The following is a 113,055-nucleotide window of genomic DNA, read 5'->3' on the forward strand; positions in this document are numbered from 1 at the left end:
CCTCTCGGCCGCCGGGCCCCGGGCGTTCGTTCAGCCCTTCACCGCGCCGGAGAGCATGCCGGAGATGAAGTGCCGTTGCAGGAAGACATACGAGGCGACGACCGGCAGGGCGACGATGATGGACGCGGCCGCCAGCACGGAGTACTGGGTGGTGTGCTCGCTCTGGAAGAAGGCCAGGCCGAGCGGTGCGGTGCGCTTGCTCTCGTCGGTGATCATGACCAGCGGGAGCAGGAACTCGTTCCAGGTCCACATGAACACCAGCATCGCCATCGTCACCAGCGCCGGACGGCTGGTGGGCACCAGGATCCGCCACAGCAGCCGCCAGTCGGACGCCCCGTCCAGGCGCGCCGCCTCGATGACACTGACCGGCACCGAGCGGAAGAAGTTGCGCATCCAGAAGACGCCGAAGGCGAGGGACTGGGCGGTCTGCGGGAGGATCAGCGACCAGTAGGAGTCGGTGAGTCCGGTGTCGCGCAGGTTGAAGTAGAGCGGGATGACGAAGGCCTCGGGCGGCACCATCAGCCCGATGAGGGTGATGTAGAAGAGGGCTGACCGGCCGGGGTAGTCGAAGTGCGCGAAGGAGAAGCCCGCCAGGATCGCCAGGACGGCCGTCAGGACCACCACCGAGACCGCGACCAGCAGGCTGGAGGTCAGATAGGTGGCGAAGTGGCCCTGGCGCCAAGCGGTGGAGAAGTTGCCCAGGTCCAGGTGGCGAGGCCAGGTGAAGGAGGGCCCGGACTCCGCGGCGGGGGTCAGCGCGGACGACACCACGCCGATCAGCGGCAGCAGGGCCAGCGCGGCGAAGAGGGTGAGGATGGCGTAGTTGAGCACGCGTTCGCGGCTGGAGATCACGTCTCGTCCTCCTGTGGCTGGACCTTGGTGATCAGGAAGGTGAGAAGGAGGATCACCGCGGTCAGGGTGACGGCGATGGCGCAGGCCGAGCCGACCTGGCCGGTGCCGAAGGCCCGGTTGTAGACCTCGTAGGCGGGCAGGCTGGTGGCGTTGCCCGGGCCGCCGTGGGTGGCGACGTACACCAGGTCGAAGGTGCGCAGGGCGGCGATCACGGTGAGGGTGAGCGCGACGGTGATCTGTCCGCGCAGTCCGGGCAGGGTGACGGCGAAGAACTCCCGCACCGGGCCTGCCCCGTCCAGCTTCGCCGCCTCGTAGAGCTCCGCCGGGATCTGCCCGATGCCGGCGATGAACAGCACCAGGCACAGGCCGATCTCCAGCCAGGTGCCGATGAGTCCGACGGCGGGCAGGGCGGTGGAGAAGTCGCCGAGCCAGGGGCGGGCGACCGACTCCAGTCCGATGGCGCGCAGCGCGGTGTTGAGCACGCCGTCGGGAGCGTAGATCGCCGTCCAGGCGGTGGCGGTCACGACCATCGCGACCACCTGCGGCAGGAAGATCATCGCGCGGAAGACGGAGACGCCGCGGAGCCGGCCGGCCCGCGTGGTGACCGCGGCGAGCATCAGGGCGAGCGCGATCGGGATGACGGAGAAGAACAGGATCAGGATGAAGGAGTGGAGGAAGCCCGCGCGCAGCCGCGGGTCGCGGGCGATCTCGGTGTAGTTGTCGAACCCCGCCCAGGTGGAGACGGAGATTCCGTCCCAGTGGAAGAGGGAGATCTGCACCAGCTGGCCGAGTGGGACCAGCAGGAAGACCGTGAGGACGATCAGGGCGGGAAGGGCGTAGAGGTAGCCCTTCCACTGGACGACGCGGCCGCGGCGCCGGACCGGCTCCCGGGTGGGGGCGCCGGCCGGGCGCTTGCGTGCCGTCGGGCGGTGTGCGGTGGCGGCCATGGCGTTGGGGTCTACCTGCTGTTCTGGAAGGACGCGTAGTCGGACTGGAGTCGGCTGGTGAACGCCTTGGGGGTGAGGTGTCCCGCGGTCAGCTCCTGGACGGCGGCGGTGAGGGTGTCGTAGAAGGTCGGGGTGGTGTAGTCGAGGTAGGGAAGCAGTCCGTCCTTCTCGCTCACGGCCTTCCACCGGGTGAGGATGTCCGCGTCGACGGTGCCGGGTGCCGGCTTGTAGTCGGCCGGGGGAAGGGCCGGCAGGTTGCCGTGGGTGGCGGCGGCCTTCATGCCGTTCTTGTTGACGAGGAAGTCGATGTACGCGCCGGCGACGTCCGGGTGCTTGGACTTGGAGGTCACGGACCATGCGAGGCCCTCGCCGCCCTGGGTGAGCGGGGGCTGCCCGGCGGTGGGGCTGAGCGCGGTGAAGCCGACGTTCTTCTTCATCTTCGGGGCGAGGGCGGCCGACTGCCAGGTGCCCTCCAGGAGGAACAGGGACTTGCCCTGCCCGAAGGAGGCGACGGCCTGGTCCTTGCTCTTGCCGTTGAAGCCGGAGCCCAGGTACCCCTTGTCGGCCCAGCGGCGCAGCGTGGTCGCGGCCTTGAGGGTGCCGGAGTCCGTCCACTTGGCGTCGCCCTCGTCGAAGACGAGCTTGCGGACCTCGGACTTCCCGGCGGCGAGGGCCTGGATGACGCCGAAGATGTGGATGCCCGGGCTCTTGTCGGAGTCGCCGTAGGAAAGGGGCTGCAGGCCCGACGACTTGGCCTTGGCCAGTGCGGTCTCGAAGCCGGTGGGCGTGGTGGGCACGGGCAGGCCGAGCGACTTCAGCTTGGCCTTGTTGTAGTAGATGCCGATGATCTCACCGGTCTGCGAGACGCCGTACAGATTGCCGGTCTCCCAGGTCTTGCCGTCGGGGGTGAAGCGGTTGAGGTCGAGCAGCTGGGACGGGAAGGCGGTGTCCCAGCCGTAGGCCTTGGCGTAGCGGTCCACCGGCTGCAGCAGCTTGGCCTTCACGAAGGCGCCCATGTCGGGGTAGCCCTGGTTCGCCTGGACGACGTCGGGCGGGTTGGCGGAGGACAGGGCGAGTTTCAGCGTGGTCTTGAGGTCGGTGAAGGACCGGGAGACGCGCTTGATGGTGACGTTCGGATACTTCGCCATGAACGCCTTGTTGAGCGCCTCAGTGGAGGCGTTGGCGCCCGGGTCGGTGTTCTGGTCCCACACGGTGAGGGTGACCTTCCCGGCCTTGGCGGGGTCGGTGGCGACCGGGCCCGAGGTCTTGGCGCTGGTGGCCGACCCGTCGCTCGGGCCGGGGGAGCAGGCCGCGACACCGGTCAGGACACCGGTGGCGAGCGCCGCCGCGGCTATGAGGCGCCGACGGGGGCGTCGTGGGGTTCTCTCGACCATGGGGTGGTCCTCCTGGTGCTGGTGCTGGTGCTGGTGCTGGTGCTGGGGGTGCGGTTGGTGCTGAGGGTGCGGCCGCCCGGGGGTGGGGGTGCGGTTGGTGCTGAGGGTGCGGCCGCCCGGGGGTGGGGGTGCGGTTGGTGCTGAGGGTGCGGCCGCCCGGGGGTGGGGGTGCGGTTGATGCTGTGGGGTGCGGCCGCCCGGGGCCGGGGCGGCGTCTGTCGGATGCGGCGGGGCGCGGTCGTCCGCCCCGGACCGAATCCCGGGAGCTACGGCTTGATCGCACGTATGCGGATGAGGTCCGCGTCCGGAATCCGGGGGGTGCGTTCGAGGAAGGCGTCGATCGCCTCCCAGTGCGGTGCGCTGTTCGCGCCGCCCAGGCTCTGCACCGACAGGGCGGCGCACAGTCCGGCGAAGCGGAGCCGGGTGGCGAGGGGCCAGTCGTGGTTCAGGCCGGTGATCAGTCCCGCGGTGAACACATCACCGGCGCCGGTGGGATCGACGGCCGGCACCCGGGGAACGGCGACCCGGACCAGCTCGCCGGTGTCGCCGTCCACCGCGACCGCGCCGTGCCCGCCATCGGTCACGACGACGTCGGGCACATGGTCGGCGAGGACCTTCACGGCCTCCTCGACCGTCTCCGTGCGGGTGTAGCTCGTCGCCTCGACGGCATTGCAGACGAACACGTCGACCTCGGCGAGGCGGGTGAGCAGATCCCGTGACCACTGGCCGGTGGGGTCCCAGCCGACGCCGCCCACCACACGGGTGCCGCGGGCGCGGAACTCGGCCGCCCAGGCGGGCAGCGGCCGTCCGATCCCGAGTTGCAGGAAGCGGACGTCGGGCCGTTCGCCCTCCCACACCTCAGGGCGCAGGGCCCCCTTCTCCTCGTAGGTGAGGAAGGCGCGGTCGTGTTCCTGGGTCACCGCGACCGTGACCGGGGTGTGCACGGCGGGGTCGCGGCGCAGCCAGGTCGGGTCCAGGTTCTTCTCGGCCGCGAGCCGGGCGGCGAGGTGCTCGCCGAAGAGGTCGGTGCCGATCACCCCCAGGATTCCGGTCCGCAGTCCGAGGCGGGCGGTGGCGACGGCGCGGTTCGCGGTTCCCCCGGGGGAGACCGCGAACCGGTCGGCGTACACCTCGGTTCCTGGGGTGGGCAGGTGGGGGATGCCGCCGAAGACGAGGTCGCAGAAGACCTCGCCCGCGAAGAGCACGTCGAGCACGGAGACCGCCTCTTTCCGGTGCGACCACGGTGAAGTGCTCAACTATGAGCACCGCCCCTACGGAATGACAAGAGTCGATCAGCAACGAGAATGTCTCTTGTCGTTATGACTGACTTCAGTCATGCGGTGCTATCGTCATTGCGTGACCTCACGCAAACGACATGCGAAGATCGTCGAGTCACTCCGGTCCACCGGAGTGGCCTCGGTACGCGAGCTCGCCGAAAACCTCCAGGTCAGCGAGTCCACGATTCGCCGGGACCTGACCCTCCTCGACCGCAACGGCGAGCTGCTCCGCACCTACGGCGGGGCGGCCCTGCCGCGCGGGTCCGCGGAAGCCGCCGAAACGGAGGCGGAGCGCGAGATCCCGCTCGACGTAGTCATGTCACGCCACCAGGTGCTGAAGGACGCGATCGCCGAGGAGGCCGTGAAGCTGGTCGAGGACGACAGCGTGATCGTCCTCGACATCGGAACCACCCCTCTGGCCATCGCTCGCCGGCTGCGGGGCCGTCCCGTCACCGTCATCACCAGCAGCCTGCCGGTGCTCGACGTACTCCGCGACGACGACGCCGTACGGCTGGTGATGCTCGGTGGCGTGCTGCGCCGCAACTACCAGTCCCTGGTCGGCTCCCTCACCGAGCAGGCACTCCGCCAGGTCAGCGCCGACCTGCTCTTCCTGAGCTGCACCGGGGTGCGGCCCAACGGCCATGTGGTGGACAACATGGCCGTCGAGGCCCCCCTGAAACAGGCCATGATCGAGACGGCCGGGAAGGTCGTCCTGGTCGCCGCCGAGACCAAGTTCCCCGGCACCGGATCGCTGCGCGTGTGCTCGCTCTCCGATCTCGACGTCCTGATCACCACCAGCGGTGCCGACCCCAACACGCTCCAGCTCTGCCGCGAGGCGGACGGAAAGGTGATACTCGCATGAAGTTGACCGTCCTCGGCGGTGGCGGATTCCGCGTGCCATACGTCTACCAGGCCCTGCTGCACGATCAGGGTTCCCCCCGTATCGACGATGTGTGGCTGTACGACACCGACCCGGCCCGGCTCAAGGCCATGGCCGAAGTGCTCGCCCAGTTCGCCGACGGCCATGCCGAAGCGCCCAGGGTGACGGTCACCACGTCGCTCGACGACGCCCTGGAGGGCAGCGACTTCGTGTTCGCCGCCATCCGTGTGGGCGGGCTTACGGGGCGGATGTGTGACGAGCGGGTCGCCCTCGACCTCGACGTCCTCGGCCAGGAGACCACCGGCCCGGGTGGTCTGGCCTATGGGCTGCGCACCATCCCCGTCATGCTCGACATCGCGCACCGGGTGCGGCGGCTGGCCCCGCACGCCTACGTCATCAACTTCACCAACCCGGCCGGCATGATCACCGAGGCGATGCAGAGCGTCCTCGGCGATCGGGTCCTCGGCATCTGCGACACGCCGTCAGGCCTGGGCCGCCGCATCGCCACGACCCTCGGCCTCGACCCGTCCCGGGCCCAGTTCGACTACGTCGGCCTCAACCACCTCGGCTGGATGCGCCGCGTGCTGCACGACGGCGAGGACATCCTGCCCCGGCTGCTCGCCGACGAGCGCCTCGGCGACCTGGAGGAGGGCGTTGTCTTCGGGCGCGAGTGGCTGCGCGACCTCGGCCTGATCCCCAACGAGTACCTGTACTACTACTACTTCAACCGCGAGGCCGTACGGTCCATCCTCGACGCTCCGCAGACCCGCGGCGAGTTCCTCGCACGCCAGCAGCAGGAGTTCTACCAGCGGGTGACGGAGGCAGCCGGGGGCGCGGCCGTGTCGCTGTGGCGGAAGACCATCGCCGACCGCAGCGCCAACTACATGGCGGAGGCCAAGGGCGCCGTCCAGGGCGAGGCCCAACCGGACGAGGACTTCCGGCCGGACCCCGCGCACCAGGGGTATGCCGGGGTCGCCCTCGCGGTGATGGCCGCGATCAGCCGCAATGAACGCGCCACGATGATCCTCAATGTGCGCAACGGAACCACCGTCTCCGCCCTTCCCCACGACGCCGTCGTCGAGGTGCCCGTGACCGTTGACGCGGGCGGTGTCCACCCGCACACCATCACCCAGCCCGACCTGCACCAAGCAGGGCTGATGCAGCAGGTCAAGGCGGTCGAGCGGCTCACCATCAGCGCCGCTGTCACCGGCTCCCGGACCGATGCCGCGAAGGCGTTCTCCCTCCACCCGCTGGTCGACTCGGTGACCGTCGGCCGCAAGCTGCTCGACGGCTACATCGACCGCATCCCCGAAGTGGCCGAGGTCTTCGGCGGCAAGACGTCCTAGGTGTGTTGTCCGGCGACAAGGCCCGGCGGCCGCCTCGGCCGCCGGGCCCCGCGGGCTCAGTCGGCTCAGCCGTGGGAGACGGTCAGCCCGTAGAAGCCGACGCGTGCTCCGTTCGTCGTGCTGTCGGAGGACGACTGGTTGTACGAGCCCGCCTTGAAGTACTGCTTGTACGGGAAGAAGGACGACGGGATGTCGTAGTGCGTCGTGCTGCCGTTGACCGTCAGGTCGATGGTGTCGCCGCCGGAGACGCCGATCGTGTAGTTCCATGTCTTGCCGACCGACACATGGCCCACGTTGTGCAGCGTCTGGCCGCCGTCGGGGGAGTTCTCGGTGCCGAGGACGATGTCGCCGTTGGCGCGGTAGTACAGCTCCACCAGCGGCTTCGTGGAGGAGCCGCCCGAGCCGAGGTGGATCTGGCCGACGCAGACGTTCTTCGTCACCGACACCACGCGCAGCGTCGCCTGCAGCTTGTGCGAGCCGCCGAGCGACCAGTCCGCGGCGCCGCCGTCGCGGTTCATCTCGCGCAGCTCGGAGCGGGCGTAGTTGGAGTTCGGGGTGGTGACGCCCTTTTCGGGCGCCCAGAACGTCATCGCCCCGTCGCGCTTGTCGGTGTAGAAGTAGTCGTCCTGGAATCCGCTCGCCCCCTGGAGCCGGGACGAGGGGATGGTCGTCGGCTTGCCGGGGGAGCCGACCGGCTCCTGGAGTTGCCACACCGAGAGGTCGAAGTTGCCGCCCGGCGCCTTCGACGGGTCGGCGGAGACGGCCGTGGGGAGGCGGCCGTGGGAGAGGCGCCGGCGGCCGTGGGGGAGGCGCCGGCGGGGACCGCGAGGGCCAGGCCACCGAGGACGGTGGTCACGGTCGCCAGCGCGGTGAGCAGCGTACGGATGCGCATGGGAATTGCCTTCCCGTGGGGGGTTGGTATGGACCGAGGTCCATGTATGTGAAGCTTGTGTTTTGTTGTGAACGCCACGATGTGACGAGACCGTAGAGTCGTGGTGTGTCCGCGTCAATCCTTCGGTGGGCGGAGTTACGCGTCGGCTCGCAAAACCATGTGTCACCCGGCCACGCCCTGCGCTATGTTCCGCGTGGCGATTCCCCCACCTGTCATCAAAGGACTGAAGCCCATGGACTCGGCGTCCCCCAGCGGCCGCCGTCGGCACTGAACGATCGGTGCCAACAGCCCGTCTCCACATGTCTCCTCACGGCGGCCCCACGCATCCGTACACCGCTTCCTTCCGCGGCGCCTTCCGCCGCGTTGATCCGTGAGGTCACTTCACCATGGGCACTGACGTGCAGAGTTTTGCCGTAGCCAACCTTCGCCGCCGCCCCGTGTTTGTCGAAGCCGGGGGCTTCGTGGCGGGGATCGAACCGGGCACCACCAGCCCGTACATCAACTACGCCACCCCTCTTCCCGGCGCCCGGCCCACCGCCCGGGACGTCAAGGAGCTGATCGAGGCGTTCCGGGTGCGCGGACTCAAACCGCGGCTCGAGTTCGCGCCGGACGCCGCGCCCGCCGTGGAGCCCGCGCTGCGGGAGGCGGGGTTCGGCGTGGAGGCCACGCACGCGTATCTGGTGTGCACCCCGGAACGGCTCGCCGTTCCCCGGGGCACGGCGGCCGCTCCGGTGGCGATTCCGGTGGCGATTCCGGTGGCGGTTCCGGCCACGGACGAGGACTACCGGGCGATCGACGCCGCGCTGTCCGAGGCGTTCACCAGTGAGTTCGCCGCCTCCGAGGAGGGGGCGGCCCGGCTGCGCCGCGTCCAGGAGGACGGCGGCGCGGTGCGGTTCGTCCGGGCGCCCGACGGGGGCTGCGCCGGTGGGGCCACCTGCTCGGCTCCCGCCGTGGGCACCGCCGAACTGGCGGGCGTGGGCACCCGGCCCGCCTTCCGCGGCCGGGGCATCGCCGCCGCGGTCACCGCCGCCCTGGCCGAGACGATGTTCGCCCGGGGAGCCCGGTCGGTCTGGCTGGAGTACTCGGGTGAGGGCTCCCGCCGGGTCTACGAACGCGTGGGTTTTCGGCCGCGGGGGACTCGTCTGTACATGAGTCTGGAGAGCTGAGGTAGCGGGGGCGGGGGAGGGACGGCTTGCTCAGGCGCGGGCCGTCTCTGCCCCGCCCGGGGCCGGGGCCCACGGGTGTCCGGCGGTTCTTTCCCCTACCCGCCCCTTCCCGTAACCATGGGCTTCGCCCCTGGACCCCGGGGGCTGAGGCAGAGTCCCAGTCACGCGGCGGAGCCGCACACCGATGCTCAGCACGCCGCAGGCGCCAAGACCCGCCGGGCACTGCCTGGCCCCGCGGCAGGTGCGGGGGGCCTCCCCTCTCTCCGCACCGCTACCAGGGGCTTCGCCCCTGGACCCCCGGGGTCTGGGGCGGAGCCCCACCGCGCGGCGGAGCCGCGTATCGGTGCTGCGGGAAGGGGCGAAGCCCGGTCCGGGGTCTGGGGCGGAGCCCCAGTTGTGGGGTGGGGTGGGGTGGGGTGGGGTGGGGAGCAGCCCGCCGCAGGCGTCACGGTCCGCAGGTGTCACGAGCCGCCGGACGCCTCCTACCGCGGGGCCGCCGCCTCCAGCTCGTCCACGCTGCCGGACATGATCGTGCGGATATGGGCGGTGAGGTGCTCAAGCGGCCAGTCCCACCAGGCCAGGGCCAGCAGCCGGGCGATGTCCTCCTCGTCGTAGCGGCGGCGGATGAGCTTGGCCGGGTTGCCGCCGACGATGCCGTAGTCGGGAACGTCGTCCACCACCACGGAACCGGAGGCGATGACCGCGCCGTGGCCGATGCGGACGCCGGGCATCACCATCGCCCGGTATCCGAACCAGACGTCATGGCCCACCACGGTGTCGCCCCGGCCCGGCAGACCGGTGATCAGGTCGAAGTGGTCGGCCCACGAGCCGCCCATGATGGGGAAGGGGAACGTGGACGGGCCGTCCATGCGGTGGTTGGCGCCGTTCATGATGAACCGCACCCCTTCGCCCAGCGCGCAGAACTTCCCGATGACCAGCCGCTCCGGCCCGTAGTGGTACAGCACATTGCGGGTCTCGAACGCGGTGGGCTCATCCGGGTCGTCGTAGTACGAGAACTCCCCGACCTCGATCAGCGGCGAGGTGATCAGCGGCTTGAGCAGCACCACCCGTGGCTGCTCGGGCATCGGGTGCAGCACGGTCGGGTCGGCGGGTATGGCCGGCATCGCGCATCGCCCTTTCTCGTCCGGGGTCCAGGGGCCGGGGGCCAGGGGCCAGGGGCCAGGCGTCATGATCGCAAGGTCGGCGCCCGGTGTCGCGCGTATTTGGCGGGGGCGGCCGCGAGGCAACCCGAGCGCGCTCCCTGGAGTCCTTGAGCGGTGAAGCCCTCGTCCGCGTCCGTACCCCCATCCGTACCCGCACCTGTGCCCGCCGCCCGTTGTCTCTGCCGTCCGTGTCCGCCCGATCCGCCTTGCGAGGTGTCGCCGTGCGTTCGTCCGTTCCCGTCGCCGCCGTGGCGGTGTCCGTGTCCGTGCTGCTGCTCGCCGGGTGCAGCGAGGGCGGCGGCCACGAGGGGCGGAGGCCGGCGGAGGGAGCCACCAAGGGGGCGGCCGGTGCCTCGCTCGGGGACTTCAACGGCGACGGTTACGACGACTTCGCCACCGCCATCCGCCCCACCAGCGCCTCCCGGGGACCGCTGCCGGCCCGGCTCGCGGTGGTCTACGGCGGGGCGCACGGCCTCGACCCACGGCACCGCCTCGTCGCGAACGGCGCCGAGGACGACTATGTGGGCCCCCTGCTGCGCACCGATCTCGACCGGGACGGATTCACCGACCTGGTGACGGCGCGCTTCCGGCACGGCGGTTCGCCGCGGGCCGAGCGGACGGGGGAGACGGTGGTGCTGCGCGGCGGCCCGCGGGGGCTGGCCGCGCCGCGCCCGCTCGGCGGCGGCGCGGCCGGATTCCTGGCGCTGGCCGTGGGGGACTTCGACGGGGACGGCGCGGCCGACGTACTGGCCTCGGCGGCGGACGGCCGGGGTGCCGTACGTGTGCTGTACGGGCCGTTCGGCGCCAAGGCTCACCCCGCCCGTACCGCCCCGCTCCCCACCGGCCCCACCGACCGGCCCCGCCGCGGCGCACCCGCCACCGCCACGGCCGGGGACTTCAACGGCGACCACCGCACCGATGTGGTGCTGACCTACCGCTACGGCCTCGGCCAGGCGGATGAGCCGCAACGCGCGGATGGCCCGGAACCCGGCGACACCGCCCCCCTCGACACCCCCCTCGACACCCCCGTCGCCCACTACCGCGGCGGTCCCAAGGGCCTGGTGCGGGACAGGCGGCCCGAGGCGCGGCTGGCCCACGCCCTCGGCACGGAGGACGGCCCGCGCGAGCCCGCGGCCGGGGACGCCGACCACGACGGGACCGACGATCTGCTCGCGCCCGGCCAGGGGACCCTCGGCCCCGGCCGGCACCGCGGTTCCGGACGGCTGACCGTCGTCCACGGCGCCAAGTCCGGCCTGGGCCGGGGGCGTGCGGATCTCACCGTCGACCAGTCCGCACCGGGCATGCCCGGTGACGCACGGCGCGGCGACGGCTTCGGCGGCTCCCCGGCCGTCGGGGACATCACCGGCGACGGCCGCCCCGACCTCGTCGTGGCCGCCCCGGAGAAGAACAACGGCAACGGCCGGCTCACCCTGCTGCCCGGCGCACGGCACGGGCGCGGCGGCGAGTACGCCCCCGACCAGGCCCCCGACCAGGCCCCCGACCAGGCCAAGGACCCAAACAGGGAGCACGACGGGGAGCACGGCCGGGTCCAGTCCCTGGACCTGGACACCCCGGGTGTGCCCGGTCGGCACACCCCGTACGGCTTCGACGCCTTCGCCCCGCAGCCCCCGCTGCTCGACGTCGACGGGGACGGACACGAGGATGTGATCGCCGCCGCGCCCGGCTACGGCCGCGGCAGGACGGGCGGCTTCTGGATCTTCCGGGGGACCGACCACGGGCTCTCCACCGGGGACGTACGCCACTTCACCCCCGCCGACCTGGGCATACGCTTCCGGACAGGCTAGCTGTCCCAGCGGCCGCCGACCCCGCCACCGCGCCGGAATAACGGCGGGCAGTGGCGGGGTTACCGTGCATGTGGCATCTGCCGACGTACGGAAGCGGGTAACGCAGGCATGAGCACTAGCACCGTCGAGCTCACCAAGGACAACTTCGACGAGATCGTGTCCGGGAGCGAATTCGTTCTGATTGATTTCTGGGCCTCCTGGTGCGGGCCGTGCCGGATGTTCGCGCCCATTTACGAGAAGGCCGCCGGGCGCCACCAGGATCTGCTGTTCGCCAAGGTCGACACCGAGGCCCAGCCCGAGCTGGCCGCTGCCTTCGACATCCAGTCCATCCCCACGCTGATGATCGTGCGGGAGAACATCGCGGTCTTCGCCCAGCCCGGCGCCCTCCCCGAGCCGGCCCTGGAGGACCTCATCGGCCAGGCCCGCGACCTGGACATGGATACGGTGCGCGCCTCCATCGCCGCCGCGGCGAACGAGAAGCACGCCATCGACGAGGAGAAGGAGCAGGGCGTCGCGGGCGAGGAGAAGGCATCCGGCGACCGTGGCTGAGCTGCTGCTGGTCCGGCACGGGGAAACCGAGTGGAGCCGGTCGCACAAGCACACCAGCTGGACCGATCTGCCCCTGACCCCGCGCGGTGAGGAGCAGGCACGTGCCCTGCGCGGGCCGCTCGCCGCACGGAAGATCGGGCTGATCCTGGTCAGCCCGATGGACCGGGCCGTGCGGACCGCGCGGCTCGCCGGGCTCGAGGATCTGACCGTCGAGCCCGATCTGCGCGAATGGGACTACGGCGGCTACGAGGGCGTCACCACCGACGAGATCCACCGCACCCGCCCCGACTGGAACCTGTGGACCGACGGCGTGCCACCGGCCGGACCCGACCACCCCGACCACGCCGACCACCCCGGCGAGTCTCCCGAGCGAATCGGGGACCGGGTGGACCGGGTGCTCGCCCGGATCGCCCCCGACCTGGCGGCGGCGGACGGCGCCGATGTGGTGCTGGTGGCGCACGGCCATGTCCTGCGGGTGCTCACCGCCCGGCGGCTGGGTCTGCCCCCGTCCGCCGGTGCGCTCTTCCGGCTCGACACCGCGACCGTCAGTCGACTGGGAAGTGAGCATGGTCGCCCGGCCATGGTCGCCTGGAACGTAGGCTCGGAGTCGATCTCCGGACAGGGGGCCACCGGAAGCGGTGGCACCCCCGCCGGGTGATCGTCTCCGACCGTATACGCATACCGCACGTCCGACAGGAAGCAGGGAACAGCGAGCATGGCTACGACGCGTACCGCGCACACCGTCTGGCAGGGCAATCTGGCCGAGGGCAAGGGGACCGTCACCTTCGACTCCTCCGGCATCGGCGAGCAGCCGGTCTCCTGGCCGTCCCGCGCCGAGCAGGCCAACGGCAAGACCAGCCCCGAGGAGCTGATCGCGGCGGCCCACTCCAGCTGCTTCTCGATGGCGCTCTCGCACGGCCTCACCCAGGCGGGCAACCCGCCCACCCAGCTGACCACCCAGGCCGAGGTCACCTTCCAGCCCGGCACCGGGATCACCGGGATCCACCTCACCGTGGAGGGCACGGTGGAGGGTCTTGACGAGGCCGCGTTCGTCGAGGCGGCCGAGGGCGCCAAGAAGAACTGCCCGGTGAGCCAGGCGCTCGCCGGTACGGAGATCACGCTGTCGGCGAAGCTGGCCTGACGTCCTCCATACGCTGCAGCAGTCCCCAGGTGAACTCCGCCACATAGTGGCGGAGTTCACCGTTGTCCGCCTCCGGCGCGTCGAAGGCGAGCCGCCAGCGGGTGGGCGCCGAGCCCTCCATGGGCCGTGCGGGCGCGAAGGCGCGCGCCACCTCGTCCACCGTGCAGGACCAGGGCAGCAGATCGGCGGCCGTACGCAGCCGGGGTCCGGGCGCGCCCGGGGCGCGCACCAGCCACTCGTTCCAGACCGCCCCGTTCGGCGCGGTGAGCACCTCGAACCGCAGATCCGGCCACAGCGGCACGGACCAGCTCAGCGCCTCGCAGGTCAGATCGCCGATCCGGCGGGTGGCGGTGGACTCGGGCGGGCCCAGTACGGAGCGGTAGCGGGCGACCGCCGAGCGCCGCCGCGGCGAGCGCTGCATGGCCTGCCAGCGGCGGTTGGCCTCGCGCATCACCGCACGCCCGAAGCCCAGCTCGCGTAGTGCGTCCTCGACCAGCCCCGGCTGATGGTCGGCCATCCGGCGCAGCAGCACGAGGACGAAGGGGAAGGGGGCGGGGAACGAATCGGGCTGAGCGAATGAGCCGGGCGCGGAATCCATGGCTCCTATCGTGGCGTACGGGCTCGTCGTGCGGTGGCGTACGGGCTCGTCGTGCGGTGGCGTACGGGGGTGTCCTCGTCCGGTGGCGCAAGCGCTTCCCCTCGCATCGTGCCTTTGCCGGACCATTGCCGGGGGAAGTCCCCTCCGCATAACCTGTGTTCGCGATACCGGCCACCGGCCGGAATCTCGAACGCTTGCCATCTGAACCAGAAGGGGAGGGCGAGCACTATGGGACGCCTGGTGCCCGCGGTGACACGGGCTCTGGACATACTCGAGCTCTTCCTGGACGGGGACGGCACGCTCTCCGCGCCCGAGATCACCCGTCGGCTCGGGCTGCCCCGTACGACGGTCCATGAACTGGTGACCACTCTGGCCGCCCGCTCCTATCTGGTCCAGCTACCCGACCAGCCCGGCCGCTATCGGCTCGGGGTGCGGCCGTACCAGCTGGGCAGCCGCTACGCCGAGCAGCTCGACCTGGCCGCCGAGGGCCAGCAGGTGGCCCGGAGCGTCGCGGAGACCTGCGACGAGACCGTGCATGTCGCGATCCTCGAGGGCATGGACGTCATCTACATCGCCAAGGTCGACTCCACCCACGCCGTCCGCATGGTCTCCGCCGCGGGCCGCCGGCTGCCCGCCCACTGCACCTCGGTCGGCAAGATGCTGCTCGCGTCCCTCCCGGAGGACGCCCTGGCCGCGCGGCTGTCCGGCGATCAGCCACTGGCCGCGATGACGGACAACAGCATCACCTCCCCCGCCGAACTGCGCCGCCACCTCGACACCGTGCGCGAGCGCGGCATCGCGGTCGAGCAGCGGGAGTCCAACCCGGATGTGAACTGCGTGGCGGCTCCCGTACGGGACTCCGCGGGGAAGGTGGTCGCGGCGCTGTCGATCTCGGTGCCGACGATCCGCTGGAGCGATGAGCGCCAGGCCGAGCTGGAGGAGCTGGCGGCCAAGGGCGCGGGTGAACTGTCGGTGCGGCTGGGACATCGGAGGCGGGACATATGAGCACACGGCCATCGCTCGAGATCGCGGTGCGCGCGAGCGCCGTGCTCGGTGAGGGACCCACCTGGGACGCCGCCGCCCAGCGGCTGATCTGGGTGGACATCCTCTCCTCCCGTGTCCACACCTACGACCCCGCCACCGGCCGCCGCACCACCCTGGGCACCGAGCAGCACGTCGGCGCGGCCAAGCCCCGCGCGGGCGGCGGCCTGGTGGTCAACCTCCGCGACGGCATCGGGGTGTACGGGGCGGACGGCGGCTTCGACTGGCTGCTGCGCGAGGCGGTCCCCGGCCGCCGGGGCAACGACGCCGCCGTCGCGCCCGACGGCTCGCTGTGGGCGGGCACCATGCGCTACGACGAGGGGGCCGGCGGCGGCACGCTCTCCCGGATCGGGTCCGACGGCTCCCGTACGGAGTTCTTGCCGGCGGTGACGGTCAGCAACGGCATCGGCTGGAGCCCGGACGGCCGCCTCATGTACTACATCGACACCCCCACCCGCCGTATCGACGTCTTCGACGTCCCCGATGCCCCCGATGTCGCGGACCCGGACGGTCCGGTGGTCTCGGGCCGGAGGCCGTTCGCCGAGGTCGAGGAGGGCGCGGGCTTCCCGGACGGGCTGTGCGTGGACGCCGATGGTGCGGTGTGGGTCGCCCTGTGGGACGGCGCCGCGATCCGTCGCTACGCCCCTGACGGGACACTCGATCGGGTGGTGGAGCTGCCGTTCAGGCGCCCGACCGCGTGTGCCTTCGGCGGTGCGGACCTCACCGATCTGTATCTGACCTCGGCACGCGTCGGACTCGGCGCCTCCGCACCGCCGCTCGCCGGGTCACTGCTGGTCATCCCGGGCGTGGGGCAGGGGTTGGCGCAGCCCGCCTTCGGCGGCTGAGCGGGGCCGGGCGGACCCCGGCCGTCCCCGGGACAGGGCCCTGACGAGGGCTTTCGTACGGTTCTTTGCACAGGATCCTCACACCCCGCGTCCTGCTGACCTACCCGTTGGTCACATAACCTGCCCGGCGAAATGGATTACTGCTCTCCCTGTCGCCGCCATCTCAACGGTGCCGTCTCCTGCCCTGGATGCGGGAGGCCCGTCGAGGATCTCGGGCTGCCCTCTGCCGCGTCGGACGCGGCGGACGAGGGCGGCGCCGGGGCCGAGGCGCCCGCCACGCGGGCGGAACGGCGGGCGGACCGTCGGACGGCCCAGGCTTCCCGCGCCTCCGGCACCACCCGGGCCTCCGGCACCACTCGGGCCTCGCGCCGGAAGCCCAAGTCCCGGGGCCTCTTCGGCCGCCGCGCCCGCCGGGCCCGCCGGGCCCGCCGGGGCCGGGGACGCCGGGTGGCGATCCTGGCATCGGTGCTCGGCCCGGTGCTGGTCGCGGTGTTCGTGGCCGAACTGGCCACCGAGGGGCACTGGCGGGAATCCTCCCCGGCGCCCAGGCGGCAGGAGCCGGTGGCCGACCGCGACGGCGGCGTGACCGAATCCGCCGAGACGATCGTCCAGGACACGACCGGCCCGAGCGCGGGCCCCTCGGCGGCGGATGGCGAGGACCGAGACCCATCCCAGGACGAGGACAAGGACAAGGGCGGCAAGAAGTCCAAGGGCGAGAAGGACGACACCTCGCCCGATCCGGACGGGTCCTCGTCCTCCGGCCCGTCGGACGACTCCCCGTCGGCCCCGGGCGGCTCCGGGGCGACCCATCGGCCCACGACCCCGTCGAAACCGAGGCCCACCGCCCCGGCGACCGTCGCGCCGACGCCGAGCCGCCCGACGCCCACGGAGACCTGCCAGCGGTTCCTGTGGTGGTGCACGTAGAGGGTGTCCGGCGGATCGTGCCGCCTGCGGCGGGCTGTTCCCCTCCCCGCCCCTCCCCGAAACCGGGGCTCCGCCCCAGCCCCCGGACCGGGGCTCCGCCCCAGCCCCCGGCAGGGGCTCTCGCCCGAGGCGCCGCGCCGGGGTTCCCGCCGCAGGCCCGGGCAGGGGCTCAACTTGAGGTCCCGGGTCGGGGTTCCCGCCGCAGGCCCGGCAGGGGGTTCGCCCGAGGCCGCGGGTGGGGGTTCCCGCCGCAGGCTCCGGCAGGGGCTCAGCCTGAGGCGCCGGATCGGGGCTCTCGCCGCAGGCCCGGCAGGGGGTTCGCCTGAGGCCTCGGGTGGGGCTCAGCCTGATTCCCGGGTCGGGGTTCGCGCCGCAGGCCCCGGCAGGGGGTTCGCCTGAGGCGCCGCGCCGGGGTTCCCGCCCCAGGCGCCGGACCGGGGTTCCCGCCCGAGGCCCCGGCAGGGGGTTCCCGCCTCAGATCCCCGGGTCGGGGTTCCCGTCGTAGGCCCCGGCGGGGGCTCAGTCTGAGGCGCCGGGTCGGGGCTCTCGCCCAAGACCCCCGGCAGGGGGTTCGCCCGAGGCGTCGGATCGGGGCTCCGCCCCTTCCCGGGGCGTCGATATGCGGTTCCGCCGCGTGGCGGGGCTCTGCCCCGGGTCTCGGGGTCCAGGGGCGGAGCCCCTGGTATCGGGAAGGGGCGGGGAGGGGAACGATCCGCCGGACACCCCGTCGCCGGGCGGTCCCAGCGACACGCATAACGGCCTCCGCGGCGCGGCTTGCGGCGCGGCCCCTACGGCGCGCTGCCCAGCATCCGTTTGAGCAGGTCGCGCAGTATCGTGCGCTCCTCGTCCGAGAGCTCGGCCAGCGGCTCGCGCGCGAAGTCGAGCGAGCCGCGGAGCCGTGCGGAGGTCTCCCGGCCCGCCTCGGTGGCGGCGGCCAGCTTGACCCGGCGGTCGGCCGGGTCAAGGCGGCGCTCGGCGAGGCCGCGCGACTCCAGGCGGTCCACGATCCCGGTGACGTTCGACGGCTCGCACTTCAGCTGCTGGGCGAGCCGTCGCATCGGCGTCGGGCCGCCGGCCAGCAGGGCCAGCACCCGGGCCTGTGCCCCGGTCAGGGAGTGCTTGGCCGCGGCCTCCTCGTATTCCTCGTGATAACGGGCCACGATGGTGCCGATGAGCTCGACGACCTCGAGGGTCAGCGGGTCGGTACGGGACGTCATGCCCACCAGGGTACCCATTTACTTGACAACATGAAATATCAAGCAGCATGATTGTTTCATCTGCTGAAGCATAGGAGAGGCCCCTTCCATGTCCGTCATCCCCACCACCGGCCGTGAATGGCATCTGGTCGCCCGCCCCCAGGGGTGGCCGAAGCCGGAGGACTTCGCACTGCGCGAGATCCCGGTCTCCGAGCCGGGCCCCGGGCAGGCGCTGGTGCGCAATCTCTACATGTCGGTGGACCCGTACATGCGCGGCCGCATGAACGACGTGAAGTCGTACGCGCCGCCGTACCAGCTGGACCAGCCGATGGGAGGCGGCGCGGTCGGCAAGGTCGTCGCCTCCAACGCGGAGGGCATCTCCGTCGGCGACCACGTCCTGCACTTCGGCGGCTGGCGTGAGTACGCGACGGTGGACGCCAAGAGCGCCGTCAAGGTCGACCCCGAGATCGCCCCGCTCCCCGCCTACCTCGGGGTGCTCGGCATGCCGGGCCTCACCGCCTACGCGGGGCTGCTGGAGGTCGCCTCCTTCAAGGAGGGCGACGCGGTCTTCGTCTCGGGCGCGGCGGGCGCGGTGGGCAGTGAGGTCGGCCAGATCGCCAAGCTCAAGGGCGCCTCCCGGGTGATCGGCAGCGCCGGTTCGGACGAGAAGGTCCGGGTGCTGCTCGACGAGTACGGCTTCGACGCGGCCTTCAACTACAAGAGCGGCCCGGTCGGCGACCAGCTGAAGGAGGCCGCGCCGGACGGGATCGACGTCTACTTCGACAATGTCGGCGGTGAGCACCTCGAGGCCGCCATCAGTCGCCTCAAGGTGCACGGCCGGATCACCGTCTGCGGCATGATCTCGCAATACAACGTCACCGAGCCGCCCGCCGCCCCGCGCAACCTCGGGATGGTCATCGGCAAGCGGCTGCGGATGCAGGGCATGCTGGTCGGGGACCACCAGCACCTTCAGGAGCAGTTCTTCCAGGAGGTCGGCGGCTGGATCCGCGAGGGCAAGCTGCACTACCGCGAGACCGTCATCAAGGGCGTGGAGAACGCGGTGGACGCCTTCCTCGGGATGCTCCGTGGGGAGAACACCGGCAAGATGATCGTCTCGTTCGAGGACTGAGCCTTCGAGCACTGAGCCTTCGAGGACTGAGTCATCGAGCGCTGAGCCTTCGAGGACTGACGGTTCGCCCGCCCCTGCCACCCGTGTGGCAGGGGCGGTCCCGGCTATCGCAGCACCACCGTCGTCAGCGAACGCCCCGGCAGCTCGACCGCCAGCCGTCCGTCGCGCACCCGCGCGGTTCCCAGGCGGAAAAAGTTCCGGAACGTTTCCGTAACGTCGGCCGCACGCTAGAGGCGTCGGTGAGATGGGTCAAGGGATCGCTCGACGGCGAATGCCTGGCGGCTCGGCGAGTACATAATCGGTTGCCTGTCGGCGACGGCGGCGGATGCAATGTCCGGCATGGTCACCCAGGCGCGCCCGCCACGGCGGGACGGATCATCCGTCCAGATCGGTGCTCTCGTTCCGCTGTCTCGGCCCGGCTGGGTCGAGGCGGGCCAACATGTGCTCGCCGGACTCGAGTTGGCCGTACGCGACGTCAATGACGACGGCGGGATCGCCGGAAGCCCACTCGAGCTGGTGGTCCGGGACACCGCGGCCGATCCACAGCGGGCCGCGGCGGCTGTGGACGAACTGGCCCAGCTGGGCGTGGCGGCCCTGGCGGGGGAGTACCACAGCGTCGTCGCTCGTGCCGCCGCCGCCCGCGCCGACGCCCTCGGCCTGCCGTTCCTCTGCTCGTCGGCGGTTCTCGACGCGCTCACCGAACAGCCGACGGACTGGGTCGCGCGCCTCGCCCCGGCACAGTCCCACGGCTGGCGGATCTACGCGGACTTCCTCCTCGGCGCGGGCCACCGCCGCATCGCCGTGGCCACCCAGCCGAGTGTCTACTGGGCGTCCGGGACGCGCGTTCTGCGGGACCATCTCGCGCCACGCGGCGGCACCGTCATCGAACTCGACATGCGCGCACTCACCCCCGCGGCCGTGTGCGACGAACTCGTCGCCCATCGCGCGACGGCCCTCCTGCTTCTGGCCGGCCACCCGGAGCCGGCCGTGTCGATCGTGAGGTCCGTCCGCCGCGACCAGCGCCTCGCCGGGGTCATGATGGGTGCTCCGGCCGGGCAGCCGGAGTTCGCCGAGTGGGCGGCGTCGCTGGGCGACGACGGCGCCGCGATCCCGTTCCTGCGCTATCTGCCCGAGCGCCTCGGCCCGCTCGGCGCACGAGTCGAGACGGCCCTTCGCGAGCGGCTGGCCGCGGCGCCCTCCTTCGTCGCCTTCGAGGGCTACGACACGGTCACCGTCCTCGCCGAGGTGCTGCGTGCTCAGGGCACGGACCGGGCGCGCGTCGCCGCGTCCTGGTCGCGCGTCGCGGTCGAAGGCACCCGCGGGCGGATCCGGTTCTCCCGCACGCCGGGCATCGGCGTGTGGCAATGGACTTGGCCGCCGGTCCAGGTCGTCGACCGGGATCCGGCGGAGCCCGATCGCTTTCGGGTCCTTCACACCGGCTGAGCGGGCACGGCTGAGCGGGCACGGAGGTCCGGCTGCCCAGTGCCTCCGTTCACCGGGTGCCGGGGCTCCCGGCGCACAGCGCGTGGTCGATCAGGGCACTGGCCGCGTTCTCCTGGTCCAGGATGTGCTCCGGGGTGTCGCCGCGCGCCTCGGACATGGAGACCACGGCGCTTCGCCCGCCGCCGTCGGTGACGCCGTTGAGGGTGATGTAGCCGCCGTCCCCGCCCTCGTGGCTCCAGTAGGTTCCGCCGCAGCTCAGGGGGCGTTCGACCAGGCCGAGCCCGTATCGGCCGCCGGGCCACAGCCGTTGCACCTCCGCGCTCACGGGGACGGTCCGCTTCATCTCGGCCAGCTGCCGCGGCGGCAGCAGGCGGCCGGCGAGCAGCGCGCGGAGGAAGCGGTTCTCGTCCCGCGTGGTCGTGACCCACGAAAGGTTCTCGTGGTCCACCGGTATCTGGTCGGTGACGTCCACCACGGAACCGGGGCCGAAGAGCTGGTAGGCCTTGGCGTGCGGCCGGGGCAGGGTGGGCGAGGTGCCCATCCACCGGGTCCGGTCGAGGCCGAGCGGGCGCAGAACGCGGTGCTCGATCTCCTGGTGGGCGGGGTGACCGGTGGCCTTCTGGATGACCATGCCGAGCAGGACATAGCCGGTGTTGGAGTACGCCCAGCCCTCGCCGGGCGGGAAGTCCGGCGCGTGGGCCATGGCGCGGGCCACCAGCCCCTCGGGGCCGTGGATGTCGTGGCGCTGCTGGTAGTACTCCCCCGGCGTGGTGTATCCGGGCAGGTCGTCGTGGATGCCGCTGGTGTGCTGGAGCAGTTGGCGGAGGGTGATCCGGCCGCCGTCGTTGCCGTTGCCCCGCACCACTCCCGGCAGCCAGTGGTCGACGGTGTCGTCCAGGGAGAGTTCGCCCTCGGCCTCCAGCTGGAGGACCACGGTGGCGACCAGCGTCTTGGACGTACTGGCCATGCGGAAGTAGCCGTCGGACGGGACCGGGCGGCCGGTGTTCAGGTCGGCGGTGCCGCTGGTGGCGACCGACTGCCGGCCGTCGGGCGCGATCGCGCGGGCCTGCACACCGCTGACCCCGAGGGCGTGGATCGCCTCGGTGTCCTGGCGCAACCGCTCCCCGGGGGCGGGACCGGTGGGACCGGCCGGACCGGCCGGACCGGCGGGACCGGCGGGACCGGCGGGCCGGGCGACGGCGGTGGCCGCCTGGGCGGCGAGCAGCGTAGCGACACCGAGTGCCACGGCGAGGTGCCTTCGCGGAGTCGAAGTCATGGCCGAACGCTAATTTCGCCCCCGGCGGGGTGCGATCCGGCACACCCCAGGATCGGAAGGGGGATATCCCCCCAGTGCGGGCCGCTCAGCCCGGACACCCCGACGGTGTCCTGCCATTGACGCACGCCGTGGCGAGATCTTACGGTCGCGTTCGAAGAAACGAGCGCTGGTCGATATGTCGAATAGTCGCGCCCTCCCGCACCCGCGCGGTCGCGACACCCGAAGAGATGGGCCGTCATGCCGCAGACCGATTCCGCCCGGTTCACCCTCGACCCCGCCTTCGCCGTCGGCGACGTCAACCCCCGCCTCTTCGGCTCGTTCGTCGAACACCTCGGACGCTGCGTCTACACCGGCATCCACGAGCCGGGCCACCCGGCCGCCGACGAGGCCGGGCTGCGTACCGATGTCCTCGCGCTGATCCGGGAGTTGGGCGTCACCGTCATCCGGTATCCGGGAGGCAACTTCGTCTCCGGCTACAAGTGGGAGGACGGTGTCGGGCCGGTCGAGGAGCGGCCGCGGCGGCTCGATCTGGCCTGGCGTTCCACCGAGCCCAACCGGTTCGGGCTCTCCGAGTACATCGACTTCGTCCGTAAGGTCGACGGCGAGCCCATGATGGCGCTCAACCTCGGCACCCGCGGCGTCGCCGAGGCCCTCGAGCTGCAGGAGTACGCCAACCACCCGTCCGGCACCGCCCTCGCCGACCTCCGGATCGGCCACGGCGACAAGGATCCGTACGGCATCGGGCTGTGGTGTCTGGGCAATGAGATGGACGGCCCCTGGCAGACCGGCCACAAGACGGCCGAGGAGTACGGACGGCTCGCCGCCGAGACCGCCCGCGCGATGCGGCAGATCGACCCGGACGTGGAGCTCGTGGCGTGCGGCAGCTCCAACCAGTCGATGCCGACGTTCGCCGCCTGGGAGGCGACGGTCCTCCAGGAGACCTATGACCTGGTGGACCACATCTCCCTGCACGCCTACTACGAGGAGCGCGACGGCGACCGCGACTCCTTCCTCGCCTCGGCCGTGGACATGGAGTCCTTCATCGAGAACGTCGTCGCCACCTGCGATCACATCGGCGCCCGGCTGAAGTCGAAGAAGAAGATCAACCTCTCCTTCGACGAGTGGAACGTCTGGTACCAGACCCACTACCACAACGCCGAGCCGCTCAACTGGGAGGAGGCCCCGCGCCTCCTGGAGGACAACTACTCCGTCACCGACGCCGTCGTGGTCGGCTCGCTGCTGATCGCCCTGCTCCGCCACGCCGATCGCGTCACCGTCGCCTGCCTCGCCCAGCTGGTCAACGTCATCGCCCCGATCATGACCGAACCGGGCGGCCCCGCCTGGCGGCAGACCACCTTCTACCCGTTCGCGCAGGCGTCGGCGCACGGGCGCGGGCGGGTGCTGCGGGTCAACGTCGACAGCCCGACGTACGAGACCCCCGTCTACGGCGAGGTGCCGCTGCTGCACGCCACCGCCGTGCTCGACGAGTCCACCGGCGCGGTGACGGTCTTCGCGGTCAACCGCGACCAGCACCGGCCGCTCCCGCTGGAGATCGCCCTGTCCGCCCTCCCGGTGACCCGTGTGGTCGAGCACGCCGTCCTCGCCGACGCCGACCCCGAGGCCCGTAACACCCTCACCGACCCCGAGCGCGTCACCCCGCGTCCCGGCGAGGGCACGGGGCTCGCGGACGGCGCCCTGCGCACCACGCTCGAGCCGATGTCCTGGAACGTCATACGCCTGGCCTGAGCATCCGCCCGAGTATCCGGGCGGGAAGGGCCCCGCCCGGAGGGCCGGGCGGGGCGTGGGCGGAACGCGGGAACGAGGAACGCGGGAACGAGGAACGAGGAACGGGGGACGGGGGACGGGACGAGGTGCGGCGGCGTGGCCGGTCAGGCGTCCGGGTCGACGCCGACCGTGAGCGTGCCGCGATAGCCGGCGGATGGCGTGCTGCCCAGCGCCGTCACGGCGAGCAGTCCGGCGGCGGTGCCGCCGTTGCCGTAGATGCCGTCGGCGGACAGGGGAGTGCGGGGGACGGTGTTGGTGGAGTACGGGGAGAGCTTGGCCACCGCCTCGGTGATCTTCTCGTCGAAGAAGAGCTGACCGGTGTGGATCTCGTTGCCGCCGGTGAACGAGCCGTCCGGGGTGAGCGTGACGCCCGTGTGCACCTTGAGGTGGACATGGATGCAGCGGCCCCGGTACCAGCCGGGGTAGATCCCGGTGAGCCTGGCCACCCCGTCGGTGCCGGTGAGCACGCCGCCGCGCAGGAACTTGCCGTTGTCCGGCTCCTGGTGGCCGTTGTTGCCGACGAAGCCGGAGTACTCGCCGAGCGCGTCGCAGTACCAGATCTCCACCAGCGCCTTGTTGATGGGCGCGCAGGTGGCGGTGTCCACGGCGGTGAGGACGAGTTCGAGCGGGACTCCCTTCTTGTCCTCGGTGACGTCCGCGCGCACGAGGGCGTGGTCGAGGTAGTACGGGCCCTCGGTGAGCTCCTTGGTGAGCGTGCAGATGGCGGCGGTGTCGCGGGCCCCGGTACCGCTGGTGCCGGTGGCCGTGGTGGTCCCGGTGGCCGCGGATCCGGCCGCGGATCCGGCGGCCGTGCCACTCGCCGCGGCCGACTCCGGGCGGGCGGCGGCCGTGCCCGCGCCGATTCCGATGGCCGCCGCGGCGGCGCTTCCGGCGAGCAGTACTCTTCGGCGCCCCATGGGGGCGGAGGATAAGTCTGTCATGAGCATGGAAAGGTAGGGGTGGTTTCTGTGGGACGCCTGTGGATTCGGCAAAGTCCCCGCCCGTCAACTCTCGATACGGCCAACTCCCTTACCTCATACGAGTGTTGACAGCGTCACAAGCGCTTACTAGCTTCTTCCGGGATGGCCGCTGTCCGCCGGGGCGATCCTGACCACATCGCCCGGCGCCAGGGCCCCACACCCGTCAGAGCCGCAACCTTTGGCGATCTCCACCGGCCTTTGTGATCAGCGTGCTTGCCGCCCACCCTCGCTCATCCCGCAAGCGATTACCCCTCCCGTGTGGAGATCCTCCGAATGAGAGGACTCCCCCATGCGCTCGACGCACGACCACGGCACCACGCACGACGGCGATGTCCTGGACGACGGCGATGTCATGGACGTCACCCGCGTCACCCGCGTCACCGTCCGCGACCGACGCCGGCTGACCGCGGTCGCCGCGGGCGTCACCGCGGCGCTCGCCCTCGGCGGCCTCTCCACGGTCTCCGCCCATGGCGCGGACCCGGCCGACGCCACACGCGCCGACGCCACACGCGCCGACTCCGCACGCTCCGACACCGCACACGCCACCGCCGCACGCTCCGCCACGGGGACGCGTCCCGCCGCCGAGACCACCCCCATCGGCTTCGGCGCCGGTACCACGGGCGGCGGGAACGCCACCGCCACCACCGTGACCTCCCTGGACGCCTTCAAGGCCGCCGTCACCGGCGACAAGGCCAAGGTGGTCAAGGTCTCCGGGCTGATCTCCCTCACCGGCCAGGTGGACATCGGCTCCAACACCACCGTGCTGGGCGTGGGTTCGGGCTCAGGCTTCACCGGCGGTGGACTGCGGCTGAAGGAGTCGACGAACGTCATCGTCCGCAACCTCGCCATCAGCAAGCCCCGGAAGCCGTCCGACGGCATCACCGTGCAGAAGTCCACCAGGGTGTGGATCGACCACAACACCTTCTCGGCCGACCGCGACCACGACAAGGACTACTACGACGGTCTGCTGGACATCAACCACGGCTCGGACAACATCACCGTCTCCTGGAACAAGTTCGCCGACCACTTCAAGGGCAGCCTGGTCGGCCACAGCGACAACAACGCGAGCGAGGACACCGGTCACCTCAAGGTGACGTACCACCACAACTGGTTCACCAACGTGTACTCCCGCATCCCCAGCCTGCGCTTCGGCACCGGCCACTTCTACGACAACTACGTCCAGGGCGCGGAAACCGGTGTGCACTCCCGGATGGGGGCGCAGACGCTGGTCGAGAACAACGTCTTCCGCGACACCGAAGTGGCCGTCACCACCAGCCGGGACAGCGATGTCGACGGCTACGCGGTGCTGCGCGGCAACGACCTGGGCGGGGCGGCCACCGAGATCTCCCGGACGGGCAGCTTCACCACCCCGCCGTACGCGTACACGGCGGAACCGGCGTCCTCCGTCGTGGCCACCGTCACGGCCCAGGCGGGCACGGGAAAGCTCTGAAACGCGTCAGCGCCGGCACCCTGCCGTGGCCGTGGCCGTGGCCGTGGCCGTGGCCGTGGTCGTGGTCGTGGCCGTGGCTGTGGTCGCGATCGTGGTCGTCAGGAGGGCAGCACCCACATGGGGTTGGCGTAGAACCACAGATCGCGCCACGGATCCGCGTCGCCCGGCACATCCATCGCCGGGCCGTGCGGATCCACCGCCGCGCCCCGCGCGCCCACCGCCGCACGGTTGCCGTCGGTGCCGCGCAGCCGTACGTACAGCGGGCGGTCCACCGGGCCGAGGTCGTAGGAGAGCCGGACCGTTCCCGTCGTGCCGCTCACCTCGAACGACTTCACCACCCGGGTGCGCGGCGCCGCGAACGTGTCACGGTCGCTCACCGCCCCCGTGACCTCGCCCTGGATGACGTCCACGCGCGCCAACTCCGGTACGAAACCGGCCCAGTTGGGGCCGTTAGCCAGGGCGATGTCCACCTCGAGCCGCACCCGGGTGCCGCGCTCCACGTGCAGCGTGCCGCCGAGGGTGACCGAACGGCCCCGGCCACCGCCGAGCCGCGCGTCCAGGCCGCTGATCAGCCCGCCGTGGTCCACCCACACCCGGCCCGCCCGGATGCCGTCCATGACGGCGGCGTACGAGAAGTCCTCGGCGCCCACATGGGTACGGCTGTACTGGCCCGGCCAGTAGTCGTTCTCCGCCAGGTCGAGCCCGCCCCGGTACACCGGGTCGTTCTGCCGTCCGTTGGTCTCGTAGTCGCTGCCGGGGCCGCGCATCGCGGTGTCGGCGTAGACGTTGTGGGAGTCGGAGTTGGCGGTGATCCACCACGGCTTGCCCTCGCTGAGCAGGCTGTCCCACAGCCCGCCCACCGTGGCCGTCATCCAGTCGAAGCCACCCCAGGTGCGGTACGACTCGGCCGGGTACGCGGCGAAGGACTGCGGCCCCGGGGCGTTCTCGTACAGCCCGCGCGCACCGCCCGGACCGTGCGCGGAGGCCGGGATCCCGGCGGCCTGGTGGCCCGGCGCGCCCTCCATGCCGACGGCGATATGCGGCTGGGCGTCCCGCCAGCCCCGGATCTCGTGCGGGGAGTCCAGGCCCTTGCGGGCGGGGTGGTTGGCGAGCATCAGCGCGGCCTTGACGCGCCGTCGGCGCACCGCGTCGGAGAGGAAGTCAAGACCGGCGATGGCCAGGGCCTCGTTCCGCGGGGTGGAGTCGCCGGCGTTCTTGACCGACCCGTCGAAGGAGTTCTCGAACTCCTTGAGCACCGCCACCTCGTCCCGGCCGGGGTGGACGAAGACCGTGCCGTGCTCGGCGCCGGGGATGTTCCACTCCAGCCCCTGGAAGACCAGCGCGTCCCGGTGGGCCGCGCGCGCCTCGCGGATGTCGGGGTTGACCTTCTCGACCCCGATCCGGGCGTGGGTGACGTTCCCGTGGTCGGTGATCACCATCCAGTCCAGGCCGTGCCGGGCACCCTGCCGCACCTGGTCGATGACCCGGTACTTGCCGTCGTTGCTGTACTGGGTGTGGATGTGGTGGTCCCCGGCCAGCCACAGATAGCCGCCGCCGTGCCGGGAGCCGGGCGACGCCGCGCCACTCGCCGCGACGGCGCGCGCGGTGCCGCCGTCCAGCACGCCCACGGCGCCGAGCCCCGCGCCCAGCAGCCCCGCCCGGCGCAGCATCGAGCGCCGGGAGAGCTGGTCGGGGGTCAGCTCGTCGTCCCGTACGGACAGGTCGAGGGCCGGGGGCAGGCTGTGCACCGCGAGTTCATCGTGAGGGTGGTGATGTCCGGGGGCCATGAGCGCGAAGGTAAGGACCGCGGTTGAACACCAGCCGAACACCGCACGCCCAACAGCCCATCGTCAGCGGTTCATCAGCCGAGAGGACACCTCCTTGAGACTCATCGGACGCTTAGCCATCGCCGCCGCGGCGGCACTCACCCTCTGCGCGACCGTCACGACATCCGGCGCCACGCCCGCGGTGGCCGACACCGGCACCCACCAGGCCACCACGGGCACGTTCAACGTCCTGACCTACAACGTGGCGGGGCTCCCCGAGGGCCTGTCCTCCAGCCACCCCGCCAAGAACACCCCGCTGATCTCCCCCCGGCTCGGCGCGTACGACATCGTCAACGTCCAGGAGGACTTCAACTACCACGCCGCGCTCTACGCCGGTGACGACCACCCGTACCGCACCCCCACCAGCGGTCCCGCCGTCTTCGGCGACGGTCTGAACACCCTCTCCGACCTGCCGTACGACGGCTTCGAGCGGGTGAAGTGGAAGAGGTGCAACGGCACCGACTGCCTCACCCCGAAGGGCTTCAGCGTGGCCCGGGTGCGGCTGGCCGAGGGCGCCTACCTCGACCTGTACAACCTGCACCCCAACGCGGGGACGACGGACGCCGACCTCGCCGCCCGCCGCGCCAACGTCACCCAGCTCTCCGACTACATCGCCGCCCACTCCGCCGGCAACGCGGTGCTCGTGATGGGCGACACCAACACCCGCTACACCCGCACCGCCGACAACATCCGCGACCTCGCCACCCGTAACGGCCTCACCGACGCCTGGGTGGACCTCGTACGCGGCGGCTCGGCCCCGCCCGCCGGTTCCGACGCCCTCGTCTGCGACCCGGACAACGTCACCGACACCTGCGAGGTCGTGGACAAGGTCCTCTACCGCTCCGGCCCGCGGCTCTCCCTCACCGCCACCCGCTACCACAACGCGCACACGTCCTTCCTCGACGCCGACGGCAAACCGCTGTCCGACCACTATCCGCACACCGTCGACTTCACCTGGCGGACCGGCGAACCCGGCGTTCCTGTCGCGTCACGCTAGGCCAGTAGGCTTCGGCCCATGCGTGATCTTGTGAGTGGCTTCGGTTATCTGATGAAGGGGCAACGCTGGGCGGCCCGGCACGGGAGATGGTGGGGGTTCGGGATGATTCCCGCCCTGATCACCCTCGTCGGATACGCGGCGGCCCTCGTCGCCCTCTTCTTCTGGACCGACGACGTCATCGCATGGGCCACGCCCTTCGCCGACGACTGGTCCTCACCCTGGCTCGGCGTCTTCCGCGGCGCGCTCTCGATCCTCTTCGCCGCCACCTGCCTCTTCCTCGCCATCATCACGTTCACGGCGGTCACGCTGCTGGTCGGCCAGCCCTTCTACGAGTCGCTCTCCGAGGCGGTCGACCGCACCGAGGGCGGCGCGGTGCCCGAGTCCGGGATGTCGACCTGGGCGGAGCTGTGGATAGGGCTGCGCGAGGCCATCGCCCTGCTCATCCGCGTCGCCCTCTGGAGCGTGCTGTTCTTCGCGCTGGGCTTCATCCCGGGGGTCGGCCAGACCGTGATCCCCGTACTGGCCTTCTGCGTGACCGCCTTCTTCCTCACCGAGGAACTGACCTCGATCGCCCTGCTGCGCCGCGGCATCCTGCTGAAGGAGCGCCGCCGCATGCTCCGCTCCCGCCGCCTCCTCTCCCTCGCCTTCGGCGTCCCGCTGTCCGTCCTCTTCCTGATCCCGCTGGTCGCGGTCTTCCTGATGCCGGGCGCGGTCGCGGGCGCGACGCTGCTCGTACGCGACCTGACGGGCGAGGACGAGGACGCGGCGCCGCAGGGCGAGACGGCGGCGGGCCCGGCGGGCGCCTTCAACGGCGTGAATGGCGGGTCGTAAGGGGGCGTAGCCGCGCCGACCTGAAGACCCGCCTCCCCGGCCTCCGAAGCGACCCGTTAGCCCTCTACGGCGTCATCCTCCTCAGCACGCGGCGCGCTGGATGGCGCTCACGTGCGCTTGCCGCCCTGCTCCTCCCACTCCTCGCGAAGAACCCCATAGACGATGGAGTCACGCCATGCGCCGCGCACGTGGACATGGCCGCGAATGCGCCCCTCTTCCATCAGGCCCGCCGCGAGCAGCGTCTTCTCCGAGGCGACATTGAGAGGAGCCCGGGCCGCCCAAACCCGGTGAAGGCCGAGATCGGCGAAGGCGAGGCCGAGGAGGAGGCCGACTGTCTCCCGTCCGTATCCCACTCCCCAGGTGTCCGGTCGCAGGGCGAATCCGATGGTCGCCGCGCTTTGTTGGTGGGGGTCCAGCGCAAGGCGGGCAAAGCCCACCAGCTCACCGCCGCTGCGCGCGGCCACTGCGAGCGCGTACTCGTCGCGTGGGGTCGCCGACGCCGAGGCAATGGAACGCGCAACGATGCCTCCGACTTCGGCACGCGAGCGGGGTGTGAAGCTCAGGTGCTCGGTGGCGTCCGGGCTGCCGTAAATCGCGAGAACGGCATCCACGTCATCGATGGTGAGTTCGCGCAGCGAGAGGCGAACGTCGTCGCGAAGGACCGGATACATGGCGGGACTCTACCTCTGTCCGTTCAGCTGGGCAGGGCCAGCGCGGGACGGCTACTGAAGACCGCGATCTCCGCGCGCAACTCCCGCGCCGCGGCGGCGTCCCGGACCATTCCGCGCATGAGCGATGAGCGCACCCGCTGAACGGAGCCGATGATGCCGGCGTTGCGCTGGTTGGGCGGGAGGTCGAGTACTGGCTGGACTGCTTCGACGGCTCCGTCCAGATCGCCCGTGGAGAGGCGAGCGAGAGCCAGGTCCGACTGCGTTCCGGCCAGGTCGCCGAATGCCCAGTACGGGTCGTTGGGGTCGCTGAAGCCGTGCACGGCTTCCTCGGCACGTGCGACGAGATGTGCGTTGCCGTCACCGAGCAGTACGCACGCTTCGACTTCGTAGTAAGCCTGCTTGACCTGTGGAAAAAAGAAGTTTCCGCCAAGTGCGTCCAAGTCGTCCGGCAGGGTGCGTTCCCGCAGGTCCTCTGCGCGGCGGTTCGCTGCGTGGACGGATTCCGCATCGCCCAGCAAGGCCGCCGCTCGCGCTTCCAAGCCCGCCAGCCACACGTTGACGCTGCCGCGTAGGTTGCCTCCTGTGGAGGTTCCCTTACGGGCATAGTGCAGGGCGTCCTCGGGGCGATCAGCCCAATAGGAGATCAATGACTGGAGCCCTCGGACCCATGCGGCCATTCCTTGGTGCTCGGCCTGGTCGGCGCAGACGGCGGCGGTTCGGGCCTGCATCATGGCTGACTGGGGATCACCGAGGTCGTGTGCCGCCTTGGCCAGCATTCCCGACTGGAGTGAAGCGAGTAGGTACAGGTCACGGATCTGCGAGGGCCTGGCGTGGCCGCTCTCCAGCAGACGGAATGTCTCGTCCTGAATGTGGGTGAGATCATCCAGGATCATTCCAAGGGGGACACGAACGTAGATCTCAGCGATGCGCCGAACCTCGTCCTGGAGATGCGCCAGCGTTTCCTGTCCTACTTCGTTTCGCTCCGCACCGATGGCAAATCGGATTGCGCGCCTTGCGGCCATGGCTGCGTGCCTTTCCATCCAGGGAAGGTCCGCGTCGGGACCGACGCGGCATTCGACGTGCTGCGGGCTGGCGGCGATGCGCCAGCGCTCGGGAAGTACGGGTTCGACCGTGGGCGGTACTTCGGCGAGGAGCTGGGTGATCGGCCGTTTGAAAAGATGACTGAGTACACGTCGTGCGTCGTTTTGCGGCGTCACCTTTCCGAAGTACCAGCGTTCGAAGGTGCTCTCTGAGAGGGTGAGCGTGGCCAGGGATGACGCTCCTGTCTCCTGGGCCAGGCTTCGAGCGGCCAGCTGATACTGATGAGCGAAGGCCGCGTAGTCCTTCCAACCCTGTTCGTCCAACAGGACCCGGAGGAGCGTTGTCATCGGAGTCCCCTTGCGCTGTGGTTCCCAAGCCCGTGTAGCGACGGTACGGCCGTTATTCCCGCGACGTCGCGTGCTCACCGGTAAGTCAGCGACTCTGACCCAACTCTGACCGGAGTCTGCCCAAAGGCGTTCGTTCGGCTACCCCAGACTGACGGCGGTCTGACGGTGGATCTGCACCGGAAGTGGTTGCGACGCTCGGTCCAGTACCTCGTTACGTGCACGAATGGCGACTGACCGTAGTCACCTTGGCGCGTAACAAGACCGCAAGCAAAATGCCCGGAGAGGGCCATGGACCAGCCCGAATGCTTCGTCGTGTCCTGCTCGCGCACACCTCAGCAGGTGGCGCGGTTACGTCGCCTTGGAGCGGCGCATCTCAGATTGTGGGGGCTCCACGACTGTGTTGAGACGGCGAAGCTACTTATCAGCGAGCTTGTCACCAATGCAGTTCGGTATGGAGAGGCGGATGAGATCGGCTTCTCCGTTTCCCGCTGGAGGAACGAACTCCGCATCGAGGTGAGTGACGGCAGTCCTGGCCACCCCATGGTCAAACGACCGAACCCGGGAGAGGAAAGCGGCCGCGGGATGCTTATCATCGACGCCCTTGCCAAGAATTGGGGTACCAGCCTGGATGGCACCCTCACCTGGTGCACTATCGCCGCGCCGGACCCCATCGCGATGTCGCCGGGGTTCTGGTGCGAGTGGCGCTCGGGTGACGGAACACGGCTCGCCTCGAACGCATCGCCGTCGCCGGACTCGGCGATCCACTGGGCCCGCGTTCAAGGGCGCGTCGTCGCGGTCGCTATGGGAGTACCGGCCGTCGGCTACTTCTGGGACCTGCTGTCCGATGCGTGGCGTGGGCCCGCGGAGGCCCTGGAGCGGGGCGAGGCATTCACGCTTCGCATGACGGCTGGGCCGTACACCTTCATCTGGCATGCACGCCCTGCGGTCTTCCTGCCGATCGTCGAGAGCACACCGTCCCCTCATGATCCGCAAGGAGCGGTTGTCCTTCCTCCTCTGCGCCCTTATTGAGTCCGCCCACCGTATGGAGGTTGTCGTGGCCCACACGCCTGCCCCACTCGCCGCGCCCGACGTCAGGTCGTGGCCGCGACCACCGTGAGGATTGAGCGGACCTGGACGGTGATGGCCTCGCGGTTGTGGACGAAGTCCGGGTCGGTGACCTGGCCCGTGGCGGGGTCGGTGTTGCCCGGGCCGAACTGGAGGACCGGGGTGTGGAGATGGCCGCCCGGGGCCTTCAGGCCCACCGCGTCGCGCAGCAGGGTGGCGCGGTAGGCGATCTCGTTGGAGAGGTAGTCGCCGCCGCCGCCCGCGCGGGCCGTCGAGCCGGGGGTCGGGCCGTTCGGCCGGACCACCGGGGTCGTGGCGCCCGCCGGGATCTCGGTGACCTCCGTGTGGTCGTAGACGGGGGTGGCGCCGGTGTTCGCCGTGACGATCTTCTCGTAGGGGAGGGTGGTCGTCGTCCACTGGGGCTGGGGGTTCGGGGTCGGCACACCGGCCGGGATCGGTACGGTCTCGGTCCGGGAGATGTTCGCGTTGTCGGGGTAGCCGCCCCGCCAGGCGCCGTTGGTGCGCTCGACGTCGAAGCGGCCCACTCGGCCCTGGCTGACCGTCATGAACGCGTCCACCCGGCGCGGGCCCGACCGGAAGGCGGGCAGCAGGGTCCGCTCGACCGTGCCGTCCGCGAAGTCCGTCCAGCGGACGGGGAAGACGGCGGTCTCGACGCGGGCCGGGCCGCTGTCCGTACGGATCGTCGTCCCGTCCAGCGCGAGCGCCGCCGCGCCGGAGGGGTTGGAGCGGCGGACATCGGCGTCCAGCTGGAACGGGTCGAAGCCGGTGACCACGATGCGCTTGATGTGCTTACCGGCCTTGTCGGCGGGGAGGTCGAGTGAGTCCTGCCCGCGGGAGGTGCGCTCCAGCGTGGTGAGGAGCGCGGCGCGGCGGGCGTCGGTGAGCGGGAAGCCCGGCTGCCACTGGCCGAGCGCCCGGGTCATGCCGAGCCGCGCCCAGTACAGCGGCCGGTCGTCGTCCCGGCTGAGGTCCCCGCCCGCGGGTCCCCGGCCCTGTACGCGGTCCACGGCGCGCTTCCACAGATGCCCGCCTTCGTGTGAGATCACTCGCTCGGCCTCGGTGGCGGAGTGCGTCCCCGCCAGTGCGCGGGCGAAGTCCGGCGCCGCGTCGTCGAAACCGCTGCGGCGCAGGATCTCCTGGGGCGCGGCCTTGTCGAGCCGCTGCTCCTCGACGGTGGGGGTGGCGGTGGTGTCGGCTGCGGCCGTCGTCGGCGCGGCGAGGCTCAGGGGAGCGGCGGCGAGCAGGGCGGCGCCGAGCAGGGCGAGCCGGGGGCGTATCGGTCTCATGCGGGGTCCTCTCGGGTGAGGAGGTGACGGATGACGGGGGCCGGAGGCTGGGGCTGGGGCCGGGCGCCAGGGGCCCGGGGAAAACGACAACCCCTCCCGTACCGTGCTCTGGAGCACGGTACGGGAGGGGAACCGATGAGCTGCAGGGCCGCGCGCGGCGGAGCCGCTCAGCGGGTCGAGAACGAGTGCACCGTCGTCGACCGGTACGTCTGCCCCGGCCGCAGCACCGTCGAGGGGAACGACGGCTGGTTCGGCGAGTCCGGGAAGTGCTGGGTCTCCAGGGCGAAGGCGTCGCCCTGCCGGTAGACCCGCCCCGATGTGCCCGCGAACGTGCCGGTCAGGAAGTTGCCGGTGTAGAACTGCACACCGGGCTCGGTCGTCGCGATCCGCATCACCCGGCCGGACTCGGGCTCGGTCACCGTCAGGAAGTGCTCCGGACGGCTGGTGATGCCCTTGTCCAGCACGAAGTTGTGGTCGATGCCCTGCCCGTAGAGCACCTGCTGGTGCGCATCCCGGATGTCCCGGCCGATCTCCTTGGCGCGGCGGAAGTCGAACGGGGTCCCGGCCACCCGGGCGAGCTCGCCGGTGGGGATGAGGGTCTTGTCGACCGGGGTGTAGCGGCTGGCGGCGATCTCCAGCCGGTGGTCGTAGACGGAGCCGCTGCCCTCCCCGGCCAGGTTGTAGTACGTGTGGTTGGTGAGGTTCACGACCGTCGCCTTGTCGGTCGTGGCCTCGTAGTCGATGCGGAAGTCGCCCGCCGCCGTGAGCGTGTAGTCCACGCGCACGGTGAGCGTGCCGGGGTAGCCCATCTCGCCGTCGGGGCTCACCCGGCGGAGGGTGAGCCCCACGTCCGCGCCCTTGCGGAACGGCTCCACGGACCAGACGTGCTTGTCGAAGCCCTTGTCGCCGCCGTGCAGGCTGTTCGGCCCGTCGTTGATCGGCAGCTGGTACTTCTTGCCGTCCAGCGTGAAGGTGCCGCGGGCGATGCGGTTGCCGTAGCGGCCGATGAGGGCGCCGAAGTACGGGCTGTCCGCCACATAGGAATCCAGGTCGTCGAAGCCGAGCGACACATTGGCGCGGCGGCCGTGGCGGTCGGGGATCTCCAGGGCCTGCACGATGCCGCCGTAGCTGAGCACGCGCAGCCGGGTGCGGGCGTTCTCGATCGTCCAGCGGTCGACCTCGGTGCCGTCCGCGAGCGTGCCGAAGTGCTCCTTCACCGCGCCTCCCTTGCCCGCGGAGTCCCCTCCGCTGTTCGCGTGGGCGGTGCCGGTCGTGGCGGCCGAGGCCGCCAGTCCGGCCGCCGCCGCCGTGATCACCGTGCGTCTGCTCGTGGTCATATGCGGCTCCATAAGGCTAGATCCTTGGGGGACAGCTGATGGGTTACGACCCGACCTTGCGCTTGTTCCAGACATCGAAGCCGACCGCGGCCAGCAGCACCAGACCCTTGATCACCTGCTGGTAGTCGGTGCCGATGCCGACCAGCGACATACCGTTGTTGAGCACGCCGAGCACCAGACCACCGATGATCGCGCCGAGCACCGTGCCCACGCCGCCGCTGGCCGAGGCGCCGCCGATGAACGCGGCGGCGATGGCCTCGAGCTCGAAGTTGAGGCCCGCGCTGGGGGTGGCGGAGCCCAGCCGGGCGGCGAAGACCAGACCGGCGAGGGCGGCCAGCACACCCATGTTGACGAAGACCAGGAAGGTGACGCGCTTGTCCCGGACACCCGACAGCTTGGCCGCCGGCTGGTTGCCGCCGAGGGCGTACACATGCCGCCCGACCACGGTGTTGCGCATCACGAAACTGAACACGACGAAGAGCACGGCCAGGATCAGCAGCCCGTACGGCGCGCCGTGCCAGCTGGACAGCGTCATGGTGAACGCCATCACCGCGGCCACGATCGCGGCGCACTTGACGAAGAACAGCCCCAGCGGCACCACGTCCAGCTCATAGGCCGCCCGCTGCTGCCGGGCGCGCCACTCCTGCCAGACGGCGGCGGCGCAGACCACGAGGCCGATCACCATCGTGGGGTTGTGGTACTCCGTGTACGGGCCCATCTCCGGGATGAAGCCGGTGCTCATCTTCTCGAAGCCGTCGGGGAACGGCGACAGGGACTGACCGTCCAGCAGGATCTGGGTGCCGCCGCGGAAGGCCAGCATTCCGGCCAGGGTGACGATGAACGACGGAATGCCTATGTAGGCGATCCAGAAGCCCTGCCAGGCCCCGGCCACCGCGCCGAGCAGCAGACAGAGGACGACCGCGAGGCCCCACGGCATATCGTGTTTGATCATCATGACGCCGGCGGCCGCGCCGATGAAGGCGACCAGTGAGCCGACCGACAGATCGATATGCCCCGCGATGATCACGATCATCATGCCGATCGCGAGGATGAGGATATAGCCGTTCTGCTGCACCAGGTTGGTGACGTTCAGCGGCCGCAGCAGGATGTCGTCCGACCAGATCTGGAAGATGACGATGATCAGGGCGAGCGCGACCAGCATTCCGTACTGCCGCATATTGGACCGCAGGCCCTGCAGCAGCAGCGTCCCGACGCTGGGCGAGCCCTCGGCCGGCGGTGGGGCCGGGCTCTCGGTCTTCTGGGTGGCCGTGCTCATCCTTCGTCTCCTCTGTCCCTCGTCATGTGGCGCATCAGAACTTCCTGCGTCGCCTCGGCCCGGGGAACCTCCCCGGTCAGCCGCCCGGCCGCCATCGTGTAGATCCGGTCGCACATCCCCAGCAGCTCGCCCAGCTCGGAGGAGATGAAGATGACGGCCTTGCCCTGGGCCGCCAGATCGTTGATGACCGTGTAGATCTCGTACTTGGCCCCGACGTCGATGCCACGGGTGGGCTCGTCGAGGATGAGCACTTCGGGGCCCGCGAAGATCCACTTGCTGAGGACGACCTTCTGCTGGTTGCCGCCGCTGAGCCGGCCGACCGGCTCGAAGACCGTGGGCGCCTTGATGTTCATGGTGGTGCGGAACCGCTCGGCGACCCGTGACTCCTCGTGCTCGTTGACCACGCCGCGGCGCGCCACCTTGGTCAGCGAGGAGAGCGAGACATTGCGGCTGATGGTGTCATCGAGGTTGAGCCCGTAGTGCTTGCGGTCCTCGGTGACATACGCGATGCCGTGGTCGATCGCCTCCGGCACGGTGCGGGTACGGACCTCCTCGCCGTCCCGGAACACCCGGCCGCCCGCGTACCGCCCGTACGCCCGCCCGAAGACGCTCATGGCGAGTTCGGTGCGGCCGGCGCCCATCAGCCCGGCGATGCCGACGATCTCCCCGCGCCGTACGTTCAGCGACACCCCGTCCACGACCTTGCGCTGCTGGTCGATGGGGTGGTGGACGGTCCAGTCCTCGACGGCCAGGGCCACCTCGGAGGCGTCCTCGCCCTCGTACGGGGTGCGGTCGGGGAAGCGGTGGTCGAGGTCGCGGCCGACCATGCCGCGGATGATGCGGTCCTCGGAGATCTCGGGGTCGGCCTCGGGGGTCTCCCGGACGGTCAGGGTTTCGATGGTCTGGCCGTCGCGCAGGATGGTGACGGAGTCGGCGACCCGGCGGATCTCATTGAGCTTGTGGGAGATCAGGATGCAGGAAATGCCCTGCGCCTTGAATTCCAGCAGCAGATCGAGGAGCTTTCCGCTGTCCTCGTCGTTGAGCGCCGCGGTCGGCTCGTCCAGGATGAGCAGCTTCACTTCCTTGGAGAGCGCCTTGGCGATTTCCACCAGCTGCTGTTTACCCACGCCGATATCGGTGACGCGGGTCTGCGGAGAATCCGTCAGACCGACCCGCTTGAGCAGTGCGGTGGCGTGTCTGAGGGTTTCGTTCCAGCTGATGAGGCCGCGCCGGGAGTGCTCATTGCCGAGGAAGATGTTCTCGGCGATGGACAGATAGGGGATCAGCGCCAGTTCCTGATGGATGATGACGATGCCGCGCTGCTCGCTCGCCCGGATGTCCTTGAAGGCGCTCGCCTCGCCGTCGAAGAGGACCTCGCCGTCGTAGCTGCCGTGCGGATGGACCCCGCTGACCACCTTCATCAGGGTGGACTTTCCCGCGCCGTTCTCCCCGCAGAGGGCGTGGATCTCACCCTGGCGGACGCGGAGATTGACATCGGAGAGCGCCTTGACACCGGGGAACGTCTTGGTGATGGAACGCAATTCGAGAATGGTGCTCATAGCCCGGTACCGCCCTACTTCAGCTGCGACGCGGTGTAGTAACCCTGGTCGACCAGTACCTGTGTGTTGGACTTGTCGACGCTGACCGGGTTGAGCAGGAAGGTCGGCACGACCTTTTCACCGTTGTCGTACGACTTGGTGTCGTTGACCGGGGGCTTTCCGCCGGTCAGCTCCGCCTTCGCCATCGCCACGGTGGCCTTCGCCAGTTTGCGGGTGTCCTTGTAGATGGTCTGCATCTGCTGGCCCCGCAAAATGGACTTCACGGAGGCGAGCTCGGCGTCCTGACCGGTCACCACCGGGTACGGCTTGGACTTGGAGCCGTAGCCGACCCCCTTGAGCGCCGAGAGGATGCCGATGGACATGCCGTCGTACGGCGACAGCACGGCGTCGACATCGCGGCTGCTGTACGCCTTGTTGAGCAGGTCCTCCATGCGGTCCTGGGCGGCGCTGCCGCTCCACTTCTCGGTGTAGAGCTGGTTGAGACTGGTCTGCTTGGAGCGGACGACCAGCTCGCCCTTGTCCATGTACGGCTTGAGCACCTTCATGGCGCCGTTGAAGAAGTACTTGGTGTTGTTGTCGTCCGAGGACCCGGCGAACAGCTCGATGGAGAACGGGCCCTTGCGGCCCTTGGAGAGCCCCAGCTTGTCGGCGATGTACTGGCCCTGGAGCCTGCCGACCTTCTCGTTGTCGAAGGTCGCGTAGTAGTCGACGTTCTTGGTGCCCAGGAGCAGCCGGTCGTAGGAGATCACCGGGATGTTGGCCTCATGGGCCTGCTTCAGGACGTCGGAGAGGGCCCCGCCGTTGATCGGCGCGATCACCAGCAGCCGATGGCCCTTGGTGATCATGTTCTCGATCTGGGACACCTGGGTACGGACGTCGTCCTCGCCGTACTGGAGGTCCGTCTTGTAGCCCGCGGCCTGGAACTGCTTGGCCATGTTCCGGCCGTCGGCGATCCACCGCTCGGAGGACTTCGTCGGCATCGCGATGCCGATCGTGCCTCCCTTTTCCTTGCTCTTGTACCGGCTGCCGCCGACCGCCTCCTGGCCACAGGCCGTGGCGGTCAGCGAGAGCGCGAGGAGGCCGGCGCCTATCGCCGCGGCTCGTGCTCCTCTTACCGTGCGCATGGTGTTGGGGTCCTTCCCTGGGGCGTCGTTGCTTCAGGAACTGGGGAGGTCCGCGTCGGCGGTGAAACGCCGCAGCGGACCCGGCAGCCGGGAGCCGAGCGGGGACATCCCGCCGTCCGCGCCCAGCCGGGTGAGCAGGTCGAGCACGAGCCGCCCGCGGCGCACCCGCTCACGGGCGCTGCCCAGCGCCACGTCGCGCAGCTGGGCGCCGTACGGGTAGATCCCCGGGGATTTGCTGAGCCCGAACTTCAGATAGATGGGGGCGCCGCGCCGGATCAGCTCCGCCGCGTCATAGAGCCGCACATAGCCGCCGAGGTCGTCCGGGGCCTCGACATAGAAGTCCATCGGGGCGCGGGAGACCCGGCGGATCTCGGTGAGGTGCTCCAGCGTCAGGTCCGACGGGATGTTGATGGAGTCGGCCCCGAGCTGCTCGTACACCGCGAACGAGGCCGGGTTGACCGGGCCGACCAGCGCGGACAGCTTGAAGGTGGTGTCCGCGGGCAGCTCGCCGCTCGCCCGCAGCCGGTTCAGCAGCCACAGCACCCCCTCGTCGGCCACCAGCAGGCACTTCACGCCCAGCGAGACCGCGCGCAGCGCGTCCTCCACACAACCGGCCACCGCGTCATGGCCACGGGCGCGCAGCCCCCCGCCGCCGGAGTCGGAGCGGGTGGCGGCGCCGATGTCCCAGGTGCCGCGGGGGCCGGTGAACAGGCACAGCTCGGCGTTCCGCTCGGCGCAGCACTCCACCATCTCGGTGATCTCGGCATCGGTGAGCATCCAGACGCCGCTGCCCTGGCTGATCCGGTGGATCGGCACATCCAGCCGCCCGGCCTCCTTGAACACGGTGGCCAGCGCCTCCGGGCCCTCGACGGAGGGGACCTCGGTGCGCCAGGTGCCGCCGTCGGGGAAGGTGTGCGCGGAGGCGTCGGCGGGGTCGGGGGCGGGCGCGGCGTGGCCGAGCGAGGCGAGGGCCGCGTCGGCGGGGCGGCGGGGGCCGGAAGAGGCGGGTGAGGCGGCGGTCACGGTGCTCCCTGTGGAGTGATGGCCGGTGGTTCGGCGTCCGGCTGGTGCTGCCCTGGACATCGTTGTCCGGGTGGGGCTGGGGTGATGACTAGAGACGGTCGGGAGAACTGGTGTGATGACTGGAGTCGGGTCCGAAAGGCTGGTGGGACGACCGGAGTCGGGGGCGGGAGGCTTGACGCGGCGAGGTTTGACGCGGCGGGGTTTGACGCGGCGGGGTTCGGCACGGCGGGGTTTGGCACGGCGAGGTCTCACACATGCGCTAGTCGAGGCCCTGCGGACGCAGCAGCACCTTGCCGACGGCCGGATCGCCGCTGCCGACCAGCTCGATCGCCGAGGCGAAGTCGGTCAGCGGCAGCTCATGGGTGACCAGCGGCCGCAGGCTCAGCAGCCCCGCGTCGAAGACCCGTACGGCGTGCGCCCAGGCGGCGGGCGGGGCCCCGAAGACGGTCTGCACCTCGATCTGGCGGACCACCAGATCGGTGGGGTCCAGACCCTCCGCGCCCGCCGCCGGGATGCCGGTGAGCACCAGCCGGCCGCCCCGGCGCAGCAGGGAGGCGGAGCTACGGGCGGCGGAGGCCGATCCGGCGGTCTCGATCACCACGTCATAGCCCGAGAGCTGGTCGGACAGCTGGTCCCGGGTGCGGAACTCGGTGCCGCCGAAGGACAGCGACAGCCGCTCCCGGTCCGGGCGGGTGCCCACCACCAGCAGCCGCGCGGGGGAGACGGCGGCGAGGAACTGCACGGCGATCATGCCGAGCGTGCCGGTGCCGACCACCGCGACCCGCTCACCGGGCTGGGCACGGGCCTTGAGCGCGGCGGCGGCGATGCACGCGGCGGGCTCCAGCAGGGCGGCCGCGCCCAGGTCGGCGTCGTCGGACAGCGGGTGCAGCAGCCGGGCGGGCAGGGCCAGGGTGTCGGCCATCGCCCCGGGCTGGGTGAAGCCGGTCTCCTCGTACCCGGCCGTGCACAAGGTGGTGTCCCCGGCGTGGCAGCGGTCGCACACCTGGCAGTTGCGGAACCCCTCGCCGACGACCTTACGGCCGACGAGCGCCTCCGGGACGCCCGCGCCGACCGCCTCGACCGTCCCGGACCACTCATGGCCGGGGGTGACGGGGTAGCGGACGTACCCCTCGGGCCGGTTGCCCTGGTACAGCTCGCGGTCGCTGCCGCAGATCCCGGAGGCGTGCACCCGCACCCGCGCGTCACCGGGGCCGGGCGGGGCCTCTTCGGCGGCCGGGCCGGTCTCGACGAGACGGAACGCGCCGGGGGCGTCGAGGACGAGCGCGGTCACTGCCGTCCGCCCTTCGGGTCCCGCTTCTCCCAGCCCTCGGCCCACAGGTCGAAGTGGGCCTGCTGCTGGGGGAACTCGGCCGCCGCGTCGGTGTCCAGCTCCACGCCGAGACCGGGTTCGTGGGAGAGCTGGAAGTAGCCGTCCACGACCTGCGGGGCGCCCTTGACCACCTTCTTGATCTCCGCGTCGGCGAAGTCGTTGAAGTGCTCCAGGATCTTGAAGTTCGGGGTGCAGCCGGCGACCTGCAGCGACGCGGCGGTCAGCACCGAGCCGCCCACGTTGTGCGGGGCGATCAGCACATAGTGGGTCTCGGCGGTGGCGGCCAGCTTGCGGGTCTCGCCGATGCCGCCGATATGGCCGACGTCGGGCTGGATGATGTCGGCGGCCTGCGACTCGAACAGCTCGCGGAACTCGATCCGGTCGTGGATGCGCTCGCCCGTGGCGATCGGCAGCCGCGTCTTCTCCGCGACCTTCGCGAGCGCCTTGAGGTTCTCCGGCGGCACCGGCTCCTCCAGCCACGACGGGTGGAAGCGCTCCAGCTCTCCCGCGATCCTTACGGCGGTCGCCGGGCTGAACCGCCCGTGCATCTCCACCAGCAGCTCGGTCTCCGGGCCGATCGCGTCCCGTACGGCCTCCACGAGGGAGAGCGAGTGCAGGGTCTCGGCGTGGTCCAGCTCGAAGTGGCCGGTGCCGAAGGGGTCCAGCTTCAGCGCCCGGTAGCCGCGCTCGACCACCGTGGAGGCCGCCTTGTGGAACGCCTCGGGCGTGCGCTCCACGGTGTACCAGCCGTTGGCGTACGCCTTGACCCGGTCCGTCACCTTTCCGCCGAGCAGCTGCCAGACGGGCACCCCGAGCGCCTTGCCCTTGATGTCCCAGCAGGCCATCTCCACACAGGCGATGCCGGACATCACGATCTCGCCCGCCCGGCCGTAGTCGCCGTACTTCATCCGCCGGACCAGGTCCTCCACCGCGAACGGGTCCGACCCGGCGAGGTGATTGGTCTCGGCCTCACGCAGATAGCCCAGCAGCGCATCGGTCCGCCCGAGCATGCGGGTCTCGCCGACGCCGGTGATCCCCTCGTCCGTATGGACCTGCACATAGGTGAGATTGCGCCAGGGGGTGCCGACGACATGCGTACTGATACCGGTGATGCGCACAGCAATCGACCCTTCGCGGTGTTCGATATTTCGTCACTCGTTCGAAATGTTGACGTGACGGTAGTAAGTGCCCGTCAGAGGTGTCAATGGTTGTGCGTCGAATGACGTTCGAACGTGACAACCCATCATGACCGATCAAGAACCATCATGACCGATCATCTCACCGGACAACATACCTATCGGGATGTTCGTTGCGACGCCCGCACTACCCGCCGCCACGCTGCGCCTTCACCAGGACCTCGCCCGCCGTCGTCCGGTCGTACAGAACCGAACGCCCCGCCCGGCGCCTGCGGACCAGCTGGGCCTCGCGCAGGACGCGCAGATGGCGGCCGATCGAGCCCAGGGTCTGGCCGGTGAGGGCCACCAGATGGGTGGTGCTCTTCGGGGTGTCGAGGAGGAGCAGGACGCTCGCGCGGGCCGGGCCGAGGAGCCGGGCGAGGGGGCCGGCGGCCGGTCGCGGCTCGGACCCGGCGAGGACACCGGCGCACGGGTAGACCACGGCGTAGCGGTGCGGCGCGTCCCAGGAGACCCATCCGGTGACGGGCGTGACGGGGACGAAGAGCAACTGGGCGCCGTGGACCGCGCGGGGCGGGTTGTCATGGGCGTTGATCTGCAGCCGGCTGCCGCCCAGCCAGCGCATCCCCGGCCGCATACCGTCCAGGACGGCCGCCCAGCCGCCCTGGCTCACCTGCCCGGTCCGCGCCACCACATCGGCCTCGATGATCCGGCGGCGGCGCGGCCAAGTGGGCCGTACGGCTTCCGTCCACACCCACTCCAGCAGCTCCGCGAGGAGCCCCGGCAGATCGTCGCGGCGCAGCGCGTCCGGGAGTGGGGCGCGGCCCAGGGAGACCGTAAGGTCGGAGCGGGCGGCGGCGGGGGCCGTCGTACGGATCCGGGCCAGCTCCTCCTCGAAGGACGGCTCACCCTCGCCGGGCGGCGCCTGGGTGAGGAAGTCCGCGAGCCAGGTCCGGCCCAGCGCGGCCCGTACGAGCAGCGCGGTCACCGGGTCGTCGGCCAACCGCGCCCGGTAGGCGGGCAGATGGGCGTCGAGCCAGGCCCGCTCGCCCGGGTGCGCGGCGCTCGCCCGCTCCAGGGTGATCAGGGCGGCGGTGGTCTCGGCCAGGGCGGAGCGGACGAACCGGCCGCGCGCGAGCGAGTCCGCGTCCACCAGCCACAGCCCCATCCGGCCACCCCCGCCGCCACTCGTGGTCGCGTGTCGTTCCGTGTCGTCCCGTGTCGTCCCGCGTCGTCCCGCGTCGTCCCGTGTCGTCCCGTTGTCATTCCGCGTCGTTTCGCGTCGTTTCGCGTCCGCGCGAAACATTAACGCCGCCGCGCCGCGACTCCCGAGCCTGAAGGCCATGCGCACTTATCGAGAAGTGCTCCGGGTCCCGGAGTTCACCCCGCTGTTCCTGGTCTCCGCCACCCAGGTGGCCGCCTCGACGGCGAGCGGCCTCGCCCTCGGCACCCTGGTCTACGCGGCGACCGGCTCACCGCTGCTCTCCGCGCTCAGCATGTTCGGCCCCTCGCTCGCCCAGGTGGCGGGCGCGCTGGCGCTGCTGTCGGCGGCCGACCGGCTGCCGCCGCGCGCCGCGCTGTCCGGGCTGTCGGCGCTCTTCGCCCTGGGGACCGCCGCGTTGGCCCTCCCCGGGCTGCCCGTGGCGGCCGTCCTCGCCATCGTGTTCGGGCTGGGCGCGGCGGCCTCCCTCGGCGGGGCCGTCCGCTACGGGCTGCTCACCGAGATCCTGCCCAAGGACGGCTACCTGCTGGGCCGTTCGGTGCTCAACATGTCGGGCGGCACCATGCAGATCGGCGGATACGCGGCCGGTGGCCTCCTGGTGACCGCCCTCTCGGCGCGCGGCACCCTGCTCATCGCCGCCGGGCTGTATGTGCTGGCCGGGGCCACCGCCCGGTTCGGTCTGAGCGGGCGTCCGGCGCGGGCCGGCGGACGGCCCTCGGTCGCCGAGACCTGGCGCGTGAACGCCCGGCTGTGGTCCTCCGCGCCCCGCCGCCGTGTCTATTACGCGCTCTGGGTGCCCAACGGGCTGATCGTCGGCTGTGAGTCCCTCTTCGTGCCCTACGCGCCCCGGCACGCCGGGCTGCTCTTCGCCGTCGGCTCCCTCGGCATGCTGATGGGGGACCTCCTCACCGGACGGCTGCTGCCGCCGCACCGGCGGGAGCGGCTCGCGGCGCCCCTGCGGCTGCTGCTCGCCGCGCCGTATCTGGTCTTCGCGCTGCGTCCGCCGCTGCCGCTCGCGCTGGCCGCCGTCGCCCTCGCCTCGATCGGCTTCTCGGCCACGCTGGCGCTCCAGCAGCGGCTGATGGCCCTGACGCCGGACGAGATGAGCGGCCAGGCCCTGGGGCTGCACTCCTCCGGAATGCTCGCCATGCAGGGCGTGTCCGCCGCCCTCGCGGGCGCGCTGGCCCAGCCCACCTCACCGGCCGTGGCGATGGCCGTGCTGGCGGCGGTCTCCGTGGCCGTCACCCTGGCCCTGGCCCCGGGGCTGCGGGGCGGCCCCGGGTCACGTCGGCCTCGAGTGGCCCCGTCGGAGGGGACGGCCGAGGGGGCGGCCGAGGGGGCGGCCCGGGAGGGGTGAGCACCGTAAGGACGCGGCGAGCACCGTAAGGACGCGGGCGGGACCGTAAGGGCGCGGGCGAGCACCGTAAGGGCGTCACCGGGGGTGTCCGGTCGCGAGGCCGCGAGGCCGTGGGGTCAACCGGGCGCCCGGCGGCCACCCGTTGGGCGGTGCCGGACACGCCGCACGGGGGTGACGTTCCCCCGGACGGGTTCGGCCGCCCGGTAGCTGTACGGGCAACTGAACTCCCGCCCCTGGAGGTATGTACGTCCATGCGCAACCGCCGTCGCGCCCTCGGCGCCCTTACCGTTCTTCTCATGGCGGCGCCGGCCGCCCACGCCGCACCCGCCGCGACCGCCGGGCACGACTGGCCCGACCGGCCGCGTCTGCCCCTGCCCTGGACCGACGATCTGACCATCGACCGCACCGGGGACGTCACCCCGGACGGGTCCGTCACGCTGTACGGCAGCTACCGATGCGTCCGGGAGGGGATGGAGTACACACGGGCGAGCGTGCTCGTCACCCTCACCCAGGGCCGGGAGCGCCACGGCCTCGGCGGCTATGACGCGATCTGTGACGGACAGCGGCACCGCTGGCTGATCGACGCGGTGGACGTGGGGCGGTACGAACGGGGACCGGCGGACGCCGAGGTGACGCTGTTGAAGTTCGACGCCGCTGGCTCCTTCGTACCGGTGCCGAGGAGCGCGGCCGGGGTCGATCGGGAGGTCAGGCTGGTGGGCGGCGACCACTGAGCCACCGTCACGAGACGGCCCGCCCGCACGGCCGTCACCCCTCGGCCGCTTCGTCTCCCTGCCCCAGCAGGGAGACGAAGGCACGGAAGAGGGCGGGCATGCTGAGATCGACACCCGGGGTGACGCCGAGGACCGCCCGGTCCGGCGTCTCGCGGGCTTTGCCTCGCTCACTGCCGCCCCGGGGGAGACGGCGGAGGCGACCATCCCCCTGCCCCGCCGGGCGGCGGAGATCTGGGACGCGGCAAAGGGCGCCTGGCGCCTGATCCCGGGCACCTACGCGGCGGAGGTGGGCCGCAGCGTCGCCGACCGCTGTCTGTCGTTCCCGGTGCCGGTGCGGACGACCGCCTGAGCTACGCCGTCCGGCGCGCGGCGAGGCTGCTCGCGTCCGCCAGTCGGAGGGTGGCCGACGAATCGCGACGCCTGCGGCGGGCTGTTCCCCGCCCCTTCCCGGCACCTGACGATATGCGGCTCCGCCGCGTGCGGGGCTCTGCCCCAGACCCCGGGGTCCAGGGGCGAAGCCCCTGGTAACGGGAAGGGGCGGGGAGGGGAAAGATCCGCCGGACACCCCGTAGGGGCAGAGCCCCTGGCGTGCGGCGGAGCCGCATAAAGGGAGGTGGCCCCGCGTTCCGCGGCCGGCTCCCGGCTCTTGGCCGGGAGCCGGGCGCGGCCCGGGGTCAGGGCGCCGAAGCGGTGATGCGGCGGTAGGCCATGTCGGCCAGTTGTGCCTGGCCCGCCTTGCTGGGGTGGAACCAGTCCCACTTGCTCAGCTCATCCGTGGTGAAGCGGTATTCGTGCACCGCCGGGTCGTACCGGCACAGCACATCCCGCCCGCACACGTCCTTCAGCACCTTGTTGTACTCGGTCACCCGGTCCGACACCCGCTGTCGGCGGTCGTTGGAGGCCGCGTCCAGGTCCTCGGAGTCCTTCAGCATCGACGGGCAGATGCCCAGCTTCCAGATCTGCCGGCCGAAGACGTTCTTCCGCCCCTCCGACCACAGCCGCTTCAGATCCGGCACGCTGGCCACGTACACCTGCGTCTTCGGCAGATCGCGGCGCAGCCGGGTGAGCGCCGAGGCGAAGGTGGTGCGGAACTGCTCGGGGGAGGTCATGTCGTCCACCGAGTCCCGGCACGCGTCATTGGCGCCGATCATCACGGTGATCAGCTTCGGCTTGCGGGCGGCGGCCGCCTCGATCTGGCCGGGGAGGTCGGCCACGACCGCGCCGGTCTTGGCGAAGTTCCAGGCGTGGGTCCCCGCGTCGGCGGTGGCGGAGGGCAGCAGCCGCTGGGCGAGGCTCTGCACATCGGTGCCGGTGGACCACGACACCTCGGGGCAGTCGGAGAGCACCGAACAGGCGTCGAAGCCGCGGGTGATGGAGTCGCCCACGGAGGCGATCGAGGTCGGCCGGGTGTTCCAGACGATGGACCGCTTGGCGCCTGGCGTCTTCCCCGCACGGGTCGGCCCGTGCCGGGAGGGGTCGTCCGAGCTGCCGAAACAGCCCGCCGAGCTCAGCACGGCGGCGGTGGTGAACAGCACCACGCCGGTGCGTCCAGCGGTGCGCAGGGACGGGCGCAGGGACGGGCGCGGGGACGGGCGCACGGTCGTACGCGTGGTCGAGGAAGCGGCCGCCGATCGCTTCCGGCGTGTCGCGCTGACCCGCATGGCTGTTCCCCCTCCGGCTGTTGGGTGATATCTATCCGGACCGACGGTACGTCACTCCTCCGGCTGGCTCGCACGGTACGTTTTTCTTGCGCCAGATGAGCGTCGTCCCGGCGACATAACGCGCTATGCGGTACCAGCACATTACGCCCCGTCACATCCTGTCCACTTTCTAGAGAATTCTGCACGATAAATTTCACTGAAGGTGACGTCGAGACTGGTGTGGGAGTGATCACTAGGGCAGAATGTGATCCGATGTCCCGGGCGGGACCGGTACGGGCGCGAGGCCGCTGGGGAAGGCGCACCTCGAACCGCACAGGAGGCACCGGTGACGACCCGTGGAGTTCTGTATGTGCACTCCGCTCCGCGCGCGCTGTGCCCGCATGTCGAATGGGCCATCGCGGGCGTCCTCGGCGTGCGTGTCACTCTCGACTGGATCAAGCAGCCGGCGGCGAACGGCACCTGGCGTGCCGAGTTCTCCTGGCAGGGCGAGGTCGGCACGGCCTCCAAACTGGCCTCCGCGCTCCGCGGCTGGCATCTGCTGCGCTTCGAGGTGACCGCCGAGCCCTGCGCCACCGCCGAGGGCGAGCGCTACAGCTCCACCCCCGAGCTCGGCATCTTCCACGCCGTCACCGGAATGCACGGCGACATCCTGATCCCCGAGGACCGGCTGCGCGCCGCCCTCGCCCGCTCCGTCCGCGGCGAGAGCGACCTCGAGGCGGAGATCGCCAAACTGCTCGGCAAGCCCTGGGACGACGAGCTGGAGCCGTTCCGCTACGCGGGTGAGGGTGCCCCGGTCCGCTGGCTGCACCAGGTCGTCTGAGGGTCTGACGCGCCGCCATCCCTTTGGCTTGGAGCCCGCTTCAGGTTTTAGCGTGGCGGAATGACCGAACAACACCCGGCAACGTCCGTCGCGGTCCTCGGCACCGGCATCATGGGCTCCGGAATGGCCCGTAACCTCGCCCGCTCCGGGCTCGAGGTCCGTGCGTGGAACCGCACCCGATCCAAGGCCGAGCCGCTCGGCGAGGACGGCGTACGCGTCACCGACACCCCGGCCGAGGCCGTGGACGGCGCCGATGCCGTCCTGACCATCCTCTACGACGGCGCCGCCGCCCTCGAGACGATGCGGCAGGCCGCCCCCGCGCTGCGCCCCGGAACCGCGTGGGCCCAGGCCACTACGGCGGGTCTGGACGCGCTGGAGTCGCTCGCCGCGTTCGCCCGGGAGCAGGACCTCGTCCTCATCGACTCGCCCGTGCTCGGCACCAAGCAGCCCGCGGAGAGCGGACAGCTGCTGGTGCTGGCCGCCGGGCCGCACCCCGTCCGCCCGGTCGTCTGGCCGGTTTTCGACGCCATCGGCAGCCGTACGGTGTGGGTCGGGGACACCGCGGAGAGCGCCGCCGCCACCCGGCTCAAGCTGGTGCTCAACAGCTGGGTCCTCAACATCACCCACGCCACGGCCGAGGCGGCCGCCCTCGCCAAGGGGCTGGGCGTGGACTGGCAGGGCTTCCTCGACGCGGTCGAGGGCGGCCCGCTGGACAACGGCTATATGCGGGTCAAGTCGGCCCAGGTGCTCCGGGGCGACCTCGAGCCCAGCTTCGCCACCAAGACCGCGGAGAAGGACGCCCGGCTGATCGTGCAGGCCGGGGAGCGCGCCGGAGTACGGCTGGATCTGGCGGCCGCGGGCGCGGAGCGGTTCCGCCGCGCGATCGCGGCGGGCCATGGCGACGAGGACATGGTGGCCTCGTACTTCGCCAGCTTCGACGGCGAAGCCCCCTGACGCGGAAGCGGCCCGCCCCCGGCCGGAGCCGGAGGCGGGCCGCACCCGCGTATTCAGAGCGTCAGACCACCGATGGCGTCAGACCACCGATGTGGTCAGATCGTGCGGAAGGCCAGCACCACATTGTGGCCGCCGAAGCCGAACGAGTCGTTCAGCGCCACGATCGGGCCCTCGGCCCGGAGCGCCCGCGGCTCGCCGGTCACGACGTCCGCGTCCGCCTCCGGGTCCAGCGAGCCGATGTTGATCGTCGGCGGGGCCAGCCGGTGGTACAGCGCCAGCACGCTGGCCACCGTCTCCACACCGCCCGCGCCGCCGAGCAGATGGCCCGTCATGGACTTGGTGGCGGAGACCGCCATGTGGTCCACGTCGTCGCCGAACACCTTGCGCAGCGCCTTGATCTCCGCCAGGTCGCCCTGCGGCGTCGAGGTCGCGTGCGCGTTGACGTGCGCGACCTCGGCGCCGCTGATGCCGGTGTTCTCCACCAGGTTCTGCAGCGCGTTCCCGATGCCGTTGCCGGACGGCTCCGGCTGGGTGATGTGGTGGGCGTCGGCCGAGATGCCCTGGCCGATGGCCTGCGCGTACACCCGGGCGCCGCGTGCCGCGGCGTGCTCCGCCGACTCCAGGACGATGGCGCCCGAGCCCTCGCCCATCACGAAGCCGTTGCGGTCGACGTCGAACGGGCGCGAGGCGCCCTGCGGGTCGTCGTTGCTCTTGGACATCGCCATCATGTTGCCGAAGGCGACCATGGGCAGCGGGTGGATGGACGCCTCGGTGCCGCCCGCGACGACCACATCGGCGCGGCCGGTGCGGATCATCTCGATGGCGTAGCCGATGGCCTCGGCGCCGGAGGCACACGCGCTCACCGGGGTGTGCGCGCCCGCGCGGGCGTTGAGGTCGATGCTGACGTTCGCCGCCGGGCTGTTGGGCATCAGCATCGGCACGGTGTGCGGGGAGACCTTGCGGACGCCCTTCTCGCGCAGCACGTCGTACTGGTCGAGCAGGGTGGTGACCCCGCCGATACCGGAGGCCACGACCGCGCCGAGCCGGTCGGGGTCGATCGAGGAGTCCTCGCCCGCCTTGGCGGTGAAGCCCGCGTCCGCCCATGCCTCACGAGCCGCGACCAGCGCGAACTGCGCGGAACGGTCGAGCTTGCGGGCCTGCGGACGCGGAATGATCGTGCCCGGCTCCACCGCGATCTTCGCGGCGATACGGACCGGCAACTCGGCCGCCCATTCCTCCTCCAGGAGGCGGACGCCGGACCGGCCGGCCAGCATGGCCTCCCAGGTCGACGGGGCGTCGCCACCCAGCGGCGTCGTGGCACCAACACCGGTGACGACCACGGTGCGATTGGTCGAGTTCACAGGAATTCCTACTCCACGTGTAGAAGGTGCTGGACCTGCCACCGCACGGGCGGCGACGACCGGTCTTGATACGGGCTCAGCCCTGGTGCTTGAGGATGTAGTCGACGGCGTCGCCGACGGTCTTGAGGTTCTTGACGTCGTCGTCCGGGATCTTCACGTCGAAGCGCTCCTCGGCGGCGACGACCACCTCGACCATGGACAGCGAGTCGACGTCCAGGTCGTCGGTGAAGGACTTGTCCAGCAGGACGTCCTCGGTCGGGATACCGGCGATCTCGTTGACGATCTCGGCGAGACCTTCGAGGATCTCTTCCTGAGTGGCGGCCATTGCGGCGCTCCTTCTTCGGTGTGTTGCGGTGGTGGCGCAGCGTCCGACTTCTGCGGAGCTGCGTGGATATGGACTATGGAGCCTAAGGAAGGGTAACGACCGTCGCTGCGTAGACGAGACCCGCTCCGAATCCGATGACGAGCGCGGTGTCGCCGCTCTTCGCCTGCCCCGTCGCCAACAGCCGCTCCATGGCGAGCGGGATGGAGGCGGCCGAGGTGTTGCCGGTGGTCTCCACATCACGGGCGACCGTGACGTGCTCCGGCAGCTTGAGGGTTTTGATCATCGAGTCGATGATCCGCAGATTGGCCTGGTGGGGGATGAACGCGTCGAGCTCGTCCGCGCTGACCCCGGCCTCGTCCAGGGCCTGCTGGGCGACCTTCGCCATCTCGTAGACGGCCCAGCGGAAGACGGCCTGGCCCTCCTGGCGCAGCGCCGGAAAGCGCACGTCGGCGGCGTTCTGCTCGCGGTAGACGTCCCAGGGCAGCGTCTGGGCGATGGTCTCGGACTTGTCGCCCTCCGAGCCCCAGACGGTCGGGCCGATCGCGGGCTCCTTGGAGGGGCCGACCACCACGGCGCCGGCGCCGTCGCCGAACAGGAAGGCCGTCGCCCGGTCCTCCAGATCAGTCAGGTCCGAAAGCCGCTCGACCCCGATGACCAGCACATGCTCCGCGGTGCCGTCGGTGATCATGCCCTTGGCGAGGGTCAGTCCGTAGCCGAAGCCCGCACAGCCCGCCGAGATGTCGAACGCGGCCGGTTTGCCGGTGCCCAGCAGATGCGCGATCTCGGTGGCGACCGCCGGGGTCTGCTTCAGATGCGAGACCGTGGAGACGATCACGCCGCCGATCTGCTCCGGCGTCAGACCGGCGTCGGCGATGGCCTTGCCTCCGGCCTCCACGGACATGGTGGCGACCGTCTCGTCCGGACCGGCCCAGTGCCGGGTGGCGATGCCCGAACGGGAGCGGATCCACTCGTCGGAGGAGTCGATGTGCTTGAGGATCTCCTCGTTCGGCACCACCCGGGTCGGACGGTAGCCACCGACGCCGAGAATGCGCGCGTACGGGGCGCCCTTACTGGGCTTGATCTTCGCGGTCATGCTTCTCGGAGCTCCTCTTCGGCCGGTGTGTCGACGGGAACGGCGTGCTCCTCGATCAGCGCACGCGCCGTGTCGAGATCGTCCGGAGTCTTCAGCGCCACATTGGTGACGCCCGGCAGCGCGCGCTTGGCGATGCCGGTGAGCGTGCCGCCCGGGGCCACCTCGATCAGCCCGGTGACGCCCAGCTCCTGGAAGGTCTCCATGCACAGATCCCAGCGCACCGGGTTGGACACCTGGGCGACCAGCCGCTCGATCACCCCGGCCCCGGTCGCCACGACCCCGCCGTCCCGGTTGGAGACGTATCGGGTGCGCGGATCGGCCACCGGGATCCCCGCGACCAGGGCCTCGAGGGCGGCGACCGCCGGGGCCATGTGGTCGGTGTGGAACGCGCCGGCCACCTTGAGCGCTACGACGCGGCGCACCCCCTCGGGCTTGTCCGCGGCCAGCGCCGCCAGCTGCTCGGCGGTGCCCGCGGCCACGATCTGCCCGGCGCCGTTGACGTTCGCCGGGGTCAGTCCGTGCTTGTCGAGGTGGGCGACGACATCGTCCTGCTCACCACCCAGTATGGCGGCCATTCCGGTCTCGGTGCGGCTCGCGGCCTCCGCCATGGCGAGTCCGCGGCGGCGGACGAGCACCATGGCCGCCTCGTCGGTGAGCACACCGGAGGCCACGGCCGCGGTGATCTCGCCGACGCTGTGGCCAGCGACCGCGCCGATCCGGTTCGGCAGCTCCGCGAGACCGGTCGCGCCCTCGACGCCCTCGCCGAACAGGGCGTGGGCGGCGACCAGACCGGCGGCCACCAGCAGCGGCTGGGCCACCGCGGTGTCGCGGATCTCCTCCTCGTCGGCCTTGGTGCCGTAGTGGATGAGGTCCAGCCCGGAGACGGCCGACCACCAGGCCAGACGTTCGGTGACGCCGGGGAGGTCGAGCCATGGGGTCAGGAAGCCGGGCTTCTGAGCGCCCTGGCCGGGAGCGACGAGTACGAGCACTCTCACACTCTCTCTTGTGGACGGTCCGGCTCGCCCGTGAGGACAAGGACGAAGAACCGACAGGGGAATTGTGGGGGTCCAACAAACGGTCAGGGCAATATGTTCGCGTCGGCGAGACGTCCCAGGATCAGGGCTATGCGCAGAGTAAACGCTGACCTGACGTCGGAAGGTGACCATCCGGTGACGTCCGTCACACGTCGTAGCCGGTAGCGGACGGTGTTCGGGTGAACGAAGAGCATTCGAGCCGCACCTTCCAGACTGCTCGCCTGTTCCAGGTACACACTCAGTGTCTCCAGCAGCGCCGAACCGGCTTCCTCCAGCGGTCTGTAGATCTCCTCCACCAACTGCTCACGGGCAGCCGGATCTCCGGCCATCGCGCGCTCCGGCAGCAGATCGTCGGCGATCACCGGACGGGGCGCGTCCGGCCAGGCGGTGCACGCCTTCAGCCCGGCCGCCGCCGCCCCCGCCGAGCGGGTCGCGGCCAGCAGGTCGGAGACCACAGGACCGGCCACCACCGGCCCCGGGGCATACGGCCCGATCAGCGCCTTCGCCGTCTGGAGCGGGTTGTCCGAGCCGCCCGCGACCACCACCAGCCGGTCGCCCAGCACCCCGGTGAGCACCTGCAGCTTGGCGTGGCGGGCGGCCCGCCGGATCGCCTCGACGGTCAGCTCGCTGTCCCCGTCGGGGGCGGTGCCCAGCACCACGCACACATGTTCGGGTGAGTTCCAGCCCAGGGCGGCGGCGCGGGACAGCGCCCCCTCGTCCGCCTCGCCGGACAGCACCGCGTTGACCACCAGCGACTCCAGCCGGGCGTCCCAGGCGCCGCGCGCCTCGGCGGCCTGCGCGTACACCTGGGCGGTGGCGAAGGCGATCTCCCGGGCGTACACCAGCAGCGCCTCGCGCAGCACCGACTCATCGCCCGGGGCCGCCACGTCGTCGATCGCCGACTCCATGACCTCGATGGTCGTGCGGACCATCTCCACGGTCTGCCGCAGGGTGATCGCCCGGGTCAGCTCGCGCGGGGCGGTGCCGAACACATCGGTGCTGATCGCCTGGGGTGCCTCGGGGTGGCGAAACCATTCGGTGAAGGCCGCGATGCCCGCCTGCGCCACCAGCCCGATCCAGGAGCGGTTCTCGGGCGGCATCGCCCGGTACCACGGCAGCTGCTCGTCCATGCGCGCGATGGCGTTGGCGGCGAGCTTCCCGGAGGACTTCTCCAGGCGGCGCAGGGTGGCACTGTGCGGATGCGGGGTGTTCGAGGCTGGTTCAGGCACGAGGACAAGACTGCCTTATCGGATGGCGAGCGCTGGGGGCGGGAGGTGTACGCGCGGGTAGGGACGGGGGCGGGGCGGACGGTCAGCGGCGCACTACCGTGGACCGGGTGATGTGGATACAGCGGTCCGGTGCACGGTATCCGGGCGGGCAGGGCGCGGGCATCGAGACGCGCCACGCCTTTTCCTTCTCTGGGTACTACGACCCGGGCAATGTGCGGTTCGGCTCGCTCGTGGCCTGCAACGAGGAGCGGCTCGCCCCCGGCGCGGGCTTCGCCGAACATCCCCACCGCGATATGGAGATCGTCACCTGGGTCGTCGAGGGCGAGCTCACCCACCAGGACTCCACCGGCGCGCGGACCGTCGTGCGCCCCGGCGACGTCCAGCGGCTCAGCGCCGGAAGCGGAGTACGCCACACCGAGCGCAACGCGGGTGCCGAACCCCTCACCTTCGTCCAGATGTGGCTGATGCCGGGCCCTGGCGCCGTCACGGACCCGGCGTACGAGGTGGTGCGCGGCATCGCCGACGGCACCCCGTACGCACTGGAGCGCACCGAGGCGGTGCTGCATGTGCGGCGGCTGGTGAACGGTGAGCGCACCGCGCTGCCGGACGCGCCCTGGGTGTACGCGCACGCGGTGCGCGGCGCGGCCCGGATCGACGGTGAGACCCTCACGCCCGGCGACGCGGCCCGGATCTCCACCGCGGAGGGGCTGGAGGCGCGCGCTGAGGGCCCGGCCGAGCTGCTGATCTGGGAGATGCACGCGGAGTCGGGCTACGGCTGAGGGGTTCGCTGAGGAGTCACGGGGCGTCCGGCGCCCTTCCCGTTGCAGGGGCTTCGCCCCTGGCCCCCTGGCCCCTGGCCCCGGGAGTCCGGGCTCCTGGGGCGGAGCCCCGCCTTCCAGCCTCTCCAGCGATTGAGGAGCGGGGTCTGGGGCGAAACCCCGCCTTCCAGCCCCTCCGGCGATTGAGGAGCGGGGTCTGGGGCGGAGCCCCAGTTACGGGAAGGGGCGGGGAGGGGAACAGCCCGCCGCAGGCGCCCCCCAGCCCAGCGCCGCCAGGACCCCTAGCCCAGCTCCGCCAGGACCGCGTCGGTGAACGTCGGCCAGACCTCGATCGCCCACGGACCGAAGGCCCGGTCGGCCAGGGCCACACACGCGGCGCCCGCGTCCGGATCCACCCACAGGAACGTCCCGGACTGGCCGAAATGCCCGAAGGTGCGGGGCGAGGAGGAGGCCCCGGTCCAGTGCGGCGACTTGCCGTCGCGTATCTCGAAGCCGAGCCCCCAGTCGTTGGGCCGCTGATGTCCGTAACCGGGCAACACACCCGTGAGACCCGGGTGGACCACAGAGGTGGCCCCGGCCAGCGTCTCGGCCGCCAGCAGCCGCGGGGCCTGCAGCTCCGCCGCGAAGCGCACCAGGTCGTCCACGGTCGAGACGCCGTCCTTGGCGGGCGAGCCGGACAGGTCGGTGGCGACCATGCCGAGCGGCTGCAGCACCGCCTGGCGCAGATACTCCGGGAACGGGATGTCCGTGGCCTTGGCGATGTGGTCGCCCAGTACCTCGAACCCGGCGTTGGAGTAGAGCCGGCGGTTGCCGGGCGCGGCGACCGATCGGTGCTCGTCGAAGGCGAGCCCGGAGGTGTGCGCCAGCAGATGGCGCACCGTGGAGCCCTCGGGCCCCGCCGGTTCGTCCAGCTCCACCGCGCCCTCCTCGACGGCGACCAGGGCGGCGTAGGCGGCGAGCGGCTTGGTGACCGAGGCGAGGGGGAACCGATGGCCGGTCGGGCCGTACGATCCGGCCAGGGTGCCGTCCGCGCGCACGACGGCGGCCGCCGCCGTCGGAACCGGCCAGTTCTCGATCATCCGCAGGCTCTCCATGCCCCAGAGCCTACGGGGTGCCCGGCGGGGGCTCTTTGGACGGGGAGCGGCCCGCCGCGGGCGCCAAGGTTCCCCCAAATCTCCGCTTGCTTGGAGTGCACTCCAAGTCAATAGCGTTGAAGACGTCGACGAGGTGTGCGGATCCGCGACCTGCGAGAGGTGAATCGGCATGACCGTGATGGAGAGCGCCCCGGTGAAGGCGCGGAAGAACTGCGCGGGGAGGTCCGGCCACCCCCGGCCCACCGGGCAGGACCGCTACTCGATCAGTGAGGTCGTCGCCCACACCGGGCTGACGGCGCACACCCTGCGCTGGTACGAGCGGATCGGGCTGATGCCGCATGTGGACCGTACGCACACCGGCCAGCGCCGCTTCACCAACCGCGACCTGGACTGGCTCGACCTCGTCGGCAAGCTGCGGCTCACCGGGATGCCGGTCGCGGACATGGTCCGCTACGCCGAGCTGGTCCGGGAGGGCGAGCACACCTTCGCCGAGCGTGAGGAGCTGCTGACCACCCATCGCGAGAACGTGCGGGAGCGGATCGCCGAACTCCAGAGCACGCTCGAAGTCCTCGACTTCAAGATCGATGTCTACGCTGACGCCCGGAGGGTGTCGGAGAGGTTTGACCCCGTATGAGCGACAGCACCAACGAGACCATCGCGACCGTCGGCCTGGGGACCGGCGGACCCGAGGTCGGCGTCCAGGGCCTGGGCTGCATGGGCATGAGCTGGGCTTACGGACCGACCCACGACGAGGCGGAGGCGCGGGCCACGCTGGAGCGGGCCCTGGAGCTGGGCGTCACGCTCTTCGACACCGCCGATGTCTACGGCTTCGGGCGGAACGAGGAGTTCATCGCCCCCTTCGTCCGGGCCAACCGGGACCGGATCACCCTGGCCACCAAGTTCGCCATCGACCGCGACGAGAGCGACCCGTACGGCCGCCAGCGGATACGCAACGACCGCCCGTACCTCCGCCAGGCCGTCGAGGGCAGCCTGCGCCGCCTCGGGGTGGACCACATCGACCTGTACTACATGCACCGGCGCAACCCCGAGGTGCCGCTGGAGGAGAGCGTCGGCGCCATGGCCGAGCTGGTGGCCGAGGGGAAGGTCAAGCACCTCGGCCTGAGCGAGGTCACGGCGGACGAGCTGCGCGCGGCGCACGCGGTGCACCCCATCGCGGCGGTGCAGTCGGAGTGGTCGCTGTTCAGCCGCGACATCGAGGAGAGCGTGGTGGGGGCCGCCCGCGAGCTGGGCGTCGCCCTCGTGCCGTACTCGCCGCTCGGCCGCGGCTTCCTCACCGGCTCCTTCGTCCAGGCCGAGCAGGAGCTGGGCGAGGACGACTTCCGCCGCCGTCAGCCCCGCTTCACCGGCGACAACGCGGCCGCCAACGCCGCGCTGCTGGAGCCGCTGCGGAAGATCGCCGAGGCGCGCGGGGCCACGCTCGCCCAGATCGCGCTGGCCTGGGTGCAGCAGCGGGCCCAGGTGCACGGGCTCGCCGTGGTGCCGATCCCCGGCACCCGCACCCGCGCCCGGATCGAGCAGAACACCGGCGCGACCCGGATCGAGCTGAGCGCGGACGAGCTGGCCGCCCTGGAACCGATCGCGGGCCAGGTGGCGGGCGCCCGCTACGCCGATATGAGCGCGACGAGCGCGGGCCGGGAATAGCCCGCGGCGCCGGGCCGCGGTGGGGGAGGCCGCCGGTACGCGGTGCCATCGGGTGCCGGGCGCGACCGCTCGGACGCGCCGGGCGGGCGGCCGGGGCGTGGTCGCCGTGTTGATGGCGGGCGTCGGGCCGTAGCGCGGGGCGCCGGGGCTCGGCGGGTGGCCGACGGCACCCGGGTCCACCAGATGCCGGGCGGGACGGCGGTCAGCCGAGGCCCTGGCGGCAGTCCGGCCCCGTGCCCGGACCGCCGCCGTCCTCCTCCGCGCACCGCACCTCGTCGAAGTCCCCCAGCGCGATCCGCGAGAAGTTGCGCAGTGAATCCGTCCCCGGCGCGAAGTAGCCGGTGTGCCCGTGGGCGCTCTCGGAGGAGACCACCCGGGCGCCGAAGGACGGATCCGTCGGGTCGTCGCCATGGCCCAGACCCAGGAAGTCATAGCCGGTCACCCGCCGGATCCAGTCGGTGCGGTCGCGCGCCGCCCACACCCGGGCCCCGGTGCGCAAGGCCTCGGCGCTGTCCGCGCGCATCCCCGGGCTGCCCAGCACCACCAGGTCGGAGACGCGGGCGCGGTCCATCGCGGAGGCGGCGAGACCGCACACCACCGAGCCGTAGCTGTGGCAGAAGACGGCGGGCGGGGCGTCGGCGGTGGCCGCGGTGGTCACGGCGAGCCCCGCGAGGAACCGGTCCAGGCGGGGTGCGCCCGCCTCGGCCAGCCGGCTGGTGGCGGCGTCCGGGCCCAGCCCGACCGGGGTCGTATAGCCGACCCAGGCGATGACGGCGGTCGGGGTCGCGGGCGCGTCCTCGGCCATCCGCGCCCGCAGCGACCGGGCCATTCCGGCCGGGGTGCCGTACGGGTCGCCCGTGCGGTCGAAGTCGTCCAGGTCGATGTCCGAGCCGGGCACGATCACGGCCGTGCGGCGGGCCGCCGCCAGGTCCCCGTACACCTCCGCCACCTGGCCGCGCCCGCGCGGATCGAAGGCGAGGATCCGGCGGCCGGGCTCCAGCAGCGCCGCGTACCGCTCGGCGAGCGGGCTCTTCGGGTCGGCCTCGCGCTCCTTGCGCCAGGCGGCCCGGATCGCCCGGGTGTTGGCCTCGTACCGCAGGCTCAGCGGCGCCCCGTCCAGATTGCCCACCACCTCGGGGTGCCGGATGACCAGCGCCTTCCGCTGGACCTCGGTGAGCCGGTCGAAGAACCGGGCGATCCCGGCGGGCGAGGCGGTGGCCGGATCGGGCAGCTCGCGCCCGGCCCCGCCCAGCGAATGGTCCGCCAGCCACGCGGCGGTCCCCGGCGGCGGCCCGGTGATGGCCTGCTCCTCATGGGCCACCGTCCAGCCGGCCGTCCCCGCCATGACGGTGATGGTGAGCGCCGCGGTGATCAGGCGTCGTGCGTAGTGCCTGGTGCGTAGCGTCTGGGACATGGCGGCGGCTTTCCCTCTTCCGTCGGTGGTCCGTCGGTGGTTCCATCGGTGGTTCCGTGGGGTTCCATCGGTGGCGGAGGGAAAGGTAGAGAGGTGTCGGGTGGCGGTACGTCACCCCCAGGTGCCAAGTGGGATGTCATACCCCAGTACTGGGTGGCCCCCGGCCGGGGTCATTGACCCGGTGTCACCAGGCCCGACTCATAGGCGAAGATCACCGCTTGGGCGCGGTCGCGCAGCCCCAGCTTGGCCAGCACCCGGCCGATGTGGGTCTTCACCGTCTGCTCCGCGAGCACCAGCGACTCGGCGATCTCCTGGTTGGACAGGCCGCGGGCGATCAGCTCCAGCACCTCGGTCTCGCGCGGCGTCAGCCCGCTGCGCCGCAGCGCCGGGCCGTCGCGGCGCGGGGCGGGGCGCTGGCGGGCGAAGTCGGCGATCAGCCGTCGGGTGACGGACGGGGCGAGCAGCGCCTCGCCCGCCGCCACCACCCGGACCGCGGAGATCAGATCGGCCGGCGGGGCGTCCTTCAGCAGAAAGCCGCTGGCCCCGGCGCGCAGCGCCTCGTAGACGTAGTCGTCCACATCGAAGGTGGTGAGCATCAGGACCTTGGGCCGGTGGGTGACCCCGCGCGGCGGGTCCAGCAGCCGGCGGGCCGCCTCGAGCCCGTCCATCTCGGGCATCCGCACGTCCATCAGCACCACATCGGGGTGGCTGCGGCGGCTGACCTCCACGCCCTCCCGCCCGTCCGGCGCCTCGCCGACGACGTCGATATCGCTCTGCGCGGCGAGCAGGGCGGCGAATCCCGCCCGCACCATCGCCTGGTCGTCGACGATGATCACCTTGATGGTCATGGCTGGTCCGTCTCTTCGAGGTCTACCAGGGGGAGGCGGGCCGCGACGCGGAAGCCGCCGTCGGGCAGCGGGCCGGTGTCGAGCATGCCGCCGACCAGCCGTACCCGCTCGACCATGCCGACGAGGCCGTGGCCGGTGCCGCTGGTCTCCAGGGGCTTGGTGGGCGCGCTGTCGGGCGGGCCGTTGACCACCAGCAGGGTCAGCGCCGAGCCGCCCTCGGCGGAGATGGCCACGCGGGTGGCGGCGCCCGGCGCGTGCCGCACCACATTGGCCAGCGCCTCCTGCACGATGCGGTACGCGGACAGCCCCACGGCCTGGGGCAGCGGTTCGAGCTCGGCCACGTCGTCCGCGATCGTCAGCGTGGTCGGTATCCCGGCCCGTACCGTCGCCTCGACCAGCTGTGGCACCTGCCGCAGCCCCGGCTGCGGCGCCCGCTCCCCGCGGGTCTCCTCGCTGCGCAACACACCCAGCAGCCGCCGCATTTCGGCGAGCGACTCGCGGGCGGTGGCGGCGATGGTGGAGAACTCCCGCTCCGCCTCGGACGGCAGACCGCCGATCCGGTACGGGGCGCTGTCCGCCTGCACGGTGATCACCGACATGTGGTGGGCGACCACATCGTGCAGCTCACGGGCGATCCGGGTGCGTTCCTCCAGCAGGGTGCGATGGGCCCGTTCGGCCTCGCTGATCGTCTCCTGCTCGGCCAGCCGCCGCTGGGCGTCCCCGCGCTCGCGCAGGGCCCCGGCGACGAGCAGCACCACGCCGCTGAGCACGAACAGCACCACATTGCTGCCGTTGCTCTTGTCCGGGAAGGCGATGCCGAGCGCCAGCCCGGCGGTGCCGGTGACCAGCCACACCGCCACCAGGGTGCGGCGCGGTTCGCGCAGCGCGAGGGCGAGCAGCAGGAAGAGATAGCCGATGATGGCGCCCGGCAGCCAGGGCCACACCCGGTTCTCGAGGTGGTCCGCGGTGCCGAGCACCACCAGGGCGCAGACCAGGTCGGAGAGGAAGACGATCCACCACGCCTGGAGGGGGCGGGTGACGGACAGCAGCAGCGGGGTGCCCTGGACGATGCCGAGCAGCGTGGCGACGCCGCCGCCCACCCCGTAGTCGTTGGTGAGAATCTGGGCGGTGGTGGGGACCAGGATCGTGGTGAGGACCATCGCCACGCCGTACGGCACCCTGCGCAGCCAGCTCCTGGGCGACTGGGCGAACAGCGGCGTCGCCGGATAGCTGGGGGTCACCAGGCCCCGGGCGAGGCCGCCCGCCTGCCGCCGGGCGGCCTTGGGCAGGCTCTCGTGCGCGGTGGAGGAGGCGGCGGTCGATGAGGCGCCTGTCGATGAGGCGCTGGTCGATGAGGCGCCGGCCGCCTCGCCGGCCGGTGCGGAGGAGGGACCGGACACTTACAGCTCCGCCAGCAGCTCTGCCTTCTTCGCGCTGAACTCGTCGTCGGTCAGCAGCCCGGCGGTGTGCAGCTCGCCCAGGTGACGGATGCGCTCGGCGATGTCGGCGGGGTCGCGGCGCGGGGCGGTGGCCCGGTTCGGGGCCGGGGCGCCCTCGGCGCACGGCACGGGGGAGGAGGCCCGTATCGCCTCCAGGACGGCCGCGGCGAACGGCAGCGACTGGTGGACGAGGCCGTAGCCCATCCCGAACACGACGGCCGCCGGGTCCCGGTCGGGGCGGTCGGCGGGCTGGTCCTCGGCGGAGCGCCGCAGCAGTCGCAGATAGCCGTGGCCACCGCCCTTGGGGGTGACCCTGCCGGTGCCGTTCCTGGCCGTGCCGTCCTTGGCGGACTTGGCGGACCTGGCGGAACCCCCTTTGGCGGCACCGGCCTTGGCGGAGCCCTCCTTGGGGACGGTGCCCGCCGAGCCGCGGCTCTCCGGCGAACGCCACTCCACACCGGTGAGTTCATCGATCCGGAAGCGCTGGTCCCCGACCTTCCACTTCTCCGAGGAGGCGCCGGTCCAGAACCAGCGGAAGGAGATGTCCTTGCCGTCGAAGGACGCCTTGCCGTCGTACGCCTTGAAGGACAGCGGCGGCGCGGGCGCGGTCACCAGATGTGCCTCGGCCGCGGTGTCCGCCTCGGGGCCGAGGGACTCGCGTATCCGCTCGGCGTAGTAGTCGGCGAGGGTCTCCCGCTCGGCCGGCAGCACCAGGCGGTACGGGTCGTACGCCTCCTTGAGCTGGCCGCCGGCGGCGTCCATCAACGGGTCGGCGCCCGGTCTTGGCAGGGCGCGCAGCACCACCGTTCCGCGTTTGCCCACAGCGAGCTCCACCCCGGACAGCGCCTCGAAGGGGATGCGGCGTTCGCCCAGCGCCTGAAGCAGCTTCGGCGTGCGGATCCCCCGTTCGAAGCGGATGAGCATGGAGTCGGTGTCGAACTCCCAGACGGTCTGAAAACCGGCCAGTACATCACCCATACGGCTCATCGTATGCGGCGGTGGCCCGCCCGTCCCCCTTTGAGGCTACGCGCGTCACTAGAGTTTCCAGTGTTTATGCCGGGCGTCAGCGCAGTCCCGCGGTGCAGTCGTCGCCGTCGCCGCAGCTCACGGACTGGACAGCACCGATTCCCACCCGCGCGAAGTTGTCCAGGCTGGTCGTGCCCGGTTCGAAGTATCCGGCGTGTCCATCCGCCCCGTCCGCGGCCAGCACCCGGGCGCCGAAGCCCGAGGAGACCGGGTCCGCGCCGTGGCCGAGCCCGCCGAACTCCAGATGCGGAATGTCCTCGATCCAGTCGCCGGAGTCGCGCATCGCCCACACCCGGGCGCTGGTCCCCAGATCGGAGACATGGCCGGCGCGCATCCCGGGGCTGCCGGCCACCGCGATATCGGTGACCTTGGGCGGCAGATCGCGGGCGGCGACCCCGCACACCACCGAGCCGTAGCTGTGGCACATCAGCGACACCCGGGAGAGCGCGGGCAGCGCGTTCACCAGCGCGCGCAGCCGCACCGCGCCCTGGGCGGCCAGCTTCCCGGTGGCCGCGTCCATGCCGATCCCGGCCGGGGTGGTGTAGTCGGCCCAGGCGATGACGGCCGTCTTGGTGTCGGGGGCGTCGGTCCGCTCGTTGTCGTAGAGCGCGCGGGCCATTCCGACCGTGGCGGTGTACGGGCGCTCGGTCTTCTGGAACGTCAGGATGTCGGTGTCCACGCCCGGCACCACGATCGAGACCCGGTTGGCGTGGGCGAGGTCGCCGAAGACCTCGGCGGCCCGGCCGGCGCCCGAGGGGTCGAAGGCGAAGATCTGCCGCCCGGCGCCCAGCAGGTCCTCGTAGCGGTGCATCCGGCGTGTCGCGTCCGAGCGGCCCATCGGGGTGAGCCGGGGGTCGTGCATCCGCTTGCGCTCATCGGCGCGCGCCTTGAACAGGGCGACCCGGTTGGCGCGGTAGCGCAGGGCCACCGGCGCGCCGTTGAGATTGCCCACGGCCAGCGGATAGCGCCGCACCACCCGGTCGGTCTGGGCCTTGGTCAGCGAGTCGAACCAGCGGCCGAGGGCGCGTGGCGAGCCGTACGGGTCGGGCAGCGCGCGGCCGCCGAGCGATCCGTGGCGCCAGGCGTCCATCGACGCGGAGAGCGCGTCCGGGGCTCCTCTGTGGCTCCGTACGGCCGTCCAGCCGGTCGTGGCGAGGAGGACGAAGACCACCGCCAGCGCGAGCAGGGCGCGCCAGGCGGTGGAACCGGGGGAGGGGGAGCCGAGCTCCGAGAAGGAAGTCACCGCGGGACACCCTAGGAGAAGCGTGGCGTCGCGTGCCAAATCCCGTGATTCATATCACGTTTGAAAGCAGGAATGCTTGGGAGCTATGCCGGGATTAGTGCTATTTATCCCATTTCTCCGCGAGGGCGGGACCCACGTAATCAAGATGGAACGCGGTGAGGTCTCGCAATGTGACGACGCTGTCCTCCTCACCCTCGGTCCACAGCTTCCCGGCCACCCGGATCACCCCGCCGAACATCGCGACCAGCAGCCGCGGCCGCGGATCGGCGTCGATGTCCAGCCCCTCGCGGCGGGCGATCTCGCGCGCCAGCCGCTCCTCCGTCTCCGCGGTGCGGCGCAGATGGACCGCGAGCAGGCTCGGCGTGGACTCGATCACCCGGTACATCCGCATATGGAGCTCGGTCGGCACCAGCTGCTCGATGGCCTCCCCGATGGTCCCCCAGGCGTCGAGGATCGCGCCGCGCAGCGCGGCCAGCGGCGCCTCGCCCGCGGGGCGTTCGCACAGCGCGGCGAAGAAGTGGCACTCGGCCGACTCCTGGCTCGCGAAGGCGACCTCCTCCTTGTTGGCGAAGTACCGGAAGAAGGTGCGCTGGGAGACCTCGACCGCCTCGGCGATCTCGTCGACCGTCGTCCGCTCGTATCCCTGACGGGTGAACAACTCCAGTGCGGAGCGCACCAGGGCGCTTCGCGTCCGCCGCTTCTTGCGCTCGCGCAGCCCGGCCGGTGGTGGCGTCGTCGTGCCCGCCACTGACTCGTCCGTTGTCACCTATCGGCTCGCTTTCTACCGGTGTGGGGCCGCGTCGCGGCTGCTCAGGATACCTGTGACCAAAACGTCAGTTACCGGCGGATGAATCGGTTTGTCAATTGTCAGACGCTGACATTAGCCTCCGGTCATGACCTCTTCGACCACCGTCGCCGAACCGGCGCCGGAACCTCCTATAGCCGTTCCCCCGAAGGGGCTTCGGGGTCATCCATGGCTGACGCTTCTCACCGTCGCCCTCGGCGTGACGATGGTCGCCCTCGACGGCACGATCGTCGCCATCGCCAACCCGGCCATCCAGAAGGACCTCGGCGCCTCGCTCGCCGATGTGCAGTGGATCACCAATGGCTATCTGCTGGCCCTGGCCGTCGCGCTGATCACGGCGGGCAAGCTGGGTGACCGCTTCGGCCACCGGCAGACCTTCCTCATCGGCGTCGTCGGCTTCGCCATCTCCTCGGCCGCCATCGGCATCTCCGGCGAGGTGTCGCTCGTCGTGGCGTTCCGGGTGCTGCAGGGCCTGTGCGGCGCGCTGCTGATGCCCGCGGCGCTCGGCCTGCTGCGCGCCACCTTCCCCGCCGAGAAGCTCAACATGGCCATCGGCATCTGGGGCTCGGTGATCGGTGCCTCCACCGCCGCCGGGCCCATCGTCGGCGGGCTCCTCGTCGAGCACGTCAACTGGCAGTCGGTCTTCTTCATCAACGCGCCCGTCGGCGTGCTGGCCGTGGTCCTCGGTCTGCTGCTCCTGGTGGACCACCGCGCCGAGAAGGCCCCGCGGTCCTTCGACATCCCCGGCATCGTGCTGCTGTCCGGTGCGATGTTCTGCCTCATCTGGGCGCTGATCAACGCCGCCGACTGGCACTGGACCGACCAGCGCACGCTGCTCTTCCTGGGCCTGGCGGCGGTCTGCTTCGGCGTCTTCGTCTTCTGGGAGAACCGGACGGCGGAGCCGCTGCTGCCGCTCAGCATGTTCCGCTCGGTGCCGCTGAGCGCGGGCACCGTGCTGATGCTGCTGATGGCCTTCGGCTTCATGGGCGGGCTGTTCTTCGTCACCTTCTATCTGCAGAACGTGCACGGGATGAGCCCCGTCGACAGCGGGCTGCACCTGCTGCCGCTCACCGCGATGATGATCGTCGCCTCGCCGTTGGCCGGTGCGCTGATCACCAAGTTCGGGCCGCGGACGCCGCTGGTCGGCGCCATGGCGATCACCGCCGTCGCGATGTTCGGCCTCTCCCAACTGGACGCGGACAGCGGCGGCCTCGAGATGGCCGTGTGGTTCGCCCTGCTGGGCCTCGGCCTCGGGCCGGTCATGGTCGGCGCCACCGAGGTCATCGTCGGCAACGCCCCGATCCAGCACGCCGGTGTCGCCGGCGGCCTCCAGCAGGCCGCGATGCAGGTCGGCGGCAGCCTCGGCACGGCCGTCCTGGGCGCGGTCATGGCGGGCCGGGTGGACAGCGCGCTGCCGGAGAAGTGGGCCGGCGCCGGGCTGCCGCCGATGCCCGAGGGCGCGGAGTCCAAGGCGTCGGACGCCGTCGAGGTCGGCATCGCCCCGGTCCCCAAGGGCACTCCGCCGGAGATCGCGGGCAAGATCACGGCCGTCGCGCATGACACCTTCGTGTCAGGGATGGGGCTCGCCTTCACGGTGGCCGCCGTCGTCTCGGTGGTCGCGGCCCTGGTCGCGGCCTTCACCAAGCGCGGTGAGAACGCGGATGCGTCCGGGGGCGCCGTCCACATCTGACCCCTCGCGGTCAACCCCCTATCAGGGTGGACCTTGATCGACCCCATGGTGGCGAACGGGAGCCGGCGACAGGCTGGCTCCCGTTCTGTTCTTTCCACTCTTTTCATACGGGGAGCGAAAGCGTTATGCGCAAGATCATTACGGCCGCCGTCTCGGCGCTGGCCCTCACCGCCACCCTCACCGCCACCCTCGCCCCGGCCGCGGCGGCGGACGCGGCGGCGGCCCGGCCCGCCGCCCCACCGCGACTGGGGAACTGCGCCGCCGGGCAGCTGTGCCTGTGGCGGAGCGGCGGCTTCACGGGGGCGCGCCAGACCCATGAACTGGCCGACGTCGACATCGAAAGCTGCGTCCCCCTGCCGTCCGGCACCACCGCCGCGTCCCTGGCGAACCGCACGGGGCGCCCGGTGACGGCCTATCAGAGCCGCGAATGCGCCGAGACGGCCGAGTTCCACACCTACCCCACCGGCACCTGGGCCCCCGAAACCCCGTACCAGGTCCGCGCCTTCAAAATCTGGGAACGCTGACCGGGGCCGGGGCCAGCGCTGGATCCTGGCGCTTGGGTGCGCGGCCGGGTTGTTCCCCGACCCGCCCCTTCCCGAACCAGGGGCTTCGCCCCTGGACCCCGGGTGCCCTCCGGGCATGTCCTCGAGCGTCCCACGGACGGCAGCGGACGGTCCCGCCGTCGTCTGTGGGTCGCCACGTTGCGACGCGGCTCCGCCGCCATAGGGGCCGGCCGAAGTGTCGGGCCCGGTGCCCAAAGCTCGCTGCCCAAGCCTGGGCGTCTGGGCTCGGCGCCCGGGCCTGGCGCCCAGGCGCGGCGCCGGGGGGCCGGGACCCGGTGTGGGTCTGGGGCCCGCGCTGGATCCTGGCGCTTGGGTGCGTGGCCGGGATGTTTCCCCGACCCGCCCCTTCCCGAACCAGGGGCTTCGCCCCTGGACCCCGGGCGCCCTCCGGGCAGGTCCTCAAGCGTCCCGCCGGACGGCAGCGGACGGTCCCGCCGTCGTCTGTGGGTCGCCACGTTGCGGCGCGGCTCCGCCGCCATCGGGGCCGGCCGAAGCGCCAGGCCCGGCGCCCAGGCCCGGCGTCTGGGCTCGGCGCCCGGGCCTGACGTCCGGGCTAGGCGTCCGGGCCCGATGCCGGGGGGCCGGGACCCGGTTCCTGGAGGTCCCGGTCCTGGAGGTCCGGCAGTCCGGGGTCGACGCCCGGGGGCCGGGTCCGGGACCTGTGGGCCTGTGGGTCTGGGGCGGAGCCCCTGGGCCTGGTGGCGGGAGGGCGGGGGCAGCGCCCCCGCCCTCCGTTACCCCTGGCGCCTGGGGCGCAGCCCCAGGCGCCAGGGCATCGGGGTACACGACAACGCGGGGCGGGCTGGAGGTCCAGCCCGCCCCGCGTTCAGTTCGCTGCCGTCGTGGGCGGCTTACGGCCGTCGAAGACGGCTACGCGTCGCCGCCCGCCGGGCCCGGGTCGGCCGCGGCCACGTCCAGGAGCTGGTAGCGGTCGATCGCCTGCTTGAGGGCCGAGCGGTCGATCTTGCCGTCGCGGGCCAGTTCCGTCAGGACGCCGAGCACGATCGACTCGGCGTCGATGTGGAAGAAGCGCCGCGCCGCGCCGCGGGTGTCGGCGAAGCCGAAGCCGTCCGCGCCCAGCGACTGGTACGTGCCGGGCACCCAGCGCGCGATCTGGTCGGGAACCGCACGCATCCAGTCGGAGACGGCCACCTTCGGGCCCTCCACGTCCGCGAGCTTCCGGGTGACGTACGGAACGCGCTGCTCCTCCTCCGGGTGGAGCAGATTGTGCTCCTCCACCTCGATGGCGTCCCGGCGCAGCTCGTTCCAGGACGTGGCCGACCAGACGTCCGCCTTGACGTTCCAGTCCTCGGCCAGGATGCGCTGGGCCTCGAGCGCCCACGGCACCGAGACCCCGGAGGCGAGGATCTGCGCCGGTACGGAGCCCTTCTCGGCCTGCCGGTAGCGGTAGAGGCCCTTGAGGATGCCCTCGCGGTCCACGCCCTCCGGCTCGGCCGGGTGCTGGATCGGCTCGTTGTAGACGGTGAGGTAGTAGAAGACGTCCTCACTGTTCTCGCCGTACATCCGGCGCAGACCGTCCTGGACGATATGGGCGATCTCGAAGCCGAACGCCGGGTCGTACGCGACGACCGCCGGGTTGGTCGAGGCCAGCAGCTGGGAGTGGCCGTCCGCGTGCTGGAGACCCTCACCGGTCAGGGTCGTACGACCGGCGGTCGCGCCCAGTACGAAGCCGCGCGCCAGCTGGTCGGCCATCTGCCAGAACTGGTCACCGGTGCGCTGGAAGCCGAACATCGAGTAGAAGACGTAGACCGGGATCAGCGGCTCGCCATGCGTGGCGTACGCGGAGCCCGCCGCGATCAGCGAGGCCGTACAGCCCGCCTCGGAGATGCCGTCGTGCAGCATCTGACCGGTCGGCGACTCCTTGTAGGCCAGCAGCAGCTCACGGTCGACCGACTCGTACATCTGGCCCAGCGGCGAGTAGATCTTCGCCGAGGGGAAGAGGGAGTCCATGCCGAAGGTGCGGTACTCGTCGGGCGCGATCGGCACGAACCGCTTGCCGATCTCCTTGTCCCGCATCAGGTCCTTCAGCAGCCGGACGAACGCCATGGTGGTGGCGATCTGCTGCTGACCGGTGCTCTTCTTCAGCGTGGCGTAGGTCTTGTCGCCCGGCAGCTTGAGCGGCTTGGCCCGCACGACACGGGTCGGCGCGTAGCCGCCCAGCGCCTTGCGGCGGTCGTGCATGTACGCGATCTCCTCCGAGTCCCGGCCCGGGTGGTAGTACGGCGGGAGGCCGGACTCCAGCTCCTTGTCCGGGATCGGCAGGTGCAGCCGGTCGCGGAAGCGCTTGAGGTCGTCGACCGTCAGCTTCTTCATCTGGTGGGTCGCGTTGCGGCCCTCGAAGTTCGGGCCGAGCGTCCAGCCCTTGACGGTCTGCGCGAGGATCACCGTCGGCTGGCCCTTGTGGGCCTTGGCCGCCGAGTACGCCGCGTAGATCTTCTTGTGGTCGTGACCGCCGCGGCCCAGGTGCAGGATCTGGTCGTCGGTCATGCCCTCGACCATCTTGCGCAGCCGCTGGTCGTCACCGAAGAAGTGGTCGCGGATATAGGAGCCGGTCTCGGTCGCGTACGTCTGGAACTGACCGTCCGGCGTCGTGTTCAGCCGGTTGACCAGGATGCCGTCGCGGTCCTGCGCCAGCAGCGGGTCCCAGGTGCGGTCCCAGACCAGCTTGATCACGTTCCAGCCGGCGCCGCGGAACTGCGACTCCAGCTCCTGGATGATCTTGCCGTTGCCGCGCACCGGGCCGTCGAGCCGCTGGAGGTTGCAGTTGACCACGAAGGTCAGGTTGTCCAGGCCCTCACGGGCGGCCAGGGAGAGCTGGCCGAGCGACTCCGGCTCGTCCATCTCGCCGTCGCCCAGGAACGCCCAGACATGGGAGCTGGAGGTGTCGGCCACGCCGCGCGCCTCCATATAGCGGTTCATCCGCGCCTGGAAGATCGCGCCGAGCGGGCCCAGGCCCATGGAGACCGTCGGGAACTCCCAGAAGTCCGGCATCGACCGCGGGTGCGGGTAGCTGGACAGCGCGTGACCGAGCTTGGACTTCTCCTGACGGAATCCGTCCAGGTGGTCCTCGCTGAGCCGGTCGAGCAGGAAGGCGCGGGCGTAGATGCCGGGGGAGGCATGGCCCTGGAAGAAGATCTGGTCGCCGCTGTCGTGGTCCTTGCCACGGAAGAAGTGGTTGAAGCCCACGTCGTACAGTGAGGCGGACGAGGCGAAGGTGGCGATGTGGCCACCGACCCCGATGCCCGGGCGCTGCGCCCGGGACACCATCACCGCCGCGTTCCAGCGGGTCGCGTTGAGGACCTTGCGCTCGATCTCCTCGTTGCCGGGGAAGAACGGCTCGTCCTTGGTGGCGATGGTGTTGACGTAGTCCGTGCTGCGCATCTCGGGCACGGCGACGCGCTTCTCGCGGGCGCGCTCGATCAGGCGAAGCATCAGGTAGCGGGCACGTTCCCGGCCTCGCTCATCGACGGCTGCGTCGAGCGAGTCGAGCCATTCCTGGGTCTCTTCGGGATCGAAGTCCGGGACCTGGCTGGGAAGGCCGCCAATGATGATCGGGTTGCGATCGGATCCGGAAGCCACGCTATTCCTTCGCTTTTCGGTCGTGCTGTGCACGGACATGGATTCGTGCTCTGCTGCTGTCGCGCCGTTCTCCATCGTGTACCTCGGGTACGGGATACGTCACCTCTACCGAGTGGTAACCATCACCAGGTGAGACGGGCGCTTCGGCGGCCGTCTCACGTGCGACGGCCGAATCGCAACCTTACGCCCACGACCGGGGTCGTCTGCGTACGACCGTTCGGCCCGGGAGCGGCGTAGGGTGGCTAGTCACACACGTAAGCCGGACATCCTCGGGCAATCCGGTCTGCCGCCCGTCGTTGCGTACCGTTCCTCCATGATGGGAGTTGCGGCGACACGTCAACGTTTGGGCGGGATCGCTGGCCGGGTACTTGCGCGATCCGCCCGGCCCGTGTGGACTACGCCCAAGCCCTCGCGTACGCGCGCGGGGCGCACAGACTCGAAGAGTGAATGCAAGATGACAGGAGGCAATCCGTGAGCGCGACCGCGGACCACGCGGAGGAGCGGACCAACCCTGCCGCGAGGCTGGGTTTTCAGCCCGAACAGGTGGTCCAGGAGATCGGCTACGACGACGATGTCGACCAGGAGCTCCGCGAGTCCATCGAGGAGATCACCGGCCAGGAGCTCGTCGACGAGGAGTACGACGATGTGGCCGATGCCGTTGTGCTGTGGTTCCGAGAGGACGACGGTGATCTGACGGACGCGCTGGTGGACGCCATCCAGATGATCGACGACGGCGCACCGGTCTGGCTGCTGACGCCCAAGACCGGCCGTGACGGCTATGTCGAGCCGAGCGACATCAATGAGGCGGCGACCACTGCCGGCCTGTCCCAGACCAAGAGCTTCAACGCGGGTAAGGACTGGACGGGCAGCCGCCTGGTCACGCCCAAGGCCGCGCGCAGCGGCAAGCGCTGAGGCCGGCGAATCCACACCCCAGAGCCCCCCTCCGTTCCCTTACGGAGGGGGGCTCTGAGCGTAGGCTGGGCCGCGCACCACATGATCAATTCCAAGTTTGATCAATCCAAAGCTCGATCATGTCGAACATGATCTTCCGAACGTGAGTGAAGGGATGACTCCCATGGCGATAGAGGTCGGCGCGAAGGCCCCCGACTTCCAGCTGAAGAACCAGCACGGCGAGTCGGTCAGGCTGTCCGACTTCCGCGGCGAGAAGAACGTCGTGCTGCTCTTCTATCCGTTCGCCTTCACCGGCGTGTGCACCGGCGAGCTGTGCGCGCTCCGTGACGAGCTGCCGACGTTCGTCAACGACGGCGTCCAGCTGCTGGCGGTCTCCAATGACTCGCCCTTCAGCCTGCGCGTCTTCGCCGAGCAGGAGGGTCTTGAGTACCCCCTGCTGTCGGACTTCTGGCCGCACGGCGAGACCAGCCGCGCCTACGGCGTCTTCGACGAGGACAAGGGCTGCGCGGTGCGCGGCACCTTTGTGATCGACAAGGAGGGCGTGGTGCGCTGGACGGTCGTCAACGGCCTGCCCGACGCCCGGGACCTGAACGACTACGCCAAGGCCCTGGAAACCCTGTAGCCAAGGCCCCCGAAACCCTGTAGTGGTCGGGAACCGCTCACTAGGATCGACGCGTTGATCCTGATGGGAAACCTTTGATGAAGGGGCACGCAGTGCTCCTGACGAACCTTTTTTGGGAGGACTCGTGGGAGTCAGCCTCAGCAAGGGCGGCAACGTCTCGCTGACCAAGGAAGCCCCGAACCTGACCGCGGTCGTCGTGGGTCTCGGCTGGGACGCCCGTACCACCACGGGCACGGACTTCGACCTCGACGCCAGCGCCCTGCTGACCAACGCCGAGGGCAAGGTCGGCAACGACCAGAACTTCGTCTTCTTCAACAACCTCAAGAGCCCCGACGGCTCCGTGGAGCACACCGGTGACAACCTCACCGGTGAGGGCGAGGGCGACGACGAGCAGATCAAGGTGAACCTGGCGGGCGTCCCCGCCGATGTCACCAAGATCGTCTTCCCGGTGTCGATCTACGACGCCGAGACCCGTCAGCAGAGCTTCGGCCAGGTGCGCAACGCCTTCATCCGCGTGGTGAACCAGGCCGACGGCAATGAGCTCGCCCGCTACGACCTCTCCGAGGACGCCTCGACCGAGACCGCCATGGTCTTCGGCGAGCTGTACCGGAACGGCGCGGAGTGGAAGTTCCGCGCCATCGGCCAGGGGTACGCCTCGGGGCTGCGCGGCATCGCGCAGGACTTCGGCGTCAACGTCTGAGCGACGCCCGAGCGGGCCGTCGTAGGCCGCCGAAGGCCGTCGACAGGGCAATCATTCCGGCGCCGCACCCCCCGCGCCCCAGGGGCAGGGGTGCGGCGCCGGACGCGTATCACCCATGCAACACCCCGGGGAGGAAACAGCATCATGGGCGTCACACTCGCCAAGGGGGGCAATGTCTCCCTCTCCAAAGCCGCTCCGAATCTCACACAGGTGCTCATCGGCCTGGGCTGGGACGCGCGCTCCACCACCGGAGCGCCGTTCGACCTCGACGCCAGCGCCCTGCTGTGCCAGTCGGGGCGGGTGCTCGGCGATGAGTACTTCATCTTCTACAACAACCTCAAGAGCCCCGAGGGCTCCGTCGAGCACACCGGTGACAACCTCACCGGCGAGGGCGAGGGTGACGACGAGTCCCTGCTGATCGATCTGGGCAAGGTCCCGGCCGAGGTCGACAAGATCGTCTTCCCGGTCTCCATCCATGAGGCCGAGGCCAGGCGCCAGACGTTCGGGCAGGTCAGCAACGCCTTCATTCGGGTGGTGAACCAGGCGGACGGCCAGGAGCTGGCCCGCTACGACCTCTCCGAGGACGCCTCCGGCGAGACCGCGATGATCTTCGGCGAGGTCTATCGCTACGGCGGCGAATGGAAGTTCAGGGCCGTGGGGCAGGGGTACGCGTCGGGTCTGCGCGGCATCGCTCTAGACTTCGGAGTCAACGTTTCGTAAAACCGCGTAAAGCGCGCGGGGGAGACCTTACGACGAAGGATTGGGTTGGCAGTGCTCCTCAAAACCTTTGGTTGGTCGTTCGCCGTCACGGCGATCGGTCTGGCCCTGGCCGGAGTCCTCTGGGGGTGGCAGGGGCTCGCCATCGTCGGGATCCTCTCGATCCTGGAGATCTCGCTCTCATTCGACAACGCGGTCATCAACGCGGGCATTCTGCGCAAGATGAACGCCTTCTGGCAGAAGATCTTCCTGACCGTCGGCATCCTGATCGCCGTCTTCGGCATGCGGCTGGTCTTCCCGGTGATCATCGTCGCCGTCACGGCCAAGATGAGCCCCATCGAGGCCGTCGATCTCGCGATCAACGACAAGAACCAGTACGAGCACCTGGTCACGGCGGCGCATCCGGCGATCGCGGCCTTCGGCGGGATCTTCCTGCTGATGATCTTCCTCGACTTCCTCTTCGAGGAGCGGGACATCAGGTGGCTGGGGTGGCTGGAGAAGCCGCTCGCCAAGCTGGGCAAGCTGGACACGTTCTCGGTCGTGGTCGCCCTGATCGCGCTGCTGATCGTCGCCACCACCGTGGCCACCGACGTGGCCCACGGCGGTGGTGACAAGAGCGCCACCGTCCTGTTGTCCGGCGTCGCCGGTCTGCTCACCTATCTGATCGTCGGCGGCATCTCCGGCTACTTCGAGGACAAGCTCGAAGAGGAGGAGGACGAAGACGAGGACGACGAGGCCGGTGCGGCCGAGGGCGAGGGCGACGAGGGCGCGAAGGCCGCCACGGGCGCCCAGCTCAACGGCAGCGGCGGCCGTGGCTCCAGCGGCGCCTCCGTGGCCGGCCTGGCCGGCAAGGCCGCGTTCTTCCTCTTCCTCTACCTCGAGGTCATCGACGCGTCCTTCTCCTTCGACGGGGTCATCGGCGCCTTCGCGGTCACCAACGACATCTTCGAGATGGCGCTGGGTCTGGGCATCGGCGCCATGTACATCCGGTCGCTGACCGTCTTCCTGGTCCGCAGGGGCACCCTGGACGACTACGTCTACCTGGAGCACGGCGCGCACTACGCGATCGGCGCGCTGGCCCTGATCCTGCTGATCACGATCAAGTACGAGATCAACGAGGTCATCACCGGCCTGGTGGGTGTGGTGCTGATCGCCGCCTCGTACTGGTCCTCGGTCCGGCGCAATCGCCGGGAGGAGGCCGCCGGGGAGGATTCGGAGGCCAAGACGGAAGTCACCTCCGGAGTCTGACCGCCGCGAGTGTGACGCGGCGGCGTTTGAGGAACGCTCTGAGCGGGGCGGCCGAGGTCTTCCGACCTCCCGGCCGCCCCGCGGCAGTTGGGCGGCCGGCCGGGCGGCTGGACGGGCGGGCTGGACGGGCGGCTTGTGGGGCTGTTTCCGGGGCAGCCTTCTGCCGTCGGCTTCGAGGCAGCTAGTGACGAAGGGTGGGGGTGCGCACCATGGCGTTCTGGAGCAACTGGGGACGGTCCGCATGGCGCCAGTTCGACAGCGGTGACGCGTCCGGTGTGGTCGAGCTGACCAAGCGGAACGCGTCGATCTCGCTGACCAAGCAGGGGGCCGCGACCGGCAATCTGCGCATCAACCTGTCCTGGCAGATGCGCACCTCGGACTTCAACAGCAGGGCGAGGCGCGGCTCGCTGCGCCATCCGCTGCAGATGTTCAAGCCCGAGCCGGTGCAGGCCCAGGGACCCGCGTTGGTCAATGTCGACCTCGACCTCGCGGTGATGTACGAGCTGAAGAGCGGCTCCAAGGGCGTGGTGCAGCCGCTGGGCGAGTTCTTCGGCAATCTCAACGAGGCGCCGTACATCAAGCTTAGCGGCGACGACCGGTTCGGCTCCGGGTCCGGTGAGACGGTCTACGTCAACATGGACCACAAGGACGACATCAAGCGACTGCTCGTCTTCGTCTACATCTACGACGGCACCCCCGCCTTCGACCGCACCCACGGCCTGGTCACGCTCTATCCGAGCAATGGGCCGCGGGTGGAGATCGCGCTCGACGAGCGCGCCCCGCAGGCGCGCTCCTGCGCCGTCGTGCTGATCGAGAACGTCAAGGGCGAGATGGTGGTCCGCCGCGAGGTGAAGTACGTCTACGGCTTCCAGGCGGAGCTGGACCGGCTGTACGGCTGGGGCCTCCAGTGGGGCCGGGGCTACAAGTCCAAGGTGTGACCCCGGTCCGCCGCGCGGCCCCCGACCCCGTCCGCTCTTGCCTGCTCTTGCCTGTTCCTACCTGCTCTTACCTGTTCCTACCTGCTCTGGAACTGCGGGCCCTGCGGCGGCAGGACGAAATGGGGGTCCGGCACCTGGGCGGGGATCGGCGGCGGGGGCGGCGGCACCGGCCCCGTCGGCTGCACCTGCTGCGGATAGCCGTACGCGGGCGGCTGCGGATAGCCGTATCCCGGCTGCGGTTGCCCGTATCCCGGCTGCTGCTGAGGCTGCGGATAGCCGTAGCCGGGCTGTGCCGGGGCCTGGGCGGGTGGCTGCGGATACCCCGTGCCGGGGGCCTGCGGGGGTGGGGGCGGCAGCTGTGACGGCACATAGGCGTAGCCGCTGTCGCCCTGCGCGGCGGCGGGGTGCATGGGCTGGGTGCGCTGCGGATCCCAGGGGTCGGGCGACACCGGGTGCGGATAGCCGTACGCCGGGGGGTGGGCCTGGGTCGTCGCGTCGGAGGGCGGCGGCGGGGTCGAGGGCGGAGTGCCGGGGGCCGAGGGGGCCGAAGGGGGTGCGGGGGTCGCGGCCGCGGCCGCGGGCTCAGGGGCGGGGGCCGGGGCTCCGGGAGCGCCGGCGGGCTCGGGTACGGCGATGGCCTCCGGCTCGGCCGCGGCGTCGTCCTCAGAGCCGCCCTCGCCGTCCTCCACCGAGATCCCGTACTGGGTGGCCAGCCCGACCAGCCCCGACTCATAGCCCTGCCCCAGGGCCCGGAACTTCCAGCCGTCGCCGCGCCGGTAGACCTCACCGCAGATCAGCGCGGTCTCCTTGCCGGTGTCCGGCAGCACCGCGAAGATCGCGACCGGCTCGGCGTCCGCCGCGTCCGGCGCACCGGGCGAGGCGTCGTACAGCAGCAGGCTCAGATCCCGTACCTGCCCGAAGGTGCCGCCGTCGGCGGACGCGGCGATCACCACCCGGCGGATCTCCGGCTCCAGCCCGATCAGCTCGGCCTCGATGGTGTCCGTCAGTGTGTCCTGGTTCGGCGTCTTGGGCAGATGCCGGACCAGCCCCGAGGGGTGCTGCGGCTGGTTGTAGAAGACGAAGTCCTCGTCCGAGCGCACCCGGTCGTCCGGCCCCAGCAGCAGCGCCGAAGCGTCCACGTCGGGTACGTCCGTGCCGGGGGTCCAGCGCAGCACCGCGCGTATGGCCGTGGCCTCCAGCGGGATGTTCGATCCCTTCAGCATCGCCTGCGTCATGGCGGCAATCCTGCCTTCCCGGTGGGTGCGGGGACAACGCAGGGTACGCGGCGGGCGGCAGTGCGGGGGTGGTACGGGGCGGCAGGGCGGGCATGCCGGACACCACGCGGACGCACACGGGTTACGTGATTTTCACGCCCTTGGGGAACTTTTGACCCATGGCCGCACGTACGATTATCGGCCAACCGTGGGTCAGCGGGACCGAGGCGGCGTACCGGCAGCGCGGGGAGTTGTATGCGGCATTTCGAACATCTGCCCATCGAGGTGCGAGCCAACCTCTTCCACCGGGAGCCCGGTGAATTCGGCGTGGACTCGCCCACCCGGACGCTGGCCATCGCCCTCGGAGCCACCCTGTACTGCCCGGCGACCCGGCCCCAGCTGGCCGAGGACATCGTCAAACAGGCAGGTCGTGGCGTGGTCTCCATGGTGCTGTGCCTGGAGGACTCCATCGACGACGCCGAGGTGGCGGGCGCGGAGGAGAACCTCGTACGGCAGCTGGGGGAGCTGTCGGGGCGCGACTCGGGCACCTCGCTGCCACTGCTCTTCATCCGGGTCCGCACCCCCGGGCAGATCGTCGATCTCGTCTCCCGGCTCGGAGCGGGCGTGCGGCTGCTGTCCGGATTCGTACTGCCGAAATTCACCGAGGAGCGTGGCGGGGCCTTTCTCGAGGCGCTGATGTCGGCCGAAACCGCCCAGGTGACCGAGGTGTTGGGCGGGCGGCGGCTGTTCGCGATGCCGGTCCTCGAATCGCCCGAGCTGATGCACCGCGAAACGCGCACCGACAGCCTCAGCGGCATCAGCCGGATTGTCGACAAATACCGGGACCGGGTGCTGGCGCTGCGCCTCGGGGTCACCGATCTGTGCTCGGCGTACGGGCTGCGCAGGGCTCCCGACATGACCGCCTACGACGTCCAGCTGGTCGCGTCCGTGATCGCGGACGTGGTGAACATGCTGGGCCGGGCCGATGGCACGGGCTTCACGATCACCGGGCCGGTGTGGGAGTACTTCAAACCGCATGAGCGGATGTTCAAGCCGCAACTGCGGATCAGCCCCTTCAGCAGCGGCCGCGCCGAGTCGCTGCGCACCGCGCTGATCGAGCACCACATGGACGGGCTGCTGCGCGAGATCGAGCTGGACCGGGCCAACGGTCTCCAGGGCAAGACCTGTATTCACCCCACCCATGTGGCCCCGGTGCACGCGCTCTCCGTCGTCAGCCACGAGGAGTTCAGCGACGCGGTGGACATCCTCGAGCCGCAGCGCTGCGGGGGCGGTGTGCTGCGCTCCTCGTACACCAACAAAATGAACGAGGTGAAGCCGCACCGGGCCTGGGCCGAGCGGACCCTGCTGCGCGCGGAGGTCTTCGGGGTGGCCCGGGAGGATGTGAGCTTCGTGGAGCTGCTGGCGGCGAGCCTGCGGCCGTAGAGCGAACCGGGCCGGGGACGGGTACGGGACCGGGGACGCGGGCACGGGGACGGGGACGGGGACGGGGACGAGGACGGGGACGGGGACGAGGGACGATGGAAACGAGGCGCAGGACGGCGTGAGCGTGGACAACGTGTGGTCGGGACAGTGGGTCGCGGACCGGCTCGGAGTACGGCTGGCCGGAGCCGGAGCCGGAGCCGGTGCCGGTGCCGGTGCCGAGGTCGGGGCTGGTGACGGCTTCGGCGACGGCGACGGGGACGGGGACGGCGACGGCTTCGGCGGCGTGGGCGGCCAGGGCGGCCAGGGTCGCCAGGACGGTGACGACGGCCGGAACGGCGACAGCGGCCCGGACGCCGACGGCGGCGCGGAGCTGCGTGAGCTGCTGGGGCTGGCCCTGCGGCGCAACCCCAAGCGGGCACATCTGCTGGTTTCCAACGTGCTCGGCAAGCACGTCCCGCAGCGCCCCGCCACCGTCCACGGCGCGGGCGTGCGGCTCGGCCGCCGGGTGCGGGAGCTGCTGGGCGACGAGGCGGCTGCGCGCGCGGTGGTGCTCGGGTACGCGGAGACCGCCACCGGACTCGGCCACAGCGTGGCCGACGGGCTCGCCCTCGCCCCGTACCTCCACTCCACCCGCCGCCCGGTCCCGGGCGTCGCCACGGTGGGCGGCTTCGAGGAGGAGCACAGCCACGCCACCTCCCATCTGCTGCTCCCCGAGGACCCCGGGTTCCTGGCCTCGACGGGCCCGCTGGTCCTCGTGGACGACGAGTTCTCCACCGGCCGTACGGTCCTCAACACCATCGCCGCCCTCCACCGCCGCTTCCCCCGCGACCGCTATGTGGTGGTCGCCCTGGTGGACATGCGCTCGCCGGAGGACCGGGCCCGCCTGGACGCCTTCGCGGCCGGCCTCGGCGCCCGCGTCGACCTGGTCGCCGCTGCGGCCGGAGCGGTGCACCTGCCCGACGACGTTCTGGAGCGCGGCGCGGAGCTGGTGGCCGCGCACGAGGCTGCTGCCGAGGACCGTAAGGACGCCACCGCCACCGCCACCGCCATCGCAGAGGGCGCGGGCCCGTCCGCCGGCCGCGTGGACCTCGGCTGGCCCGAGGGGCTCCCGGACGGCGGCCGCCACGGCTTCACCCCCGCCCACCGCACCCGCCTCGAAGCAGCCCTCCCCGTCATGGCAACCCGCCTCGCGGCGGCGCTGAGGGAAACACCGGACACCTCTGCCACGCCAGACGCACCGGCGGCGCCCGCTGAAGACCCGGCGGCAACCTCGCGCCGGGCCGCGCCCGCCCTGGGCGGGCCGGGCGGTGAAGCGGGCGGCCCCGGCCCCGGCGCCGGTGGCGCCCCCGCCCCGGCCCGCCCGCTCCGTCGCGTCCTCGTCCTCGGGTTCGAGGAGCTGATGTACGCGCCGCTGCGGATCGCGGAGGCGCTGGACGAGGCGCTCGACGGCGTCGAGGTGCGGTATTCGACGACTACCCGCTCGCCCGTGCTCGCCGTCGACGACCCCGGGTACGCCATCAGGACCCGGCTGACCTTCCCCGCGCACGATGAGCCCGCCGACGGCCCCGGGCCCCGCTACGCGTACAACGTGGCGCCCGGCGCCGACCCCGGCCGCCGCTTCGACGCCGTCGTCGCCGTCGTCGACTCGACCGCCGACACGCCCGCGCTGCACGCCCCCGACGGGCTGCTCGCCGGCTTGAGCGCGCACACGGACCGGCTGGTGCTGGCCGTGGTGCCGTCCTACCGCCCCCAGACCCCACCCACCCCCCGCACCGTCCCCGAACGACAGGCACCGCCCATGCACCAACCGTCGTACGAGCCCCTGCGCGGGCCGGACTTCTCGTCCTACGCCCCCGAAGAGGTGGGCTGGCTGCTCCAGGACTTCTCCCACGTCACCCTCGAAGCGCCCACCGAGGAGCGCGAGGAGGCGATCCAGAGCGGGGGCGCGCACTACGCCGAGTCGCTGCCCGTGGAGTACCAGCCGAGCGAGCGCTATCAGGAGCTGTTCCGGGCCGCCCTCGACACCTCCGCCGCCCGGATCGCCCGCGCGGTCGGCGCGGTCACCGAGACCGTGCTCGCCGAGCGCTCCCCGCGCCCCGTCCTCGTCTCGCTCGCCCGCGCCGGCACCCCCGTCGGGGTGCTGATGCGCCGCTGGGCGCGCCACGCCCACGGGCTGGACCTCCCGCACTACGCGATCTCCATCGTGCGCGGCCGCGGCATCGACACCGCCGCGCTGCGCTGGCTGGCGGACCACCACGACCCGTCCGACGTCGTCTTCGTCGACGGCTGGACCGGTAAGGGCGCCATCACCCGCGAGCTGTCGGACGCCCTCGCCCCGTACCCGGACTTCGATCCGCGGATCGCGGTCCTCGCCGACCCCGGCCGCTGTGTGGACACCTACGGCACCCGGGACGACTTCCTCGTCCCCTCCGCGTGCCTCAACTCGACCGTCTCCGGGCTGATATCGCGCACCGTGCTCCGCGCCGACCTCGTCGGCCCGGACGACTTCCACGGCGCGAAGTACTACCGCGAACTCGCCGGCTCGGATGTCTCGGAGTACTTCCTGGACACCGTCTCGGCCCGCTTCGCCGAGGTCGCCGAGGCGGCCCTGGCCGACGCCGGGCGGCTCGCGGCCACCGACCGCACCCCCACCTGGGAGGGCTGGGCCGCGGTCGAGCGGATCAGCCAGGAGTACGGCATCCACGACGTCAACCTCGTCAAGCCGGGTGTCGGCGAGACCACCCGGGTACTGCTGCGCCGCGTCCCGTGGAAGATCCTCGCCCAGCGCGGCGCGGGCGCGGACCTGGACCATGTGCGGCTGCTCGCCGAGCAGCGCGGAGTGCCGGTCGAGGAGGCCGACGACCTCCCGTACACCTGCGTCGGGCTGATCCACCCGCACTACACCCGGGGCGCCACCGGGGCCGACGGAAAGACGGTCGGCACGGCTTCCGACAAGACGGCTGACAAGACGGCCGACAAGGCGAACACCGCGAACACGGCGAACACGGCGGGCATCGCCGCCGGCAGACATGAGAGAACGGTGGCGGCACGATGAGCGTTCTGGTGGCAAGCGACCTCGACCGCACCCTGATCTACTCCGCGGCCGCGCTCGGCCTCGAGATGCCGGACGCCGAGGCCCCGCGGCTGCTGTGCGTCGAGACGTACGAGGGCAAGCCGCTGTCGTACATGACCGAGACCGCCGCCGGGCTGCTCGCCGAGCTGGTCCGCACCTCCGTCTTCATCCCCACGACCACCCGCACCGTCGAGCAGTACCGCCGCATCCGCCTCCCCGGCCCCGCCTCCCGCTTCGCGATCTGCGCCAACGGCGGCCAACTGCTGGTCAACGGCGAGCCCGACGCCGACTGGCACCAGCGGGTGCGCAGCGCCCTCGACGACGGATGCGCCCCCCTGGAGGAGGTGCGCGCCCACCTCAGCGCCACCGCCGACCCCGCCTGGCTGCTCAAGGAGCGGGTGGCCGAGGAACTGTTCGCCTATCTCGTGGTCGAACGGGAGCTACTGCCCGAGGGCTACGTCAAGGAGCTCACCCAGTGGGCCGACCCGCGCGGCTGGACGGTCTCCCTCCAGGGCCGCAAGATCTACGCCGTGCCCAAGCCGCTCACCAAGAGCGCCGCCGTCGCCGAGATCAAGAGCCGCACCGGAGCCGACGAGGTGCTCGCAGCGGGCGATTCGCTGCTCGACACCGATCTGCTGCTCGCGGCCGACCGTGCCTGGCGCCCCGGCCACGGCGAACTGGCCGATATCGGCTGGTCGGCGCCCCAGCTGACCGTGGTCGAGGAGCAGGGCGTCGCGGCGGGCGAGGCCATCGTCCGCGCCCTGGGCGAGCGCTCCTCCGTCACCTGGGCGCGCGCCCGCAGCCAGATCATCCGCGCGGTCTCCCGCGGCCGGGACTGACCGGAAGCTGAGCTGCCTTGATCGGTGTTGTCCGAAAAGCAGAGCTGTCCGCGAAGCGGAGCTGTCCGCAAAGCTGAGCCGTCTGTAAAGCTGAAGCTGAAGCTGAACGGATCGGATCGATCGGAACGGAACGGAACCGGTCCGGGAGCCGAGGAGCCGAAAGGGAGGCCGTGATGGCCGAGAGCAAGAGCACACCGATCACGGCCGAGCTGTACGACTACGTCCTGCGGCACAACCCGCCGCTCGACCCGGTCCTGCGCGAGCTCGTCGAGGTCACCCACCGCAACCTCCCCGGCCACGCCGGGATGCAGTCCGCCGAGGAGCAGGCCCCGCTGCTGGCCTTCCTGGTCCGGCTGACCGGCGCCCGCCACATCGTGGAGGTCGGCACCTTCACCGGCTTCTCCGCGCTGGCCATGGCCCAGGCGCTGCCCGCCGACGGCCGGCTGATCGCCTGCGATGTGTCGGAGGAGTGGACGGCGTACGGGCGGAAGGCGTGGGCCAAGGCGGGCGTCGAGGGCCGCATCGACCTGCGGATCGCGCCCGCGCTGGACACGCTGCGCGCGATGCCCGCCGAGCCCCATGTCGATCTCGCCTATCTCGACGCGGACAAGGAGAACTACATCCCGTACTGGGAGGAGCTGGTTCCGCGGATGAATCCGGGCGGTCTGATCGTCGCGGACAACGTCTTCTACCACGCGCAGGTCATGGAGGCGGCGCCATCGCCCGGGGGCGCCGCGATCCAGGCGTTCAACGACCATGTGGCGGCGGACGCCCGGATGGAGGCGGTCATGCTCACCGTCGCCGACGGCCTGACGCTCGCGCGCCGGGTCAGCTGAGCCGCCGGTCGCGGATCCGCTGCCGGACCCGGGCCCAGCGCCCGGGGGGCTTGGGCCGGCCGGCGGGCTCGGCGCCGCCGGGCTGATCCAGCTTGCCCCACTTGCCGGGCGGCTGACCGGGCCGTTCAGGACCGGACCGTTCAGGACCGGACCGTTCAAGATCGGACCGTTCAAGAGGTCCACCCGGGGCGCCCGGCCCACCCGGGGCGCCCGGGGTCTCGGGTGTGAGCGGGGCGCCGGGCTGGAGGGCCGTACCGCCCCGTTCGGCGGCGCGCTCCCGCGCCGCGACCAGCTCACGCGCGTGGGCGGCCTCGCGCTCGGCCTGCTCGGGGTGGCGGGTCACCCAGTACGGATTGTCATGCGGCAGCCCGCCGCTGACCCGTCCGTACATCCCGAACCACATCAGCAGCAGCCCCACCACAAAGCTGAACAGCACGTTCTGCATCCGGAACGCCAGGAAGTTGTACGGGGTCTCCAGCAGCGCCAGATTGACGAACCCGCTCAGCAGGAAGAGCAGCCCGAACACCATGTTGAGCGACGAGGCGAAGTTGCCGCCGATGAGCATGCCGAAGAACAGCAGCAGCCCGATGACGATGGAGAGCACGCTCAGCGTGCCGTTGGTGTTGAGCCCGGCGACCGTGTTCGCGCCGGTGTCGAAGAAGCCGACCCGGTGGATCAGGCCCAGGATGCCGAAGGCGACGAGCACCAGCCCCATGAGCCCGGCGCCGACGCGATAGACCTTGCTGAGCCGGTGATCGACGGGCAGATGCTCATCGAGCGTGGTGTGCGCGCCGATCCGCTCCGGGAAGTGCCGTGCGACTCCGGCGGGATGAGGACCGATGGGGGAGGGGCGGCCCGTAGCCATCTCCGGCCTCCTTGCTGCTGGCGCCGGACCTCGGCCGCGCGCTCTGCGCGCTCTGCGCGCTCTTCGCGCTCTTCGCGGTCGAGGCCGTACCCGTGGACCGCCACGTCACCGGCGCGTACACGACGTGCACGCGCACATCCGGAGGCGCGGCACGGGTACGTATCTCCAGGATCCGCCCCGGTCCCCCAGGGCTCAACCGCAGCAACCGCCGCCGCAGCAGCCACCACCGCCGCCGCCGGACGGGGGCCGGACCGAGGAGGCGGAGGACGACGAGGACGCGGCGCCGGTGACGGCCACGGTGGACAGCAGCTTCACCGTGTCGTCGTGCCCGTCCGGGCAGGACGCGGGAGCGGAGGACTCGGCCATGGGCCGGTTCAGCTCGAAGGTGGTGCCGCAGGCGCGGCAGCGGTACTCGTAGCGAGGCATGGCAGGAGCATAACCACCGAACCGCAGGTCAGCCCCCCGAATGAGACCTGAACTTCCGAGACCTGGACTTCCGAGACCTGGACTTCCGAGACCTGGGCTTCGCGAGGGCTCAATGCCCCCCGCCCCGCTCGTCCCGGATCTCCTGGACGACCCGGGCGACGGTCTGCCGTACGGCCTCGGTCTCGGAGAGGAAGTGCCACCAGTCCGGATGCCGCCCCTCAAGACCCGCGATGGCCCGGTCGAGGCGCTCCACGGCGTCGTCCAGCGGGCGCGCGTGGCGCGGATCCGGGGTGCTGCGCCCGGCCATGGCCAGCCGCTGCGCGTCGCGGATCGCGAACCGGGTGCGCTCGACCTCCTTCTGCTGGTCGTACGACACCTCGTCCAGCCGCCGCAGCCGGTCCCCGGCCGCCGAGACGGCCTCGTCCGTGCTGTTCAGCAGCGCCCGTACGGTGGCCAGCAGCGCGGTGGCATCCGGCCAGCGCTGCTCCTCGCGCGCCGCCTGCGCCTCCTTGAGCTTCTCCTCGGACTGCGCCACATCCCGCGCCGCCTGCGCGGGGACGGGCTGCAGATCCTGCCAGCAGGCCGCGGTGTACCGGCGGCGCAGCTCGCTGAGGACGGGCTCGACCCCGGCCGCCCGAGTGGTGATCGCCTGGGCGCGGGTGCGCAGCGACACCAGCCGCTTGTCGATCTCCGCCGCCCGCTCCGGCAGCCGCTCGGCCTCCCCGCGCACCGCCTCGGCCCTGCGCAGCACATCATCGGCGCGCCGCAGGGTCTCCTGCACACCGTGCTGCCCGGCCCCCTGGTTGAGCTTGGTCAGCTCGGGCGACAGCGCCGCCAGCCGGGCCGCCAGATCGTCCGCCCGCAGCCCCGACGCACGCACCGCGTCCAGCGCGTTACTCGCCGCGAGCAGCGCCTGACGCGCCCGCTCCACCGCCGGCGCCAGCCGCGCCAGCCGTGTCTCGGCCTGCTCAAGCAGCGCCCCCAGCCCCTGCCCGAACCGGTCCAGATCCGCCTTCGTCCGCTCCAGCGCGTCCTTCGCCCTGGTCAGATCGGTCCGGGCCCGGGAGGCCGTCGCCGCGTCCAGATCGTCGCGGTCCAGATCGTGGGCGTCCACCGCCGTGATGTAGTCCTGGCTGACCTGGTCGATCCGCCGCTCCAGCGCCGAGAAGTCGGCCGCCGTCCGGCGCGCGGCGGGCGAATCGTCCATGGCGGTGATCGTCTCGATGGAGATCCGCAGATCCCGCTGCGCGGTGTCCAGCTCATAGAACGCCGCCGCCGCGGCATCTTTCGCCGCCTGCGCCTCCGCCCGCTGACTCTCCCCCCGCCCCCCGAACCACCGCCGCCCCCCGCCCCCACCGGCGAACGACAACGACCCCACCGCCACCAACAACGGCACGGGCAGCAGCACCAGCCCGAGCACGGAGGGACCACGCGACTGACGCGACCGACGCACACGGACGAGCCGGGCCAAAGCAATGACTGGGATAAAGCGGTCGACCGGACGGCGCGGGCGACGCGGACGGCGCGCTGGACGAGCAGACTCTGCAGATGACGCCGCCACTTCCCGCTCCCGATGGATCGCCCAGCTCCGAATGTCATTCTCCCACCCGACACTGACGAGCACAGCGCTCGGTTCGGTTCGCGATCTGCGGACTTCTCCGACCCCGGTCCGCCCCCTCCGCGGTCCCCTCCCCACAATTGCGGCACCGACCCGGAAACCCTGTAGGCTGACAGCTCCCCTGGGGCGCATAGCTCAGCGGTAGAGCGCTGCCCTTACAAGGCAGATGTCGGCGGTTCGAACCCGTCTGCGCCCACCTTCTGGACCAGCGCGGATCCCGCCCCGGCGGCCCGCGCTGTTCGCCGTAGCCATGGCATTAACCATGAATGGGTTCCGCAGCCATGGCGAACACCCAGCCCACGCGCCGCCAGCGCGGCAGCATCCGCCCCGACGGGGCCGGCTTCCAGGTTCGCGTCTACGCGGGCAGCGACCCCCTCACGAAGAAGCCTCTCCACCTCCACGAGCAGGCCGCCACCCTGCCCGAAGCAGAGAAGGCCCGCACGCGCCTGCTCGCCAAGGTCGACGAGCAGCGCCACTCCAAGGGGAAGATCATGGTCGCCAAGGTGCTCGACCGGTGGATGGACGTCGCCCGCATCGAGGAGAGCCCCGCCTGACCCGCTGCCGAGAACAGTGCGGGGGCAAGCTCGAAGGCCGTATCGACCCCGCCACCAGCCAACGCCACGAGTGCCGACCGCTCTCCAACGTCGACCTGTCCCAGACGTACGAGATCTCCGTGGGCACGGCTCATCGGTGCTTCGCCCAGCTGAAGGAGGAGGGCCTGATCACGGTCAGCCCCGGCCGCCGAGCAGTGGTCCAGGAGCCCGATATGGTCCCAACTCCGCTTCCTGATGTGGCCGGTCACGTACAGGTGGACGCGATGGGATGCCGGCCAGGTCGGTACCGGGCACAGGCGATCAGCTGTCTGCGCTGGCGTCTTGGCCGATGAGTTGTGCCACGCGCTCCATGCAGCGCATCCGGGCGGGAGAGAAGTCGTAGGGCATCTTGGTGATCGCCTCCGCGGCGCTCATCCGCGTGTCCTCCTCTTCTGCCAGATCGGCGTCGTAGGTCTCGAAGAGTTCGTCATCGGCTGTGTCCTGCCCGGCTGCCGTGATGGCCTGCATGAGGGCCATGTGGTGGGTGTACCGCTGTACGGCGATTTCCTCGACGCGCGGGTCATCGGGGTCGACGCCGTCGTCGAGGGCGGCCTCGGCCTCGTCGAGACGGTCCTCCTCGGCCCGTAGGTCGGGATGGGTGGCCAGCACGATGTACACGCCGGCCTGTATCGCGGAGCCGAGCGGACCGAAGATCCGTTCCGTGACCAGCAGGGCCTCCATGTCGGAGGCGCGCAATGCGCCAGGGGGCAGGTGACTGAGCCGATCCGTCACCAGCTCGGAGAGCAGGCCCTGCGGGCTGCCGACAGCCCGCAGGCGCCCGACGGCCGCGCGCTGACGTTTGATGTCGGCCTCCTGGGCAGCCAGGGATTCCTCCAGCCGGCCCAGGGTCTCCTCGATGTCCCCGGATTCGTCGAAGGCGGCTCGCATGTCGTCCAGGCTGATGCCGACCTCCGCCATTCTGCGGATCCACAACAGGCGGATCATGTCGTCGTAGCCGTAGCGGCGGCGGCCGTCTCCACCGCGCTCGGGTTCCGGCAGCAGACCGATCTGGTGGTAGTGGCGGATAGCGCGTGGGGTGGTCCCGGCGAAGGCGGCAGCATCGCCGATCTTGACCTGGCGGGGCGGTGTGACGGAGGGGTACATCGCAGACGGAGCCTTTCGTGCTGTGGTGCCTCGACGACATCACATGCCGCTACGGCAGGTGCAACAACACACCACCCGGGTTCCACCGACCGCGAGGCCCTGGCCACCGCCGGAACCGATCACTGTGACGAGAAATCCCGCATCCCGCATCCCGCTGGCAGACCTCCGCGCCCTCATCCGCCAGCCGTTGTGTGCCACGAATTAACACGCAGAGTGACGTCGGCGGCCAGATAACTCCCCACCAGGTGGCGGCGGTCGGGGAATTCCCACTGGCCGTCGACACCTGTGTCATCCATTCATGTGGGCTGGGCCACTGCGGCGCCACGACCGTTTCAGCCGACGGGACAGCCCCGTCCGCCCGGAACGCTTCCTGGGCGGTCGTACGGCCCAGCTCAGACCTGGTAGCGAGCTGGGTCTTGGTCAGCCCTTTGTGGCTGCGGCTGCCGCGGGTACAGCTGGCGCAGCTGTACCCCCACACAGTGGGAGACAGCGTCCCCCGGGCCGTGGCCGATGTGCGCGGTAGCATCCGGGGCCTGCTGAGCGCATAACGAGGAAGGCGCAATGACCACGATCGCTGTCACCGGGCACATGGACCTCACCGACGAGTCGGTGCCGCTGGTGCGAGGAGAGCTGGACAAGGTCCTCGCCGCCTATGAGCCCTCCAGCCTGGTAGGAGTGTCGTGCATCGCGAAGGGCAGCGACAGCCTCTTCGCGGATGCGGTCCTGGCAGCGGGCGGGCGCCTGGTGGTGGTGATCCCGTCGGAGGACTACCGGCAAGCGAAGGTGAAACCGGACCACGCCGAAGCCTTCGACCGGCTCGTGGACGCAGCGGACGAGGTGCTGGTAATGCCGCACGCCACGGCGAACCGCCAGGCGTACGAAGCGGCAAACGCCGTGCTGCTGCAGCGGGCCGATCGTCTCGTGGCCGTCTGGAACGGGCAGCCCCCCACCGGCAAGGGTGGTGGGACGGCGGACGTGGTGCGGGAAGCGCGAGAGGCAGGTGTGCCTGTGGATGTCGTGTGGCCGGACGGCGTGTCCCGCTCGTAGGCCAGGGCCATGGCCTGTGGGGAGCGGGCTCGATCCATCATCCGGCCGTGGACCTCGACAGACTCATCGAACTCCAGCAGGCAGCCGACGACGAGCACGCCAAGCTCAGCGGCCTCGACTGTGACGAGCACACCGCCCAGTGGTAGCGGCTCGCCGCAATCAGCCTCTGACCAGGCAGAAGGGGTGCCCAGCCGGGTCAGTGAGGACCCGCCACCTGTCATTTGGCTGGTGATCCGGCTTGCCCGCGCCCAGCTCCAGCAGTCGTGCCTCGGCCTCATCCAGGTCGTCAACGGCGAAGTCAAGGTGGCACTGCTGGGGAATGCTCTGTTCGGGCCAGCGGGGAGGGCGATAGTCGTCGACTCGCTGGAAGCCGATGAAGAGGCCGTCCTCACAGGTGAGACCGGCGAAGTCGGCATTGGATTTCGGGTGCGGTTCGAGGCCCGTGGCTTGCTGATAGAACGTCGCCAGAGCCAGCGGATCAAGGCAATCGAGCGTTATCGCACGCAACTTCATCTGCAGGGGCATGGCACCTCCGGGGCCGATCAAAAGACCTTCGGGACGCACACCCTAGAGGTGGCCCGCTTCGGCCGCGTGGCGCAGCGGGGTGCGCGCGTTGAGCTGGTCGATGACGCCCGGCGATTCCGTTTCCCAGTGGCGCATCATCTCGGTCAGCGTGGTGCCGGGGGGCGATGGCGTTGACGCGGATGCCTTCCGGGCCGTAGGCGACGGCGGCCGACTCGGTGAGGCTGTGGACGCCTCGCTTCATCGCGCTGTAGGCGGGCAGTACGCACGCTCAACTGCGATGTCCTGGACATCGCCGACCGGGACCAGCGGGTCGTGAGCTACACGGCCGATCCCGGCTCCCCGGCGGAGGAGGCTCTGCGGCTGCTTTCGGTGATCGGCACACAGCGCATGGGTGTCCCCGGCTGACCGCGGCTTCCCTGCGCATGGGTGTCCCCGGCTGACCGCGGCTTCCAGCGGCCGGCACCGCCCTAGCGCCGCCGCGAGGGTAGTGGCTCAAGCGCGGGCCAGCGGGTGAGCATCGCGTCGCGCATGGCCAGGGCGAGCCGGCCCAGATGCTCGAGCTCGCTGCCGCTCGTGGTCATCTCGCCGACGATCCCGAGACGGTGGACGAGCCGCTGCCGGGCCGTCGCCGTGCCCCACTGCCAGTCCCCGTGGGGGAGCTTGGACAGGTGGTCGGCGGTTCCCCGGTGAGCCCGCTCGACGAGCGCGTCGCCTCGCAGCAGCCAGCCCGCGCACGCGTCGGTGAGATCGTCCTGGACATCGGCGCCTGTCGCCTGGCGCCAGGCCGTGCGGTACGCGGCCTCCGCCGCGTTCAGCAGCGGCTGGGCCGGGGCTGTGGCGCACCAGCAGGTCGGGAAGCCGATGCGAAGGTAGGCGAGTTCCATGAGCCCGTTGCCGAGCGCGGCCTGTTCGAAGTCGATGAACCTGACCCCGCTGCCGGTGTGGATGTCGTTGCCGGGGCAGGGGTCGCCGTGCAGCAGGGCGTGCCCGGACGCGTGGGCCAGGCGGTTCACGAGGTCGTCCAGTTCGGTCCGCACCGCGGTCGGCACCGTGCGGCCGAGGGTCTGGGCGAGTCCGAGGAAGGAGCCGATGTCCTCTCTTGTGGGGCCGGACCAGGCGGGGAGAAGGCCGACGTCGCCGGGACCGGTGGCCGCGTGGAGCCGGGCCAGCGCCTCGGCGTAGCCGATCACCCAGTCGTCGGCCGGCGGTTGATCGCCCAAGTCCTCCAGGACCAGCACCCGTTCGCCGGGGTCGGTGCCGAGGAGCCGTGGCGCGACGGGCGGGTCGACCCGGGACGCGAACCGTAACGCGGTCACCTCGCGGGCGTATCTCCCGGCGGCCTCCGGGCCCTCGATGAGCTGCTTGACCACTACCGGTGTGCCGGACAGCTCGGCCCGCCACACCCGCGATCGCGGACTGCTGTCCAGTCTGCGAGCCCGGCGGGGCGAACCCAGTTCGGCCCGCAGCTTCTCCCCGAAAGGCGGCGGTAAGGACATGGCCCGATCCTCCCATGTGCATACCGCCCATGTGCCTACCTCCCATGCGCCTACCGCGATACGAGGAAGTGGACCTCGCGGGGCCTGACCTCCAGGTCGCTCAGGCCGTCGGGCGTCGCGCCCATCTCGCGGGCGAGGCCGGCCGTCGCCCGGAAGGCGTCCTCGGACTCGTACGCGCCGGTGGTGACGACGGCGACGCCGTCCGGGGTGACCCAGACCCCGACGGACACGAAGCCCGGCTGCTGCCGCATCGCCTCGGCGACCTTGTGGCACTCGGCGACGAACTCCTCGCGGTGCTCGGGGGCCGGGTAGTGGAAGGCAACGAAACCGAATGACATGACGGTGTCCCCTCTCAAGTTATACGGTCTGTACGGTTCGTGTTATACGATGCCGTACAACACGAGGCTAGACCCGTTGTACGGCTCCGTACAACAGGTCTGACAGGGTGAGGTGGGCCACAGATGGGCGCATTGCGCACACCGCGCGAGAAGTGGGTGGAGGAGGGACTGCGGGCGCTGGCCGCGGGCGGCGTGGACGCGGTGCGGGTCGAGGCGCTCGCGAAGGCGCTGGGGGTGACCAAGGGCGGCTTCTACGGGTACTTCGCCGACCGCGAGGCACTGCTGGCCGAGATGCTGGACACCTGGGAGCGCGAGAGCGTCGGCGACGTGATCGACCAGGTCGAGCGGCAGGGCGGCGACGCGCGGGACAAGGTCCGCCTGGCCGGGCGGCTCACCTTCTCCAGCGACCGGCTGCTGCCCATCGATCTGGCCATCCGCGACTGGGCCCGCCGCGACGACGCCGTCGCCGAGCGTCTGCGCCGCGTGGACAACCAGCGCATTCAGCTGGCGCGCGACGCGATCGGCACCTTCTGCGACGACCCCGACGAGGTCGAGGCGCGCGCCCTGCTCGCCTTCTGCATGGCCATCGGCAGCCACTTCCTCGCCGCCGACCACCCCGGCACCACCCGCGTCCCGGTCATCGCCCGCGCCGCCGACATCATCCTCGACCTCCCGCATGGGAACCCTGGGGGCAACCCCAAGGGCGACCCCGGGGGCAACCCCAAGGGCAACCCCGGGGGATGACCGTCCCCAGGAAGCGCGTCGCCGATCCTCCCTCTTCGGCCATCGGCGGCCCAAGATGCCTGCCGAACACCCGTGGCAAAATCAGCGGGTGCAGATCGGGATGCTGGGGCCACTCGAGGTTCGCACGGACGACGGCGGCTCGGCCGACGTGCCGGGGGCGCGGTTGCGCGGAGTGCTGGTCGCCCTTGCGCTCAGGCCGGGGCAGGTGGTCCCGAAGGCGTCGCTCATCGACTGGATCTGGGGGGAGCGGCCGCCCGCCGACGCGGCGAATGCCCTGCAGCGCTTGGTCTCCCGGCTGCGGAAGGCGCTGCCGGGCGGGGTGATCGAGGGGCGGACGGACGGCTATCGATTGCTGGTGGAGCCCGATGCCGTGGATGCCGTGCGCTTCGAACGGCTCGTCGTCGCGGGTCAGGCCCGTGCCGAGGACGGTGCCCGGCGGGCGCGGCTGTTGCGCGAGGGCCTCGGGCTGTGGCGCGGTGCGGCCATGCAGGACGTCGGCCTGCGGGACAGCGCCGCGTTCGAGGCCGCGGTCGTACGGCTCGAGGGGTTGCGGCTGACCGCCACGGAGGAGCGGGCCGAGGCGGAGGTCACCCTGGGGCGGGGTGCGGAGCTGGTGGCGGAGCTGACCGATCTGGTGGCCGCGCACCCCGTGCGGGAACGGCTCGTCGGGGCGCTGATGCGGGCCCTCGTCGCGGCCGGTCGGGACAGCGAGGCGCTGCACGCGTACCAGCGCGCGCGGGAGGCGCTGGCCGACGCGCTGGGCGCCGACCCCTCGCCGGAGCTGGCCGCGTTGCATGTCGCGCTGTTGCGGGGCGAACTGGGGCGGGGCGAGCCGGGGCGTGGCGAACTGGGGCGTGGCGAACTGGGGCGGGGGGAAGCGAACCGTAAGAGCAATCTGCGCGCCGAGCTGACCAGCTTCGTCGGCAGGGCCGCCGATGTCGCCGCGGTCCGTGGGCTCATCGCCGAACACCGGCTCACCACCGTGATCGGGCCGGGCGGCGCGGGAAAGACCAGGCTGGCCACGGAGACCGCGCGCACGCTGCTCGGCGAACTGCCGGACGGGGCCTGGCTGGTGGAGCTCGCCGCCATCGGCGCGGACGGCGACGTGGCGCAGCCGGCGCTCGCCGGTCTTGGCCTGCGGGACGCCCTGCTCGGCGCGGCGCCGAACGCGGAGCTGACCGACCGGCTCATCGCCGCGGTCCGGGAGCGGGAGGCGCTGCTGATCCTGGACAACTGCGAGCATGTGATCGAGTCCGCGGCGGTCTTCGCCCACCGGGTGCTCGGGGAGTGCCGGCGGCTGCGGATCCTGGCGACGAGCCGGGAACCGCTCGGCATCACCGGGGAGGCGCTGTGGCCGGTCGAGCCACTGGCCCTGCCGGAGGGGGACGCGGGCCCGGTCGAGATCGGGTCCTCGCCCGCCGTCCAGCTGCTGCGGGACCGGGCCGGGGCGGTGCGCCGCGGCCTCGCGGCGGACGCCCATACGCTGGCGACGATGGTGCGGGTCTGCCGGGCGCTGGACGGGATGCCACTGGCGATCGAACTGGCCGCGGCCCGGTTGCGCACCATGTCCCTCGACCAGCTCGCCAACCGGCTCGACGACCGGTTCCGCCTGCTGACCAGCGGCAGCCGCACCGCGCTGCCGCGGCACAAGACGCTGCGCGCGGTGGTCGACTGGAGCTGGGAGCTGCTCACCGACGCCGAACGGACGGTGTTGCGGAGACTCTCGGTGTTCTCGGGCGGGGCGAGCCTGGAGGCCGCCGAACGGGTCTGCGCGGGCGGCGGAGTCGAGCAGGAGCAGGTGCTGGAGTTGCTCACCGCGCTGACCGAGAAGTCGCTGCTGGTCGCCGAGGGCCGCGGCGCCCCGCGCTACCGCATGATCGGCACGATCAAGGAGTACGCCGGGCACCGGCTCGCGGAGGCGGGGGAGTCGGACCTGGCGCGCCATGCCCATCTCGCCCACTTCACCGAGCTCACCGAGACCGCCGAGCCGCGGCTGCGCCGCGCCGAGCAGGTGGAGTGGCTGGCCGCGCTCGAGGCCGAGCACGACAACATCGGTGCGGCGATGCGCGGCGCGCTCGCGGCGGGCGAGGCGTGGGCGGCGATGCGGCTCGCGGCGGGCGCGGGCTGGTACTGGTGGCTCGGCGGGCGCAGGACCGAGGGCCTGGAGCTGATCACCGCGGCCACCAGGACGCCCGGGGAGGTGCCCGACGACGTACGGGCCATGGTGTACGCGCTGATCGTGCACTTCGTGACCTCCGGGCGGGGCGACGAGCGCCAGGCCGCGGAGTGGATCCACGAGGCGCACCGGCTCAGCGGGCGCGGCCACCGCCACCCGGGGGTGAAGTTCATCGCGGTGCTGGAACGCATGCTGCACGCGCCCGAAGCCGGCCTGACCGCGTTCGCACCGCTGATGGACGACGAGGACCCCTGGGTGCGCGCGCTGGCCCGGTGGCACATGGGCAAGATGCGGATCGTGTTCGGGCGGGACGGGCGAGATGGCCGTAACGGGCAGGAGAATCAGGACGGCCCGACCGCGGAGGTCTACCTGGAGGCGGCGCTCGCCGAGTTCCGGGCGCTCGGCGAGCGGTACGGGATCTCGCTCGCCCTGACCGAGCTGGCCAACCTGCTCGCCGTACGCGGCGACTTCGCCGGTGCGTGCGAGCGCTACGAGCAGGCGATCGCGGTCGTCAGCGAGGTCGGTGCCCCCGAGGACGTCATCCGGATGCGGTCGCGGCAGGCGCAGCTGTACTGGCTGCTGGGCGACAAGGACGCCGGCGCGGCCGCCATCGCCGAGGCGCGGCGGTGCGCGGAGCGGGTCACCTGGCCGGAGGCGCTGGCCGAGCTGGCCTTCTCGAGGGCGGAACTCGCCCGGTGGGACGGCGACGCCGAGGAGGCGCACCGGCAACTCGGCCTCGCGACGGCCATGCTGGGCGACGAGGCGGAGCGCCCGGACATCCGCGCGGCGACGCACGATCTGCTCGGCTACCTCGCCGACGACCTCGGCGAGGTCCGGGCGCACCGCGCGGCGGCCTGCGCGGCGGCGTCCGAGGTGGGGCACGCGCTGCTGATCTCGCATGTGCTGGTCGGGGTCGCGGACCTGGCGCTGCGCCGCGACGAGCACGAGCAGGCCGCGCGGCTGCTCGGGGCGAGCGCGGGCGTACGCGGGTTGTGGGACCGCGCCCACCCGGACCTGGCCCGGATCGAGCGGGCCGCGCGGTGCCGCCTCGGCGACGCGAAGTTCGCCGAGGCGACCCGGGACGGGACGCGCACCAGCTGGTCCCATCTGGTCGAGGTCACGCTCGCTTCCTGAACGTGGCGATCGCCCATACGTACCCGACGAGCGCGAACCCGACGGACCAGGCGACGGCCGCGAACGCGTCGCCGGTCGACGGGTGGCCGCCCGACAGCAGCCCGCGCAGCGTCTCGATGATCGGGGTGAAGGGCTGGTACTCCGCGAACTGCCGCACACCGGTCCCCATCGTGTCCGCGGGCACGAACGCGCTGCTCAGGAACGGCAGCATGATCAGCGGCACGGTGGCCATGCCCGCCGACTCCACGGTCTTCGCGGCCAGGCCCATGGCGACCGTGAGCCAGCTGGTCGCGAAGGCGAGCAACAGCATGAGGCCGATCACGGCGAGCCACTGGAGGAAGCTCGCGTGCGGACGGAACCCCATCGCGAAGCCGACGCCGATGATGACCGCGTCGGCGATCAGACCGCGCACCGTGGTGGAGACGACATAACCGGCCAGTACGGCGCCGTGGGAGACATCCATGGCCTTGAACCGGTTGTTGATGCCCTTCGTCATGTCGCCGTTCACGGCCGCCGCGGTCGGGCCCAATCCGTATGTGATGGCCATGACGGTCAGGCCCGGTACGGCGTAATCGACGTACTCGCCCGTGACCTTGAAGGCGCCGCCGAAGACGTAGACGAACATCAGCATCATCACGACGGGAAACAGGACCGCCTGGAAGACCGTGACCGGATTCCTGACCGTGTGCTTGAAGTTGCGACGCAGCATGATCGCCGCGTCGCCGAATGACGTCGAGACAGTGCTCATTCCGCGATCGCCTCCGAGGTGGCGTGTGTGGCTTGTGTGTCTTGTGTGGTGTGGGTGGTGTCCGCGGCCTGTGTGGCGTGACCGGTCAGGGCGAAGAAGACGTCATCGAGGTCCGGTGTGTGCACCGAAAACTCCTCCGCGGTGATCGTCTGCTCATCGAGCTTGTCCAGCAGGGCCCGCAGCGACTTCGAGTCACCGCTGCTGGGCACCCGCAGGGTCAGCTCCTGGTCGTCCCGGGTGGACCCGGGCAGGGCCCCCGCCGCCACGTCGAGTTCGCGGAGACCGGCGAACCGGAGCCGGACATGGGTGCCGGGGACCTGGCGCTTGAGCTCCTCGGGGGTGCCCTGGGCGACCAGGCGGCCCTGGTCGAGCACCGCGATCCGGTCGGCGAGCTGGTCGGCCTCGTCGAGGTACTGGGTGGTGAGGAAGATGGTCGTGCCGTCGGCCACCAACTCGCGGACGATCCCCCACATCGCGCGCCTGCTGCGCGGGTCGAGACCGGTCGTCGGCTCGTCCAGGAAGATGATCCGCGGATTGCCGACCAGCGTCATCGCCAGGTCCAGCTTCCGGCGCATACCGCCGGAGTAGGTCGCCGCCATCTTGTCCGCCGACTCCACCAGGTCGAACCGCTCCAGCAGCCGCCCGACCACCTGGCCGCCGGAGCGCACGCGCTTCAGGTCCGCCATCAGCCGCAGGTTCTCCCGGCCCGACAGCAGCTCGTCCACCGCGGCGAACTGACCGGTCACGCCGATGACCGCGCGCACCTCCTTGATCCCGGTCACCACGTCGTGCCCGGCGACGCGCACCGTCCCGGCGTCGGCCTTCATCAATGTCGTCAGAACGTTCACCGTCGTCGTCTTGCCCGCCCCGTTCGGGCCGAGCATGGAAAAAACCGATCCCGCGGCGACCTCGAAGTCGATGCCGTCGAGCACGACTTTGTCGCCAAATCCCTTGCGCAGCCCTGAGACCGCTATCGCCGAACTCTTCATGCCCAACACGGTCCCGGCCGCGGCTGACACCCGCCTGTCACGCCCCTGACACGGCCACTGACATGGCGTTGTGTGGTCAGTACGCGAAGCGACTCACGGTCTCCGGGTGGATGACGAGCCGAATCTGCTCCGTGGCCAGGATCCCGGCGAGGTCATCGGCGCGGGCCGGGTCGTCGAGGTCCCAGTAGCGAGCGGCCAGGCGGGCGCACAGCTCGTGCGCTCCGTCGGACTCGACCGTGGTGCGGCCGGCGACCGACAGCCAGCGCTCGCGCTCACCCACGGGGGCGGCGACGACGATCGAGGCGCGGGGGTCGCGGCGCAGGCGCCGCACCTTGAGCGAGTCCGGGGCCGTGAACAGCTGGATCGTGCCCTCGGCAGTGGCCTCGAACCACACCGGCCGGGGCTGTGGCGGGACCGGCCCCTCGGCCACGGACAGGAACCCGTGCAGGGGGCGGCGGAGGAACTCGAGGTCCTGGGCGGTCAGCGAACTGGCGGCGGTGCTCATCACGGCCCTTCCGATAGGTGCGACAGCTGAGGGGAATGGCGGATAGGTGTGACAGGTGAGGGGAATGGCGGATAGGTGTGGCAGGTGAGGGGAATGGCGGAACAGGTGTTCCGGGGACGATGGAGGGCGATGGTCGAGCGGGTCGGTCAACCGCTGTCGGGGCGCCGCCACGCTCCCGCCGCCGCGGCCCGTACGACGTAGTCCTCGAAGGTCCGGGGCGCCCGTCCCAGCACGGTGGCGAGGTCATCGGTCGTCCCGGCGAGCAGCCCGCGTTCCATCAGTACGAACATCTCGGCGACGTGGTGGGCGTCCTCCTCGCTCAAGCCCTCCTCGACCAGCGTCGCGGCGTACTCGGCGGGGGAGACCTGCCGGTAGGTGAGGGGCCGCCCGGACGCACGGGAGATCAGCTCGACGGCCTCACCGAAGGTGAGCGCACGCGGTCCGGTCAGCTCGTAGACCCGTCCGGCGTGCCGACCGGGCTCGGTCAGCACCGCGGCCGCGGCGTCGGCGACGTCCTCGACGTCGATGAACGGCTCGGGCACCGCGTCGGCCGGGAGCGCCAGCTCCCCGGCGACCAGCGGGGCGTGGAAGACGTCCTCGTCGAAGTTCTGGGCGAAGTTCGACGGCCGCAGGACGGTCCACTCCAGAGCCGAGCCGCGCACGGCGTCCTCGGCCGAGCGCATGTCCAGTCCGAACGTGGAGTCGCCCCAGGTGTCGGCGCCGTGCCCGGAGAGCAGGACCAGCCGCCGCACCCCGGCGGCCTCGGCCCGGGCCACGAACTCGTGCACCGGGCCCGGCACGGGCGGGGCCACCACATAGGCGGTGGCGATACCTCGCAGGGCCGCGTCCCAGCCGCCGGGGTCGGACCAGTCGAACCGGGTCGGGCTCGACCGGGAGACGGCACGCACCGGCGTGCCGCCCAGCCGCAACCGGGCGACGACCCGCCGACCGGTCTTGCCGGTCGCGCCGAGGACGAGAGTGGTGTCGTTGCTCATGACACCGATTGAACACGGCCGACTCGGACGACCCCATAGGTGAAGAGCCGGATCACCTGTGTATTCGTCTAAACTCGCTGAGGTGGACGCGTTCAGTGATCTGATCCGTGGGGTGCGGGCCCACGGCTCGTTGTTCGGCAGCTCGACCCTGTCCCCGCCCTGGGCGCTCCACTTCGTGGACGGCGCGCCGCTGACCCTGTGCACCGTCCTCACCGGGTCGGGCTGGATCGTGCCGGAGCACCGTCCGCCCGAGCCGCTCCGCGCCCGCGAGACGATCGTCGTACGCGGCCCTGGGACGTTCACCTTCGTCGACGAGATCGGCACCCGCGCCGAACCGATCGCCTGCGGCGAGCACTGCGCCACGCCCGAGCAGGGCGGGACCAGGCACCGTATCGGCTGGCACGACGAGGGCGGGGAGACCGATGAGGACGGCAACGGTGCGACGACCCTGATCGTCGGCGCCTACCCCGTACGCGGCGAGATCAGCCGCCGACTGCTGGACGCGTTGCCCGTCGTGCTGCGCGTGGACGACGGGGGCACGGCCGACCCCGTGCTGGACCACCTCGCCGCCGAGGTCGCCGTCGACACACCGGGCCAGCAGGTCGTCCTCGACCGGCTGCTGGACTGGATGCTGGTCTGCACGCTGCGCGAGTGGTTCGACCGGCCCGGCGGCGAGCCCCCCGCCTGGTGGGCCGCCCAGCGGGACCCGGTGGTCGGCCGTGCGCTGCGCCTGCTGCACGCCGAACCGGCGGCACCCTGGACGGTCGCCGCGCTGGCCGAGCGCACCGGGGTGTCACGTTCGACGCTGGCCAAGAGGTTCGCCGACCTGGTCGGCGAACCCCCGCTGACCTACCTCACCCGCTGGCGCATGACGCTCGCGGCGGACCTCCTGGTCGAGCGGGAGGCCGCGACCGTCGCGGACGTCGCCCGCACCGTGGGCTACTCCGACCCGTTCGGTTTCAGCGCGGCGTTCAAACGGGTCCGAGGCGTCAACCCGAGCGACTTCCGCCGCACCGCGACCGTCACCTGAAAGCTCAGGGCACGAATGCACGGTTCGATATCACCGTGCGCACAACCGGTCCAATGCCGATTGGCTCTCATCGTCCGCGGCGCGGTAGATCAGCAGCCGTTGGTCCGGATCTTCAAGTGGCATCAGCACTTCGAATTGCAGTGCGAGCTCACCGACATCAGGGTGCCGTATCACCTTGTCCCCGCGGCCGTTGACCTTGACGTCCCGCTCGGCCCACAAACGCGCGAATTCCTCGTCATGAGTGGTGAATTCGGTGATGAGGTCGGTCAGCGCCTTGTCCTCCGGATGCGCGGCCCACGCGGCACGCAGATGGGCGATTCCCTCCCGTACGACGCGTTCGCGGTCGACGTAGAACTCGCGTATCCGCGGATGCATCAGACACAGCCACATCGCATTGCGCCTCCCCGGCGGGAGGGTGTCGAAATCCATGAGCAGCCTCGCCATTTCGCCGTTCCACGCCAGGATGTCGTAGCGGTGGTTCATCAGCATGGCCGGCAGCGGCGACAGGTCGGCGACCAGCCGGGACAGCGGCGGCACCGCGGCGGTGGTGGGCTTGTCGGCGTTGCGGGGGCGGCGCTGCCGGGCCAGGTCGAAGAGGTAGACGCGTTCGTCGGGGCCCAGGCGCAGCGCCCGGGACAGCGCCTCCACCACGTCCGCCGAGGGCCGCAGCCCGCGGCCCTGTTCCAGCCGCACGATGTAGTCGATGCTGACCCCGGCCAGTTCGGCGACCTCTTCGCGGCGCAGTCCCGGCGTCCGCCGGGACCGCCGACGCGACGGCAGGCCGAAATCGTCCGGGTTCAGGCGTTCGCGCCGGGTCCGTAGGAACGCGGCCAGCTCCTGTGTCGCGTCCACGGTGCGGGTCGTCATATCCGATCCAACAGCCAGGGTAGGACTCGTGTTCCCAGGAACTTCCTTCCCTTATCCCCGGCTCGCGGCGGTCACAGGCTTGTCTTCGGCAACGGAACACAAGCACAGGAGGACACGATGTCGCTCACCCTCGACACCTATCGGCTGCTGGGCCGCTCCGGGCTGCGGGTCTCACCGCTGGCGCTCGGCGCGGCGACCTTCGGCACCGAGTGGGGCTGGGGCGCCGAGCAGGACGAGGCGCGCAAGCTGTTCGACCTCTACGTCGAGCGCGGCGGCAACTTCATCGACACCGCCATCACCTACACCAATGGCAGTTCCGAACGCCTGCTGGGCGAATTCGCCCGCGACAACCGCGAGAGCCTGGTGCTGGCAACGAAATACACGACGCTGCGCCGCCCCGGCGATCCGAATTCCGGGGGCAGCCACCGCAAGAACCTGTTCGCGTCGGTGGAAACCAGTCTGCGGCAGCTGAAAACGGACTACATCGATCTGCTCTACCTGCACGTGTGGGATTTCATGACGCCGGTCGAGGAGATCCTGCGCGGCCTGGACGATCTGGTCCGGCAGGGCAAGGTCCTGTACGTGGCGATCTCCAACGCCCCGGCCTGGCAGGTGTCGCGCATGCAGACGATCGCCGACCTGCGAGGCTGGTCGCCGCTGGTCGCGCTGCAGATCGAATACAACCTGATCGAGCGCACCGGGGAACGTGACCTGATCCCCATGGCACGCGAGATGGGGTTGGGCGTGACGCCGTACTCGCCGCTGGCGGGCGGGGTGCTCACCGGCAAGTACAGCCGCGACGACCTGACCGCGACGAATGCCGCGGTCGACGACGGCACCCGCAAGAACTTCAACTTCGCCTTGGGCACGCTCACCGAACGTAACCTCGCCATTGCCGATGTCGTGAAGGAGGTGGCCCATGAGCTGGGCCGCACACCCGCCCAGGTCGGGCTGGCCTGGACCCTGCGGAACCCGGACGTGACGGCCCCGATCATCGGCGCCCGCACCCCCGCGCAGCTGGAGGACAACCTGGGCGCCCTGGAGGTCGACTTCACCGCCCCCCAACTGGCCCGCCTCGACGAGGCCGGCGCGATCGGACTCGGTATCCCGCACGACCTGCTCGCCAGCGACTTCGGTCGCACGCTGACCCGTGGCGACCTGAAGGTCGAAACCCGCCGCTGATACCCGATCCGGCTTTATCGGGTTTCGGTGGCCGGTGGCCGGTGGCCGGTGGCCGGTGGCCCGTGGCCCGTGGCTCGTGGGCGAGTCAGGAGTCACAGGATTCAGGAGTCGGCAGGCCGAGGCACGATGCTCACCGCGCGGTAGTCGTACCCGTCCTGTTTGAAGCCGGGGGCTTCCCACGTGAGGTCCACTCGCTGTCCGGGCGACAGCGTGCGGAAGCCGGTCACCTGAATGTCGGAGAAGTGGCCGAAGCAGCCGCCGGGAGTCTCGGGGGAATCGAGCACGCCCCACCCCTCCTCGTCGCTCCACTCGCGGACCGTCGCAATCACCATGGGATGGACACTAGGGGCTCGGTTCGGTCTCGTCTCCGTATTTATGCCGATGGTGACCCGTAGAAGCAGGTCCTGTCGTCCATCCGCAAAAGGCGCCCAGCGGGCAGCGGTGATTCCAGGGGCGCTTCAAGGGGGATGCCCGACCAGTCGATGTCGAACGGTCCGGCATCCGGAGCGTCCGGCACCCGGGCGATCAAGTCGTAGGTGGTGACGGGCCTGCCGGGCCGGTGTATCTCCAGCTCCAGTTTCATCATGTCTTCGAGGAACTCTCGTTCCAGGTCCCCGGTGTCCCGCAGGCACGCGTCGGCATCCGCGCGGGCGGCGGAGAGGGTCCCGAACAGCCGCCGCTCCTCGAACCAGTCGGAATGGGAGATGCGGCCCTGTTCACGCAGCACGGCGAAGCCGTAGGGGCGCCGGCTGACCGGATCGCCCGCCGCCCCGGCGGGCGGCGGCTCGGTCGGTGTCACCTCGAGCCGCTCAAGGCATTCATGGGCGGTGCCGTCCCAGGGATCCCTCCGCAACGCTTCCTCGTACGCGGTGACGGCACCCGCGCGGTCGCCGATCCAGGTGAGCGCATGCCCCAACTGCAAGGGGACCAAGGGATCGTCGGGGTCGGCGTCGAGTGCCGCCCGCGCTGCCGCGACGCTCTGTGCGGCGAGCGCGGCGGTGACGCCGTCCTCGTCCCACTCCATCTCGCCGAGCGGTGGCCCCTCGTCGTCCCAGTCCCACCCGGAATTGAGGTCGTGGTCCACATCCACGGCCAGCCGCAGCGCGAACGCGGCGATGGTGGAACGTCCGATGGCGATCGTGGCCGCGACCTCGACATCGCCGGTCGCCGGATCGCCGGGCGCTGCATCGCCGGGTGGTGCCGCCTGATCCGCGACCGAGTCGTAAAGGCCGCCCGCCTCGGCCAGCCGGCCGGCGATCTCCTCCGTACCGTCGTCGAACCAGAACCGCCGCCAGGAATCGGCGAGCGACTGCCCTGCCCGCACCAGGCGGACTCCCCCGTCGTCATCGACCATGGGGCGGCACGCTACCCCATCCGGGGAGGTGCGGCGCGGGCCCCGACGCTCGCGTAACTCCACCGGAGCCTCAGCGCTTTCGAAGCGCTTTCGCAATACGCCCCAGGGGTGTCCGGCGGATCTTGGCGCCTGCGGCGGGCTGCTCCCCTCCCCGCCCCTTCCCGGCACCTGACGATATGCGGCTCCGCCGCGTGCGGGGCTCCGCCCCAGACCCCGGGGTCCAGGGGCGAAGCCCCTGGTAACGGGAAGGGGCGGGGAGGGGAAAGATCCGCCGACCCGAGATCGTTCGCGGGCCCGATGCCGCGTTCCCGAGGCGGGAGCCACCATGCTGGTGGAGACCTGCGAAGAGGAGCGCATCATGTCGTACCCGGAATTCCTCGAATACCCCGAGCCCCGCTACCACGGTGACACGGGCGAGGTGAACGCGGCCTTTCGCCCGGCCAGTACCCCGCCCGACATCTCCTCGCCCGGTGGCGGCTCTACGCACTACCTCGCCACCAATGAGTCGACCGGCGGCGAATTCGGCCTGTACAAGGTGCAGTTGGGGGCGCGGGCCGCCGGAGCGAAGACCCACTTCCACAAGGCGATGTCGGAGTCCTTCTACATTCTCTCCGGCGAGCTGGAGCTCTACAACGGCGAGAGGTGGGTCACGGGCCGCGAGGGCGATTTCCTGTACGTACCGGTCGGCGGGCTGCACGCCTTCAAGAACGTGACCGATGAGCCCATGTCCATGCTCCTGCTCTTCTCCCCGGGCGCCCCGCGCGAGGAGTACTTCGAGCGGGTCGCGGAGATGTCTCAGCGCGGTGGCGAGGAACTCAAGCGCTTTCGGATCCGGCACGACAGCTATTTCGTGGAGGATTTCGAGCCCGAGGGGGAGTAGGGCCCCGCCACCCGGCGGCGCGGGCCCCGGCCAGCTGCCTCCCGTCCGCTCGGGCCAGGAACTCCAGCAGCAGGCCATCACCGCAGCCGAGGTCCAGTACGCGCCTGCTTCCGGCCACCCGGTCGCACAGGAGCTCATAGCTGGACCGGCCGTCCGGAGCGCGACCGCGGCCGAACGCTTCCGCGGTCACCGCCGGACGTTCAGCGTGGAACGCCCGCAGGAATGCCTCTTGCGATGCGGTAGTCGTCACTCACTCAACGTACGGCGATCACGCGGTCATTGGGCCCGCTCCTATTCGAAGAACTCGCTGAACACGCTGACCAGGTTGTGGGGCGCGTCGTCGCCGAACATGAGCTCGTCGCTGCCGACGCCCTCGGCGGCGACCTCGGCGCTGCGGGGGAACATGGCCCGCTCGTACTCGGCGAGCGCGGCCTCGACGTCGTCGGGGTGCGCGGCGAGGGCCTTGCCGAGTTCGGCGCCGTCGAGCATGGCCAGGTTGGCGCCCTCGCCGTTCGGCGCCGTGAGGTGGGCGGCGTCGCCGACCAGGGTCACCCCCGGCACCCGGTCCCGGTCCCATCGGTGCTCGATCGGCAGGGCGTAGTGGGGGCGCAGGACCGGCGGGGTGTCGCCGTCGGTGATCAGCGCGGCGAGTTCCGGCGCCCAGCCGTCGAACTCCCGCGCGATCCGCTCGGTGGCCGCGGCGGCATCGGCGAAGTCGATCGCGGCGAACCAGTCCAGCGGCCTGGGGAGCAAAACGTAGGTGTGCAGGGTGTCGCCGCTTTCCCGGTGCGCGTGGATCGCCCTGCCCGGCGCGTGCGCCATCATCGACCCGCCGCCGACCGCTTTGGCGGCGGCGGGGTGCCGGGTGTCGGCGTCGTACAGGTACGTCTCGACGAACGACAGGCCGGTGTACTCGGGTATGGCGGTGGACACCAGCGGCCGGACCCGCGACCACGCGCCGTCCGCACCGACCAGCAGATTCGTGGCGACGGTGCTGCCGTCGGCGAACGTCACCTCATGGCGGCCCTCGCCGAGGGCACGCGTCTCGCTGACCTTGTGCCCCCACCGGACGGTGCCGGCCGGGAGCGAGTCGAGCAGCATCTGTCGCAGCTCGCCGCGTTGCACCTCGGGGCGTCCACCCGTGCCGTCGTCGGCTTTCTCGAACAGGACGGTCCCCTCCCGGTCGAGCATCCGCATCGCCTGACGGCCCTCCAGGACCAGGCCGCGGAACTCCTCCATCAGGTCGGCCGCCCGCACAGCCAGTTGGCCGTTGTAGTCGTGGATGTCGAGCATCCCGCCCTGCGAACGCGCCATCGGGGAGGCCTCCGCCTCGTAGACGGTGGCCGGGATGCCGTGGACGTGCAGGACGCGGGCGAGCGTGAGGCCGCCGAGTCCGGCGCCGATGATCGTGACGGGAGTGCGCATCGTGACTACTCCTTCGTGAATCGAGACCGCCCGGTGTCAGCCCAGGCCGACCTCGCTGGTATGTCGTTCCATGACTGGAACGTCACTCCATCATGGAACGCTGCTCCATGATGGAACAACGCTCCATGTTGGAACGACGCTCCAGTCATGTCAAAATGGCCGCATGGCAACACGGGCACGCCGGTCACAGCGGCGCACAGAGGCGCTCTCCCGCGAGCGCATCGTCGAGGCCGCCGTCGAACTGCTCGACGCGGCCGGCGAGGGCGGGCTGACATTCCGGGCGCTGACCGAGCGCCTCGCCACCGGGCCCGGGGCGATCTATTGGCATGTGGCGAACAAGGATGAACTGCTCGACGCGGCGACCGGCGCGGTAGTGGCCGCCGCGTTGTCGCTCGATTCCACGGAACCCGCGGAACTCGCGGAACCCGCGGAACTCGCGGAACTCGCGGAACCCACGGAGCCTGTGGAACCCGCCGACCGAGCCGAGTCCGCCCAGTCGCCGGACTCGCCGCAGGACAAGATCCGCGCCATCGCGTTCGGCCTGTACGACGCGATCGAGGACCACCCGTGGCTCCCCACGCAGCTCGCCCTCCAGCTCTCCCGCAGCCCCTGGGGGTCGGTGACGCCGCGGATCTTCGAAAGCATCGGCCGGCAGGTCCGCGCGCTGGGCGTGCCCGAGGGCCACTGGTTCACGGCGGCCTCGGCGCTGGTGCACTACATCCTCGGCGCCACCGGCCAGAACGCCGCGAACAACGCGAGCGCCCGCACCCTCGCGCCCGACGTGGACCGCGCCGAGTTCCTCGGCGCCGCGTCGAAGGCCTGGGAGGGACTCGACCCCGACGACTACCCGTTCATCCGCGCCGTCGCGGCCCAGATGCGTGAGCACGACGACCGCGAGCAGTTCCTCGCCGGGATCGACCTCGTCCTCACCGGCATCACGGCTCTCCATCTGCCCAGCGAGCAGGATCGCACCACGCCACCCGCCACCTGAGCGGGGCGAGGACTCGAACACCCCTCCCAGGGATACGAAAACGCCCAGCGACGGGTCGACACCAGCGCGCCGCCGAGTCGGCGCTGGCCTGCCAGTCTCAACCCCTACACCCCGGTGCGGTGCACCAGGCCGTTCAGGATGAGGGCGAGGCCCGCCTCGAACGCCGACTCGTGATCGATCACCGGCCAGTCGGCCGGTAGATCCGCGGTGTCGCCGGGGTCGGTGTCCGCCTGCTCTTCCAGGACGCTGCCGACCGTGAAGCGGCTGGCGGCCAGCATGGCCATGTGCGCGTCCCGCTCGGGCACGCCGGAGGCGATGAGGAAGTCCATCTTGCGGCGGATCCGGTCGAGGTCGCCGGTGGGGGTGGTGCCGGCGTGGAGCCGTGCGCCGTCCCGGCGCATCAGCAGGGTGCGCCTGAAGCTGCGCGTGTTGTCCAGGAACCAGTCGCGCCAGTCGTCGCCGGGTGTCGGCAGGGGTGCGGTCGCATGGGGTGCCATCGCCGCCTCCGCCATGGCCGTGAGGAGGTCCTTCTTGGTGCGGAAGTGCCAGTACAGCGACGGCTGCTCGACGCCGAGTCGCTTCGCCAGCCGCCTCGTGCTGACGGCGTTCAGCCCGACCTCGTCGAGCAGGCCGAGCGCCTCGGCGATGACGGTCTCGCGGTTCATCTTGGTCACGTTGACAATCTATCGCCGATAGATGACTCTGGAAAGGAATCATTCACTGATAGATTTTGAGGTGATGGGGCATGGCGGAGAGATCGGGAACGCGGTCCCTGCGGGTCCTCGTCGCCGGTGGTGGGGTCGCGGGGCAGGCTCTGGCCTTCTGGCTCGCGCGGGGCGGCCACCGGGTGACCGTCGTCGAACGCTTTCCGGCGCTGCGGGCCACCGGGGCCCAGGTCGACCTCCGGGGGCAGGGCATCGAGGCCGTCAAGCGCATGGGGCTTCTCGACGCCGTCCGCGGCAAGCTCGTGGACGAGGCGGGCGTCGCCTTCGTCAACGTCCGCGGCAAGGCCAAGGCGACGATCATGGCCAACACCTCCGGAAAGGGCCGGCAGACCCTCACATCCGAGTACGAGATCATGCGCGGAGACCTGGTGCGCATCCTGCACGACGCGACGAAGGACGACGCCGAGTACGTTTTCGGCAAGAGTGTGGACGGCTTCGAGCAGGACGAACACAAGGTCGTCGCGCACTTCTCCGACGCGTCCTCCGGCGAATTCGACCTCCTGGTCGGCGCGGACGGGCAGGGATCACGCATCCGGCGAGCGGTTCTTCCGGCGGGCTTCGACCCGTACTGGCGGGTGGGCATCCACATGGCCTACTGGTTCGTCCCGCGCATCGCGTCCGACGGCAACATCCGGGACACCTGCATGGTCCCGGGGGGCCGCCAGATCATGCGCCGCAGCCACAACCCGACCGAGACCCAGGTGTACTTCGTGCTGCGGGAGGAATCCGAGGAAGCCTCGGCGATCCACGGCGCGCCCGTCGAGCGCCAGCAGGAGTTCTGGGCCGACAGGTTCCGCGACGCCGGATGGCAGACCGAGCGCTTCATCGAGGGCTTGAAGACGAGTCCGTTCTTCTACTCCCAGGAGATCGTCCAGGTCCGCACCGACACCTGGTCCAAGGGCCGCGTGGTCCTGGCCGGCGACGCCGCCCACTGCGCCTCCCCCTACAGCGGCATGGGCGTCTCCGGCGGCTTGGTCGGCGCACACGTCCTGGCCGGTGAGATCAACCGGCACCCAGGCGATCTGCCGACCGCGCTGGCGAACTACGACAGCGTGCTTCGGCCCTTCGTCAACGAGATCCAGGGCGAGGTGAATCCGCGCCTCCTGCGCCTGGGCATGCCAATGACCCAGCGCGCGATCGACGCCTTCCAGGCCACCACCGCGCTCGCCTGCTTCCTGCGCATACCCGACCTCGTCGCGCGCCTGTCAAAGGAGGACCGCGGCGGCAACTGGCGGCTCCCCGATAACCCGGCACCGATCGGCGCCGCCTGAAAGCGGCCCCGGCAGTACTCGGCCAACGCCGATGAACCGGTTCCGCCCGGTGGCCCGAGCCGGGCTCGCCCGCCGGATTTGGTTTCAATTGATACCGTATCGAACGAATGAATGGCTGTAATGTGTCCCCATGAGCGCCGATCTTCCTCACCACACCACCGCCTCGCGGGCGACCGGCCGTGCCGGGGACACCTCGCCCTTCGCGCTCGGCCTGCTGCTGCGTCGGGCGCACTGGCGGGCGGCGGCGGTGATGACCGAGGCGCTTCGGCCGCTCGGCATTGAGTTGCGGCATTTCGCCGTGCTGATCGTGCTGGTCGACCGCGGGCCCACGGTGCAGCGGGACCTGGCGGCGGCGACGGGGTCGGACAAGGCGGGGATCATGCGCGTGGTGGACGACCTGGAGCGCAAGGGGCTGGTCGAGCGCAAGGCCGTGCCGGGGGACCGGCGGGCGCGGGCGGTGGAGATCACGCCTCAGGGGCTTGAGCTCTTCGACGCGGCCCATGTGGCGGCCGAGCCGCTGGCCGGGCGGCTGGTCGGCGAGCTGGGGTCCGATGAGGCCGAGCGGCTGAAGGATCTGCTGACCCGGTTTGCCTATCCCGCGGAGGGCGGGGCGTAAGGGCGGTGTGCGGCGGCCCGCTTCGGGTGGAGCGGGCGGCGCCGTGTGGCGGCCTCGCCTGCGATGGAGTGGGTGGACGCCGGGTGACCGCCTCGGTTCGGTGAGGCGTCACACGGCGTCCATGGCCCGGGGGTTACATGACCAGCCGTCGGCCGGCGGCTACGCCGCCAGTCGCTCCGCGAGTTCCTTCGCCTTCGTGGTCGCGTCCTCGAAGGCGCGGTTGCGGGAGGCCTCGTACAGGGGGATCAGCTCGGACATGGCCGGGTTGCGCGGGGCCAGGGTGAGCTCCGGGACGATGAAGTCGAGGTCCAGGCCGAGGGTGCGGTGGAGGACGGCCTCCAGGTAGTTCTGTACGAAATCGAAGCCCTCGCGCGGGGTGCCCGGCGCGTAGGAGCCGCCGCGGCTGGCGACGACGATGGTCGGCGTGGACTGGGCGGAGGGGGACTCGCCCGCGGTGCGGCCGAGCAGGAGCACGTTGTCCAGCCATGTCTTGAGGGTCGACGGGACCGAGAAGTTGTGCATGGGGGCGCCGATCAGGATGGCGTCCGCCTGCTCCAGTTCCTCGATGAGCTTCTCGCGCGCGGCGAACGCCGCCGACTGCTCAGGGGTGCGCTCCGACGGCGCGGTGTAGCCGGCGGACCAGGCGTCGGCGGTGATGTGGGGGATGGGGTCGGCGGCGAGGTCGCGGTGGATCACCGTGCCCTCCGGGTGCTGCTCCTCCCATGCCGTACGGAAGGCGGCCGCGACCGAACGGGACGCGGACGCCTCGCCCGGAAGTACGGACGAGTCGATGTGCAACAGCGTGACCATGGACTTCTCCCATGAGTGCTCGATGATGGTTGAGAGTAAGATGGTATCGAATGATACTGTCGCGAGTGTAACGAAGGTGCGCGGTGAAGATACAGCGCCTCGAGCAGAGGGGAGATGGGCGATCTTGGACGTCTACGGAGCCGTCACGAGCCGACGGGCGGTGCGCGAATTCACCGACCGGCAGGTCCCGCGGGAAGCGCTGGAGCGGGTGCTGTCCGCCGCGGCTTGGGCGCCGTCCGGGTCGAACCTCCAGCCGTGGCACGCCTACGTGCTGACCGGCGGACCGCTGGCCGAGCTCAAGAAGCGCGCCGGTGAGCGGCTGGCCACGGGTGACGCCTGGGACGAGCCGGAGTACGAGCAGTACCCGTCCGCGCTGAAGTCCCCGTACCGCGAGCGCCGGGCCGCCTTCGGTGAGCAGCGCTACGGCGCGCTCGGGATTCCGCGCGAGGACCTGGAGGCGCGGCAGCGGGCCGCCTCCGCGAACTGGCAGTGCTTCGGCGCGCCCGCCGCCCTGTTCTGCTACATCGACCGCGACCTGGGCGGACCCCAGTGGTCCGACGTCGGCATGTTTCTGCAGACCGTCATGTTGCTGCTCCGCGCCGAGGGGCTGCACAGCTGTACGCAGATGGCGTGGGCGAAGTACCACAGGACCGTCGCGGAGATCGTGTCGCCGCCGGACGGGCTCATTCTGTTCTGCGGTATGTCGATCGGATACGAGGACGTCGCCGAGAGCCACCCCCGTACGGAGCGGGCGCCGCTCGGCGAGACGGTCAGGTTCGTCGACGGCCGCTGAGGGGCATCAGGCCCGCTGACGGCCTCAGATCTGCGGGGTGGTCAGCCATGCGCTGACGCGGGCCAGCGCGGTGGGGCCCGAGGCGGAGGCCACGTCCTGGGCCAGGTCGGCGATCGAGACCGTGCGCAGTGCCTCGCGCCAGGCCGCGTCCGCGCCGCCCATCACGCGGGCGATCGGGCACGGGGTGGTGCATGCCTCGGCCGGGGTGGCCAGCGGGCCCCGCTGGCGGATCTCCGTGCAGGTGAACGCCGGGCTGGGGCCGTCGACCGCCTCGACCACATCGAGCACGGTGATCGAGGCGGGCTCCCGGGTGAGGGTGTAGCCGCCCGCTTTGCCCTGGACCGAGCGGATGAGCCCGGCCCGGGAGAGCGCCTGTAGCTGTTTGGCCAGGTAGCTCGCCGAGACGTCGTGCAGTTCCGCCAGCTTGGTCGCGGGGACGGGCTCCTCGACGGATGTGAGCACGACGCAGCAGTGCAGGGCCCACTCGACTCCGCCGGACATCTTCACCCGCCCCACTCTAATCAGCCCGCCGATCAGCCCGCTTACTCGGACAAACTTGTGTCCGGGTATTTTCTCGGACAAGATGTATCCGAGTTTTGTGGGCGGCGCGGCCACGTGGTGGTTCATGCGCCGTATCCAGGCATGCAGGCATGCAGACATCCAGGCATCCAGGCATCCAGACATCCAGACAGGCGCCATGCGCACATGCGGGCGTCCATGCGCACCATTCCGACGGAAGGCAAGTCAAAGTCATGAAGTTCGCGGTCATCGGCGGTACCGGGCTGATCGGGTCCCAGGTCGTCAAGAATCTGAACGCCGCCGGGCACGAGGCGGTACCGCACGCGCTGTCCACCGGCGTCGACATCATCAGCGGTCAGGGGCTGGACGAGGCGGTGGCGGGAGCCGACGTCGTCGTCAACCTCACCAACTCCCCGACCTTCGACGAAGCCTCCCCGGCCTTCTTCAAGGCCTCGATGGACAACCTGCTGGCCGCGGCCCAGAAGGGCGGCGTCGGTCACTTCGTGATCCTCTCGATCGTCGGCGTGGACCAGGTGCCGGAGCTGGACTACTACCGGGCCAAGGCGCTCCAGGAGGAGATCCTCGCGGCCGGGCCGATCCCGTACTCGATCGTCCGGGCGACGCAGTTCATGGAGTTCATGGACGCCGTTCTGTCCTGGACCGCCGACGGCGACACCGTCCGGCTGCCCGCCACGCCGATCCAGCCGATCGCCGCCAAGGATGTGGCCGCGGCGGTGACGGAGGCCGCCGCGGGCGCCCCGCTGCGGGGCATTCGCAATGTCGCCGGGCCCGAGGTCTTCCCGCTGAACGAGCTGGGCCGGATCACCCTGGCCCAGAGGGGCGACCACCGCACCGTCGTCACCGACCCGGCCGCCGGGATGTTCGCCGTCGTCCAGGGGGACGTCCTCACGGACACGGGTGCCCAACTGGCCCCCACCCGTTACGTCGACTGGCTCTCCTGACCCGCGCGCGGCGACCCGCGCCGCACCCACGCTGCACCCGTGCGCCGCACCCACGCTGCACCCGTGCGCGGCACCCGTGCGGCGACCCGCGCGCGGCCTGGAGCAGCTGAGCCTCCGCCCGCCCGGCGTTACGGCCCCGGCGGGCGGGGCTCGATGTTGTGGTTGAGCCGGAAGACATTGTCCGGGTCGTACTGGGCCTTCACGGCGGCCAGCCGGCGGTAGTTCTCCGCGCCGAATCCCGCGACGACCCGGTCCCGGCCCTCCCTGCCGATGAAGTTGAGGTAGACCGCGCCATGGGACCACGGCCGGACGTCGGCTCGGGTGTCATGGGCCCATTGCCGGGCCCGGGCGTCGTCGGCCGGGTCGTCCCACAGGCCGAAGGGGTGCACGATCCACGACGACGCGCGCCACGGCAGCGGAAACTCGGAGGGCCCCTCGGTCACCGCCCCACCCTGCGGGAACAGCACATGCTGGGAGGGGGAGGGGACGATCATGTCGGAGGCGCGGCGGCAGAAGCGGTCCACGGCCTGGTCGGGGAAGGAGTCGAGATATTCGGCCGACCAGTAGTTCCGGTAGCCGGGCGGGTCGTCGAGCAGGCGCTGGAGGTCCGGGTAGGGCAGCTCGGTGATCATCTCCGCGTCGTGGCCCAGGTGCAGCAGGGGAGCGGCGAGGCCGCGGGCCTGCTCCTCGTGGCCGATGTAGGTGATGAGCACCGCGCAGACGAGGGCCCCGACCATGTCCTCGGGAACGAACTCCTCGGGCGGGCCCGTGCAGTAGAGCAGCCCACCGCCGATCCGGTCCGGCGCGGACTCGAGGAAGTCGCGGTAGGCGCGCACCACCGTCGGGCCCGCTTCGGGGCGCCACAGCAGCAGCATCGCCGTCATGGCGG

The 113,055-nt window shown here is 71.0% G+C and carries 104 protein-coding genes, 1 tRNA gene and 4 pseudogenes (1 of these 109 only partly in view); 51 read left to right on the plus strand and 58 right to left on the minus strand.

What is annotated here, in order from left to right:
* Positions 1-30: 30 nt before the first annotated feature.
* The 4 genes from JK364_RS35565 to JK364_RS35580 all read right to left on the minus strand — a co-directional run bounded on the left by JK364_RS35565 (position 31) and on the right by JK364_RS35580 (position 4,449).
* Complete coding sequence (locus JK364_RS35565; protein WP_201855503.1) at positions 31-852, minus strand: carbohydrate ABC transporter permease; 822 nt, start codon at positions 850-852, stop codon at positions 31-33.
* Positions 849-1,799, minus strand: a complete 951-nt coding sequence (locus JK364_RS35570; protein ID WP_201855504.1) for a carbohydrate ABC transporter permease — start codon at positions 1,797-1,799, stop codon at positions 849-851. Before JK364_RS35570 ends, JK364_RS35565 begins: the two co-directional genes overlap by 4 nt.
* 11 nt (positions 1,800-1,810) lie before the next feature.
* Positions 1,811-3,193, minus strand: a complete 1,383-nt coding sequence (locus JK364_RS35575) for an extracellular solute-binding protein (RefSeq protein WP_201855505.1) — start codon at positions 3,191-3,193, stop codon at positions 1,811-1,813.
* Between the two features lie 266 nt (positions 3,194-3,459).
* Positions 3,460-4,449 (minus strand): carbohydrate kinase family protein, encoded by a 990-nt coding sequence (locus JK364_RS35580; RefSeq protein WP_201855506.1) that lies wholly within the window; start codon positions 4,447-4,449, stop codon positions 3,460-3,462.
* Positions 4,450-4,549: 100 nt separating this feature from the next.
* Between JK364_RS35580 and JK364_RS35585 the strand changes: the two genes are divergently transcribed.
* Together JK364_RS35585 and JK364_RS35590 are read left to right on the plus strand one after the other, a co-directional pair.
* Positions 4,550-5,332, plus strand: coding sequence for a DeoR/GlpR family DNA-binding transcription regulator (locus JK364_RS35585; RefSeq protein WP_307841473.1), 783 nt, complete (start codon positions 4,550-4,552; stop codon positions 5,330-5,332).
* The gene (locus JK364_RS35590) at positions 5,329-6,696 is read left to right on the plus strand and encodes a 6-phospho-beta-glucosidase (RefSeq protein WP_201855508.1); all 1,368 of its coding nucleotides are present in this window, start codon (positions 5,329-5,331) and stop codon (positions 6,694-6,696) included. The genes JK364_RS35585 and JK364_RS35590 overlap by 4 nt, the downstream gene beginning before the upstream one ends.
* 65 nt (positions 6,697-6,761) lie before the next feature.
* Here the strand turns inward: JK364_RS35590 and JK364_RS57690 are convergent.
* Positions 6,762-7,588 (minus strand): annotated as a pseudogene (locus tag JK364_RS57690) (polysaccharide lyase family 7 protein).
* A 386-nt stretch (positions 7,589-7,974) separates the two neighbouring features.
* On the opposite strand from JK364_RS57690, the gene JK364_RS35600 reads away from it, so the two are divergent.
* Complete coding sequence (locus JK364_RS35600; protein ID WP_201855509.1) at positions 7,975-8,754, plus strand: GNAT family N-acetyltransferase; 780 nt, start codon at positions 7,975-7,977, stop codon at positions 8,752-8,754.
* Between the two features lie 482 nt (positions 8,755-9,236).
* On the opposite strand, the gene JK364_RS35605 is transcribed toward JK364_RS35600, so the two are convergent.
* Positions 9,237-9,878: a CatB-related O-acetyltransferase gene (locus JK364_RS35605; protein ID WP_201855510.1), complete on the minus strand. Its 642-nt coding sequence runs from the start codon at positions 9,876-9,878 to the stop codon at positions 9,237-9,239.
* A 260-nt stretch (positions 9,879-10,138) separates the two neighbouring features.
* Here JK364_RS35605 and JK364_RS35610 point away from each other — a divergent pair, with 260 nt between their 5' ends.
* The 4 genes from JK364_RS35610 to JK364_RS35625 all read left to right on the plus strand — a co-directional run bounded on the left by JK364_RS35610 (position 10,139) and on the right by JK364_RS35625 (position 13,412).
* Positions 10,139-11,722: an FG-GAP and VCBS repeat-containing protein gene (locus JK364_RS35610; protein ID WP_201855511.1), complete on the plus strand. Its 1,584-nt coding sequence runs from the start codon at positions 10,139-10,141 to the stop codon at positions 11,720-11,722.
* Positions 11,723-11,830: 108 nt separating this feature from the next.
* Positions 11,831-12,271, plus strand: coding sequence for a thioredoxin (gene trxA, locus JK364_RS35615; RefSeq protein WP_198280983.1), 441 nt, complete (start codon positions 11,831-11,833; stop codon positions 12,269-12,271).
* Positions 12,264-12,929: a histidine phosphatase family protein gene (locus JK364_RS35620; RefSeq protein WP_201855512.1), complete on the plus strand. Its 666-nt coding sequence runs from the start codon at positions 12,264-12,266 to the stop codon at positions 12,927-12,929. Before trxA ends, JK364_RS35620 begins: the two co-directional genes overlap by 8 nt.
* A 57-nt stretch (positions 12,930-12,986) precedes the next feature.
* Positions 12,987-13,412: an OsmC family protein gene (locus JK364_RS35625; protein ID WP_037959433.1), complete on the plus strand. Its 426-nt coding sequence runs from the start codon at positions 12,987-12,989 to the stop codon at positions 13,410-13,412.
* Here the strand turns inward: JK364_RS35625 and JK364_RS35630 are convergent.
* The gene (locus tag JK364_RS35630) at positions 13,387-14,010 is read right to left on the minus strand and encodes a hypothetical protein (RefSeq protein WP_201855513.1); all 624 of its coding nucleotides are present in this window, start codon (positions 14,008-14,010) and stop codon (positions 13,387-13,389) included. The genes JK364_RS35625 and JK364_RS35630 overlap by 26 nt on opposite strands.
* Positions 14,011-14,238: 228 nt before the next feature.
* On the opposite strand from JK364_RS35630, the gene JK364_RS35635 reads away from it, so the two are divergent.
* The 3 genes from JK364_RS35635 (at position 14,239) to JK364_RS35645 (ending at position 16,820) form a co-directional block, all read left to right on the plus strand.
* A complete protein-coding gene (locus JK364_RS35635) occupies positions 14,239-15,015 on the plus strand; it encodes an IclR family transcriptional regulator (protein WP_201855514.1) in 777 nt (258 codons plus the stop codon).
* Positions 15,012-15,896: an SMP-30/gluconolactonase/LRE family protein gene (locus JK364_RS35640; protein ID WP_201855515.1), complete on the plus strand. Its 885-nt coding sequence runs from the start codon at positions 15,012-15,014 to the stop codon at positions 15,894-15,896. Before JK364_RS35635 ends, JK364_RS35640 begins: the two co-directional genes overlap by 4 nt.
* 132 nt (positions 15,897-16,028) lie before the next feature.
* Positions 16,029-16,820, plus strand: coding sequence for an SCO2400 family protein (locus JK364_RS35645; RefSeq protein WP_201855516.1), 792 nt, complete (start codon positions 16,029-16,031; stop codon positions 16,818-16,820).
* 788 nt (positions 16,821-17,608) lie between these two features.
* On the opposite strand, the gene JK364_RS35650 is transcribed toward JK364_RS35645, so the two are convergent.
* Entirely contained in the window at positions 17,609-18,037 is a 429-nt protein-coding gene (locus JK364_RS35650; RefSeq protein WP_201855517.1) for a MarR family winged helix-turn-helix transcriptional regulator, read from the minus strand.
* An 88-nt stretch (positions 18,038-18,125) separates the two neighbouring features.
* Between JK364_RS35650 and JK364_RS35655 the strand changes: the two genes are divergently transcribed.
* Both JK364_RS35655 and JK364_RS35660 read left to right on the plus strand, forming a co-directional pair.
* The gene (locus JK364_RS35655) at positions 18,126-19,145 is read left to right on the plus strand and encodes an NADP-dependent oxidoreductase (protein WP_201855518.1); all 1,020 of its coding nucleotides are present in this window, start codon (positions 18,126-18,128) and stop codon (positions 19,143-19,145) included.
* Positions 19,146-19,475: 330 nt separating this feature from the next.
* A complete protein-coding gene (locus JK364_RS35660) occupies positions 19,476-20,588 on the plus strand; it encodes an ABC transporter substrate-binding protein (protein WP_201855519.1) in 1,113 nt (370 codons plus the stop codon).
* Between the two features lie 49 nt (positions 20,589-20,637).
* On the opposite strand, the gene JK364_RS35665 is transcribed toward JK364_RS35660, so the two are convergent.
* Entirely contained in the window at positions 20,638-21,864 is a 1,227-nt protein-coding gene (locus JK364_RS35665) for a serine hydrolase domain-containing protein (protein WP_201855520.1), read from the minus strand.
* Between the two features lie 237 nt (positions 21,865-22,101).
* Here JK364_RS35665 and arfA point away from each other — a divergent pair, with 237 nt between their 5' ends.
* Positions 22,102-23,610 carry an arabinosylfuranosidase ArfA gene (gene arfA, locus JK364_RS35670; RefSeq protein WP_201855521.1) on the plus strand — a complete coding sequence of 503 codons (1,509 nt, stop codon included), beginning with the start codon at positions 22,102-22,104 and terminating at the stop codon, positions 23,608-23,610.
* A 143-nt stretch (positions 23,611-23,753) separates the two neighbouring features.
* On the opposite strand, the gene JK364_RS35675 is transcribed toward arfA, so the two are convergent.
* Positions 23,754-24,596: an intradiol ring-cleavage dioxygenase gene (locus JK364_RS35675; protein ID WP_201855522.1), complete on the minus strand. Its 843-nt coding sequence runs from the start codon at positions 24,594-24,596 to the stop codon at positions 23,754-23,756.
* Positions 24,597-24,918: 322 nt separating this feature from the next.
* On the opposite strand from JK364_RS35675, the gene JK364_RS35680 reads away from it, so the two are divergent.
* Positions 24,919-26,079 carry a pectate lyase family protein gene (locus JK364_RS35680; protein ID WP_230993008.1) on the plus strand — a complete coding sequence of 387 codons (1,161 nt, stop codon included), beginning with the start codon at positions 24,919-24,921 and terminating at the stop codon, positions 26,077-26,079.
* Between the two features lie 98 nt (positions 26,080-26,177).
* Here the strand turns inward: JK364_RS35680 and JK364_RS35685 are convergent, their stop codons facing one another.
* A complete protein-coding gene (locus JK364_RS35685; RefSeq protein WP_230993009.1) occupies positions 26,178-27,866 on the minus strand; it encodes a PHP domain-containing protein in 1,689 nt (562 codons plus the stop codon).
* Positions 27,867-27,960: 94 nt separating this feature from the next.
* Here JK364_RS35685 and JK364_RS35690 point away from each other — a divergent pair.
* Positions 27,961-28,863 (plus strand): annotated as a pseudogene (locus tag JK364_RS35690) (exonuclease/endonuclease/phosphatase family protein); the annotation flags it as partial.
* A 57-nt stretch (positions 28,864-28,920) separates the two neighbouring features.
* Positions 28,921-29,733 (plus strand): EI24 domain-containing protein, encoded by an 813-nt coding sequence (locus JK364_RS35695; protein ID WP_201855523.1) that lies wholly within the window; start codon positions 28,921-28,923, stop codon positions 29,731-29,733.
* 107 nt (positions 29,734-29,840) lie between these two features.
* On the opposite strand, the gene JK364_RS35700 is transcribed toward JK364_RS35695, so the two are convergent.
* Complete coding sequence (locus JK364_RS35700) at positions 29,841-30,404, minus strand: GNAT family N-acetyltransferase (RefSeq protein WP_201855524.1); 564 nt, start codon at positions 30,402-30,404, stop codon at positions 29,841-29,843.
* Positions 30,405-30,427: 23 nt separating this feature from the next.
* Positions 30,428-31,792 carry an NsdA family TPR-like regulatory protein gene (locus tag JK364_RS35705; RefSeq protein ID WP_230993010.1) on the minus strand — a complete coding sequence of 455 codons (1,365 nt, stop codon included), beginning with the start codon at positions 31,790-31,792 and terminating at the stop codon, positions 30,428-30,430.
* Between the two features lie 288 nt (positions 31,793-32,080).
* On the opposite strand from JK364_RS35705, the gene JK364_RS35710 reads away from it, so the two are divergent.
* On the plus strand, positions 32,081-32,821 hold the full coding sequence (locus tag JK364_RS35710) for an ATP-binding protein (RefSeq protein ID WP_201855525.1): 741 nt from the start codon (positions 32,081-32,083) through the stop codon (positions 32,819-32,821).
* A gap of 62 nt (positions 32,822-32,883) precedes the next feature.
* Here JK364_RS35710 and JK364_RS35715 read toward each other — a convergent pair whose 3' ends face one another.
* The 9 genes from JK364_RS35715 to JK364_RS35755 all read right to left on the minus strand — a co-directional run bounded on the left by JK364_RS35715 (position 32,884) and on the right by JK364_RS35755 (position 44,114).
* Positions 32,884-34,164: a pyroglutamyl-peptidase I gene (locus tag JK364_RS35715; protein WP_201855526.1), complete on the minus strand. Its 1,281-nt coding sequence runs from the start codon at positions 34,162-34,164 to the stop codon at positions 32,884-32,886.
* A gap of 167 nt (positions 34,165-34,331) precedes the next feature.
* A complete protein-coding gene (locus JK364_RS35720; RefSeq protein WP_201855527.1) occupies positions 34,332-35,501 on the minus strand; it encodes an aldose epimerase family protein in 1,170 nt (389 codons plus the stop codon).
* 43 nt (positions 35,502-35,544) lie between these two features.
* Entirely contained in the window at positions 35,545-36,777 is a 1,233-nt protein-coding gene (gene mmsB, locus JK364_RS35725; RefSeq protein ID WP_201855528.1) for a multiple monosaccharide ABC transporter permease, read from the minus strand.
* A complete protein-coding gene (mmsA, locus tag JK364_RS35730; protein ID WP_201855529.1) occupies positions 36,774-38,336 on the minus strand; it encodes a multiple monosaccharide ABC transporter ATP-binding protein in 1,563 nt (520 codons plus the stop codon). The genes mmsB and mmsA overlap by 4 nt, the downstream gene beginning before the upstream one ends.
* Positions 38,337-38,350: 14 nt before the next feature.
* Entirely contained in the window at positions 38,351-39,460 is a 1,110-nt protein-coding gene (gene chvE, locus JK364_RS35735) for a multiple monosaccharide ABC transporter substrate-binding protein (protein ID WP_201855530.1), read from the minus strand.
* A 33-nt stretch (positions 39,461-39,493) separates the two neighbouring features.
* Positions 39,494-40,483: a hypothetical protein gene (locus JK364_RS35740; RefSeq protein ID WP_201855531.1), complete on the minus strand. Its 990-nt coding sequence runs from the start codon at positions 40,481-40,483 to the stop codon at positions 39,494-39,496.
* A gap of 259 nt (positions 40,484-40,742) precedes the next feature.
* Positions 40,743-41,774, minus strand: a complete 1,032-nt coding sequence (locus JK364_RS35745; RefSeq protein ID WP_201855532.1) for a zinc-dependent alcohol dehydrogenase — start codon at positions 41,772-41,774, stop codon at positions 40,743-40,745.
* Positions 41,771-42,931, minus strand: coding sequence for a mandelate racemase/muconate lactonizing enzyme family protein (locus JK364_RS35750; protein ID WP_201855533.1), 1,161 nt, complete (start codon positions 42,929-42,931; stop codon positions 41,771-41,773). The genes JK364_RS35745 and JK364_RS35750 overlap by 4 nt, the downstream gene beginning before the upstream one ends.
* A gap of 205 nt (positions 42,932-43,136) precedes the next feature.
* Positions 43,137-44,114: an ArsR/SmtB family transcription factor gene (locus JK364_RS35755; RefSeq protein WP_201855534.1), complete on the minus strand. Its 978-nt coding sequence runs from the start codon at positions 44,112-44,114 to the stop codon at positions 43,137-43,139.
* Positions 44,115-44,289: 175 nt separating this feature from the next.
* Between JK364_RS35755 and JK364_RS35760 the strand changes: the two genes are divergently transcribed.
* From JK364_RS35760 to JK364_RS35770, 3 genes are all read left to right on the plus strand, one after another.
* Positions 44,290-45,525: an MFS transporter gene (locus tag JK364_RS35760; RefSeq protein WP_201855535.1), complete on the plus strand. Its 1,236-nt coding sequence runs from the start codon at positions 44,290-44,292 to the stop codon at positions 45,523-45,525.
* 251 nt (positions 45,526-45,776) lie between these two features.
* Positions 45,777-46,256, plus strand: coding sequence for a DUF6299 family protein (locus tag JK364_RS35765; RefSeq protein WP_201855536.1), 480 nt, complete (start codon positions 45,777-45,779; stop codon positions 46,254-46,256).
* A 106-nt stretch (positions 46,257-46,362) separates the two neighbouring features.
* Positions 46,363-46,605: a fibronectin type III-like domain-contianing protein gene (locus tag JK364_RS35770; protein ID WP_372462052.1), complete on the plus strand. Its 243-nt coding sequence runs from the start codon at positions 46,363-46,365 to the stop codon at positions 46,603-46,605.
* Between the two features lie 325 nt (positions 46,606-46,930).
* Here the strand turns inward: JK364_RS35770 and JK364_RS35775 are convergent, their stop codons facing one another.
* Complete coding sequence (locus tag JK364_RS35775) at positions 46,931-47,917, minus strand: SGNH/GDSL hydrolase family protein (RefSeq protein WP_201855537.1); 987 nt, start codon at positions 47,915-47,917, stop codon at positions 46,931-46,933.
* A gap of 325 nt (positions 47,918-48,242) precedes the next feature.
* Here JK364_RS35775 and JK364_RS35780 point away from each other — a divergent pair, with 325 nt between their 5' ends.
* Both JK364_RS35780 and JK364_RS35785 read left to right on the plus strand, forming a co-directional pair.
* Positions 48,243-48,737 carry a DUF3145 domain-containing protein gene (locus JK364_RS35780; RefSeq protein ID WP_069866205.1) on the plus strand — a complete coding sequence of 165 codons (495 nt, stop codon included), beginning with the start codon at positions 48,243-48,245 and terminating at the stop codon, positions 48,735-48,737.
* A gap of 60 nt (positions 48,738-48,797) precedes the next feature.
* Positions 48,798-49,691 carry an NAD(P)-dependent oxidoreductase gene (locus JK364_RS35785; protein ID WP_201855538.1) on the plus strand — a complete coding sequence of 298 codons (894 nt, stop codon included), beginning with the start codon at positions 48,798-48,800 and terminating at the stop codon, positions 49,689-49,691.
* A gap of 95 nt (positions 49,692-49,786) precedes the next feature.
* Here JK364_RS35785 and JK364_RS35790 read toward each other — a convergent pair whose 3' ends face one another.
* The 5 genes from JK364_RS35790 to JK364_RS35810 all read right to left on the minus strand — a co-directional run bounded on the left by JK364_RS35790 (position 49,787) and on the right by JK364_RS35810 (position 54,733).
* Positions 49,787-51,052, minus strand: a complete 1,266-nt coding sequence (locus tag JK364_RS35790; protein ID WP_201855539.1) for a beta-ketoacyl-[acyl-carrier-protein] synthase family protein — start codon at positions 51,050-51,052, stop codon at positions 49,787-49,789.
* 76 nt (positions 51,053-51,128) lie between these two features.
* Entirely contained in the window at positions 51,129-51,377 is a 249-nt protein-coding gene (locus JK364_RS35795) for an acyl carrier protein (RefSeq protein WP_020871568.1), read from the minus strand.
* An 82-nt stretch (positions 51,378-51,459) separates the two neighbouring features.
* On the minus strand, positions 51,460-52,470 hold the full coding sequence (locus tag JK364_RS35800) for a ketoacyl-ACP synthase III (RefSeq protein ID WP_201855540.1): 1,011 nt from the start codon (positions 52,468-52,470) through the stop codon (positions 51,460-51,462).
* A complete protein-coding gene (locus tag JK364_RS35805; protein ID WP_201855701.1) occupies positions 52,467-53,459 on the minus strand; it encodes an ACP S-malonyltransferase in 993 nt (330 codons plus the stop codon). Before JK364_RS35805 ends, JK364_RS35800 begins: the two co-directional genes overlap by 4 nt.
* Before the next feature lie 89 nt (positions 53,460-53,548).
* Positions 53,549-54,733 (minus strand): PucR family transcriptional regulator, encoded by a 1,185-nt coding sequence (locus tag JK364_RS35810; RefSeq protein ID WP_201855541.1) that lies wholly within the window; start codon positions 54,731-54,733, stop codon positions 53,549-53,551.
* Positions 54,734-54,843: 110 nt separating this feature from the next.
* On the opposite strand from JK364_RS35810, the gene JK364_RS35815 reads away from it, so the two are divergent.
* Positions 54,844-55,512, plus strand: coding sequence for a pirin family protein (locus JK364_RS35815; protein ID WP_201855702.1), 669 nt, complete (start codon positions 54,844-54,846; stop codon positions 55,510-55,512).
* Positions 55,513-55,793: 281 nt separating this feature from the next.
* On the opposite strand, the gene JK364_RS35820 is transcribed toward JK364_RS35815, so the two are convergent.
* Positions 55,794-56,606, minus strand: a complete 813-nt coding sequence (locus JK364_RS35820; RefSeq protein WP_201855542.1) for a serine hydrolase domain-containing protein — start codon at positions 56,604-56,606, stop codon at positions 55,794-55,796.
* 169 nt (positions 56,607-56,775) lie between these two features.
* On the opposite strand from JK364_RS35820, the gene JK364_RS35825 reads away from it, so the two are divergent.
* Complete coding sequence (locus JK364_RS35825) at positions 56,776-57,240, plus strand: MerR family transcriptional regulator (RefSeq protein ID WP_201855543.1); 465 nt, start codon at positions 56,776-56,778, stop codon at positions 57,238-57,240.
* A complete protein-coding gene (locus tag JK364_RS35830) occupies positions 57,237-58,268 on the plus strand; it encodes an aldo/keto reductase (RefSeq protein ID WP_201855544.1) in 1,032 nt (343 codons plus the stop codon). The genes JK364_RS35825 and JK364_RS35830 overlap by 4 nt, the downstream gene beginning before the upstream one ends.
* Before the next feature lie 202 nt (positions 58,269-58,470).
* Here JK364_RS35830 and JK364_RS35835 read toward each other — a convergent pair whose 3' ends face one another.
* The 6 genes from JK364_RS35835 to JK364_RS35860 form a co-directional block, all read right to left on the minus strand.
* Positions 58,471-59,682 carry an alpha/beta hydrolase gene (locus JK364_RS35835; protein ID WP_201855545.1) on the minus strand — a complete coding sequence of 404 codons (1,212 nt, stop codon included), beginning with the start codon at positions 59,680-59,682 and terminating at the stop codon, positions 58,471-58,473.
* A gap of 170 nt (positions 59,683-59,852) precedes the next feature.
* Positions 59,853-60,530, minus strand: a complete 678-nt coding sequence (locus tag JK364_RS35840; RefSeq protein WP_201855546.1) for a response regulator — start codon at positions 60,528-60,530, stop codon at positions 59,853-59,855.
* Complete coding sequence (locus JK364_RS35845) at positions 60,527-61,930, minus strand: sensor histidine kinase (protein WP_201855547.1); 1,404 nt, start codon at positions 61,928-61,930, stop codon at positions 60,527-60,529. Before JK364_RS35845 ends, JK364_RS35840 begins: the two co-directional genes overlap by 4 nt.
* Positions 61,931-62,947 carry a DUF4429 domain-containing protein gene (locus JK364_RS35850; protein ID WP_201855548.1) on the minus strand — a complete coding sequence of 339 codons (1,017 nt, stop codon included), beginning with the start codon at positions 62,945-62,947 and terminating at the stop codon, positions 61,931-61,933. It lies immediately after the preceding gene.
* A gap of 85 nt (positions 62,948-63,032) precedes the next feature.
* Positions 63,033-64,238, minus strand: a complete 1,206-nt coding sequence (locus tag JK364_RS35855) for an alpha/beta hydrolase (RefSeq protein WP_201855549.1) — start codon at positions 64,236-64,238, stop codon at positions 63,033-63,035.
* A 100-nt stretch (positions 64,239-64,338) separates the two neighbouring features.
* A complete protein-coding gene (locus JK364_RS35860; protein WP_201855550.1) occupies positions 64,339-65,004 on the minus strand; it encodes a TetR family transcriptional regulator in 666 nt (221 codons plus the stop codon).
* 127 nt (positions 65,005-65,131) lie between these two features.
* On the opposite strand from JK364_RS35860, the gene JK364_RS35865 reads away from it, so the two are divergent.
* Positions 65,132-66,733 (plus strand): MFS transporter, encoded by a 1,602-nt coding sequence (locus JK364_RS35865; RefSeq protein WP_201855551.1) that lies wholly within the window; start codon positions 65,132-65,134, stop codon positions 66,731-66,733.
* A 125-nt stretch (positions 66,734-66,858) separates the two neighbouring features.
* The gene (locus JK364_RS35870; protein ID WP_201855552.1) at positions 66,859-67,257 is read left to right on the plus strand and encodes a peptidase inhibitor family I36 protein; all 399 of its coding nucleotides are present in this window, start codon (positions 66,859-66,861) and stop codon (positions 67,255-67,257) included.
* Between the two features lie 909 nt (positions 67,258-68,166).
* Here the strand turns inward: JK364_RS35870 and aceE are convergent.
* Positions 68,167-70,896, minus strand: a complete 2,730-nt coding sequence (gene aceE / locus JK364_RS35875) for a pyruvate dehydrogenase (acetyl-transferring), homodimeric type (RefSeq protein WP_201855553.1) — start codon at positions 70,894-70,896, stop codon at positions 68,167-68,169.
* Positions 70,897-71,367: 471 nt separating this feature from the next.
* On the opposite strand from aceE, the gene JK364_RS35880 reads away from it, so the two are divergent.
* The 6 genes from JK364_RS35880 (at position 71,368) to JK364_RS35905 (ending at position 76,033) form a co-directional block, all read left to right on the plus strand.
* Entirely contained in the window at positions 71,368-71,808 is a 441-nt protein-coding gene (locus tag JK364_RS35880; RefSeq protein WP_014060347.1) for a DUF3052 domain-containing protein, read from the plus strand.
* Between the two features lie 163 nt (positions 71,809-71,971).
* Entirely contained in the window at positions 71,972-72,430 is a 459-nt protein-coding gene (locus tag JK364_RS35885) for a peroxiredoxin (RefSeq protein WP_201855554.1), read from the plus strand.
* A gap of 124 nt (positions 72,431-72,554) precedes the next feature.
* A complete protein-coding gene (locus JK364_RS35890) occupies positions 72,555-73,130 on the plus strand; it encodes a TerD family protein (RefSeq protein WP_201855555.1) in 576 nt (191 codons plus the stop codon).
* A 144-nt stretch (positions 73,131-73,274) separates the two neighbouring features.
* Positions 73,275-73,850, plus strand: a complete 576-nt coding sequence (locus JK364_RS35895) for a TerD family protein (RefSeq protein WP_037962224.1) — start codon at positions 73,275-73,277, stop codon at positions 73,848-73,850.
* A gap of 51 nt (positions 73,851-73,901) precedes the next feature.
* Positions 73,902-75,095 carry a DUF475 domain-containing protein gene (locus JK364_RS35900; protein WP_201855556.1) on the plus strand — a complete coding sequence of 398 codons (1,194 nt, stop codon included), beginning with the start codon at positions 73,902-73,904 and terminating at the stop codon, positions 75,093-75,095.
* 209 nt (positions 75,096-75,304) lie between these two features.
* Positions 75,305-76,033, plus strand: coding sequence for a TerD family protein (locus JK364_RS35905; RefSeq protein ID WP_201855557.1), 729 nt, complete (start codon positions 75,305-75,307; stop codon positions 76,031-76,033).
* Between the two features lie 77 nt (positions 76,034-76,110).
* On the opposite strand, the gene JK364_RS35910 is transcribed toward JK364_RS35905, so the two are convergent.
* Entirely contained in the window at positions 76,111-77,268 is a 1,158-nt protein-coding gene (locus JK364_RS35910; protein WP_201855558.1) for a TerD family protein, read from the minus strand.
* 234 nt (positions 77,269-77,502) lie between these two features.
* On the opposite strand from JK364_RS35910, the gene JK364_RS35915 reads away from it, so the two are divergent.
* From JK364_RS35915 to JK364_RS35930, 4 genes and pseudogenes are all read left to right on the plus strand, one after another.
* Positions 77,503-78,690 (plus strand): HpcH/HpaI aldolase/citrate lyase family protein, encoded by a 1,188-nt coding sequence (locus JK364_RS35915; protein WP_201855559.1) that lies wholly within the window; start codon positions 77,503-77,505, stop codon positions 78,688-78,690.
* A gap of 370 nt (positions 78,691-79,060) precedes the next feature.
* Positions 79,061-81,628 (plus strand): annotated as a pseudogene (locus tag JK364_RS35920) (phosphoribosyltransferase); the annotation flags it as partial.
* A gap of 113 nt (positions 81,629-81,741) precedes the next feature.
* On the plus strand, positions 81,742-82,602 hold the full coding sequence (locus JK364_RS35925) for an HAD family hydrolase (RefSeq protein WP_201855560.1): 861 nt from the start codon (positions 81,742-81,744) through the stop codon (positions 82,600-82,602).
* 173 nt (positions 82,603-82,775) lie between these two features.
* A complete protein-coding gene (locus JK364_RS35930) occupies positions 82,776-83,438 on the plus strand; it encodes an O-methyltransferase (RefSeq protein WP_201855561.1) in 663 nt (220 codons plus the stop codon).
* Here the strand turns inward: JK364_RS35930 and JK364_RS35935 are convergent.
* The 3 genes from JK364_RS35935 to JK364_RS35945 all read right to left on the minus strand — a co-directional run bounded on the left by JK364_RS35935 (position 83,431) and on the right by JK364_RS35945 (position 86,182).
* Positions 83,431-84,303, minus strand: a complete 873-nt coding sequence (locus tag JK364_RS35935; RefSeq protein ID WP_201855562.1) for a DUF4383 domain-containing protein — start codon at positions 84,301-84,303, stop codon at positions 83,431-83,433. The genes JK364_RS35930 and JK364_RS35935 overlap by 8 nt on opposite strands.
* A gap of 192 nt (positions 84,304-84,495) precedes the next feature.
* Positions 84,496-84,729, minus strand: coding sequence for an FmdB family zinc ribbon protein (locus JK364_RS35940; RefSeq protein WP_201855563.1), 234 nt, complete (start codon positions 84,727-84,729; stop codon positions 84,496-84,498).
* 109 nt (positions 84,730-84,838) lie between these two features.
* Positions 84,839-86,182, minus strand: coding sequence for a coiled-coil domain-containing protein (locus JK364_RS35945; RefSeq protein ID WP_201855564.1), 1,344 nt, complete (start codon positions 86,180-86,182; stop codon positions 84,839-84,841).
* Between the two features lie 289 nt (positions 86,183-86,471).
* Here JK364_RS35945 and JK364_RS35950 point away from each other — a divergent pair.
* Together JK364_RS35950 and JK364_RS35955 are read left to right on the plus strand one after the other, a co-directional pair.
* Positions 86,472-86,543, plus strand: a tRNA-Val gene (locus JK364_RS35950).
* Positions 86,544-86,613: 70 nt separating this feature from the next.
* Positions 86,614-86,901 carry a hypothetical protein gene (locus tag JK364_RS35955; RefSeq protein WP_201855565.1) on the plus strand — a complete coding sequence of 96 codons (288 nt, stop codon included), beginning with the start codon at positions 86,614-86,616 and terminating at the stop codon, positions 86,899-86,901.
* Positions 86,902-87,201: 300 nt separating this feature from the next.
* Here the strand turns inward: JK364_RS35955 and JK364_RS35960 are convergent, their stop codons facing one another.
* Positions 87,202-88,044 (minus strand): MerR family transcriptional regulator, encoded by an 843-nt coding sequence (locus JK364_RS35960; RefSeq protein ID WP_201855566.1) that lies wholly within the window; start codon positions 88,042-88,044, stop codon positions 87,202-87,204.
* A gap of 561 nt (positions 88,045-88,605) precedes the next feature.
* Here JK364_RS35960 and JK364_RS35965 point away from each other — a divergent pair.
* A complete protein-coding gene (locus JK364_RS35965) occupies positions 88,606-89,091 on the plus strand; it encodes a hypothetical protein (protein WP_201855567.1) in 486 nt (161 codons plus the stop codon).
* A gap of 159 nt (positions 89,092-89,250) precedes the next feature.
* On the opposite strand, the gene JK364_RS35970 is transcribed toward JK364_RS35965, so the two are convergent.
* Both JK364_RS35970 and JK364_RS35975 read right to left on the minus strand, forming a co-directional pair.
* The gene (locus JK364_RS35970; RefSeq protein WP_201855568.1) at positions 89,251-89,616 is read right to left on the minus strand and encodes a VOC family protein; all 366 of its coding nucleotides are present in this window, start codon (positions 89,614-89,616) and stop codon (positions 89,251-89,253) included.
* Positions 89,570-89,857: an SDR family oxidoreductase gene (locus JK364_RS35975; RefSeq protein ID WP_230993014.1), complete on the minus strand. Its 288-nt coding sequence runs from the start codon at positions 89,855-89,857 to the stop codon at positions 89,570-89,572. The genes JK364_RS35970 and JK364_RS35975 overlap by 47 nt, the downstream gene beginning before the upstream one ends.
* A 23-nt stretch (positions 89,858-89,880) precedes the next feature.
* Between JK364_RS35975 and JK364_RS55780 the strand changes: the two are divergent.
* A pseudogene (locus JK364_RS55780) lies at positions 89,881-90,021 on the plus strand (transcriptional regulator); the annotation flags it as partial.
* Positions 90,022-90,083: 62 nt separating this feature from the next.
* Here JK364_RS55780 and JK364_RS35980 read toward each other — a convergent pair.
* Together JK364_RS35980 and JK364_RS35985 are read right to left on the minus strand one after the other, a co-directional pair.
* A complete protein-coding gene (locus tag JK364_RS35980) occupies positions 90,084-91,112 on the minus strand; it encodes a phosphotransferase family protein (protein WP_201855569.1) in 1,029 nt (342 codons plus the stop codon).
* 50 nt (positions 91,113-91,162) lie between these two features.
* Positions 91,163-91,450 carry a putative quinol monooxygenase gene (locus tag JK364_RS35985; RefSeq protein WP_201855570.1) on the minus strand — a complete coding sequence of 96 codons (288 nt, stop codon included), beginning with the start codon at positions 91,448-91,450 and terminating at the stop codon, positions 91,163-91,165.
* A 123-nt stretch (positions 91,451-91,573) separates the two neighbouring features.
* Here JK364_RS35985 and JK364_RS35990 point away from each other — a divergent pair, with 123 nt between their 5' ends.
* Together JK364_RS35990 and JK364_RS35995 are read left to right on the plus strand one after the other, a co-directional pair.
* Positions 91,574-92,194: a TetR/AcrR family transcriptional regulator gene (locus tag JK364_RS35990; protein ID WP_201855571.1), complete on the plus strand. Its 621-nt coding sequence runs from the start codon at positions 91,574-91,576 to the stop codon at positions 92,192-92,194.
* An 88-nt stretch (positions 92,195-92,282) separates the two neighbouring features.
* Positions 92,283-95,504, plus strand: coding sequence for an ATP-binding protein (locus JK364_RS35995; protein WP_201855572.1), 3,222 nt, complete (start codon positions 92,283-92,285; stop codon positions 95,502-95,504).
* Here the strand turns inward: JK364_RS35995 and JK364_RS36000 are convergent.
* The 4 genes from JK364_RS36000 to JK364_RS36015 all read right to left on the minus strand — a co-directional run bounded on the left by JK364_RS36000 (position 95,488) and on the right by JK364_RS36015 (position 98,741).
* On the minus strand, positions 95,488-96,252 hold the full coding sequence (locus JK364_RS36000) for an ABC transporter permease (protein ID WP_201855573.1): 765 nt from the start codon (positions 96,250-96,252) through the stop codon (positions 95,488-95,490). The two genes, JK364_RS35995 and JK364_RS36000, sit on opposite strands and share 17 nt — an antisense overlap.
* The gene (locus tag JK364_RS36005) at positions 96,249-97,241 is read right to left on the minus strand and encodes an ATP-binding cassette domain-containing protein (protein ID WP_201855574.1); all 993 of its coding nucleotides are present in this window, start codon (positions 97,239-97,241) and stop codon (positions 96,249-96,251) included. Before JK364_RS36005 ends, JK364_RS36000 begins: the two co-directional genes overlap by 4 nt.
* A 76-nt stretch (positions 97,242-97,317) precedes the next feature.
* The gene (locus JK364_RS36010) at positions 97,318-97,746 is read right to left on the minus strand and encodes a pyridoxamine 5'-phosphate oxidase family protein (protein WP_201855575.1); all 429 of its coding nucleotides are present in this window, start codon (positions 97,744-97,746) and stop codon (positions 97,318-97,320) included.
* A 146-nt stretch (positions 97,747-97,892) separates the two neighbouring features.
* Entirely contained in the window at positions 97,893-98,741 is an 849-nt protein-coding gene (locus JK364_RS36015; RefSeq protein ID WP_201855576.1) for an NAD(P)H-binding protein, read from the minus strand.
* A gap of 82 nt (positions 98,742-98,823) precedes the next feature.
* Here JK364_RS36015 and JK364_RS36020 point away from each other — a divergent pair, with 82 nt between their 5' ends.
* Entirely contained in the window at positions 98,824-99,771 is a 948-nt protein-coding gene (locus tag JK364_RS36020) for an AraC family transcriptional regulator (protein WP_201855577.1), read from the plus strand.
* A gap of 30 nt (positions 99,772-99,801) precedes the next feature.
* On the opposite strand, the gene JK364_RS36025 is transcribed toward JK364_RS36020, so the two are convergent.
* On the minus strand, positions 99,802-100,638 hold the full coding sequence (locus JK364_RS36025; protein ID WP_201855578.1) for a helix-turn-helix transcriptional regulator: 837 nt from the start codon (positions 100,636-100,638) through the stop codon (positions 99,802-99,804).
* 117 nt (positions 100,639-100,755) lie between these two features.
* On the opposite strand from JK364_RS36025, the gene JK364_RS36030 reads away from it, so the two are divergent.
* Complete coding sequence (locus JK364_RS36030; protein WP_201855579.1) at positions 100,756-101,820, plus strand: aldo/keto reductase; 1,065 nt, start codon at positions 100,756-100,758, stop codon at positions 101,818-101,820.
* Positions 101,821-101,921: 101 nt separating this feature from the next.
* Here JK364_RS36030 and JK364_RS36035 read toward each other — a convergent pair whose 3' ends face one another.
* Entirely contained in the window at positions 101,922-102,152 is a 231-nt protein-coding gene (locus JK364_RS36035; protein ID WP_201855580.1) for a cold-shock protein, read from the minus strand.
* Positions 102,153-102,193: 41 nt separating this feature from the next.
* A complete protein-coding gene (locus tag JK364_RS36040; RefSeq protein WP_201855581.1) occupies positions 102,194-103,174 on the minus strand; it encodes a hypothetical protein in 981 nt (326 codons plus the stop codon).
* Between the two features lie 358 nt (positions 103,175-103,532).
* On the opposite strand from JK364_RS36040, the gene JK364_RS36045 reads away from it, so the two are divergent.
* Positions 103,533-104,054: a cupin domain-containing protein gene (locus JK364_RS36045; RefSeq protein ID WP_201855704.1), complete on the plus strand. Its 522-nt coding sequence runs from the start codon at positions 103,533-103,535 to the stop codon at positions 104,052-104,054.
* Here the strand turns inward: JK364_RS36045 and JK364_RS57150 are convergent.
* Together JK364_RS57150 and JK364_RS36055 are read right to left on the minus strand one after the other, a co-directional pair.
* Positions 103,990-104,304, minus strand: a complete 315-nt coding sequence (locus JK364_RS57150) for a methionine biosynthesis protein MetW (RefSeq protein ID WP_307841475.1) — start codon at positions 104,302-104,304, stop codon at positions 103,990-103,992. The genes JK364_RS36045 and JK364_RS57150 overlap by 65 nt on opposite strands.
* 41 nt (positions 104,305-104,345) lie before the next feature.
* Positions 104,346-105,479: an FAD-dependent oxidoreductase gene (locus JK364_RS36055; protein WP_201855582.1), complete on the minus strand. Its 1,134-nt coding sequence runs from the start codon at positions 105,477-105,479 to the stop codon at positions 104,346-104,348.
* Positions 105,480-105,642: 163 nt separating this feature from the next.
* Between JK364_RS36055 and JK364_RS36060 the strand changes: the two genes are divergently transcribed.
* Positions 105,643-106,470, plus strand: coding sequence for a TetR/AcrR family transcriptional regulator (locus JK364_RS36060; RefSeq protein ID WP_201855583.1), 828 nt, complete (start codon positions 105,643-105,645; stop codon positions 106,468-106,470).
* A 104-nt stretch (positions 106,471-106,574) separates the two neighbouring features.
* Here JK364_RS36060 and JK364_RS36065 read toward each other — a convergent pair whose 3' ends face one another.
* Positions 106,575-107,135, minus strand: coding sequence for a TetR/AcrR family transcriptional regulator C-terminal domain-containing protein (locus JK364_RS36065; protein WP_201855705.1), 561 nt, complete (start codon positions 107,133-107,135; stop codon positions 106,575-106,577).
* 80 nt (positions 107,136-107,215) lie between these two features.
* Here JK364_RS36065 and JK364_RS36070 point away from each other — a divergent pair, with 80 nt between their 5' ends.
* Positions 107,216-108,466, plus strand: a complete 1,251-nt coding sequence (locus JK364_RS36070) for an FAD-dependent monooxygenase (protein WP_201855584.1) — start codon at positions 107,216-107,218, stop codon at positions 108,464-108,466.
* A gap of 130 nt (positions 108,467-108,596) precedes the next feature.
* On the plus strand, positions 108,597-109,082 hold the full coding sequence (locus JK364_RS36075; RefSeq protein ID WP_201855585.1) for a MarR family winged helix-turn-helix transcriptional regulator: 486 nt from the start codon (positions 108,597-108,599) through the stop codon (positions 109,080-109,082).
* A 159-nt stretch (positions 109,083-109,241) separates the two neighbouring features.
* On the opposite strand, the gene JK364_RS36080 is transcribed toward JK364_RS36075, so the two are convergent.
* Positions 109,242-109,892: an FMN-dependent NADH-azoreductase gene (locus tag JK364_RS36080; protein ID WP_201855586.1), complete on the minus strand. Its 651-nt coding sequence runs from the start codon at positions 109,890-109,892 to the stop codon at positions 109,242-109,244.
* 124 nt (positions 109,893-110,016) lie between these two features.
* Between JK364_RS36080 and JK364_RS36085 the strand changes: the two genes are divergently transcribed.
* Positions 110,017-110,685, plus strand: a complete 669-nt coding sequence (locus tag JK364_RS36085; RefSeq protein WP_201855587.1) for a nitroreductase — start codon at positions 110,017-110,019, stop codon at positions 110,683-110,685.
* Between the two features lie 24 nt (positions 110,686-110,709).
* Here JK364_RS36085 and JK364_RS36090 read toward each other — a convergent pair whose 3' ends face one another.
* On the minus strand, positions 110,710-111,186 hold the full coding sequence (locus JK364_RS36090) for an RrF2 family transcriptional regulator (protein WP_201855706.1): 477 nt from the start codon (positions 111,184-111,186) through the stop codon (positions 110,710-110,712).
* Between the two features lie 251 nt (positions 111,187-111,437).
* Between JK364_RS36090 and JK364_RS36095 the strand changes: the two genes are divergently transcribed.
* Positions 111,438-112,166, plus strand: coding sequence for an SDR family oxidoreductase (locus JK364_RS36095; protein WP_201855588.1), 729 nt, complete (start codon positions 111,438-111,440; stop codon positions 112,164-112,166).
* Between the two features lie 128 nt (positions 112,167-112,294).
* Here JK364_RS36095 and JK364_RS36100 read toward each other — a convergent pair whose 3' ends face one another.
* A protein-coding gene (locus JK364_RS36100; protein WP_201855589.1) for an FAD-binding oxidoreductase crosses the window boundary here: on the minus strand, positions 112,295-113,055 show its 3' portion. Its footprint extends 655 nt past the window's final position; only the last 761 of its 1,416 coding nucleotides appear in the window; its start codon lies beyond the right edge, outside the window — the gene reads right to left on this strand; the stop codon is at positions 112,295-112,297.

This window comes from Streptomyces endocoffeicus (assembly GCF_016741935.1).
Classification (GTDB): domain Bacteria; phylum Actinomycetota; class Actinomycetes; order Streptomycetales; family Streptomycetaceae; genus Streptomyces; species Streptomyces endocoffeicus.

Coding starts and splice junctions, on each gene's coding strand:
- JK364_RS35570 (WP_201855504.1), bottom strand. CDS start 1,799: ATGGCCGCCACCGCACACCGCCCGACGGCACGCAAGCGCCCGGCCGGC.
- JK364_RS35575 (WP_201855505.1), bottom strand. CDS start 3,193: ATGGTCGAGAGAACCCCACGACGCCCCCGTCGGCGCCTCATAGCCGCG.
- JK364_RS35590 (WP_201855508.1), top strand. CDS start 5,329: ATGAAGTTGACCGTCCTCGGCGGTGGCGGATTCCGCGTGCCATACGTC.
- JK364_RS35600 (WP_201855509.1), top strand. CDS start 7,975: ATGGGCACTGACGTGCAGAGTTTTGCCGTAGCCAACCTTCGCCGCCGC.
- JK364_RS35605 (WP_201855510.1), bottom strand. CDS start 9,878: ATGCCGGCCATACCCGCCGACCCGACCGTGCTGCACCCGATGCCCGAG.
- trxA (WP_198280983.1), top strand. CDS start 11,831: ATGAGCACTAGCACCGTCGAGCTCACCAAGGACAACTTCGACGAGATC.
- JK364_RS35625 (WP_037959433.1), top strand. CDS start 12,987: ATGGCTACGACGCGTACCGCGCACACCGTCTGGCAGGGCAATCTGGCC.
- JK364_RS35630 (WP_201855513.1), bottom strand. CDS start 14,010: ATGGATTCCGCGCCCGGCTCATTCGCTCAGCCCGATTCGTTCCCCGCC.
- JK364_RS35635 (WP_201855514.1), top strand. CDS start 14,239: ATGGGACGCCTGGTGCCCGCGGTGACACGGGCTCTGGACATACTCGAG.
- JK364_RS35640 (WP_201855515.1), top strand. CDS start 15,012: ATGAGCACACGGCCATCGCTCGAGATCGCGGTGCGCGCGAGCGCCGTG.
- JK364_RS35645 (WP_201855516.1), top strand. CDS start 16,029: ATGGATTACTGCTCTCCCTGTCGCCGCCATCTCAACGGTGCCGTCTCC.
- JK364_RS35650 (WP_201855517.1), bottom strand. CDS start 18,037: ATGACGTCCCGTACCGACCCGCTGACCCTCGAGGTCGTCGAGCTCATC.
- JK364_RS35655 (WP_201855518.1), top strand. CDS start 18,126: ATGTCCGTCATCCCCACCACCGGCCGTGAATGGCATCTGGTCGCCCGC.
- JK364_RS35660 (WP_201855519.1), top strand. CDS start 19,476: ATGTCCGGCATGGTCACCCAGGCGCGCCCGCCACGGCGGGACGGATCA.
- JK364_RS35665 (WP_201855520.1), bottom strand. CDS start 21,864: ATGACTTCGACTCCGCGAAGGCACCTCGCCGTGGCACTCGGTGTCGCT.
- arfA (WP_201855521.1), top strand. CDS start 22,102: ATGCCGCAGACCGATTCCGCCCGGTTCACCCTCGACCCCGCCTTCGCC.
- JK364_RS35675 (WP_201855522.1), bottom strand. CDS start 24,596: ATGCTCATGACAGACTTATCCTCCGCCCCCATGGGGCGCCGAAGAGTA.
- JK364_RS35680 (WP_230993008.1), top strand. CDS start 24,919: ATGCGCTCGACGCACGACCACGGCACCACGCACGACGGCGATGTCCTG.
- JK364_RS35685 (WP_230993009.1), bottom strand. CDS start 27,866: ATGGCCCCCGGACATCACCACCCTCACGATGAACTCGCGGTGCACAGC.
- JK364_RS35695 (WP_201855523.1), top strand. CDS start 28,921: ATGCGTGATCTTGTGAGTGGCTTCGGTTATCTGATGAAGGGGCAACGC.
- JK364_RS35700 (WP_201855524.1), bottom strand. CDS start 30,404: ATGTATCCGGTCCTTCGCGACGACGTTCGCCTCTCGCTGCGCGAACTC.
- JK364_RS35705 (WP_230993010.1), bottom strand. CDS start 31,792: ATGACAACGCTCCTCCGGGTCCTGTTGGACGAACAGGGTTGGAAGGAC.
- JK364_RS35710 (WP_201855525.1), top strand. CDS start 32,081: ATGGACCAGCCCGAATGCTTCGTCGTGTCCTGCTCGCGCACACCTCAG.
- JK364_RS35715 (WP_201855526.1), bottom strand. CDS start 34,164: ATGAGACCGATACGCCCCCGGCTCGCCCTGCTCGGCGCCGCCCTGCTC.
- JK364_RS35720 (WP_201855527.1), bottom strand. CDS start 35,501: ATGACCACGAGCAGACGCACGGTGATCACGGCGGCGGCGGCCGGACTG.
- mmsB (WP_201855528.1), bottom strand. CDS start 36,777: ATGAGCACGGCCACCCAGAAGACCGAGAGCCCGGCCCCACCGCCGGCC.
- mmsA (WP_201855529.1), bottom strand. CDS start 38,336: ATGAGCACCATTCTCGAATTGCGTTCCATCACCAAGACGTTCCCCGGT.
- chvE (WP_201855530.1), bottom strand. CDS start 39,460: ATGCGCACGGTAAGAGGAGCACGAGCCGCGGCGATAGGCGCCGGCCTC.
- JK364_RS35755 (WP_201855534.1), bottom strand. CDS start 44,114: ATGGGGCTGTGGCTGGTGGACGCGGACTCGCTCGCGCGCGGCCGGTTC.
- JK364_RS35760 (WP_201855535.1), top strand. CDS start 44,290: ATGCGCACTTATCGAGAAGTGCTCCGGGTCCCGGAGTTCACCCCGCTG.
- JK364_RS35765 (WP_201855536.1), top strand. CDS start 45,777: ATGCGCAACCGCCGTCGCGCCCTCGGCGCCCTTACCGTTCTTCTCATG.
- JK364_RS35775 (WP_201855537.1), bottom strand. CDS start 47,917: ATGCGGGTCAGCGCGACACGCCGGAAGCGATCGGCGGCCGCTTCCTCG.
- JK364_RS35785 (WP_201855538.1), top strand. CDS start 48,798: ATGACCGAACAACACCCGGCAACGTCCGTCGCGGTCCTCGGCACCGGC.
- JK364_RS35795 (WP_020871568.1), bottom strand. CDS start 51,377: ATGGCCGCCACTCAGGAAGAGATCCTCGAAGGTCTCGCCGAGATCGTC.
- JK364_RS35800 (WP_201855540.1), bottom strand. CDS start 52,470: ATGACCGCGAAGATCAAGCCCAGTAAGGGCGCCCCGTACGCGCGCATT.
- JK364_RS35815 (WP_201855702.1), top strand. CDS start 54,844: ATGTGGATACAGCGGTCCGGTGCACGGTATCCGGGCGGGCAGGGCGCG.
- JK364_RS35820 (WP_201855542.1), bottom strand. CDS start 56,606: ATGGAGAGCCTGCGGATGATCGAGAACTGGCCGGTTCCGACGGCGGCG.
- JK364_RS35825 (WP_201855543.1), top strand. CDS start 56,776: ATGACCGTGATGGAGAGCGCCCCGGTGAAGGCGCGGAAGAACTGCGCG.
- JK364_RS35830 (WP_201855544.1), top strand. CDS start 57,237: ATGAGCGACAGCACCAACGAGACCATCGCGACCGTCGGCCTGGGGACC.
- JK364_RS35835 (WP_201855545.1), bottom strand. CDS start 59,682: ATGTCCCAGACGCTACGCACCAGGCACTACGCACGACGCCTGATCACC.
- JK364_RS35840 (WP_201855546.1), bottom strand. CDS start 60,530: ATGACCATCAAGGTGATCATCGTCGACGACCAGGCGATGGTGCGGGCG.
- JK364_RS35850 (WP_201855548.1), bottom strand. CDS start 62,947: ATGGGTGATGTACTGGCCGGTTTTCAGACCGTCTGGGAGTTCGACACC.
- JK364_RS35865 (WP_201855551.1), top strand. CDS start 65,132: ATGACCTCTTCGACCACCGTCGCCGAACCGGCGCCGGAACCTCCTATA.
- JK364_RS35870 (WP_201855552.1), top strand. CDS start 66,859: ATGCGCAAGATCATTACGGCCGCCGTCTCGGCGCTGGCCCTCACCGCC.
- JK364_RS35885 (WP_201855554.1), top strand. CDS start 71,972: ATGGCGATAGAGGTCGGCGCGAAGGCCCCCGACTTCCAGCTGAAGAAC.
- JK364_RS35895 (WP_037962224.1), top strand. CDS start 73,275: ATGGGCGTCACACTCGCCAAGGGGGGCAATGTCTCCCTCTCCAAAGCC.
- JK364_RS35905 (WP_201855557.1), top strand. CDS start 75,305: ATGGCGTTCTGGAGCAACTGGGGACGGTCCGCATGGCGCCAGTTCGAC.
- JK364_RS35910 (WP_201855558.1), bottom strand. CDS start 77,268: ATGACGCAGGCGATGCTGAAGGGATCGAACATCCCGCTGGAGGCCACG.
- JK364_RS35915 (WP_201855559.1), top strand. CDS start 77,503: ATGCGGCATTTCGAACATCTGCCCATCGAGGTGCGAGCCAACCTCTTC.
- JK364_RS35925 (WP_201855560.1), top strand. CDS start 81,742: ATGAGCGTTCTGGTGGCAAGCGACCTCGACCGCACCCTGATCTACTCC.
- JK364_RS35930 (WP_201855561.1), top strand. CDS start 82,776: ATGGCCGAGAGCAAGAGCACACCGATCACGGCCGAGCTGTACGACTAC.
- JK364_RS35935 (WP_201855562.1), bottom strand. CDS start 84,303: ATGGCTACGGGCCGCCCCTCCCCCATCGGTCCTCATCCCGCCGGAGTC.
- JK364_RS35940 (WP_201855563.1), bottom strand. CDS start 84,729: ATGCCTCGCTACGAGTACCGCTGCCGCGCCTGCGGCACCACCTTCGAG.
- JK364_RS35955 (WP_201855565.1), top strand. CDS start 86,614: ATGGGTTCCGCAGCCATGGCGAACACCCAGCCCACGCGCCGCCAGCGC.
- JK364_RS35960 (WP_201855566.1), bottom strand. CDS start 88,044: ATGTACCCCTCCGTCACACCGCCCCGCCAGGTCAAGATCGGCGATGCT.
- JK364_RS35965 (WP_201855567.1), top strand. CDS start 88,606: ATGACCACGATCGCTGTCACCGGGCACATGGACCTCACCGACGAGTCG.
- JK364_RS35970 (WP_201855568.1), bottom strand. CDS start 89,616: ATGCCCCTGCAGATGAAGTTGCGTGCGATAACGCTCGATTGCCTTGAT.
- JK364_RS35975 (WP_230993014.1), bottom strand. CDS start 89,857: ATGAAGCGAGGCGTCCACAGCCTCACCGAGTCGGCCGCCGTCGCCTAC.
- JK364_RS35980 (WP_201855569.1), bottom strand. CDS start 91,112: ATGTCCTTACCGCCGCCTTTCGGGGAGAAGCTGCGGGCCGAACTGGGT.
- JK364_RS35985 (WP_201855570.1), bottom strand. CDS start 91,450: ATGTCATTCGGTTTCGTTGCCTTCCACTACCCGGCCCCCGAGCACCGC.
- JK364_RS35990 (WP_201855571.1), top strand. CDS start 91,574: ATGGGCGCATTGCGCACACCGCGCGAGAAGTGGGTGGAGGAGGGACTG.
- JK364_RS36000 (WP_201855573.1), bottom strand. CDS start 96,252: ATGAGCACTGTCTCGACGTCATTCGGCGACGCGGCGATCATGCTGCGT.
- JK364_RS36005 (WP_201855574.1), bottom strand. CDS start 97,241: ATGAAGAGTTCGGCGATAGCGGTCTCAGGGCTGCGCAAGGGATTTGGC.
- JK364_RS36010 (WP_201855575.1), bottom strand. CDS start 97,746: ATGAGCACCGCCGCCAGTTCGCTGACCGCCCAGGACCTCGAGTTCCTC.
- JK364_RS36015 (WP_201855576.1), bottom strand. CDS start 98,741: ATGAGCAACGACACCACTCTCGTCCTCGGCGCGACCGGCAAGACCGGT.
- JK364_RS36025 (WP_201855578.1), bottom strand. CDS start 100,638: ATGACGACCCGCACCGTGGACGCGACACAGGAGCTGGCCGCGTTCCTA.
- JK364_RS36030 (WP_201855579.1), top strand. CDS start 100,756: ATGTCGCTCACCCTCGACACCTATCGGCTGCTGGGCCGCTCCGGGCTG.
- JK364_RS36035 (WP_201855580.1), bottom strand. CDS start 102,152: ATGGTGATTGCGACGGTCCGCGAGTGGAGCGACGAGGAGGGGTGGGGC.
- JK364_RS36040 (WP_201855581.1), bottom strand. CDS start 103,174: ATGGTCGATGACGACGGGGGAGTCCGCCTGGTGCGGGCAGGGCAGTCG.
- JK364_RS36045 (WP_201855704.1), top strand. CDS start 103,533: ATGTCGTACCCGGAATTCCTCGAATACCCCGAGCCCCGCTACCACGGT.
- JK364_RS36055 (WP_201855582.1), bottom strand. CDS start 105,479: ATGCGCACTCCCGTCACGATCATCGGCGCCGGACTCGGCGGCCTCACG.
- JK364_RS36060 (WP_201855583.1), top strand. CDS start 105,643: ATGGCAACACGGGCACGCCGGTCACAGCGGCGCACAGAGGCGCTCTCC.
- JK364_RS36065 (WP_201855705.1), bottom strand. CDS start 107,135: ATGAACCGCGAGACCGTCATCGCCGAGGCGCTCGGCCTGCTCGACGAG.
- JK364_RS36070 (WP_201855584.1), top strand. CDS start 107,216: ATGGCGGAGAGATCGGGAACGCGGTCCCTGCGGGTCCTCGTCGCCGGT.
- JK364_RS36075 (WP_201855585.1), top strand. CDS start 108,597: ATGAGCGCCGATCTTCCTCACCACACCACCGCCTCGCGGGCGACCGGC.
- JK364_RS36080 (WP_201855586.1), bottom strand. CDS start 109,892: ATGGTCACGCTGTTGCACATCGACTCGTCCGTACTTCCGGGCGAGGCG.
- JK364_RS36090 (WP_201855706.1), bottom strand. CDS start 111,186: ATGTCCGGCGGAGTCGAGTGGGCCCTGCACTGCTGCGTCGTGCTCACA.
- JK364_RS36095 (WP_201855588.1), top strand. CDS start 111,438: ATGAAGTTCGCGGTCATCGGCGGTACCGGGCTGATCGGGTCCCAGGTC.